Source organism: Staphylococcus sp. 510, from assembly GCF_057219715.1.
Map to the genome: position 1 here is coordinate 230,685 of NZ_JBXVVK010000001.1, position 115,343 is coordinate 346,027.

At 31.8% G+C, this 115,343-nt stretch carries 119 protein-coding genes, 1 pseudogene and 1 riboswitch (2 of these 121 cut by a window edge); of the genes and pseudogenes, 10 read left to right on the forward strand and 110 right to left on the reverse strand.

Annotated elements, in window-relative coordinates; all coding sequences use genetic code 11:
• The 3 genes from xerD to AC2D8K_RS01030 form a co-directional block, all read right to left on the reverse strand.
• On the reverse strand, positions 1-464 hold the 5' portion of the coding sequence (gene xerD, locus AC2D8K_RS01020; RefSeq protein WP_002451116.1) for a site-specific tyrosine recombinase XerD. Its footprint begins 424 nt before the window's first position; 464 of the gene's 888 nt are visible here — the first part of the coding sequence; its start codon is at positions 462-464; its stop codon lies beyond the left edge, outside the window.
• Between the two features lie 100 nt (positions 465-564).
• On the reverse strand, positions 565-1,023 hold the full coding sequence (gene fur / locus AC2D8K_RS01025) for a ferric iron uptake transcriptional regulator (protein WP_002451115.1): 459 nt from the start codon (positions 1,021-1,023) through the stop codon (positions 565-567).
• Between the two features lie 104 nt (positions 1,024-1,127).
• A complete protein-coding gene (locus AC2D8K_RS01030) occupies positions 1,128-1,670 on the reverse strand; it encodes an NUDIX domain-containing protein (protein ID WP_002451114.1) in 543 nt (180 codons plus the stop codon).
• An 82-nt stretch (positions 1,671-1,752) separates the two neighbouring features.
• Between AC2D8K_RS01030 and AC2D8K_RS01035 the strand changes: the two genes are divergently transcribed.
• Positions 1,753-2,661, forward strand: a complete 909-nt coding sequence (locus tag AC2D8K_RS01035) for an aldo/keto reductase (protein ID WP_002451113.1) — start codon at positions 1,753-1,755, stop codon at positions 2,659-2,661.
• 93 nt (positions 2,662-2,754) lie between these two features.
• On the opposite strand, the gene AC2D8K_RS01040 is transcribed toward AC2D8K_RS01035, so the two are convergent.
• Positions 2,755-3,516, reverse strand: a complete 762-nt coding sequence (locus tag AC2D8K_RS01040; RefSeq protein ID WP_002451112.1) for an SDR family NAD(P)-dependent oxidoreductase — start codon at positions 3,514-3,516, stop codon at positions 2,755-2,757.
• Positions 3,517-3,675: 159 nt separating this feature from the next.
• Here AC2D8K_RS01040 and proC point away from each other — a divergent pair, with 159 nt between their 5' ends.
• A complete protein-coding gene (gene proC, locus AC2D8K_RS01045) occupies positions 3,676-4,488 on the forward strand; it encodes a pyrroline-5-carboxylate reductase (RefSeq protein WP_002451111.1) in 813 nt (270 codons plus the stop codon).
• 40 nt (positions 4,489-4,528) lie between these two features.
• On the opposite strand, the gene rnz is transcribed toward proC, so the two are convergent.
• On the reverse strand, positions 4,529-5,449 hold the full coding sequence (rnz, locus tag AC2D8K_RS01050) for a ribonuclease Z (RefSeq protein ID WP_002451110.1): 921 nt from the start codon (positions 5,447-5,449) through the stop codon (positions 4,529-4,531).
• Positions 5,450-5,765: 316 nt separating this feature from the next.
• On the opposite strand from rnz, the gene zwf reads away from it, so the two are divergent.
• Positions 5,766-7,250, forward strand: a complete 1,485-nt coding sequence (gene zwf / locus AC2D8K_RS01055) for a glucose-6-phosphate dehydrogenase (RefSeq protein WP_002451109.1) — start codon at positions 5,766-5,768, stop codon at positions 7,248-7,250.
• Between the two features lie 230 nt (positions 7,251-7,480).
• The gene (locus AC2D8K_RS01060) at positions 7,481-8,350 is read left to right on the forward strand and encodes an AraC family transcriptional regulator (RefSeq protein ID WP_002451107.1); all 870 of its coding nucleotides are present in this window, start codon (positions 7,481-7,483) and stop codon (positions 8,348-8,350) included.
• 65 nt (positions 8,351-8,415) lie between these two features.
• Here AC2D8K_RS01060 and AC2D8K_RS01065 read toward each other — a convergent pair whose 3' ends face one another.
• The 24 genes from AC2D8K_RS01065 to AC2D8K_RS01180 form a co-directional block, all read right to left on the reverse strand.
• Positions 8,416-10,062 carry a glycoside hydrolase family 13 protein gene (locus AC2D8K_RS01065; RefSeq protein WP_002451925.1) on the reverse strand — a complete coding sequence of 549 codons (1,647 nt, stop codon included), beginning with the start codon at positions 10,060-10,062 and terminating at the stop codon, positions 8,416-8,418.
• Between the two features lie 170 nt (positions 10,063-10,232).
• Complete coding sequence (gene gndA, locus AC2D8K_RS01070; protein ID WP_484697840.1) at positions 10,233-11,639, reverse strand: NADP-dependent phosphogluconate dehydrogenase; 1,407 nt, start codon at positions 11,637-11,639, stop codon at positions 10,233-10,235.
• A gap of 78 nt (positions 11,640-11,717) precedes the next feature.
• Positions 11,718-12,839: a M20/M25/M40 family metallo-hydrolase gene (locus AC2D8K_RS01075; protein ID WP_002451923.1), complete on the reverse strand. Its 1,122-nt coding sequence runs from the start codon at positions 12,837-12,839 to the stop codon at positions 11,718-11,720.
• A 333-nt stretch (positions 12,840-13,172) separates the two neighbouring features.
• Positions 13,173-14,162, reverse strand: a complete 990-nt coding sequence (locus tag AC2D8K_RS01080) for an aromatic acid exporter family protein (protein WP_002451922.1) — start codon at positions 14,160-14,162, stop codon at positions 13,173-13,175.
• Between the two features lie 14 nt (positions 14,163-14,176).
• Positions 14,177-14,614, reverse strand: coding sequence for a bacilliredoxin BrxB (brxB, locus tag AC2D8K_RS01085; protein ID WP_002451921.1), 438 nt, complete (start codon positions 14,612-14,614; stop codon positions 14,177-14,179).
• Positions 14,615-14,764: 150 nt separating this feature from the next.
• Entirely contained in the window at positions 14,765-16,060 is a 1,296-nt protein-coding gene (locus tag AC2D8K_RS01090) for a dihydrolipoamide acetyltransferase family protein (RefSeq protein WP_002451920.1), read from the reverse strand.
• Between the two features lie 12 nt (positions 16,061-16,072).
• Complete coding sequence (locus tag AC2D8K_RS01095) at positions 16,073-17,056, reverse strand: alpha-ketoacid dehydrogenase subunit beta (RefSeq protein ID WP_002451919.1); 984 nt, start codon at positions 17,054-17,056, stop codon at positions 16,073-16,075.
• A complete protein-coding gene (locus tag AC2D8K_RS01100; RefSeq protein ID WP_002451918.1) occupies positions 17,049-18,050 on the reverse strand; it encodes a thiamine pyrophosphate-dependent dehydrogenase E1 component subunit alpha in 1,002 nt (333 codons plus the stop codon). Before AC2D8K_RS01100 ends, AC2D8K_RS01095 begins: the two co-directional genes overlap by 8 nt.
• Positions 18,051-18,065: 15 nt before the next feature.
• On the reverse strand, positions 18,066-19,493 hold the full coding sequence (lpdA, locus tag AC2D8K_RS01105) for a dihydrolipoyl dehydrogenase (protein WP_002451917.1): 1,428 nt from the start codon (positions 19,491-19,493) through the stop codon (positions 18,066-18,068).
• Between the two features lie 277 nt (positions 19,494-19,770).
• Positions 19,771-21,447, reverse strand: a complete 1,677-nt coding sequence (gene recN / locus AC2D8K_RS01110) for a DNA repair protein RecN (RefSeq protein WP_002451916.1) — start codon at positions 21,445-21,447, stop codon at positions 19,771-19,773.
• Positions 21,448-21,462: 15 nt separating this feature from the next.
• Positions 21,463-21,915, reverse strand: a complete 453-nt coding sequence (gene ahrC / locus AC2D8K_RS01115) for a transcriptional regulator AhrC/ArgR (protein ID WP_002451915.1) — start codon at positions 21,913-21,915, stop codon at positions 21,463-21,465.
• 301 nt (positions 21,916-22,216) lie between these two features.
• Complete coding sequence (locus tag AC2D8K_RS01120; RefSeq protein ID WP_037552477.1) at positions 22,217-23,098, reverse strand: polyprenyl synthetase family protein; 882 nt, start codon at positions 23,096-23,098, stop codon at positions 22,217-22,219.
• Positions 23,076-23,306 (reverse strand): exodeoxyribonuclease VII small subunit, encoded by a 231-nt coding sequence (locus AC2D8K_RS01125; RefSeq protein WP_002451913.1) that lies wholly within the window; start codon positions 23,304-23,306, stop codon positions 23,076-23,078. Before AC2D8K_RS01125 ends, AC2D8K_RS01120 begins: the two co-directional genes overlap by 23 nt.
• On the reverse strand, positions 23,299-24,636 hold the full coding sequence (gene xseA / locus AC2D8K_RS01130; RefSeq protein ID WP_002451912.1) for an exodeoxyribonuclease VII large subunit: 1,338 nt from the start codon (positions 24,634-24,636) through the stop codon (positions 23,299-23,301). The genes AC2D8K_RS01125 and xseA overlap by 8 nt, the downstream gene beginning before the upstream one ends.
• An 18-nt stretch (positions 24,637-24,654) precedes the next feature.
• Positions 24,655-25,041, reverse strand: a complete 387-nt coding sequence (gene nusB, locus AC2D8K_RS01135; protein ID WP_002451911.1) for a transcription antitermination factor NusB — start codon at positions 25,039-25,041, stop codon at positions 24,655-24,657.
• 98 nt (positions 25,042-25,139) lie between these two features.
• On the reverse strand, positions 25,140-25,502 hold the full coding sequence (locus tag AC2D8K_RS01140) for an Asp23/Gls24 family envelope stress response protein (RefSeq protein WP_002451910.1): 363 nt from the start codon (positions 25,500-25,502) through the stop codon (positions 25,140-25,142).
• A gap of 12 nt (positions 25,503-25,514) precedes the next feature.
• Positions 25,515-26,873, reverse strand: a complete 1,359-nt coding sequence (gene accC, locus AC2D8K_RS01145; protein WP_484697843.1) for an acetyl-CoA carboxylase biotin carboxylase subunit — start codon at positions 26,871-26,873, stop codon at positions 25,515-25,517.
• Complete coding sequence (accB, locus tag AC2D8K_RS01150) at positions 26,873-27,343, reverse strand: acetyl-CoA carboxylase biotin carboxyl carrier protein (RefSeq protein ID WP_002451908.1); 471 nt, start codon at positions 27,341-27,343, stop codon at positions 26,873-26,875. Before accB ends, accC begins: the two co-directional genes overlap by 1 nt.
• Before the next feature lie 228 nt (positions 27,344-27,571).
• Positions 27,572-28,708 carry an acetylornithine transaminase gene (locus tag AC2D8K_RS01155; protein ID WP_002451907.1) on the reverse strand — a complete coding sequence of 379 codons (1,137 nt, stop codon included), beginning with the start codon at positions 28,706-28,708 and terminating at the stop codon, positions 27,572-27,574.
• The gene (gene argB, locus AC2D8K_RS01160; protein WP_002451906.1) at positions 28,705-29,448 is read right to left on the reverse strand and encodes an acetylglutamate kinase; all 744 of its coding nucleotides are present in this window, start codon (positions 29,446-29,448) and stop codon (positions 28,705-28,707) included. Before argB ends, AC2D8K_RS01155 begins: the two co-directional genes overlap by 4 nt.
• Before the next feature lie 10 nt (positions 29,449-29,458).
• Complete coding sequence (gene argJ, locus AC2D8K_RS01165; protein ID WP_002451905.1) at positions 29,459-30,652, reverse strand: bifunctional glutamate N-acetyltransferase/amino-acid acetyltransferase ArgJ; 1,194 nt, start codon at positions 30,650-30,652, stop codon at positions 29,459-29,461.
• Positions 30,653-30,665: 13 nt separating this feature from the next.
• A complete protein-coding gene (gene argC, locus AC2D8K_RS01170; RefSeq protein WP_484697845.1) occupies positions 30,666-31,688 on the reverse strand; it encodes an N-acetyl-gamma-glutamyl-phosphate reductase in 1,023 nt (340 codons plus the stop codon).
• A gap of 167 nt (positions 31,689-31,855) precedes the next feature.
• Positions 31,856-32,413, reverse strand: coding sequence for an elongation factor P (gene efp, locus AC2D8K_RS01175; protein ID WP_002451903.1), 558 nt, complete (start codon positions 32,411-32,413; stop codon positions 31,856-31,858).
• A gap of 25 nt (positions 32,414-32,438) precedes the next feature.
• Positions 32,439-33,500 (reverse strand): M24 family metallopeptidase, encoded by a 1,062-nt coding sequence (locus tag AC2D8K_RS01180; RefSeq protein ID WP_002451902.1) that lies wholly within the window; start codon positions 33,498-33,500, stop codon positions 32,439-32,441.
• Positions 33,501-33,608: 108 nt separating this feature from the next.
• Here AC2D8K_RS01180 and AC2D8K_RS01185 point away from each other — a divergent pair, with 108 nt between their 5' ends.
• Entirely contained in the window at positions 33,609-34,187 is a 579-nt protein-coding gene (locus AC2D8K_RS01185) for a hypothetical protein (RefSeq protein WP_002451901.1), read from the forward strand.
• Positions 34,188-34,203: 16 nt separating this feature from the next.
• Positions 34,204-34,413: an SA1362 family protein gene (locus AC2D8K_RS01190; RefSeq protein ID WP_002451900.1), complete on the forward strand. Its 210-nt coding sequence runs from the start codon at positions 34,204-34,206 to the stop codon at positions 34,411-34,413.
• A 78-nt stretch (positions 34,414-34,491) separates the two neighbouring features.
• On the opposite strand, the gene AC2D8K_RS01195 is transcribed toward AC2D8K_RS01190, so the two are convergent.
• A complete protein-coding gene (locus tag AC2D8K_RS01195; RefSeq protein ID WP_002451899.1) occupies positions 34,492-35,322 on the reverse strand; it encodes a lipoate--protein ligase family protein in 831 nt (276 codons plus the stop codon).
• 162 nt (positions 35,323-35,484) lie between these two features.
• On the opposite strand from AC2D8K_RS01195, the gene AC2D8K_RS01200 reads away from it, so the two are divergent.
• Entirely contained in the window at positions 35,485-35,871 is a 387-nt protein-coding gene (locus tag AC2D8K_RS01200; protein WP_002451898.1) for a rhodanese-like domain-containing protein, read from the forward strand.
• Positions 35,872-36,009: 138 nt separating this feature from the next.
• Here the strand turns inward: AC2D8K_RS01200 and gcvPB are convergent, their stop codons facing one another.
• From gcvPB to ccpN, 29 genes and pseudogenes are all read right to left on the reverse strand, one after another.
• Positions 36,010-37,482, reverse strand: coding sequence for an aminomethyl-transferring glycine dehydrogenase subunit GcvPB (gene gcvPB / locus AC2D8K_RS01205; RefSeq protein ID WP_002451897.1), 1,473 nt, complete (start codon positions 37,480-37,482; stop codon positions 36,010-36,012).
• A complete protein-coding gene (gene gcvPA / locus AC2D8K_RS01210; RefSeq protein ID WP_002451896.1) occupies positions 37,472-38,821 on the reverse strand; it encodes an aminomethyl-transferring glycine dehydrogenase subunit GcvPA in 1,350 nt (449 codons plus the stop codon). Before gcvPA ends, gcvPB begins: the two co-directional genes overlap by 11 nt.
• A gap of 18 nt (positions 38,822-38,839) precedes the next feature.
• On the reverse strand, positions 38,840-39,931 hold the full coding sequence (gcvT, locus tag AC2D8K_RS01215) for a glycine cleavage system aminomethyltransferase GcvT (protein WP_002451895.1): 1,092 nt from the start codon (positions 39,929-39,931) through the stop codon (positions 38,840-38,842).
• A 77-nt stretch (positions 39,932-40,008) separates the two neighbouring features.
• Positions 40,009-40,107: riboswitch (glycine riboswitch) on the reverse strand.
• Complete coding sequence (locus AC2D8K_RS01220) at positions 40,104-40,622, reverse strand: shikimate kinase (protein WP_037552472.1); 519 nt, start codon at positions 40,620-40,622, stop codon at positions 40,104-40,106. It overlaps the preceding riboswitch by 4 nt.
• A 158-nt stretch (positions 40,623-40,780) precedes the next feature.
• Positions 40,781-41,278 carry a competence type IV pilus minor pilin ComGF gene (locus AC2D8K_RS01225; RefSeq protein WP_002451893.1) on the reverse strand — a complete coding sequence of 166 codons (498 nt, stop codon included), beginning with the start codon at positions 41,276-41,278 and terminating at the stop codon, positions 40,781-40,783.
• Positions 41,279-41,475: 197 nt separating this feature from the next.
• A pseudogene (gene comGD / locus AC2D8K_RS01230) lies at positions 41,476-41,915 on the reverse strand (competence type IV pilus minor pilin ComGD).
• A complete protein-coding gene (comGC, locus tag AC2D8K_RS01235; protein ID WP_484697848.1) occupies positions 41,893-42,210 on the reverse strand; it encodes a competence type IV pilus major pilin ComGC in 318 nt (105 codons plus the stop codon). Before comGC ends, comGD begins: the two are co-directional and overlap by 23 nt.
• 12 nt (positions 42,211-42,222) lie before the next feature.
• Positions 42,223-43,290: a competence type IV pilus assembly protein ComGB gene (gene comGB, locus AC2D8K_RS01240; RefSeq protein WP_002451890.1), complete on the reverse strand. Its 1,068-nt coding sequence runs from the start codon at positions 43,288-43,290 to the stop codon at positions 42,223-42,225.
• Positions 43,262-44,236 carry a competence type IV pilus ATPase ComGA gene (comGA, locus tag AC2D8K_RS01245; RefSeq protein WP_002451889.1) on the reverse strand — a complete coding sequence of 325 codons (975 nt, stop codon included), beginning with the start codon at positions 44,234-44,236 and terminating at the stop codon, positions 43,262-43,264. Before comGA ends, comGB begins: the two co-directional genes overlap by 29 nt.
• Before the next feature lie 56 nt (positions 44,237-44,292).
• The gene (locus AC2D8K_RS01250; protein ID WP_049425182.1) at positions 44,293-44,916 is read right to left on the reverse strand and encodes an MBL fold metallo-hydrolase; all 624 of its coding nucleotides are present in this window, start codon (positions 44,914-44,916) and stop codon (positions 44,293-44,295) included.
• Positions 44,917-44,919: 3 nt separating this feature from the next.
• Positions 44,920-45,243, reverse strand: a complete 324-nt coding sequence (locus AC2D8K_RS01255; RefSeq protein ID WP_002451887.1) for an MTH1187 family thiamine-binding protein — start codon at positions 45,241-45,243, stop codon at positions 44,920-44,922.
• On the reverse strand, positions 45,243-46,229 hold the full coding sequence (locus tag AC2D8K_RS01260; protein ID WP_002451886.1) for an ROK family glucokinase: 987 nt from the start codon (positions 46,227-46,229) through the stop codon (positions 45,243-45,245). Before AC2D8K_RS01260 ends, AC2D8K_RS01255 begins: the two co-directional genes overlap by 1 nt.
• On the reverse strand, positions 46,226-46,429 hold the full coding sequence (locus AC2D8K_RS01265) for a YqgQ family protein (protein WP_002451885.1): 204 nt from the start codon (positions 46,427-46,429) through the stop codon (positions 46,226-46,228). Before AC2D8K_RS01265 ends, AC2D8K_RS01260 begins: the two co-directional genes overlap by 4 nt.
• Complete coding sequence (locus AC2D8K_RS01270; protein WP_002451884.1) at positions 46,419-47,873, reverse strand: rhomboid family protein; 1,455 nt, start codon at positions 47,871-47,873, stop codon at positions 46,419-46,421. Before AC2D8K_RS01270 ends, AC2D8K_RS01265 begins: the two co-directional genes overlap by 11 nt.
• Positions 47,870-48,424, reverse strand: a complete 555-nt coding sequence (locus AC2D8K_RS01275) for a 5-formyltetrahydrofolate cyclo-ligase (RefSeq protein WP_002451883.1) — start codon at positions 48,422-48,424, stop codon at positions 47,870-47,872. The genes AC2D8K_RS01270 and AC2D8K_RS01275 overlap by 4 nt, the downstream gene beginning before the upstream one ends.
• Positions 48,425-48,658: 234 nt before the next feature.
• Positions 48,659-48,808 (reverse strand): 50S ribosomal protein L33, encoded by a 150-nt coding sequence (gene rpmG / locus AC2D8K_RS01280; RefSeq protein WP_002451882.1) that lies wholly within the window; start codon positions 48,806-48,808, stop codon positions 48,659-48,661.
• A 131-nt stretch (positions 48,809-48,939) separates the two neighbouring features.
• The gene (locus AC2D8K_RS01285) at positions 48,940-51,009 is read right to left on the reverse strand and encodes a peptidoglycan D,D-transpeptidase FtsI family protein (RefSeq protein ID WP_002451881.1); all 2,070 of its coding nucleotides are present in this window, start codon (positions 51,007-51,009) and stop codon (positions 48,940-48,942) included.
• Positions 51,010-51,137: 128 nt separating this feature from the next.
• Positions 51,138-51,737 carry a superoxide dismutase gene (locus AC2D8K_RS01290; RefSeq protein WP_002451880.1) on the reverse strand — a complete coding sequence of 200 codons (600 nt, stop codon included), beginning with the start codon at positions 51,735-51,737 and terminating at the stop codon, positions 51,138-51,140.
• A gap of 292 nt (positions 51,738-52,029) precedes the next feature.
• Positions 52,030-52,449, reverse strand: a complete 420-nt coding sequence (locus tag AC2D8K_RS01295) for a Fur family transcriptional regulator (protein ID WP_002451879.1) — start codon at positions 52,447-52,449, stop codon at positions 52,030-52,032.
• On the reverse strand, positions 52,439-53,299 hold the full coding sequence (locus AC2D8K_RS01300) for a metal ABC transporter permease (RefSeq protein ID WP_002451878.1): 861 nt from the start codon (positions 53,297-53,299) through the stop codon (positions 52,439-52,441). The genes AC2D8K_RS01295 and AC2D8K_RS01300 overlap by 11 nt, the downstream gene beginning before the upstream one ends.
• Positions 53,300-53,354: 55 nt before the next feature.
• Complete coding sequence (locus AC2D8K_RS01305) at positions 53,355-54,125, reverse strand: metal ABC transporter ATP-binding protein (protein WP_002451877.1); 771 nt, start codon at positions 54,123-54,125, stop codon at positions 53,355-53,357.
• Positions 54,126-54,231: 106 nt separating this feature from the next.
• Positions 54,232-55,122, reverse strand: coding sequence for a deoxyribonuclease IV (locus AC2D8K_RS01310; protein WP_484697855.1), 891 nt, complete (start codon positions 55,120-55,122; stop codon positions 54,232-54,234).
• A 9-nt stretch (positions 55,123-55,131) separates the two neighbouring features.
• On the reverse strand, positions 55,132-56,475 hold the full coding sequence (locus AC2D8K_RS01315; RefSeq protein WP_484697857.1) for a DEAD/DEAH box helicase: 1,344 nt from the start codon (positions 56,473-56,475) through the stop codon (positions 55,132-55,134).
• Positions 56,476-56,601: 126 nt separating this feature from the next.
• Positions 56,602-57,705, reverse strand: a complete 1,104-nt coding sequence (locus tag AC2D8K_RS01320; RefSeq protein WP_002451874.1) for a Nif3-like dinuclear metal center hexameric protein — start codon at positions 57,703-57,705, stop codon at positions 56,602-56,604.
• Complete coding sequence (locus AC2D8K_RS01325; RefSeq protein ID WP_002451873.1) at positions 57,702-58,385, reverse strand: tRNA (adenine(22)-N(1))-methyltransferase; 684 nt, start codon at positions 58,383-58,385, stop codon at positions 57,702-57,704. The genes AC2D8K_RS01320 and AC2D8K_RS01325 overlap by 4 nt, the downstream gene beginning before the upstream one ends.
• A 110-nt stretch (positions 58,386-58,495) precedes the next feature.
• On the reverse strand, positions 58,496-59,599 hold the full coding sequence (gene rpoD / locus AC2D8K_RS01330; RefSeq protein WP_002451872.1) for an RNA polymerase sigma factor RpoD: 1,104 nt from the start codon (positions 59,597-59,599) through the stop codon (positions 58,496-58,498).
• Positions 59,600-59,933: 334 nt separating this feature from the next.
• The gene (gene dnaG, locus AC2D8K_RS01335) at positions 59,934-61,742 is read right to left on the reverse strand and encodes a DNA primase (RefSeq protein WP_002451871.1); all 1,809 of its coding nucleotides are present in this window, start codon (positions 61,740-61,742) and stop codon (positions 59,934-59,936) included.
• A gap of 60 nt (positions 61,743-61,802) precedes the next feature.
• On the reverse strand, positions 61,803-62,621 hold the full coding sequence (locus AC2D8K_RS01340) for a pyruvate, water dikinase regulatory protein (protein WP_002451870.1): 819 nt from the start codon (positions 62,619-62,621) through the stop codon (positions 61,803-61,805).
• 11 nt (positions 62,622-62,632) lie between these two features.
• The gene (ccpN, locus tag AC2D8K_RS01345; RefSeq protein WP_484697904.1) at positions 62,633-63,256 is read right to left on the reverse strand and encodes a transcriptional regulator CcpN; all 624 of its coding nucleotides are present in this window, start codon (positions 63,254-63,256) and stop codon (positions 62,633-62,635) included.
• Positions 63,257-63,592: 336 nt separating this feature from the next.
• Here ccpN and AC2D8K_RS01350 point away from each other — a divergent pair, with 336 nt between their 5' ends.
• On the forward strand, positions 63,593-64,984 hold the full coding sequence (locus AC2D8K_RS01350; RefSeq protein WP_002451868.1) for a glycine--tRNA ligase: 1,392 nt from the start codon (positions 63,593-63,595) through the stop codon (positions 64,982-64,984).
• 76 nt (positions 64,985-65,060) lie between these two features.
• Here the strand turns inward: AC2D8K_RS01350 and recO are convergent, their stop codons facing one another.
• The 19 genes from recO to lepA form a co-directional block, all read right to left on the reverse strand.
• The gene (gene recO, locus AC2D8K_RS01355; RefSeq protein ID WP_172852440.1) at positions 65,061-65,813 is read right to left on the reverse strand and encodes a DNA repair protein RecO; all 753 of its coding nucleotides are present in this window, start codon (positions 65,811-65,813) and stop codon (positions 65,061-65,063) included.
• A gap of 28 nt (positions 65,814-65,841) precedes the next feature.
• The gene (gene era / locus AC2D8K_RS01360) at positions 65,842-66,741 is read right to left on the reverse strand and encodes a GTPase Era (protein WP_002451866.1); all 900 of its coding nucleotides are present in this window, start codon (positions 66,739-66,741) and stop codon (positions 65,842-65,844) included.
• Complete coding sequence (cdd, locus tag AC2D8K_RS01365; protein ID WP_002451865.1) at positions 66,738-67,145, reverse strand: cytidine deaminase; 408 nt, start codon at positions 67,143-67,145, stop codon at positions 66,738-66,740. The genes era and cdd overlap by 4 nt, the downstream gene beginning before the upstream one ends.
• A gap of 12 nt (positions 67,146-67,157) precedes the next feature.
• Complete coding sequence (locus tag AC2D8K_RS01370; RefSeq protein ID WP_484697862.1) at positions 67,158-67,502, reverse strand: diacylglycerol kinase family protein; 345 nt, start codon at positions 67,500-67,502, stop codon at positions 67,158-67,160.
• Between the two features lie 2 nt (positions 67,503-67,504).
• Complete coding sequence (gene ybeY / locus AC2D8K_RS01375) at positions 67,505-67,972, reverse strand: rRNA maturation RNase YbeY (protein ID WP_002451863.1); 468 nt, start codon at positions 67,970-67,972, stop codon at positions 67,505-67,507.
• Positions 67,973-68,920, reverse strand: coding sequence for a PhoH family protein (locus AC2D8K_RS01380; RefSeq protein ID WP_484697865.1), 948 nt, complete (start codon positions 68,918-68,920; stop codon positions 67,973-67,975).
• 277 nt (positions 68,921-69,197) lie between these two features.
• The gene (locus tag AC2D8K_RS01385) at positions 69,198-69,893 is read right to left on the reverse strand and encodes a hypothetical protein (RefSeq protein ID WP_002451861.1); all 696 of its coding nucleotides are present in this window, start codon (positions 69,891-69,893) and stop codon (positions 69,198-69,200) included.
• A 15-nt stretch (positions 69,894-69,908) separates the two neighbouring features.
• Entirely contained in the window at positions 69,909-70,898 is a 990-nt protein-coding gene (gene floA, locus AC2D8K_RS01390) for a flotillin-like protein FloA (protein ID WP_002451860.1), read from the reverse strand.
• Positions 70,899-70,916: 18 nt separating this feature from the next.
• On the reverse strand, positions 70,917-71,624 hold the full coding sequence (locus AC2D8K_RS01395; RefSeq protein ID WP_002451859.1) for an NfeD family protein: 708 nt from the start codon (positions 71,622-71,624) through the stop codon (positions 70,917-70,919).
• Positions 71,625-71,856: 232 nt separating this feature from the next.
• Complete coding sequence (rpsU, locus tag AC2D8K_RS01400; protein WP_000048060.1) at positions 71,857-72,033, reverse strand: 30S ribosomal protein S21; 177 nt, start codon at positions 72,031-72,033, stop codon at positions 71,857-71,859.
• Between the two features lie 128 nt (positions 72,034-72,161).
• Positions 72,162-73,508, reverse strand: coding sequence for a tRNA (N(6)-L-threonylcarbamoyladenosine(37)-C(2))-methylthiotransferase MtaB (gene mtaB, locus AC2D8K_RS01405; RefSeq protein WP_002451858.1), 1,347 nt, complete (start codon positions 73,506-73,508; stop codon positions 72,162-72,164).
• Positions 73,509-73,513: 5 nt separating this feature from the next.
• A complete protein-coding gene (locus AC2D8K_RS01410) occupies positions 73,514-74,266 on the reverse strand; it encodes a 16S rRNA (uracil(1498)-N(3))-methyltransferase (RefSeq protein WP_002451857.1) in 753 nt (250 codons plus the stop codon).
• Position 74,267: 1 nt separating this feature from the next.
• Positions 74,268-75,206 carry a 50S ribosomal protein L11 methyltransferase gene (gene prmA / locus AC2D8K_RS01415; protein WP_426828389.1) on the reverse strand — a complete coding sequence of 313 codons (939 nt, stop codon included), beginning with the start codon at positions 75,204-75,206 and terminating at the stop codon, positions 74,268-74,270.
• A 6-nt stretch (positions 75,207-75,212) separates the two neighbouring features.
• Positions 75,213-76,349 carry a molecular chaperone DnaJ gene (gene dnaJ / locus AC2D8K_RS01420; RefSeq protein ID WP_002451855.1) on the reverse strand — a complete coding sequence of 379 codons (1,137 nt, stop codon included), beginning with the start codon at positions 76,347-76,349 and terminating at the stop codon, positions 75,213-75,215.
• A 140-nt stretch (positions 76,350-76,489) separates the two neighbouring features.
• Positions 76,490-78,316 carry a molecular chaperone DnaK gene (gene dnaK, locus AC2D8K_RS01425; RefSeq protein WP_002451854.1) on the reverse strand — a complete coding sequence of 609 codons (1,827 nt, stop codon included), beginning with the start codon at positions 78,314-78,316 and terminating at the stop codon, positions 76,490-76,492.
• Between the two features lie 55 nt (positions 78,317-78,371).
• On the reverse strand, positions 78,372-79,013 hold the full coding sequence (gene grpE, locus AC2D8K_RS01430; protein WP_107532547.1) for a nucleotide exchange factor GrpE: 642 nt from the start codon (positions 79,011-79,013) through the stop codon (positions 78,372-78,374).
• A 30-nt stretch (positions 79,014-79,043) separates the two neighbouring features.
• Positions 79,044-80,021, reverse strand: coding sequence for a heat-inducible transcriptional repressor HrcA (gene hrcA, locus AC2D8K_RS01435; RefSeq protein ID WP_002451852.1), 978 nt, complete (start codon positions 80,019-80,021; stop codon positions 79,044-79,046).
• A 101-nt stretch (positions 80,022-80,122) separates the two neighbouring features.
• Positions 80,123-81,256, reverse strand: coding sequence for a radical SAM family heme chaperone HemW (gene hemW / locus AC2D8K_RS01440; RefSeq protein ID WP_002451851.1), 1,134 nt, complete (start codon positions 81,254-81,256; stop codon positions 80,123-80,125).
• A gap of 150 nt (positions 81,257-81,406) precedes the next feature.
• Positions 81,407-83,230 (reverse strand): translation elongation factor 4, encoded by a 1,824-nt coding sequence (lepA, locus tag AC2D8K_RS01445; RefSeq protein WP_484697872.1) that lies wholly within the window; start codon positions 83,228-83,230, stop codon positions 81,407-81,409.
• Between the two features lie 331 nt (positions 83,231-83,561).
• On the opposite strand from lepA, the gene rpsT reads away from it, so the two are divergent.
• Entirely contained in the window at positions 83,562-83,813 is a 252-nt protein-coding gene (rpsT, locus tag AC2D8K_RS01450) for a 30S ribosomal protein S20 (RefSeq protein WP_002451849.1), read from the forward strand.
• A 74-nt stretch (positions 83,814-83,887) separates the two neighbouring features.
• Here rpsT and holA read toward each other — a convergent pair whose 3' ends face one another.
• The 32 genes from holA to AC2D8K_RS01610 form a co-directional block, all read right to left on the reverse strand.
• Entirely contained in the window at positions 83,888-84,862 is a 975-nt protein-coding gene (holA, locus tag AC2D8K_RS01455) for a DNA polymerase III subunit delta (RefSeq protein WP_002451848.1), read from the reverse strand.
• 70 nt (positions 84,863-84,932) lie between these two features.
• A complete protein-coding gene (locus AC2D8K_RS01460; RefSeq protein WP_484697906.1) occupies positions 84,933-86,996 on the reverse strand; it encodes a DNA internalization-related competence protein ComEC/Rec2 in 2,064 nt (687 codons plus the stop codon).
• Between the two features lie 127 nt (positions 86,997-87,123).
• Positions 87,124-87,585: a ComE operon protein 2 gene (locus tag AC2D8K_RS01465; RefSeq protein WP_002451846.1), complete on the reverse strand. Its 462-nt coding sequence runs from the start codon at positions 87,583-87,585 to the stop codon at positions 87,124-87,126.
• A gap of 84 nt (positions 87,586-87,669) precedes the next feature.
• A complete protein-coding gene (locus tag AC2D8K_RS01470) occupies positions 87,670-88,299 on the reverse strand; it encodes a helix-hairpin-helix domain-containing protein (RefSeq protein WP_172852442.1) in 630 nt (209 codons plus the stop codon).
• A gap of 100 nt (positions 88,300-88,399) precedes the next feature.
• Entirely contained in the window at positions 88,400-89,122 is a 723-nt protein-coding gene (locus AC2D8K_RS01475) for a class I SAM-dependent DNA methyltransferase (protein ID WP_002451844.1), read from the reverse strand.
• A 2-nt stretch (positions 89,123-89,124) separates the two neighbouring features.
• Positions 89,125-89,478 (reverse strand): ribosome silencing factor, encoded by a 354-nt coding sequence (gene rsfS, locus AC2D8K_RS01480; RefSeq protein ID WP_002451843.1) that lies wholly within the window; start codon positions 89,476-89,478, stop codon positions 89,125-89,127.
• Complete coding sequence (yqeK, locus tag AC2D8K_RS01485) at positions 89,479-90,063, reverse strand: bis(5'-nucleosyl)-tetraphosphatase (symmetrical) YqeK (RefSeq protein ID WP_002451842.1); 585 nt, start codon at positions 90,061-90,063, stop codon at positions 89,479-89,481.
• Positions 90,053-90,628, reverse strand: coding sequence for a nicotinate-nucleotide adenylyltransferase (locus AC2D8K_RS01490; RefSeq protein WP_172852444.1), 576 nt, complete (start codon positions 90,626-90,628; stop codon positions 90,053-90,055). Before AC2D8K_RS01490 ends, yqeK begins: the two co-directional genes overlap by 11 nt.
• On the reverse strand, positions 90,625-90,915 hold the full coding sequence (gene yhbY / locus AC2D8K_RS01495; RefSeq protein WP_002451840.1) for a ribosome assembly RNA-binding protein YhbY: 291 nt from the start codon (positions 90,913-90,915) through the stop codon (positions 90,625-90,627). Before yhbY ends, AC2D8K_RS01490 begins: the two co-directional genes overlap by 4 nt.
• Entirely contained in the window at positions 90,915-91,724 is an 810-nt protein-coding gene (gene aroE, locus AC2D8K_RS01500) for a shikimate dehydrogenase (protein ID WP_037552461.1), read from the reverse strand. Before aroE ends, yhbY begins: the two co-directional genes overlap by 1 nt.
• 11 nt (positions 91,725-91,735) lie before the next feature.
• Positions 91,736-92,836, reverse strand: a complete 1,101-nt coding sequence (yqeH, locus tag AC2D8K_RS01505) for a ribosome biogenesis GTPase YqeH (RefSeq protein WP_002451838.1) — start codon at positions 92,834-92,836, stop codon at positions 91,736-91,738.
• The gene (locus tag AC2D8K_RS01510) at positions 92,837-93,364 is read right to left on the reverse strand and encodes a YqeG family HAD IIIA-type phosphatase (RefSeq protein ID WP_002451837.1); all 528 of its coding nucleotides are present in this window, start codon (positions 93,362-93,364) and stop codon (positions 92,837-92,839) included.
• Positions 93,365-93,388: 24 nt separating this feature from the next.
• On the reverse strand, positions 93,389-94,075 hold the full coding sequence (gene mtnN / locus AC2D8K_RS01515) for a 5'-methylthioadenosine/S-adenosylhomocysteine nucleosidase (protein WP_002451836.1): 687 nt from the start codon (positions 94,073-94,075) through the stop codon (positions 93,389-93,391).
• 318 nt (positions 94,076-94,393) lie between these two features.
• Positions 94,394-95,629, reverse strand: coding sequence for an NRAMP family divalent metal transporter (locus AC2D8K_RS01520; protein ID WP_002451835.1), 1,236 nt, complete (start codon positions 95,627-95,629; stop codon positions 94,394-94,396).
• Between the two features lie 11 nt (positions 95,630-95,640).
• Entirely contained in the window at positions 95,641-96,393 is a 753-nt protein-coding gene (gene pxpA, locus AC2D8K_RS01525) for a 5-oxoprolinase subunit PxpA (protein WP_002451834.1), read from the reverse strand.
• Entirely contained in the window at positions 96,393-97,754 is a 1,362-nt protein-coding gene (locus AC2D8K_RS01530) for an acetyl-CoA carboxylase biotin carboxylase subunit (RefSeq protein ID WP_002451833.1), read from the reverse strand. The genes pxpA and AC2D8K_RS01530 overlap by 1 nt, the downstream gene beginning before the upstream one ends.
• 13 nt (positions 97,755-97,767) lie before the next feature.
• Positions 97,768-98,214, reverse strand: coding sequence for an acetyl-CoA carboxylase biotin carboxyl carrier protein (locus AC2D8K_RS01535; protein ID WP_002451832.1), 447 nt, complete (start codon positions 98,212-98,214; stop codon positions 97,768-97,770).
• A 3-nt stretch (positions 98,215-98,217) separates the two neighbouring features.
• Positions 98,218-99,222 carry a 5-oxoprolinase subunit C family protein gene (locus AC2D8K_RS01540; RefSeq protein ID WP_002451831.1) on the reverse strand — a complete coding sequence of 335 codons (1,005 nt, stop codon included), beginning with the start codon at positions 99,220-99,222 and terminating at the stop codon, positions 98,218-98,220.
• The gene (gene pxpB, locus AC2D8K_RS01545) at positions 99,212-99,943 is read right to left on the reverse strand and encodes a 5-oxoprolinase subunit PxpB (RefSeq protein WP_002451830.1); all 732 of its coding nucleotides are present in this window, start codon (positions 99,941-99,943) and stop codon (positions 99,212-99,214) included. The genes AC2D8K_RS01540 and pxpB overlap by 11 nt, the downstream gene beginning before the upstream one ends.
• 318 nt (positions 99,944-100,261) lie before the next feature.
• On the reverse strand, positions 100,262-100,738 hold the full coding sequence (greA, locus tag AC2D8K_RS01550; protein WP_002451829.1) for a transcription elongation factor GreA: 477 nt from the start codon (positions 100,736-100,738) through the stop codon (positions 100,262-100,264).
• 26 nt (positions 100,739-100,764) lie between these two features.
• Entirely contained in the window at positions 100,765-101,388 is a 624-nt protein-coding gene (udk, locus tag AC2D8K_RS01555; RefSeq protein ID WP_002451828.1) for a uridine kinase, read from the reverse strand.
• Complete coding sequence (locus AC2D8K_RS01560) at positions 101,388-102,656, reverse strand: peptidase U32 family protein (RefSeq protein WP_002451827.1); 1,269 nt, start codon at positions 102,654-102,656, stop codon at positions 101,388-101,390. Before AC2D8K_RS01560 ends, udk begins: the two co-directional genes overlap by 1 nt.
• 11 nt (positions 102,657-102,667) lie before the next feature.
• The gene (locus AC2D8K_RS01565; protein WP_107536197.1) at positions 102,668-103,591 is read right to left on the reverse strand and encodes a peptidase U32 family protein; all 924 of its coding nucleotides are present in this window, start codon (positions 103,589-103,591) and stop codon (positions 102,668-102,670) included.
• Between the two features lie 2 nt (positions 103,592-103,593).
• A complete protein-coding gene (locus AC2D8K_RS01570; protein WP_431523200.1) occupies positions 103,594-104,232 on the reverse strand; it encodes an O-methyltransferase in 639 nt (212 codons plus the stop codon).
• Positions 104,233-104,558: 326 nt separating this feature from the next.
• Positions 104,559-104,867 carry a DUF1292 domain-containing protein gene (locus tag AC2D8K_RS01575; RefSeq protein ID WP_484697878.1) on the reverse strand — a complete coding sequence of 103 codons (309 nt, stop codon included), beginning with the start codon at positions 104,865-104,867 and terminating at the stop codon, positions 104,559-104,561.
• A gap of 12 nt (positions 104,868-104,879) precedes the next feature.
• Positions 104,880-105,308: a Holliday junction resolvase RuvX gene (gene ruvX, locus AC2D8K_RS01580; protein WP_002451823.1), complete on the reverse strand. Its 429-nt coding sequence runs from the start codon at positions 105,306-105,308 to the stop codon at positions 104,880-104,882.
• Between the two features lie 6 nt (positions 105,309-105,314).
• Positions 105,315-105,575 carry an IreB family regulatory phosphoprotein gene (locus AC2D8K_RS01585; protein ID WP_002451822.1) on the reverse strand — a complete coding sequence of 87 codons (261 nt, stop codon included), beginning with the start codon at positions 105,573-105,575 and terminating at the stop codon, positions 105,315-105,317.
• A 61-nt stretch (positions 105,576-105,636) separates the two neighbouring features.
• Positions 105,637-108,267: an alanine--tRNA ligase gene (gene alaS, locus AC2D8K_RS01590; RefSeq protein ID WP_484697880.1), complete on the reverse strand. Its 2,631-nt coding sequence runs from the start codon at positions 108,265-108,267 to the stop codon at positions 105,637-105,639.
• Between the two features lie 373 nt (positions 108,268-108,640).
• Positions 108,641-111,112: an SF1B family DNA helicase RecD2 gene (recD2, locus tag AC2D8K_RS01595; protein WP_002451820.1), complete on the reverse strand. Its 2,472-nt coding sequence runs from the start codon at positions 111,110-111,112 to the stop codon at positions 108,641-108,643.
• A gap of 4 nt (positions 111,113-111,116) precedes the next feature.
• On the reverse strand, positions 111,117-111,785 hold the full coding sequence (locus AC2D8K_RS01600) for a tetratricopeptide repeat protein (protein ID WP_002451819.1): 669 nt from the start codon (positions 111,783-111,785) through the stop codon (positions 111,117-111,119).
• Between the two features lie 228 nt (positions 111,786-112,013).
• Positions 112,014-113,132, reverse strand: a complete 1,119-nt coding sequence (gene mnmA / locus AC2D8K_RS01605; protein WP_002451818.1) for a tRNA 2-thiouridine(34) synthase MnmA — start codon at positions 113,130-113,132, stop codon at positions 112,014-112,016.
• Positions 113,133-113,134: 2 nt separating this feature from the next.
• Positions 113,135-114,274 carry a cysteine desulfurase family protein gene (locus tag AC2D8K_RS01610; protein ID WP_124227799.1) on the reverse strand — a complete coding sequence of 380 codons (1,140 nt, stop codon included), beginning with the start codon at positions 114,272-114,274 and terminating at the stop codon, positions 113,135-113,137.
• Between the two features lie 261 nt (positions 114,275-114,535).
• Between AC2D8K_RS01610 and AC2D8K_RS01615 the strand changes: the two genes are divergently transcribed.
• Positions 114,536-115,343, forward strand: partial view of an LLM class flavin-dependent oxidoreductase gene (locus AC2D8K_RS01615; protein ID WP_002451816.1) — the 5' portion only. 191 nt of this gene lie beyond the right edge of the window; only the first 808 of its 999 coding nucleotides appear in the window; the start codon lies at positions 114,536-114,538; the stop codon falls past the right edge of the window.

The window sequence follows — 115,343 nt, forward strand, 5'->3', positions numbered from 1 at the left end:
ACTTCTATTTGTATCACTTCTGATACACGCATACCTGTAGCATATAATAACTCAAGCATTGTACGATCTCGATACCCGTTGTTTTTATTTAAATCCGGTGCATTGAGTAAGTCAATGACTTCGTCGACTTCTAAAACATCTGGGAGTTTCTTTTCATATTTTGGCGTTTCTATCAATACTGTTGGATCTTTAGCAGCGTATTTTTCACGTAACGCAAATTGATGAAAACTACGTATTGTTGAAATAAATCTAGCGATAGATTTAGATGATTGACCTTGATCGATTAAATAACCTAAACATTCTTGAATCGTTTGACGATCTACAAAATCGATATTAGAAATCTTTTGTAAATCTAAGTATTCTTTATATTTATTCAAATCTCGACGATAAGCACCAATTGTATTAACACTTAAACCCTTCTCAATTTGAATGAATTTTAAATATTCTTCTATTATTGTTTCCATTATAAAGCACCTCTTTTGAAGCGGTGGTTTCTTAATATCATATGTGTGTGGCGTACCTACTATGTCCAAATTTTTATAGATTTAATTAGATAAAGCAAAATTATTTTGTCTCTTCACTTTTTTTAGCTTGGCAATTTGAACATACACCATGGAACGTTAATCGATGGTCTAAAATTTTAAAGTTAAATTCTTTTTCAACTCGATTTTCTACTTCTGGTAATAAGTCTTCTTCGATTTCTTCGACTTTACCGCATTCCATACATACTAAATGGTGATGGAAATGTTTAGCCCCTTCTTTTCTTAAATCGAAACGGGCAACACCATCACCAAAATTAATTTTATCTAATACTTTTAATTCTGCTAATAATTCTAAGGTACGATAAACGGTAGCAAGTCCGATCTCTGGTGATTTGTCTTTAACTTTTAAATATACATCCTCTGCACTTAAATGGTCTTTTTCGTTTTCTATTAGAACTCTTACAGTAGCCTCACGTTGTGGAGTTAATTTATATGAAGACTGTTGTAATTGTTGCTTCACGCGATTTAATCGTTCTTCCACGGAAGCCTCACTCCTCTACTAAGAATTATAATCATTTTAATCTAAAGTATGATTCAATATATAAATTACCAGTATTCTCAATGAAACGCAAGGATATTCGTTCATTATTTAGAATGATTATAATTTAATAATAGATGCTGAAGCGCAATAATTGTCTTCGCGTCTTCAATTTCTGCATTTTGAAGTGCTTGTTTGATTTCCTCAATTGAGAATTTATGGACTTCTACAAATTCATCGTCATCAAGATTCATTTGCCCTATTTCTAATTGATCAGCAAAATAAATTGTCAGTTTCTCATTTGAAAAGCCTGGAGAACCATACATATGTGTCACAAATTGTAAGTTTTTCGCAATATATCCAGTTTCTTCTTCTAATTCTCTTTTAGCAGCTTCTTCTCGTTCCTCATTTTTCTCTAATTTCCCAGCAGGAATTTCTAATAATGGTTTTTCAACGGGCTTTCTAAATTGTTTAACTAAAAGGACTTCATTCTCAGGTGTTACGGCACATACTGCCACTGCGCCATTGTGATATATAAGTTCACGTTTAGATGTGCGTCCATCGGGTAGTTCTACATCATGGATTTCTAAATCAACTATTTTTCCATTATAAATTACTGTTCTATCTATCGTTTTTTCGTTAAATTCCATTTATAATCACGTTCCTTTTAAATGTTTTAATAAATTGATAAACTGAATGCGTTAGTTAAAGTGTATCGAAAGGAGAAAATACATGCAAAAAAACATCTTAAAAAGTGGTATAGAAATTTCTGAGTTAGGTTTAGGTTGTATGAGTTTAGGTACTGATTATAAAACTGCACAACCAATCATAGAAAGTGCTATTGAAAATGGTATTACTTATTTTGATACAGCTGATATGTATGATCAAGGTATTAATGAAGAAATCGTTGGTAAAGCATTAAAACAATATCAAAATCGTGATGACATTGTTATAGGTACTAAAGTTGGTAATCGTTTGACTGAAGATGGCAATATTACTTGGGACCCTTCAAAGAAACACATTAAAGAAGGTGTGAAAGGATCATTACAACGTTTAGGGTTAGATTATATTGATTTATATCAATTACATGGTGGTACAATTGATGATCCTTTAGATGAAACAATTAGTGCGTTTGATGAATTAAAACAAGAAGGACTTATTCGTGCATATGGTATTTCATCTATTCGTCCCAACGTGATTGATTATTATTTAAAACATAGTCAAATTGAAACATTAATGTCTCAATTTAACTTAATTGATAATCGACCTGAAAGCTTATTGGATGACGTTCATGAAAAACAAATTAAAGTATTAGCACGTGGTCCAGTATTTAAAGGTTTATTAACGTCTAATAGTAACGAAGCATTAGATAAAAAGTTCGCTGATGGTATATTCGACTATACACAAGATGAATTAGGTGAAACCATTGCTTCTGTTAAAGAAATCGAAAGTAATCTAACTGCCCTTTCATTTAATTATCTCAAATCACATGACGCGTTAGGTTCTATCATCGTAGGTGCAAGTAGCGTAGAACAACTAGAAGAAAATGTTAAAAATTATTATAAAGATGTAAGCTTAGATCAAATTAAAGCCTCTAGAGAACGCGTTAAAGATTTACAATATACGCAACATTTAAAATAATAGATATAGTAAAAGCCATTAAATGACTGATCATTCATTTAGTGGCTTTTTTTAATATTTTATTTTCTTATTCAAATATACATAAGAAAATGTTTAATGATTACTTTTATTATTAAACAAATGAGAGAAGTGTTTTTCTAAAAATCTAGGTGCTAACTGATATAACTTTAACAATTGGTGCATCCATGTTGGGGCATTGATTTCTTGCTTTTCTTTAATAATACCTTCTACGATACGTTGTGCGAGTTGGTTGGATTGAATCATTATCGAACGATACTGGTTAAAATATGATAAGGAAGGATCTGCTTTCTGGTGAAATGGTGTATCAATTGGGCCTGTATTCACTGACATAACGTGTAAATTGGGTTCTTCTAATCGAAGTGCGTTGAGAACTTGATTAAAAGCAGCTTTAGATGCACCATAGTGAGCAGCGTGAGACTGTGTTACAAATGCAGCTTGACTTGATATGCCCACAATATGCGCATGTTTTATTAAATATGGCTTTATCGTATTGTATAGTAAATTGAAACTAATTAAGTTAACATCGTATGTTTCGATCATTTGTTCTGCTGTATGCGATGCAATAGATTTAAAATAACCTAATCCAGAACTATATATCAATCCGTGTATCGGTGTTTTAATTTGAGATGAAATATTGACTATGTCTTGTCTATTTTGCAAATCGCATTCTATGACATCGACTAAAGATGATTGGTTACCGAAATGAATTTGTCGAAATTTCTGCATGTCACGTGCAAGTATGGTTACATGAGTCCCTCTTTTAATCAGTTCATGTACAATATCTAATCCTAAGCCACTTGTACCACCTGTAATAATATAGTGTTGCCCTATCATGGTATTCACTCTCTTTCTTATATAGAGATATCTTATTTTAATATAAAAATGAAGATAAATTGTATACTTAATATTGAATATAACTAATATATGTTACTATGTAGTTATATTCGTAAGATATCATTATTTTATAACTAAAATGAAGGTGATGTGAAGTATATGAAACTTGTATTTTATGGTGCAGGCAATATGGCACAAGCAATCTTTACAGGCATTATTAATTCTAATAATTTAGATCCTAATGATATTTATTTAACAAACAAATCGAATGAAGCGGCACTCAAAGATTTTGCGGAACAATTAGGTGTGAATTATAGCTATGATGATGAAGCATTACTTAAGGATGCTGACTACGTATTCTTAGGTACGAAACCACATGATTTCGAAGCATTAGCTGATAGAATTAAAGATTCAATCACTGATAGTAATCGTTTCATTTCAATTATGGCTGGTTTATCCATTGATTATATAAGAGAGCAATTAAATACCAATAATCCATTAGCTCGCATTATGCCTAATACTAATGCGCAAGTCGGTCATTCTGTAACAGGCATTAGCTTTTCAAATAATTTTGGTCCTAAAGCTAAAGATGAAGTAAATGAATTGATTAATGCGTTTGGTTCAGTTATAGAGGTCTCAGAAGATCACTTACATCAAGTAACGGCGATAACAGGAAGCGGACCTGCATTTTTATATCATGTATTTGAACAATATGTTAAAGCTGGTACACAATTAGGTCTAGAAAAAGATCAAGTTGAAGAATCTATTCGTAATTTAATTATTGGTACAAGTAAAATGATTGAACGCTCTGATTTAAGCATGGAACAATTAAGGAAAAATATTACATCTAAAGGCGGTACAACACAAGCTGGTTTAGATGCCCTATCTCAATATGATTTAGTTGCTGTATTTGAAGATTGTTTAAGTGCTGCAGTTAACCGTAGTGTTGAATTATCCAATACAGATGATTAAATAGTTAAAAAACGCCACTGATTTTGGTCAGTGGCGTTTTTTAAATTTTAAAAGAATCAAAGTCATTAACGAAAGTAAAATCTGGTGTATCTGGTAATGCTTTAAGTTCTTGATATATATTTTCGATTTCTTCTTTAGTATACCGATTACTCATATGCGTGATTAAGCTATGTTTGACATTTGATTGACGAATTAAATCGAACACATCATCGATATGACTATGATGATAACTATTGGCTAGCGTTTTTTCACCTTCTATATAAGTGGCTTCATGAACCATAATATCGGCATCATTTGCTATAATATGTTCATTAGGACATGGCTTTGTGTCACCAAATATAGCAACAACTGGGCCGGACTTCGCTTCTCCTTTGAATTCATCAGACTGATAAATTTTCCCATTAAATTCAAAGGTATCATTTGTTTTTACTTCCTGATATTTAGGTCCAGGTTCAAGTCCAATTGCTTTTAGTGCATCTACATCAATAGTACCTGGTGTTGTTGGTGTCTCTATACGATAACCATAAGATATAATACCATGATTTAACATTTCAGCTTGTACTGTAAAGCCATCATGATGATAATTTAAGGATTCGTCTATCTCTATGTATGTAATTGGATAATTGAGATGTGATTCTGATAAAGTTAATGTGGTTTCAATATATTTTTGAATACCCTTAGGTCCGATGAGTGTGAGAGGTTTGTTTTCTCCACCTTGAAAGGATCTGCTAGTTAGTAATCCTGGAAGTCCAAAAATATGATCACCATGCATATGTGTAATAAATATATGATCGACTTTACCTAATTTAATCGAATGATGAAGAATTTGATGTTGTGTTCCTTCACCTACATCAAAAAGCCATATTGAATTAGAATAAGGTTCAAGATTTAATGCAATTGCTTGTGTGTTTCTCTCTTTAGTTGGTAGTCCAGCGCTAGTACCGAAAAATGTGACTTCCATGCTCACACCTCCTTCTCTTCGATTTATTTTATCATATATAATGACAATTTTTATAATAAGAAATAAAATGTATATATAACATGAATGATTATGAGAAAGAATAAAAACGCATATGAGTCATTCTTGATGTAAATACAATGTTTAGTATTACTATACGTAAGTCGAATAATTTGGTAATTATAGTCATTATCGATTATCATTTAAATAAATCATAGATACGTTATGACTTTTTACAAAGCATATTATATGACCATAAGTTTTCTTTATCATATAATATAACAATCATATATCTTTTTATAGAATTGAGGTTTTAATCTTGAGTACAAAACAAAAACATATACCTTGTTTAATTACAATTTTCGGAGCAACTGGTGATTTAAGTCATCGAAAATTGTTCCCGTCCATTTTCCACCTTTTTCAACAAGATAACTTAGATGAACATATTGCTATTATTGGAATTGGTCGCCGTGATATTAGTAACGATATGTTCCGTGAGCAAGTTAAAGCGTCAATCCAATCACATGTTAATGAAACACATAAAATTGATGAATTCATGGAACATGTGTTTTATCACAAGCATGATGTAAGTGACGAAGAAAGTTATCAATCATTATTAGAGTTTAGTAATCAGTTAGATACTCAATTCGGTTTAAAAGGTAATCGTCTGTTCTATCTTGCTATGGCACCACAATTCTTTGGTGTTATCTCAGATTATTTAAAATCTTCTGGCTTAACTAATACCTCAGGCTTTAAACGCCTAGTTATAGAAAAACCATTTGGCAGTGACTTGAAATCAGCTGAATCATTAAATAATCAAATAAGACGTTCATTTAAAGAAGAAGAAATTTATCGTATCGATCATTATTTAGGAAAAGATATGGTTCAAAATATTGAAGTGCTACGTTTTGCTAATGCCATGTTCGAACCGCTATGGAATAATAAATACATTTCTAATATCCAAGTTACATCCTCTGAAGTTTTAGGTGTGGAAGATCGTGGTGGTTATTATGAATCTAGCGGTGCATTAAAAGATATGGTTCAAAACCATATGTTACAAATGGTTGCTTTATTAGCAATGGAAGCCCCTATTAGCTTAAATAGTGAAGATATTAGAGCTGAAAAGGTTAAAGTATTAAAATCTTTACGTCAATTACGTCCGCAAGATGTGAGAAAGAACTTTGTTCGTGGACAATATGATCGAGGTGTCATTGAAGGACAAGAAGTGAAATCATACCGTGAAGAAGATCGAGTTGCTGAAGATTCAATAACACCTACGTTTGTGTCTGGTAAATTAACAATTGATAATTTTAGATGGGCAGGTGTACCATTCTATATTCGAACTGGTAAACGAATGAAGTCTAAAACGATTCAAGTGGTAGTTGAATTTAAAGAAGTACCTATGAACTTATATTATCAAACAGATAAATTACTAGATTCTAATTTATTAGTCATTAATATTCAACCAAATGAAGGTGTATCACTTCACTTAAATGCTAAGAAAAATATTCAAGGTATTGATACTGAACCAGTACAATTATCATATGCAATGGGAGCACAAGATAAAATGAATACTGTCGACGCATATGAAAATCTATTATTTGATTGTCTTAAAGGTGATGCTACTAACTTTACACATTGGGAAGAATTAAAATCAACTTGGAAATTTGTTGATGCGATTCAAGAACAATGGAATATGGTAGAACCAGACTTCCCTAACTATACATCTGGCACAAACGGTCCGTTAGAAAGCGACTTGTTATTAAGTAGAGATGGTAATCACTGGTGGGACGATATTCAATAATATGTTGTAACTCAATGGATGATTAAATAAATCAAATAGTGAATGATTATATGGTATTTGAAATGATAATGATATTGAAACGCATAGGTGTGTTCAATATCATTACATTTAGTACCTGTAGTCGTTCACTTTTTTTAATTAATTCATTTATTGCTATGCTTTCAGGTGTATATTTAGACAAAATAATGTAGAATAAAAGTTAATGATTGAAAATAATTGGAGTGAATATTTTGGACGTTATCAAGCAAATACAACAGGCAATTGTTTATATCGAAGACCGTCTACTTGAGCCGTTTAATTTGCAAGAATTAAGTGATTACGTTGGTCTCTCTCCCTTTCACCTTGAACAATCATTTAAAATGATTGTAGGTCTTTCACCAGAGGCGTATGCAAGAGCTAGAAAGCTGACACTAGCTGCTATAGACGTCAAACATAGTGCGAGTCGTTTGGTAGACGTTGCTAAGAAGTATAGATATGCAAATTCGAATGATTTTGCAAATGATTTTAGTGACTTTCATGGCGTTTCACCAATACAAGCATCAACTAAAAAAGATGAACTTAAAATGCAAGAACGCATTTATATAAAATTGACAACAACAGAGAGAGCGCCTTATCCCTATCGACTAGAAGAAACGGATGACATCTCTTTAGTTGGTTATGCAAGATATATCGATGCAAAGGATTTGTCAAACCCTTTTAATGTGCCTGACTTTTTAGAAGATTTGCTATTAGATGGTCATTTAAAAGAGTTACGACGTTATAATGATATAAGTCCATTTGAATTATTTGTTATAAGTTGTCCTTTAGATTCTGGGTTAGAAATTTTCGTAGGTGTACCGAGTGAGCGTTATCCAGCTCATTTAGAAAGTAGATTTCTACCTGGCAGACACTATGCTAAGTTTAATTTACAAGGGGAAATTGATTATAGGGTAAATGAGGCTTGGTATTATATCGAAACAAGTTTACAGTTGACGTTACCTTATGAAAGAAATAGTTTATATGTAGAAGTATATCCTTTAGAAATTTCATTTGATGATCCTTTTACAAAAATTCAATTATGGTTACCTGTTGAGCAAGAGCATTATAATAATGAAAATTAGACATAAAAAAATCATGCCTACAAAAATGACATTTAGTCATATTTGTAGGCATGATTTTTTTTGAATTATAACTTTAGTACAAAAGCTTCATAAGGGTCGATTTGTTTTATATTAATTTCTTTCTTATAGTTGTGAAGTAATGTTTCTAAACGATCTACATCAAGATCTATATTTAATTGGCTCACTTTATCAGTTAAATTACCCACGATTAATACCTTCTCATTGTTAAGCGTTCTTGAATAAGCAAAGATATTAGGGTTATCAGCATCCACTAAATCAAATTGACCATAAGTATAAATATCAGCAGATTTTTTTAATTGAATTAGAGATTTGTAAAAATTTAGTACAGAATTCGCATCCTCTTGTTGGTCAGCCACGTTAATCTCTTTATAGTTAGGATTTACTGGGAACCATGGTTGACCATCTGTAAAGCCTGCGTTTTTTTCGTTATTCCATTGCATAGGCGTACGAGCATTGTCTCTGTTTTCCATTTTATATTTATCCAATAATTGATTGACGTCACCACCTTGTTCTTTAAAGATTTGATATTCATTTTTAACTGCCACATCGTTAAATGTTTCAATACTATCAAATGGATAATTTGTCATACCAATTTCTTGTCCTTGATATATAAATGGTGTACCTTGTTGTAAAAAATACACGACTGCGTGACTTGTAGCTGATTCATACCAATAATCTGTGTCATTCCCCCATGTTGACACACGTCTTGGTTGGTCATGATTTTCAATAAATAGTGCGTTCCAGCCTACGCCTTCTAGGCGTTTTTGCCATCGATTTAGTACATTTTTATATGCGCTGACATCAAATTGAGAATCTCCAGTACTCCAAAGTCCTAAATGTTCAAATTGGAAAATCATATTAAATTTACCATTTTTTTCTCCGACCCATTCATCAGCATCGTCAGGTGTCACACCATTAGCTTCACCAACAGTCATAATATCATAGTTAGACAATGATTGATCTTTCATTTCTTGTAACCAATCTTGGATACCGGGTTGATTCATATCGACGTCAAATGCAGGTGCGTATGTTTTACCATTTGGTACAGGTAAATCACCTGCTTCAAACGTTTTCTTAATATGTGTAATTGCATCCACTCTGAACCCATCAATACCCTTATCAAACCACCAATTCATCATATCGAATACAGCTTTTCTAACGTCTTTATTATTCCAATTTAAATCTGGTTGTTTTTTACTAAACAAATGGAAATAATATTGACCTGTTTTGGCATCATATTCCCATGTTGAACCATTAAAAATACTTTCCCAGTTATTAGGTTCCGAGCCATCAGGTTTTGGATCTTCCCAAATATACCAGTCACGTTTAGGATTATCTTTACTTGATCTTGATTCGATAAACCATGGATGTTCATCAGAAGTATGATTTACAACTAAATCTAGTATTAATTTCATTCCACGTTGATGAACACCTTCTAACAATTGATCAAAGTCATTCATTGTACCAAATTCGGCCATAATCGCTTGATAGTCACTTATATCATAGCCATTGTCATCATTTGGAGATTTGTACATTGGACTCAACCAAATTACATCTATACCTAAATCTTTTAAGTAATCTAATTTTTCAATCACACCGGGTAAATCCCCTATACCATCGTTGTTACTATCATTAAAACTTCTCGGATAAACTTGATATGCAACGGCTTCTTTCCACCAATTTTTAGTCATCTTAAGTACACCTCTAATATATATTGTTAATTAATGAAACCGGTTTCTTTATCAATTATTTTATCGATAAAATGAGCGAGGGTCAAAATTTTTGATGTGAAAATAAAATAAAATAACTTAAAAAAACGCCTTACACTTTCGTGTAAGACGTTTTAAATCAAATATGAGTATTACTCTTCAACCCATTGTGTATGGAACACACCTTCACGGTCTTTACGTTCATAAGTATGTGCGCCGAAATAGTCACGTTGAGCTTGAATAAGATTTGCTGGTAAATCTTCAGAACGATAACTATCATAATAGTTCACACTGGCAGAGAATCCTGGTGTTGGTACACCGTTTTTAACGCCTGTTGCTACAACATCTCTTAACGCATCTTGGTAATCTGTAACAATATTTTTGAAATATGGATCTAATAATAAGTTTTCAAGTTCAGGATTATTATCATAAGCATCTTTAATTTTTTGTAAGAATTGTGCACGAATGATACAACCTTCACGCCATATCATTGCAAGCTCACCTAATTTTAAGTTCCATTCGTGGTCTTCGCTTGCTTTTCTCATTTGAGCAAAGCCTTGAGCGTATGAACAAATCTTACTCATATATAATGCTTTTCTGATTTTTTCTAAGAATTCTTCTTTATTACCATCAAATGATGCTTGCGGTCCATTTAATGATTTAGAGGCATTAACACGTTCTGCTTTAATTGATGAAATGAAACGTGCAAATACTGATTCAGTGATAATTGTTAATGGAATTCCTAATTCTAAAGCATTAATAGAAATCCATTTACCTGTACCTTTTTGACCAGCAGTATCTAATATTTTTTCTACTAATGGTTCGTTGTTTTCATCTAGTTTAGTGAAAATATCGCCAGTAATTTCTATTAAGTAACTTTCAAGTTCTCCAGCATTCCAGTCTTTGAAAGTTTGAGAAATTTCAGTATGACTCATACTTAATAAGTCTTTCATCATTGCATAACTTTCTGCAATTAATTGCATATCTGCGTATTCAATACCGTTATGAACCATTTTTACATAATGGCCTGCACCATTTGGTCCAATGTAAGTTACGCAAGATGCACCATCTTGAGCTTTTGCTGCAATGGCATCTAAGATATCACTGACTTTATTATAAGCAGCTTCTTGACCACCAGGCATTAAAGAAGGACCAGTTAAAGCACCTACTTCACCACCTGAAACGCCCATACCGATGAAATTAACGCCACTTTCAGCTAATGCTTTATTTCGACGAATTGTATCTTGATAGTTTGTATTACCACCATCAATTAAAATATCATCATCATCTAATAAAGGTAATAAACCATCTATTGTTGCATCAGTAGCAGGACCAGCTTTAACCATTAATAAAATTTTACGGGGTTTTTCTAATGAATTAACAAATTCTTCTAAAGAATATGTTGGGTGGATACTTTTACCTTTTGATTCTTCCACCATTTCATCCGTTTTTTGTCTAGAACGATTATAAACAGATACACTATAACCACGTGATTCAATATTCCATGCAAGGTTTTTACCCATTACGGCTAAACCTACTACACCTATTTGTTGTGTCATATTACTTACCTCTCTTATTCGAATATTTCATTCATATTGTATCACAAAATGTGTACGTACTTCACTAAATTGGCCACGCTATTCTGCAACGAGCTCAATAATTTTTAAGACTTGACTAGTTAACATATTAAGATCTTTGACGGCAATTCTTTCACTTGTTGTATGGATATTTTCATAACCAACGCCTAAAATAACAGAAGGAATGCCATACGTATTAATGATACTACCATCTGAACCACCACCAGAGATTACTGTATCTCCTTTAAGACCTAGAGCAACTGCACTTTCTTTAGCTATTTTAGTCACTAATGCATCGTCCTCAATCTTAAATCCAGGATAGCTTTTTTCTATATCTACACGCGCTTGACCACCTAAATCTTTAGCGGTTTGTTCAAAGGTTTCTTTCATGTGTTGAACTTGTTTTTCAATACTTTGATCATTATGTGAGCGTGCCTCTGCTTCAATAACTACTTCGTCAGCTACAATGTTTGTTGCTGAGCCACCATGAAATTTCCCTATATTCGCAGTAGTTAATTCATCAATTTGACCTAGATGCATTTTGCTAATTGCTTTAGCAGCTATATTGATTGCACTAATACCTTCATTTGGTGTACTAGCATGTGCAGTTTTCCCATTAATTGTAGTATTAATCTTCATCTGAGTTGGTGCTCCGACAACAGTCGTACCAACCTCAACACTTGCATCAATAGCATATCCAAAGTCAGCATCTAATAAAGAGGTATCCAGAACTTGAGCGCCTAATAGACCTGATTCCTCCCCTACAGTAATCACAAATTGAATTTGTCCATGAGTTAAGTGTTGTTCATTAATAGTAGTAATTGCTTCAATAATAGCTGCTAGACCTGCTTTATCATCAGAACCCAAAATGGTCGAACCATCTGAATATATGTAACCATCTTCTGCCACATGAGGTTTGATATCAAGGCCTGGAACTACAGTATCCATATGACTTGTAAAATATAATTTAGGTACATCTTTATTTGAAATATTACTTGGCATCGTACAAATGAGATTGTTTGCCCCCAGACCATCTGTTTGACTTGCTTGGTCTTCTTCAACTTTTAAACCCAGTGATTCAAATTTTTCTTTTAAAATTGGTTGAATTTTCTCTTCATTACCTGTTTCTGAATTTATTTTTACTAAATCTAAAAATGTATTTAAGAGACGTTCTTTATTCATCGTCGTCATTCCCCCTTATTCATATAACTCCAGTTTAACTGAATTCTGAATATATCAAAAATAAATTGATTGCAATTCGGAATTAAATCATATAATGTTAATCTATACCTAGATTTTGTATTATGAATGACGTCTTAAATACGTTTTTATGTAATTGGAGGAACATCATATGACGAATAAAGTATTACGTGTAATTATAGTAGTGATGTTAGTAGCGGTAGTATTAGCCCTACTACTTACAAGTTTAGTCCCAATGTTGAACTAATCTTTGATATACTTAAAAAGCCAGAGGCATCTCTAATCGATGTCTCTGGCTTTTTTTACTTAAATTTTTTAAGCATAATTTTTAATTTCACTATGCAATTTTAATGATCCAAATTGAGATTTAATATTTAAATACTCTTCTAATTCATTTAATAATTGAATAATATTTGCGCGCGAATTTAAAGCTTGGTGTGAAGTAGGCAACGGTAATTCATCTAAAGATAATCTTATTTCATACAGTGAATGTAATCGTAAAGCAGTATAATCATTACTATTAACATTACTACCTATTTCAGAAAGTAATTGTGAAATACGATCTAATATTGGATCTTTAGTTTGTATATTTTCTATTAAAAATTTCATTCTTTTTAATAAATCTACTTGCTCTTCGCGCATATCAAAATAATGATAATATGAATTTTCATTTCTTACAAAGTGATTCTTAACATCTCTAAATGCTAGTGATTTAGCTTTTCTAAGGTTTAATGCAAGAGGCTCAAAAGTGATATTGAGTTTATGGTTATCCTGTTTACATGCATTTTCAAAAGCTATAAAAACGTCAGTAATTTGATGTTCTATATCATTTTTAAAGTGTTTTAAAGTTTTGTCTAAACTTGGCATAATCAAATTCATTATAAAGGCAATGCCGAGTCCAACAATTAACAACATCATTTCATTAAGAATCAGATGTCCATTGATTGCTTTAGCATTAAAAACGTGGAGTAATATTACACAACTTGTAATTACACCTTCTTGAGCATTTAATACAACTGTTAATGGAATAAATAATAATACAATTAATCCTAGCACGACGGCATGTTGTCCTAGTATTGAAAATATTGCTGATCCTAAAAATAGGATTAACAAACATGATACTAAGCGAGAGACAATCGCCGTTAGTGAATGCATTTTAGTATGTTTGATACAAAGTACAACAAGTATTGCACTTGAAGCATAGTTATCGAGGCCCAAAAGCTTACAAATTATAACACCTAATGTCATTCCTACTGCTGTCTTGAGTGTTCTAAATCCAATCTTATAAGGATTTAACTTGAGCATCTGACTATGACCTCTTATCTTTCTTCACAATATTGATCGAATAGGTTTTGTAATTGATTAATCACATTCATTACATCATGACCTTCAATTTGATGACGTTCAATCATCTCAGTAATCTTACCATCTTTAATCAGTGCGAATGAAGGACTTGATGGTGCATAACCTTCAAAATAATCTCTAGCTTGTTGCGTTGCTTCTTTGTCTTGTCCTGCAAATACAGTTACTAATCGATCTGGTAATTTATCATAATGTAGAGCATGTGCAGCTGCTGGACGTGCAATGCCACCTGCACAACCACAAACAGAGTTAACCATAACAAGTGTTGTACCATCTTGTTTTAATACTTTATCAACGTCTTCAGCTGACGTTAGTTGTTCATAACCAGCATCTTCAATTTCGTTTCTTGCTTGGTCTACGACACCGTTCATATATAAATCAAAGTTTAAATCCATAAGTTAGAATCACCTTTCGTTATTAATTTAACTGTCTTTATTTTACTAATTAAACGTTGATACTTCAACATGAATGATTATTGAAAATAAAATAGACATAAATACTTTCATCAATATAAAAGTATTTATGTCTATGAATAAAAAGTGTAATTAATATATACTAGTGTTCTCTACTGTGTATTGTTCTACGCGTTGTTTTATATGATTCATGAATTGGCCAGTTTGTAACCCATCTAAGATACGGTGGTCGATGGATATACAGAGATTAACCATACTTCGTATCGCTATCATATCATCGATAACTACAGGTTTTTTAACAACTGATTCAACTTGTAAAATAGCTGCTTGTGGATGGTTAATGATACCCATTGAAGATACAGAACCAAATGAACCTGTATTATTTACAGTAAATGTGCCACCTTGCATATCCTCTTGAGTTAATTGATTGTTTCTTGCTTTTTGAGCAAGTTCATTAATCTCACGAGCGATACCTTTAATTGATTTTTCATCAGCATGCTTAATGACTGGCACATACAATTTATTTTCATGTGCAACTGCAATGGAAATATTGATATCTTTATGAATGATAATTTCACTGCCATTCCAACTACTATTTAACATTGGGTAAGCTTTTAAAGCTTTTGCGACTGCTTTAACAAAGAAAGCAAAGAATGTAAGGTTATAGCCTTCATTATTTTTAAAGCTATTTTTATGATAGTTTCTAGTTTTAACTAAATTAGTAGCGTCAGCTTCAATCATCATCCAACCGTGTGGTATTTCAGTAGCGCTTGTTACCATGTTATTGGCAATCGCTTTTCGCACACCATTAACAGGTATCGTACTTTGGTCACCGGTCCATTGATGTTGTGCATCGTTTGACTCAGTTGTTACTTGTGGTTGAGCATTAGCAGATGATTGTGAAGTGTTAGTCTGTGTTGGATGTGAATCTGCTGCATTGATAAATGCTAAGATATCTTTTTTAGTTACCCTGCCTTCGAATCCAGTTCCGGGAACTTGTGATAAATCAATTTGATTTTCAGAAGCTAATTTAAATACTACAGGTGAAAAACGACCATTATTTTTAGGCTGAGTCTCATTTTGAAGTTGAGTAGTATGTTGATCTTTTTTGGATGTCTCTTCTTTTACATTCTGCTTTTGAGCGTTTGACGCATTTTGTTTATCGTCATTTGAATTTATTTCTGAAGAGTTTTCTTCAGGTGAATCAATTTTACAAATAACTGTATCGATTTCTACAGTTTCGCCTTCACTTACAGTTAATTCTGTAATCGTACCTGAAACGGTAGATGGTACTTCAGCCGTTACTTTATCTGTAATTACTTCACATAGTGGATCATATTCATCGACATGGTCACCTACAGATACTAGCCATTGCTCAATTGTACCTTCATGAACACTCTCGCCTAATTTTGGCATTTTAATATCCAATGTAAAGCCTCCTTAAAATTCTGCGAGTTCACGCATTTTTGCCTGTATTTTCTCAGGGTTCATCATTAATTCATTTTCTAAAACTGGTGAGAATGGCATTGAAGGAACATCAGCACCAGCTAAGCGCATAATCGGTGCATCTAATTCGAATAAGCAGTTTTCAGCGATAATAGCGGATACTTCTGACATAATGCTACCTTCTAAATTATCTTCAGTAACTAATAATACTTTTCCTGTCTTTTTAGCACGTTCGATAATAGTATCTTTATCTAACGGATAAACAGTTCTTAAGTCAACTACTTCAACGTTGATACCATCTTCTGCAAGAATATCAGCAACTTGTAGACAATAATTAACCATCAATCCATAACAAAATACTGTTATGTCATCGCCTTGACGTTTCACATCAGCTTTACCTAATGGAACTGTGTAGTAATCTTCTGGTACTTCTTCTTTTAAGAAGCGATATGCTTTTTTATGTTCAAAGTAAAGCACTGGATCGTTAGATTCTATTGAAGATAAAAGTAATCCTTTAGCGTCATATGGTGATGATGGAATAACAATCGTTAATCCCGGTGTTGAAGCAAAGATACTTTCAATACTTTGTGAATGATATAAGCCACCATGCACGCCACCACCAAATGGTGCTCTAATTGTAATTGGACATTGCCAATCGTTATTAGAACGATAACGCATTTTGGCTGCTTCACTAATAATCTGATTTGTCGCTGGTAAAATAAAATCTGCGAATTGTATTTCGGCAATAGGACGTTTGCCTAACATAGCTGCACCTATTGCAGTACCGACTATATTTGATTCAGCTAATGGTGTATCAATGACGCGTTCTTTACCATATTTACTTTGTAAACCTAAAGTAGCACCAAATACGCCACCTTTTTTACCAACGTCTTCACCAAGAATAAAAGTATTTTGGTCTTTTTCCATTGCTAAGTCTTGTGCTTGGCGAATGGCATCTAAGTAAGATAGCTTAGTCATGATTGATACTCCCTTCTTCTTCATAAACATAGGCATAAGCTTCTTCGACTGAAGGATATGGTGCTTCTTCTGCAGCTTTTGTAGCATGATTAATGATATCTTTATGTTCTTGTTCTATTTCAGTTAACCAAGCATCGTCAATGATACCTAAATCCAACAAATGATTTTTAAAGCGGATATTACAATCAGCTTCTTTTAAGCCGTCACGTTCTTCTTGCGTTCTATATTTATCATCATCGTCTGATGAATGTGCTGTCATACGAGTTGTGATTGCTTCAATTAACGTAGCACCTTCTCCATTAAGTGCTCTCTTTCTTGATTCTTTCATAGCTTTATACATTGCGATTGGATCATTACCATCAACTTGTACACCTTCCATGCCATAACCAATGGCACGATCTGATAAATTTTTAGCTGCATATTGTAATGAATCTGGTACTGAAATCGCATATTTATTATTAATAATGACACACACAAAAGGTAATTGATGTACGCCAGCAAAGTTCAAACCTTCATGAAAGTCTCCTTGGTTAGAACTACCTTCACCAACTGTTGCAGTAGCGATATTGGGCTTTTTATCCATTTTTAATGCTAATGCTGCACCAACTGAATGTGGAATTTGAGTTGCTACTGGAGAACTTTGGGATAAAATACCCTTTTTTCTATGACTATAATGAGATGGCATTTGTTTACCACCTGAGTTAATATCGTCCCTTTTACCAAAAGAAGCTAACATAGTATCGAGAGGCTTCATACCCATGTATGTTACAAAAGCTAAATCTCTATAATATGGAGATGAAATATCACCTTGTTCCATAGCATAGGCCATACCTATTTGAGTTGCTTCTTGACCTTGACCACTGACAACAAAAGGAATTTTACCGGCTCTATTGAGCAACCAAAGTCTTTCGTCTAATTTACGTCCAAGATCCATCCATTTATACATATTTTTTAGGTCTTCTTCTGTAAGGCCTGCTGACTTATAGTCAATCATGTTATTTCCTCCTATTTAAACGTGAATTGCTCGATTTTCAATTTTTAGGCCAAGTTCCATCAATACTTCAGAAAGAGATGGATGAGCATGAGTAGTTAAACCTAATTCTAATGATGAGCCATTCATAAATTGTAATAATGATACTTCATTGATTAATTCAGTTACGTGTGGGCCAATCATATTGATTCCAATGATTTCATCTTGATCTTGATCAACAATCACTTCACAAAAGCCATTTTGAGGGCCAGTAGATTCTATCATTGCTTTACCAATTGCTTTAAATGAAACTTTATAATTTTTAGCATTGATATTGTCCTGCTTAGCTTGTTCTAAGTTTTTACCTATTGAAGCTATTTCTGGATAAGTATAAATACATTTGGGCATTAAATTATAATTGATAGGTATTGGTGATTCGTCAAACATATGTTCAACTGCTGTGATACCTTCTTTTGAACCTACATGTGCTAACTGCAATTTACCAATACAATCACCTGCGGCATATATATGCTTATCTTCTGTTTGTTGGTATTGATTAGTGATAATATGACCTGATTGAGTCGTTTTCACTTTTGTATTTTGTAATCCTATATCAGACGTATTTGGTTTACGGCCGACTGATAACAAAATTTTATCTACAACGATTTGTTGATCATTGATATGAAGCGTTGCACCATTATTATCTTTGTTAACCTTTACACTTTGATCATCTAAGACAACATTTTCGAAGAATTTTGTTCCGCGATTTTCTAATTCTCGTTTAATTGTTTTGGCAATTTGAGTACTTTCATTTGGTAGAATGCGTTCATTAGCTTCAATAACAGTCACAGCAACACCTAAATCCGTTAAATATGAAGCGAATTCTAAACCAATGACACCACCGCCAATAATTGCGATACTATCTGGCAATATATCCATATTTAAAATATCATCACTAGATAAAATGACGTTATGATCAAATTTTAAGAATGGTAAAGATTGTGGCACAGAACCAGTAGCAATAAGTACGAATTGATTTGGAATCATTTCGTTTTCTCCATCTTCAAATTCTACCGATATCGTACCACTTTGTGGAGAAAATATAGATTCTCCTAGTATGCGCCCAGTACCGTTAAATACATCAATGTGATTCTGTTTCATTAAATGCTGAACACCTTGATACATTTGATTAACGATTTCATCTTTTCTTTCTAAAATGCGCTCATAATTCAAATTATACTCTGGAACATCAATACCAAATTGTTTCGCATTCTTTATAGTATGGACTACTTTTGCAGATTTTAATAATGATTTGGTAGGAATACATCCTTTATGTAAACACGTACCTCCTAATAGCGATCTTTCGACAATAGCAACTGTTTTGCCTAATTGTGAAGCACGTATTGCCGCTACATATCCTGCAGTACCTCCACCTAATACAACTAAATCATATTGCTTTTCAGACATATGCTTACTCCTAACTATATGTATAGAGAACATTAATAAAACTATGTTTATTAAAAATTCTCTGATAATTAAAGGTTATCTTTCTTTTCATCTTCAAAATTAATCAATACTATAATATTTTACATCAGTTAAAACATTTTCGAAATTCTAAATACTTCATTTTTTTGTATAAAAAGTGACTATTCAATACAACTGGAAAATTTACAGACTAACGAAACATCATTACTTAACTTAAGATTAATTATTAATGATGTTTTACTTAATTTAAATTAATACATTATTTCCTTTGATTCTGAGCTATCATTTCTTTTGCATTCTCTCTCGTTAAATCTGTAACACTAGCGCCAGAAATCATACGAGCTACTTCATCAATTCGATCATCATTTTCAAGTTCTTTAACTTGTGTTGTTGTTCGGTCTTCTGTTGTATGTTTAGAAATAAGTAAATGATGATCACTCATTGTTGCAACTTGAGGTAAATGTGAGATACATATTACTTGAATATATTCAGCGATATCACGCATTTTCTCAGCCATTTTTTGAGCTGCTTGACCTGAAACGCCTGAATCAACTTCATCGAATAATATAGCTGTTTGTCCTCTAGATTGAACAAATATACTTTTTAATGCGAGCATGATTCTAGATAGTTCCCCGCCTGAAGCTATTTTATTTAAGCTTTTTAGAGGTTCACCTTTATTTGGGCTGATTAAAAATTCTACAAATTCAATACCTTCAATATTCGGTTCATCAAGTGGTTTAAATGAAATTTCTAAATTGGCATCTTTCATTTGTAAATTTTGTATTTCTGATACAATATGGTCTCTTAATTCTCTAGCAACTTTCCGTCTTTTTTCTGATAATGATTTACCTACTTTAATTACTTGTTGGTATAAATCGTTAATCTCTTCACGTAGTTGTGATGTACTTTGTTCATAGTTTTCAATTTTATTGATTTCATTTTCAAGTTTGCCTTGATATGCAATCAACTCGGAAACATCCTTACCATATTTACGTTTTAAGTTATTAAGCAAGTTCATACGTGATTCAAGTTCATTAAGGACTTGTTCATCAAATTCAGTATTAGTCATTTCATCATAAAGTTCGTGTTTGGCATCTTCTAACGTATAGTAAAACTGATCTACTTCTTCTTTTAACGTTACATATTTATCAGGAACAATATCATTAATTTCATTTAAGAAATTGCTTAGTTCATAGAGTCGATCAGTAATTGCATTTTCATCTGTTAAAGTCAAATGTGCATTATTTAAAGCTAAACTTAGTTTTTCTGAGTTTTGAATTCTTTTAATATCTGATTCTAGTTGGTCGACTTCTCCCTCTTTTAAAGATGCTTCTGTCAATTCTTCTAATTGAAACTTCATTAAATCTAGTCTTTGTAGCAATGCTTGGTCAGCAGATTCTAATTCTTCGAGTTCTTTGCGTTTAGATTTATATTGATTAAAGACCTCGTGATATTGTGATAAAAGATCACTATATTGCTCACCAGCGTAATCATCGAGTAATTGTAAATGATATTTTTGTTTAAGTAATGATTGTGTTTCATGTTGCCCGTGGATATCTAAAAGTTCCTGCATTACTTTTCTTAAATCTTGTAATGTAATAGTTTGATTATTAATTCGACAGATACTTTTGCCAGAACTAAAAATTTCTCTTTTAACTAATAAAAAGTCTTCATCGATATCAATATTTAAATCTTGCAACACATGTATTGCATCTTTGCTATTATCAATATCGAATATACCTTCAATAATTGCTTTTTTCTCACCATGTCTAACATAATCTGATGACGCTCGCATACCGATAAGTTGTCCAATAGCATCGATAATGATTGATTTACCTGAACCTGTTTCACCACTTAAAACAGTTAAACCATCTGAAAATTGAATTTCTAATTCATCGATGATTGCAAATTGTTTTATTGATAAGGTTTGTAACATAAATTCATCGCATCCTTATAATAAATTGAAAATTCTTGTTTTGATTTCTTCACTCGCTTCATCATTTCGACAAATAATAAGGCAAGTATCATCACCACAAATTGTTCCTAACACTTCTTCCCAATCAATTTGGTCTAATATTGCACCTATGGATTGTGCATTACCTGGTAATGTTTTTAATACTAGTAGATTACCTGTACCTTCAATATTTACAAATGAATCCATCAAATATCTACCGAGTTTTTCAAGAGGATGATATTTACGATCATTAGGTAAACTATAAACATATTGGCCTGATGCGGCTGGTACTTTTATTAGTTGTAATTCTTTAATATCACGAGAGACAGTCGCCTGTGTCACATTTAATTCATATTCATTCAAACGTTTAACTAATTCATCTTGAGTTTCAATTTGTTCATTCGATATAATTTCTCTAATTTTTATATGTCTTACCGATTTTTTTGGCAAAATTAACACCTCTAGTTACGAATATTTATACAGTTATTTTAACATATGCATTTAGTTACTACTACTCATCACCCTTTTGAATAAGGATATAAAGTACGTTGAATAACTGCTAATATAGTTTTCTATGAATAATATATTACAAATAAATTAATCGTACTTTATATGCATTTTAATGATATTGATGAATATTTATTGTATAACAGCTTAGAATTTAATTTGAACATAAAACGAGGTTAACAAAAATTGAATGTAATTTCTGTTAACCTCTATCATATGAGTAATATTGTAAAATAAATAAAAATTAATGATCACGATGATAGAATAAATCTACAATGTCTCTTAAATTTGTAGTTTCATATTGATCACTTATGTTATCTAAACATTTGAGTGCTTCATTACGATGATAATTTAATTTATTCTCCGCACCGTCTTTATTCAATATAGAGACATAAGTACTTTTATCATTCTCTAAATCACTACCCACTTTTTTACCAAGCTTTTGTTCGTCACCATATATATCTAATAAATCGTCTTTGATTTGGAACATTAATCCAAGATGGTCACTAAATTCATTTAACATTGCAGATGTATGTTCATCAGTGTCGGCAATGTCAACTGCACTCATAATTGCAAAAGTAAGTAATGCACCTGTTTTTGTTCTATGAATAGATTCTAACGTTGAAATATCTATCTTTTTATCTTCACTCTGCATATCTAGTGTTTGTCCACCAACCATACCCAGATGTCCGCTAGCATATGCTAATCTTTGTAAGACTTTAACCTTTTTAGCATCACATAAAGCTGAATCGTAAGACACGAGTTCAAAGGCTTTAGTTAAAAGCGCATCACCAGCTAAAATGGCTTTCCATTCACCATATACTTTGTGGTTAGTTAGCTTGCCTCTGCGATAATCATCGTTATCCATGGCTGGAAGATCATCATGTATAAGTGAATATGTATGAATCATTTCTAAGGCCAAGGCGCTTTGCATGCCTTGACGATAATCTTCATTTAACATATCTAAAGTAAGTAGCAATAATACAGGTCTAATTCTTTTTCCACCTGCATTAAGAGAATAAAGCATACTTTCTTCTAAATTTGTATTTAGCGTAGACTCTGGTATTGATTTCTTAAGAGCATCATTAATTTCATTAATTAAATCATTCATTTGTAGTTTCATCATTATCCTGTTCCTCAGCTTCTTCTTGCATTAATTTATTTACCTTTTTCTCGGCATCTTTTAATGTTGAATCGCATGCTGTAGATAATTTCATTCCTCGTTGATATAAATCTAGAGATTCTTCTAATGATACGGTTTCATTATCTAATTTTTGTACAATGCTCTCAAGCTCTTGCATCATTTCTTCAAAGCTTTGTTTTTCTTTACTCATCATTACACCTTACTTTCTTAACAATGGCATCGATTTGACCATCTTTCATAGTTAAAACAATTTCATCATTTTCCGACATGTCTTTTGTACTTGTGACAACGTTATCTTCTTTGTTTACAATTGCGTATCCACGTAACATTGTATTGGTTGGGCTTAATTGATTCAGTTGTTCAATTTTTGATTTTAGTGCATTTTTGTATTGTGATAAATCGTTATTTATCTTTTGAGTTAGGCGTGATTTAAGTTGGCCATTCTGTTGTTGATTTCTAATAATAGAAGATTCGAGATGCTTAGGATTAAATCTTTGTTTCAAAATACTTAATTGATGTTGTTGCTGTTCTAACTTACTAGTCAACTTTTGGTTTAATTGCTTTTCAAGATCATCTCTTTTTTGAATTTGCTGATCATATAATAGAGATGGTTGCTTAAATTTGTAATACGAAGATAGATGTTCAAGATGCTTTTTATGTTGTTCCACATATTGCTTGATATGTCTAGTTAATGTGAATTGATATTGCTTAATTTGCTGTAATAATTCATACTGATCTGGCGTTGCCATCACTGCTGCTTGCGTTGGTGTAGCTGCTCTTACGTCAGCCACAAAATCACTTAATGTAAAATCGGTTTCGTGACCAACTGCTGATATAATTGGCGTTTGACATTCGAAAATGGCTTTAACAACTTCTTCTTCATTAAAGTTCCATAAATCTTCAATTGAGCCTCCACCGCGTCCAACAATAATGGTATCTACATCTAATTGATCTGCATATTTAATCTTTTCTATAATGTCAGCTTTGGCTTGTTGTCCTTGCACCAATGTACTAATTTGTATTTGTTCAACAAGGGGATAGCGACTATTAATTGTTGAATGTATATCTCTGATTGCTGCACCTGTACTAGCAGTAAGGACAGCAATTTTTTTTGGAAAACGAGGTATAGTTTTTTTATTACTATTATCAAAATAACCTTCTTTTGAAAGCTTTTTCTTTAATTCTTCCAATTTTTGATAGAGATTACCTATACCATCGAGTTGCATCTTATTTACATATATTTGATAGTTTCCTCTGCGCTCATATACAGATACACGTGCCTCTAATAGTACTTCATCACCCTCTTTAGGTTCGAAGTTGAGTTTAGAAGCACTACCTTTAAACATCATTGCACTAATTACACTTTCTTTATCTTTTACATTAAAGTATAAATGACCACTTGAATGTTTTTTAAAGTTAGATAATTCTCCTTTTATAAGAACGGACTGTAAATGTGGATCTTGATCAAATTTATATTTAATATATTTAGTTAATGTGGAAACTGTTAAGTAATCAGTCATATATATCACTCAATTTTATTAGTTTATGTTACTCAGTACGCCATTGATGAATTTATAATGATCATCATCGCTAAATTGTTTAGCTAACTCAACGGCTTCGTTTATGACTACTTTAGATGGTGTATCACTGTGCAATATTTCAAAAGTTGCCATGCGTAAGATGATACGGTCTGTTTTTAATAATCTTTCGAGTGACCAATCTTTGAGATATGGTTTGATTTTTTCATCTAATACAGGTTCGTGATCTTTAACACCAGTCACTAACCAATTAATGAAATCAAAGTCTAAATCTGGATAGTCATCTTTAATAAAGTTAATTGCTTCTTTGATAGTTAAATCAGTGTCTTTAATTTCTAATTGAAATAAAGTTTGAAAAGCTTGGACTCTTGATTCTTTACGACTCATAAATAACTCCTTCAAACGTTTTTATATAAGATTAGGTACTATTGAGATGTGTTTTTAATGATGATATCTCTAAACTAGTACCTAACTTAATTTATTATTTATTTTTCTACTACAATTTGGGTAATGTGAACATTAATTTGCTTTGGTTCAATTGCTGCCATTGTAGAAATTTGATTGAAAATAGCAGATTGAATTTGATTCGCTGTTTTAGAAATATTAATGCCGTGTTTTAAAGCACAATAAACATCGATATAAATACCATCTTCTCGAGCTTCAATTTTTAAATCTCTATTTAAATTTTTACGACTAATTTTTTCTAAGTTAGTATTTTTTAATTCTGCAAAATGTCCTGTAATGCCATCTACTTCTGAGGTAGCAATACTAGCAATAACAGATAAAACTTCTGGAGCAATTTCGATTTTGCCTAAATTTGTGTGAGAATAATCCGCAACATTGACCATTGTTTTAACCTCCTATTGGTTGTCATCAGCCATAATATTATATTTTTCTAAGAATTTAGTATTAAATTCACCACTTCTGAAGATATCATTTGTTAATAATTTTAAATGGAATGGAATCGTAGTATCTATTCCTAAAACCAAATATTCACTTAACGCTCTGATACCTGTCATGATTGCTTCATCTCTTGTCGACTCATGCACGATAAGTTTAGCAACCATCGAATCATAATATGGCGGAATTGTATAATTAGTATAACATGCAGATTCAATTCTGACTCCGAATCCACCTGGTGCTAAATATTGAGTGATTTTACCAGGAGATGGCATGAAATCTTTGTATGGATTCTCGGCGTTAATTCTAAATTCAATCGCATGTCCGTTAATTTTGATATCTTTTTGTTTAAATGGTAATGCCTCACCCATTGCGACTTTTAATTGTAATTTGACTAAGTCTACACCTGTAACCATTTCAGTAACAGGATGCTCAACTTGAATGCGGGTATTCATTTCCATGAAGTAGAATTGATCATCATTTAAATCATAAATAAATTCTATTGTTCCAGCATTTTCATAGTTTACAGCTTTAGCAGCTCTAATTGCTGCATTACCCATCTCTTGACGTGTTTCTTCAGATAAAATTGGTGAAGGTGCTTCTTCTACTAATTTTTGCATACGTCTTTGAATTGTACAGTCACGTTCATCTAAATGAATCACATTGCCATAACTGTCACCGATGATTTGAATTTCGATATGACGGAAATTTTCAATGAATTTTTCTAAATATAATCCACCATTACCAAATGCAGTTTCCGCTTCTTGTTGTGTCATTCGGTACCCTGTTTCAAGTTCTTTCTCATCTCGAGCTACACGTATACCTTTACCCCCACCACCAGCAGTGGCTTTAATAATGACAGGGTAACCAATTTTTTTAGCGACCTTTTTCGCATCGTCAATATTATGAACTAAACCTTCACTACCTGGAACAACAGGAACATTGGCTTTGATCATTTCCGCTTTAGCGACATCTTTAATACCCATTTTTTGAATAGATTCATGGCTAGGTCCGATAAATTTTAATTGGCATGCTTCACATAATTCAGCAAAGTCACCATTTTCAGCTAAGAAACCGTAACCTGGGTGGACACCATCGCATCCTGTTGATGTAGCAATTGATAAGATATTAGGGATATTTAAATATGAATCTTTAGACAGAGTTGGACCAACGCAATATGCTTCATCAGCAATTTGAGTATGTAAGGCGTCTTTGTCTCCTTCTGAATAAATAGCAACTGTTTGAATACCTAGCTCGTGGCAAGCTCTTATGATTCTAACTGCGATTTCACCACGATTTGCGATAAGTACTTTTTTCATTATTTCACCTTAAATAACGGTTGGCCATACTCTACCATTTGTCCGTCTTCTACTAATATTTCAACAATTTCACCTGAGATTTCTGCTTGGATTTCATTAAATAGTTTCATTGCTTCTAAAATACAAACAGTTGTGTCATTTGAGACTTTATCTCCAACTTGTACGTAAGCACCTTCTTCTGGTGATGGTGATTTGTAAAATGTACCAACCATTGGTGCATTAATTGTTTCATAATTGTCTGCCACTTCTTCTTGTGCTTGCGCATTATCACTGACTTGTGGTGCAGATTGAGCAACTTGAGGTTGAGCAATAGATGGTGCCGGTTGTTGTGCCACTTGTGGTGTAATAATTTCAGTTTCTTTTTCTTTTTTTAAGTTAACAACGCTACCTTTATTATCTTCAATGTTAATTTCTGTTAAGTTTGATTGATCAAGAATCTCTATTAATTCTTTTATTTCTTTAAAGTTCATAATTATTACTGACTCCTTCAGTTTGTTTTCATCTACCCGTCTATTTTACTTGAGACAACCTTTCAATTCAAGCATGATAAGATATCCTATATTTTGAAATGGACTTGTTGGCTTAAAATCATAGTATCAGGAGATAAACTAAGTCATGGCGTAATAGTCTAAATAACTAATTTAAAATAATAAACGTGATGACATGATAGTACATCATATCATCACGTTAGAGTTAAATTATGATTCGTTAAATATGTCTCTCAATACCCTTACAGCACGATTAATTTCTTGTGAACTAATGGTTAGTGGTGGCAATAATCGGATGACATTTTGACCGGCAGTTAAAATAATTAAACCACGTTCACGTGCTTTGACTACAAGTTGCGATAAGTCTAAATCAGTTTCAATACCGATCATTAATCCTTTACCACGTATGTCAATGATATGAGGATTGTCTACTAATGCATTATTTAATTTGAAGAATAATTCTTCTGATTTTTTTGAAACATGATTTAAAAAATGAGCTTTATTGATAATTTCTAATGTGACTTTTGCAGCTGTCATTGCAAGTTTGTTTCCGCCAAATGTAGACCCATGACTACCATAATCAAAGACATGCGATAGACGTCTCTTACCTAACATAGCGCCTACAGGAACGCCATTAGCAAGACCTTTTGCAGAAGTGACAATATCCGGCTCAATATCATAATGTTCGAAAGCGAAACATTTACCTGTTCGTCCAATGCCAGTTTGAACTTCATCAACGATTAATAAAATGTCATGTGCATGACACAGTTGACTTAATTGTTTGATAAAGGATGATTTAGCGACGTGAATGCCAGATTCTCCTTGAATAAGTTCAAGCATGATAGCTGCTGTATCTTTAGTAATTAGTGATTTCACACTATTGATGTCATTAAATTTTGCATAACTAAAGTGAGGAACTACATCTCCAAAGCCTGCTTTTATTTTTCCTTGACCTGTAGCAGACATTGCACCATATGTTCTGCCATGAAATGATTGATCAAAACATATAATTGATTGTTTGCCTGTATATTTACGTGCTAATTTAATAGCCGCCTCATTTGCTTCAGCACCGCTATTACAGAAATATACACAATAGTCATATTGACGTACTAATAATTGGGCCACATCTTCTTGTAGCGTATTTAAATATAAATTGGGAGTATGCCAAATTTGAGCAACCTGTTTCTCTAATTGTTCTTTAACGTATGGATGAAAACCTAAATTTGTTACACCGATGCCCGAAGAAAAATCGAGATATTTATTACCGTTTGTATCCAATAACTCATTTAATTCTGCTTTAACGAATTCGACATTTGCTCTTTTGTAATTTTGAAATAAGTAACTCATTTGATGTTCCCTTCTATGATTGTTCCTGTTAATAAATTATCTCCAATAATAACTTCTTGAACGCCGGACTTAACTGTTGATACGGCACTATTAATTTTAGGTATCATACCACCAGTAATAATATGGTTGTCGATTTTAGATTGCACGTGGTTAATATTTAATCTTTTTATCAAAGTTCCATGTTCTATCACACCTTTAACATCAGTCATTAATATTAATTTACGTGCTTTCATTGCGATAGCAATTGCTGTTGCTAAATGGTCGGCATTGATATTAATTAATTCACCATCTTGATGTGTACCGATAGAACTTATAACAGGAATCATATTTTGAATTAAATAATTTTGAATTGCATTTACGTTTACTTGTATATTTTTACCTACAGAGCCATAGTGTTGATAGTTCAAATAATCCGCTTGAATGATTGATAATTGATCTTCTCTTAATTGCTTCACATTTAAATTCGCTGCTTTTAAATCACTTGTTAATTTTTGACCGACATGATTAAACAAGGCATCTTTAATAATTGGTAAATCTTCCTTAGCAGTTACTCTCAATCCATCTTTTTTAACTGTAGGGTGATTTGCTTTCATCAATAGTGATTCAATAACATTACCGCCACCATGAACGATAATAATTTGATCATTTTGTTTAATCCAATTCTTTATCTGCATTATAGTGTTTTTACTTAAATGCTTTATGGCTATACCGCCCATTTTAATTACAATAATTTGATTCATTTTGTTACCTCTATGTTGTATATAATGCATTAATTTTTACGTAATCATAAGTTAAATCACAACCCCATGCAGTACCTGATTTATTACCTTGATGCATATTAATGTTGATATGAATGTCTTTATTTTTTAATTTATTGCGCATAGTTTCAGCATCAAAAGTGATTGGTGTTGAGCCAATCATGACGGGGATGTCTTCTATTAAGATATCAACGTTATTAATATCAAAGTTAGATTGGGTATAACCAATAGCTGCGAATATACGTCCCCAATTAGGATCTTCTCCATATATGGCTGATTTTACTAAATTTGAACCAACAACTGTCTTGGCTATCATTCTTGCAGATTTTTCATTTGTCATTTTATCTACTGTCACTTCAATTAATTTTGTAGCGCCTTCTCCATCTTTGGCAATTTGTATCGCTAGTGAACGCATAACATGTTCTAACATATTGCAAAATGTTTTGAATTCTTTAGTGTTTGGTAAAATTTCTTTATTATTAGCTACACCATTTGATAAAACTAGTACTAAATCATTAGTAGATGTATCCCCATCGATAGTAATTTGATTAAATGTTTTATCAATGTTAGTTTTTAGTGCTTCTTGTAAAGTTTCCGTAGAAATATTAGCATCACATGTAATAAAAGCTAGCATTGTAGCCATATTAGGATGTATCATACCTGAACCTTTGGCAACACCTGCCATGGTTACAGTTGTCTGGTCAAATTTTTCAGTTACGACACATGTTTTTGTATTTAAATCAGTAGTTAAGATTGCTTTTGCAAAATAATTCGCATTACCATCTTTGTTTAACTGTTGAATACCTTTTTTAATTTTAGACATTGGTAAACGTTGACCAATAATTCCTGTAGAAGCAACACAAATGAAATCTTGATTGATACCTAGCGTTTCTGATACTTGCTGTTGCATTGAAATGGCATCTTCCATACCCTTCTGTCCTGTACAAGCATTGGCTATGCCTGAGTTGGCAATCACGGCTTGAATTTTTCCAGTAGTTTGTATTGTTCTTTTATTTAAAATTAAAGGTGCTGCTTTGACTTTATTAGTAGTTTGAACATAAGCAACGCTTGATGGGCATTCTGACACAATCCATCCTAAATCTAATTTTCTTTTTTTAATTCCTACATGTATTCCATCTGCAGTGAAACCTTTTGGGCTTGCAATATTTCCTGTAATTTCTTTCATTTTATACTCCTCACTACACTAATGGAGGTACACTGCAAAGTCCTTCGGTTTCATCAAAACCAAACATAAGATTGATATTTTGTAGTGCTTGTCCAGAAGCGCCCTTGATTAAATTATCTAGTACTACCATAACCGTTAAAATATTTGTTTTATCATTATATTTAAATCCAATATTCACATAATTTGTTCCAACAACTTCATTTAATTGTGGCATGGTTCTTAGTATACGTATAAAAGGTTTATTCTTATAAATTAACTCATATGTTTCGGTAATCTGTTGAGCAAAAGTTGAACTTTTCAGTTTACAGTAAATTGTTGCTACAATGCCTCTATTTACAGGTATTAAAGAAGTAGAAAATTGAATATTCTGTAAATTGTGATCGTAGTGTTTTAACATTTGTATAATTTCAGGAATATGTTGATGTTCGTTTAATTTATAAGTTAAATAATTGTTATTTATATTTACAAAGTGACTAGCTGTTGTAGGATTTTTTCCTGCACCTGACAAGCCACTTTTAGCATCAATGATAATTGAGTCTAGTTGGATTAATTTGTTTTGTAACAAAGGAATAAGTGCCAGTTCAACTGCAGTTGCATAACATCCTGGGTTTGAAATAAATCGATGGTTCGAAGATGTATTAAATTCTGGCAAACAATAGGTGAACTGTTTTTGAATATCATTATTAACAGGTTCTTTTTTGTACCATAATTTATATTCATCTGAAGGTAATCTATGATCACCTGAAATATCGACAACTGGAAAATTTGAATTAACAAATTTTGAGGATAATTGACTAGCAATGCCGCTTGGCGTTGCGAATACAACTAGGTCGCTATGTTTCATAATTTCATCTGCATCAAATGGTTGTACAATCAAATCGCATATACCTTTTAAATGTGGATATAATTCTGAAATTGATTTACCAATTGATTGAGTGGCATGTATAGATGATACCTCAATATGATGATGATGATGTATAAGGCGTAGTAGCTCTAGCCCGGAATATCCAGTGATTCCTACAATACTTATGCGCATACTTAAACATCTTTTCGTATTTTTATACAATTTTATATTATAAAATACGAAAAATCAAGTGCACAATATAATAATTGGCTAGATACTCCTCAAATTCTTTGCATAAAAAAATACATAACTTACGTTGTCGTAAGTTATGTATTTATTGTTAAATTATTTTTTCTAAATTAACCTCTAGAAATGTAACTTCCATCACTAGTGTTGATAACAAGAATGTCACCTTCGTTTACAAATAAAGGTACATTAAGTGTGTAACCTGTTTCAACAGTAGCTGATTTAGTAGCGCCTGTTGCAGTATCACCTTTGATACCTGGCTCAGTTTCAGTTACTTGTAATTCTACTGTTTTTGGTAATTCTAATCCAATTACTTCTCCATCATATGATTGAATTTGTACTTCCATGTTGGCTTTTAAGTAATTTAATTCATCTTTTAAGTAGTCGCCTGGTAATTCTGTTTGGTCAAATGTTTCATTATCCATGAATACATGATTATCACCATCAGCGTATAAGTATTGCATGCGACGATTTTCAATCATTGCTTGTTCTACTTTTTCACCAGCTCTAAATGTTTTTTCTTGGATAGCACCCGTTCTTAAGTTACGTAGTTTTGAACGTACGAAAGCAGATCCTTTACCTGGTTTTACATGTTGGAAATCAATTACTTTCCAAATGCCATTATCTACAGAAATTGTTAAACCTGTTTTAAAATCATTTACTGAAATCATTCAGTTTCCTCCTCAATATACACGCTTATTTTAAAATAATAAGGTCTTTTGTGCATTTAGTAAAGACTTCACAACCATTTTCTGTCATCAAGATATCATCTTCAATTCGAACGCCACCTAAACCATCAACATATATACCTGGTTCAATAGTGACGCAATTATTTACTCGAAGTTGACCAGATGCATTTTTAGATAGTAATGGACCTTCGTGTATGTCTAAACCAATACCATGACCTAATGAATGGCCAAATTCCTCACCATATCCATGTGCTTCAATAAAATCTCGGGAAAGTGCATCAGCTTCTTTTACTGTCATACCCGGTTTGATTTCATTGAGCGCTTTTTGTTGTGCTTTTAATACTATATCATAAATTTCTTTCATTTTAGGATTTGGTTCACCTATTGCAAAAGTTCTTGTGATATCTGAACAATAACCTTTATAGTATGCACCAAAATCTAATGTAACCATATCACCTTGCTCAATAATTTTATCACTTGCAACACCGTGTGGTAAAGCGCCTCGATGACCAGATGCTACTATTGTATCAAAAGATGGTCCATCTGCACCTAAATGTAACATTTTACTTTCTAGTTCGGCTTTTACTTCGCGTTCAGTCATACCTGTTTTCACAATTGATAAAATATAATCATAGGTTTCATCAACAATTTGAGCTGCTTTTTTGATTATTTCAATTTCTGTATTTGATTTTACTTCTCTGATTTTTTCAATAGCATCAGAAATACTGATTAATGTGATCATGCCTTTACTTAATTCTATATAAGTATCATAACTTACTTTATGACCTTCAAATCCTACGTTACTTAAGCCCTCTTCTTTTAATATTGATTTTATTTCAGATATTAAATCAGATTTTCTATTTATAATCTCAAACTCTGAAGCTTGTTCTTTTGCTTGTTCGATGTATCTAAAGTCTGTGATTAAATATTGATGGTTTGGAGTAATAATTAAAGCGCCACTTGTACCTGTGAATTCAGATAAATATCTTCTATTAAAATCTGAAAGAATAACAACTGCGTCTAGTTTTTTTTGTTGTAAAAGTTGGTGTACTTGTTCTAATTTGTTCATAGAATCCCCTCCGAATCTTGTATAACGTTTGTACATTTTATATGAATACATTAAAATGATAGCATAATCAATAAATAATATAATAGTTTTTAGTTTAGGGAGATAATCATGAAGAGATATATAATCGTGATTGGCGCATCTTGTTTATTAGCTGGTTGTGGTAGTCAAAATCTTGCACCACTCGAAGATAAAACTACAAAACTAAGAGATGACAATCATCAATTAAAATTAGACATTCAACAATTAAATCAAGACATTAGTAATCAAAAGTCGACGATTGCAGGATTACAAAAAGATAAAGAGAATGGCAAACAAACAGCAGATAATAAGAAAAAAGAGAAAAATCTAAAGGCGAGTTCTACGTATTATGACAAAGTAGCAAGTGCAGTTGATAAGTATAATGACATTAAACCTGATGTAACTAAAAATAAAGGTAGTCAATCTATCCAAAAGAAATTATCGACGATAACTTCTGATTTAGATGATGCATATAATACGTATAATTCTGATATCGATGAAGATTCGATGACTAGTGAAGATAAACAAACTAAAAAAAATATTAGCAGTTTAAATAAAGATATTACTGCTGCCTTTGATAAGATTGAGACAGGATATCAAGAAAAAGATAAAAAGAAAATTGATAAAGGACAGCAAAAATTATCTACTATACAAACAGATGCAAATTAGAATTAGGTGAATTTCAATGAAAAATATTTGGTTTTATATTGTGTTAGCTATTGCAGCATTTGGTTTAATTATGAATTTAGATGTGTTTCTATTTTCAATCGTTAGAATGTTGATTAGCTTTGCAATTTTAGTATTAATCATATATCTTATATATTATTTCTTCTTCCTAACAGAAGAACAGCGTAAATATAAAAGAGCACAACGTAAGTATCGTAAACGTAAATAATAATCAAATTAAAATAAAGCAGTAGTCATCTTTATCAAATTGATATGAATGACTACTGCTTTATGTTTTAATTAAATATCATTTTCTATAAGTCCAGTCATCTGAACGGAATTTTTCTTCCAATGCTTTGACTTCTTCTAACTGTGCATCAGTTAAAGTTAATGGTTTAAATTCAATCTGTAATCCCTTTTTGAATCCATCTTCGAAAGCTTTTTCCATCTCATTCAAAGTAATATGTTGTTCTGAAATGTCATTGATAGCTACTGCTTTGTCTACAAATGCTTCTTTCATTTTAGCTTTTAAGCGATCATGCTTGAAAATGAACAAATCAAATAGTTCATCGATATCTATATCTTGTAAAATAGAACCATGTTGAAGAATGACCCCTTTTTGACGTGTTTGAGCACTACCTGCTATTTTACGGCCTTCGACAACAAGTTCATACCAACTTGGTGCATCAAAACATACAGAACTACGTGGTTGCTTTAACTTCTCTCTTTCTTCTTTCGAACGAGGAACAGCAAAATAAGTATCGAAACCTAAGTTTTTGAATCCTTCCAATAACCCTTGTGAAATAACTCTATAAGCTTCTGTAATCGTCGATGGCATTTTAGGATGTGATTCAGGTACTATAACACTATAAGTCAACTCTTTATCATGTAACACGCCTCTACCACCAGTTTGACGTCTTACTAGTCCATAGCCCTTTTCCTTCACTTTTTCGATATCAATTTCTTTAGTTAATCGTTGAAAGTAGCCAATTGATAATGTCGCTGGGTCCCAAGTGTAGAAACGAATGACAGGATCAATTTCACCTCTAGATACGAAATTAAGTAATGCTTCATCCATTGCCATATTATAATATGGATCGTGACTACCAGTATTAATAAAGTTCCATGTTTCTGTCATGATTAAAATCCCCCATTAATGTATGCTTAGTAACAAAATTTGCTATTTTGCTTATTAATTTTGAATAAATTATTAAAACATCTGTGATATCATAAAAATATTTTGATAATTTGTTCTAACAGTCTTATAATTATAATATCGGTAAATTAGGGAGGATGCAACATGAGTATCTCTTTGTATATTGCAATTATTATATTAGTTATAATAATTGGTTATATGGTCGTTCAACAAATTCTTAATAAACGAGCTGTCACAGAATTAGACCAAAATGATTTTCACAAAGGCTTACGTAAAGCACAAGTGGTTGATGTTAGAGAAAAAGTTGACTATGATTATGGTCACATCAATGGCGCACGAAATATTCCAATTACTATGTTTAAACAAAGATTCCAAGGTCTAAGAAAAGACCAACCCATTTATCTTTGTGATGCAAATGGTATTGCAAGTTATCGTGCTGCTCGTATGTTAAGAAAAAATGGCTATACAGATCTTTATATGCTTAAAGGCGGCTATAAAAAATGGACTGGTAAAATCAAGTCCAAAAAATAGTTAGGTTAGCCTAGATTAATGTTTATGTATTATGAGTGAAATGTTTAAGACAAATAAATGTCTTATTCTTTTCACTCATTTTTTATGAAAAAACATTCCTCTACAGTTAAATGAGTAGAGGAATGTTTAGATTGTGTATTATTTTTCAGCATGTAAGTTTTCAAATTTAAGAATTGGTTTTCTTGCTGCTGTCGTTTCATCTAATCTGTCGATAATAGTAGTATGAGGTGCTTCGAGTACTTTATCTGGATCATCTTTCGCCTCATTAGCAATTTGAATTAACGTATCAGCAAAATGATCTAAAGTTTCTTTAGATTCTGTTTCAGTAGGTTCAATCATCATACCTTCTTCAACATTTAATGGGAAGTAAATTGTAGGTGGATGTACGCCAAAATCTAATAAACGTTTAGCCATATCTAAAGTTCTTACCCCATATTGCTTTTGTTTAATTCCACTTAAGACAAATTCATGTTTACAGTATTGTTTATATGGAATTTCAAAATGATCTGTTAATCGTGCTTTAAGATAATTAGCATTTAATACTGCCGCTTCAGAAACTTCTTTTAATCCTTGAGCACCCATTGTTCTAATATAAGTATATGCTCTTAAATAGATGCCAAAGTTACCGTAAAATGGTTTTACTCGTCCAATTGAGTTTTTAATATCATTATCATATTTAAAATAATCATTTTCTTTTATAACCATTGGTTTAGGTAAGTAACTAGCTAATTCTTTAACAACACCGACAGGACCTGAACCTGGGCCGCCTCCACCATGTGGGCCAGTAAATGTTTTATGAAGATTTAAATGGACAGCATCGAAGCCCATATCACCAGGACGAACTTTATCCATGATAGCATTTAGGTTTGCACCATCGTAGTATAATAGTCCTCCTGCTTCATGAACAATTTCTCTGATTTCCATAATATTCTTTTCAAAAATACCTAAAGTATTTGGGTTTGTTAACATGATAGCTGCAGTATTTTCATTAACAACACGTTTTAAGTCATCAATATCTACTTCGCCACGTTCATTTGATTTAACGGTTACAGATTTAAAGCCAGCAAATGATGCTGAAGCAGGGTTTGTACCATGTGCTGAGTCAGGAACAATAACTTCATCACGATGTCCCTCTCCATTATTTTGATGATACGCTTTGAAAATCATTAATGCAGTCCATTCACCGTGTGCACCAGCAGCTGGTTGAAGCGTCACTTCATCCATACCTGTAATTTCTTTAAGTTCTTCTTGTAAATTATATATAATTTCAAGAGAACCTTGGATTTGATTTTCATCTTGTAATGGGTGTGCTTCACTAAAGCCAGGAATTCTTGCAACTTTTTCATTAATTTTAGGATTGTATTTCATAGTACATGATCCTAATGGATAGAATCCTGAGTCTACACCAAAGTTTTTATTAGATAATTCTGTATAGTGACGAACTAAATCTAATTCTGCTACTTCAGGAAATTCAGCTTTTTCTTTTCTAATAAATTTATCATCTAAAATTGATTCAAATGATTTATTGTTAATATCGCTTTGCGGTAAAGAATAGGCATATCTTCCTTCTTTAGATCTTTCAAAAATAAGTGGGCTTGATTTACTTACCATTAATTTCACCAGCTTTCTTAACAAATGTATCAATCTCACCTTTTGTTCTTAATTCAGTAACAGCTATTAGCATATGATTTTCAAACTCATTAGAAACAGCACTTAAATCGAAGCCACCAATAATATCTTCTTGAGCTAATGCTTTATTAACTTCACTGATTGATTGATTAAATTCAACAACGAATTCATTAAATGATGTACCTTCTAAGACATTGAATCCAGCTTCTTTAAATGCTTGTTTAGCATAATTTGCATGTTCAAAGTTTTGCACAGCAATATCATAAACACCTTGTTTACCTAAAGCAGACATTGCGATTGATGAAGCTAATGCATTTAGAGCTTGGTTAGAGCAAATATTTGAAGTCGCTTTATCGCGGCGAATATGTTGTTCACGTGCTTGTAACGTGAGAACGAATCCTCTGTTTCCTTCATTATCTTGTGTTTGACCAACTAGTCTGCCTGGTACTTTACGCATTAATTTTTTAGTCGTTGCAAAATAACCGCAGTGCGGTCCACCGAATTGTGCTGGGATACCGAATGGTTGTGTGTCACCTACTACAATATCAGCTCCAAATGAACCAGGAGGTGTTAATAAACCTAATGCTAATGGATTTGCATACACGATAAATAATGCTTTTTTACCTTCAATAAAGCTTTGAATTTTTTCTAGGTCTTCAATTGAACCAAAGAAGTTAGGATATTGCACGGCAACTGCTGCAGTATCATCATCTACAGCTTGTTCTAATTTTTCTAAATCAGTAATCGTACCGTCTAAATCAATTTCTACAACTTCGAATTCTTCACGCGTTTTAGCGTATGTGTTTAATACTTGTAATGCTTGATAATGTAATCCTTTTGATACAACAATTTTATTTTTCTTAGTATGACTGTATGCTAAAATACAAGCTTCTGCAAAACTAGTCATACCATCATACATTGATGAATTTGCTACATCCATATTAGTTAGTTCGCAAATTAATGTTTGGAACTCAAAAATGGCTTGCAATTCCCCTTGAGAAATCTCAGGTTGATATGGTGTATAAGCAGTGTAAAATTCAGATCTAGAGATCATTGCATCTACAACTGATGGTGCATAATGATCATAAACGCCCGCACCTAGGAAAGAAGTATGTGTTTCTTTAGTAATATTTTTACTTGCTACTTTGTTTAGTCGTTTTAGTAAAGTAGTTTCTGCTTCTCCACTAGCTATTCCTAAATCTCTATTTAATAAAATATCAGAAGGTACATCTCCAAATAATTCATTAATGGATTTAGCACCAATAGTGTCTAACATGTCTTGCTTATCTTGATCAGTTAACGGAATATAACGATGACTCAACTTGTCCACCCCTTTGTTCTATTTTTCGATTTGATTTTTCTTAACGATTTTAGCTTTTACCTGTCTTTTACGAACTTGTACTAATAACTCTCTACCCATTTCAAATGCGTCTCTATTGATAATAGCTAATGCAATTGATTTATCAGATGAAGGAGATTTTGTTCCTGAAGTTACTTCTCCAATTTGATTACCATCTAAGTCTAGTACTTCATAGCCAGTTCTAGCGATACCTTTATCTAAAAGTTCTAAACCAACCGTTCTTCTAGATGATCCATTTTCCTTTTGGTCTTTTAAAACAGATTTACCAATAAAGTCTTCTTCAATTAATGGTTTTGCAGCAAATGCGATACCACCTTCATATGGTGTAATTGATTCTGTTAAATCTTGACCATGTAAAGGAAGACCTGCTTCTAATCTTAGAGTATCTCTAGCTCCTAGACCACATGGTGTTACGTCATATTCTAGTAATCCTTCCCAGATAGCTACTGTATCATTGGCATCACAATAAATTTCAAAGCCATCTTCGCCAGTGTAACCAGATTGAGAAAGAATAACATTTTTATTGAATAATTGAACATCTTTTTTAAATTCAAACATTCCCATTTCAGAAATATCAATATCTACTAATTTTTGCATTAAGTCTCTAGCTTTAGGACCTTGAAGTGCTAATTGGCCATATTGTTCAGATACATTTTTAACTTCAACATCAAAAGATTTAGCATGTTTTTCAATCCATTTAAAGTCTTTATCAGTATTGGCAGCATTAACCACTAATAAATAGTTATCATCTGCTAGTTTATATGTAACCAAGTCGTCAATAATGCCACCTTCTTCATTACATAATGCAGTATATAGTGCTTTAGAATCTGTTAAATTATTAGTGTCATTGGATAAAATATATTGTACGAAAGATTTAGCATCATTACCTTGAATTTGAATTTCTCCCATATGACTTACATCGAACAATCCAATTTCATATCTAACTGCGTTGTGTTCTTCCTTGATACTTGAGAATTGAACAGGCATTGCCCATCCACCAAATTCTACAATTTTAGCACCACTGTCTACGTAATTTTGATATAATGGCGTCTTTTTTAACTCACTTGTCATTTGAAAACCCCCTATATTTATTTAAAAACAGGATAGCAAAAGCTTGCTACCCTGTTTAAATATTTTTTCCAGGAACGCGTTACAGTATTATCCTTTTGCCTGAGAGTTTCGTAATAAAATTACTTGCACCTTCGGCGATAAAAAGTTATCTTTTTATGCTCTCTAATACTGATCAATCGCTACTTAATAAAGTTGTTATTTCTTGATAAATTTCAGATACATTTTGGTTACTATTCACTTTCATGAATGCGATTTCATTATATCTTGAAATCCTTGATAAATACAAGTTTTTTAGTTGTTCTAGGGACTTATTATTCGCATTAGGGCGATGAGGATCATTCACTATTCTATTAAAGACAATCTCTATATCACAATCTAACCATATGACTTGTTTCTGATTTTTTAATAGATCCAATGAAGCAGAATTTTCAATTATTCCACCGCCAGTAGATATGATATCAAATTGATTGATACATTCACTTAAATATTTAAATTCTAATTTTCTAAAGTAAGATTCTCCTCTTTCCTTAAATATTTGAGGAATAGTTATATTTTCTCTTTTTTCAATATAGTCATCTAAATCTACATAGCTTAGATGTAATTGATTCATCAAATATTGACCTACTGTTGTTTTACCGGTTCCCATGAACCCTATTAGAATGATTGGTATTTCTAGATTTTTCAACAACATCAACCTCTATAAGCTTATTAACGATAACTTCTTTATATATTTTTTCTAAGTTATGTGTTGTCTTTAATTTTAAACTATATTGAGTTATATAAAAAGATATAATTGTTAAATATATAGAAAAAATAATCATCAAGAATGGACTGATAAATGCTTTTTGTTTATAAATATAATGTTTTGAATTGAGAATAATTCGTATTTCCTACCTTCAGAATGATTTTGGTGATATTATTGTTCGTCTTTATAATTTTAACCATACTTACTTGGTTCAGCAATGTAATGTTGCCTTTACCATTTATTTGTTTATATATTTTATTGTTTTTGAAAATATATTCTATATTCTTCTCTTTATTGATTAAGTGTAAGGTATGTCTTTCTTTAATGATGGGGTTAATTGCACCTTCTTTTTGTTCTTTTAAAAAGTCACTATGAAAAAATTCATATTCTATTGAACTATTTTCTAAAGCTATCTGTTTATATTGACCAATCATTTTGATAGTTAATGGTACGGAAGTTAGTAGAATTGTAGTTATCATTAATGAAAAAATCATTTCAATAAATGTAAAACTTGGTAGTTTATTTTTTAATACAATAGTGCTTTTTATTTTGGTTGTTTGTGGTACAAATTTCCTCATTAGATAATTTAATTGTAAAATCATCTATATTAACCCCTTGCTTCAAATGATTTAAATCAAATTTATTTAAGCTTACAATGATTATTTTTTGCATCTCGATATTATCTATCTGATTTTGATAATTAATCAGTAAATGATTAATCATTTCAATAAATGTTAAGGTGATTATGCTCATGATAAAAAATGCAAATAAGCTATCCAGCATTAAACTGCTCTTTAATTTATAATTTGGTATACCTTATTCGTCCTTTCTCAATATGAAATATAACTTTATATATTGAATGTTTCATTTTAATGTCTAGCGAACCAAAATGATTAATATTACCATTTTTATCAAAGGTAATTTGGTTTATTTTTGTAATTTTACGATCTTTCCATCTCTTATTTTTATTTGATATTTATTACCGTGTTCTTCTATAACTTTAATGTTAGAAGACTGATTATAAAATATTAAAGTGATTGATTGTTTTTCGCTAATTGCTTTTGATTTTATATAATTTATTTGAGTGATGAGTTGATTGATATTCATGTCATCATTGCTCTTTGATATCGTTAATAGATTTTTACTACTTATAGTACATACCAATAAAATCGACAAAATAAATAACACCATTAACATTTCTATAAAATTGTACGCTTTAATTTGCAACTGCTTCGTCATTACTTATTGAAATTGTTTCACCTGTTTTACAACTTCTTTGATTCTCTTTAATATATCCTTCTGTAATTAAATCCTGTATAGTATTAGGATTTCTATTATGCTTTAGTGTATAAGCTTCAATTTGGCTATTTATCATTTTAACTTGTGCATCGCAACCGGTTGATTGTATATGAGCCGTTTGTTTGGCAATGTTAGGAATAATTAAAATAAGTAATAAACTTATTATTAATAATACTAATAGCATCTCGATTAAGGTGAAAGCTTTAGTTTTAAGTGAGTAGTCGTTTTTTTTCATTATTTCACACCTCTAATTTATTGATTGCAACATATCGAACATTGGTAGCATGATAGATAAATACAAAGAAACAATAAATATACCTAACATTAGAAATATTATGGGTTGGATGAATTTGATATGTCGCTTTGCCAATATTTCAAATTGATGTACTAGTATTTGACTATACAGTGTTAATTCAATATCAAGTTTTCCACTCTTTTCACCTTGTTCTATGAACTTGATCAAATCATTTTCGTAGCATCTTAATTGCTTTAAAATATTAGGAAGTTTTTCACCTTGATTGGACTGCTTTAAAATTATTTCGCCTAAATATTTGTGGAATTGATTACTATTCGGTTGTTGAAAGATTTCTACGATGAGCTGTAGATTAATTCCATTACGATAAAAATGAGCAAGTTCAGTAGATAATTGATATGTCTTTAAAATTTTATAGTAGCTTTTTATTATAGGTAGATTGCTCATTAAATGAATTTGTTTTATTATTGGCATTTTTCTATAACTAATATGAAAGATGATAAAAATAACTAAAATAAAACAACTGAGAAATAAAATGAAATAAGGAAGTCCTGAAATAAATGAGGAAAGTACTAATTGGAGTGATGATAATTCAATATTCATTGTTTGATAAAGATCTTTGAATTGAGGTATTACTGTAATATTTAAGATTAGTAAGATAAGAAAAAATATAAATATTAATACGACGGGGTAATGAATCGTTTTAATGACACTTTGTTTAACTTGAATTTGCTTTTTTAAAAAAAGGATTGATTCATTTAGTATTGCCTCTAAATTTCCAAATTTTTCAGCAAGATATATTTGAGTAATGATATCATTAGCATAATCTAAATATTGAAATATTTCATAGCAGTGCGCACCATTTTCTATTTTAGCCATAAGTTCCATTTGAGTTTTAGTGCCTTTATATTTAAAATGCAAGTTCAAAAATTTAAAAGATTCGTATAATGTGAATCCATTAGTTAATAATTGATATAATCGTTGCATTAAATCTAACTGTTCGCCTTTAGTTAAACATTTACGCCTTGATTGATTAAATATATTTATCAGCAATTGTTTCACATATAATACCCTCTTTAGTCATATCATCGAGTTTTGAAGATAAACGTTTAAATGATCTAGGCATTGTTTGATTATGTTCAAAAAAGTAATTGATTTGATTTTTAAACATAAGTTCACATACTAATTGGCGTTGTTGACTAGATTTGGTTATTAATCGTTGGTTAGATATTAAATTGATAGCTTGTGATAGTTCTTGAATCGTAATACCCATTTCTAATAATCTCAATAACGCCCCCTTACAATCATTAGCATGTAATGTACTTAATACTAAATGGCCACTCAAGCTAGCTTGAAATACATACTTTGCTATTTCTGCATCTCTGATTTCTCCAATTAAAATGACATCTGGGTCACATCGAAGTATTGCTTTAAATGAACTTGCATAAGTGATACCAGCCTTAGTATTTACTGAGATTTGAGTAATGCCTTTTAAAATTTGTTCTACAGGATCTTCTATAGATATCACATTAAGATTCAGTTCTTTTTGAGCATACATAACCATTTGATACATGAGTGTGCTTTTACCAGAACCAGTAGGTCCTGTAAAAAGTAGTAATCCTTGTTTCTTATTCATTAAATGTTTAAAATCATTAAATTCATATGTTTCCTTTTTATTTTGAAAATATTGAGGAACGATTCTAATTACACAACTTTCACTGCCGATTGATAATGGGAGAGTTGAAATACGTAAGTAATAAACTGACCTTAATTTATAAGTGTAACGCCCACTTTGAGCAATTTGCTGTGTCGACACATCCAATCCTGCTTGGAATTTCATAAAAACGAGTAGTTTACGGTAAACCCCTATATCAAGTGTTTCGTAGGGTGTTAAAGTATCATTCACTCTGAATTTTATATGAACATAATGTTCCATTGGAATAAAATGTACGTCACTTGCTTTATATACTATGGCTTTATTAATTATCTCTTGAAATAATATTTTCAAAAAAACACCTCCTACATTTATTAACGTAAGAGGTGTTAAATTTACTTTAATTTACTTTAGCCATTTAAAAATGGATTCAATTGTTCATCGTCGACTGTAGTATAAGGTCCATGACCTGGGAATAATGGTAAATCACCTTCTAATTCAAATAATTTATCTTTGATAGAATCAACAAGTGTTTCATAATCACCTTTATATAAATCAGTTCTACCAATACCATTATTAAATAAAGTATCACCTACAACTGCAAATTCATCAAATACAAATGATAAACTTCCTGGTGAGTGTCCCGGAGTATGCAATACATTAAATGTAAAATCCCCAATTTGTGCTGGGCCTTCATTAAGGGCTTCAGGTTTAGCTTGACTAATTACTTGTGGCATACCATATTGTTTAAATTTTGATGCACCATTTTTTTCAGGATCATTTAAGAAGTCAAACTCTTCTTTATGCATATATACTGGTACGTTGTATTTGTTTATAATATCGTCTAAAGCACCAATATGATCATAATGTGCATGAGTAAGTATGATTGCTTCTAAAGGTTTATTGATTTGATTTAACTTTTTAACAATTTTATCTGTTTCACTAGATGGATCCACAAGTAATACCTTTTTGTCATTTTCTATAAAGTACGTATTAGTATCTACTAACCCCAAAGTTAAACTAGAGATTCTCATAATTTACTCCCCACCATTATCTAAATGTTTTTGTACAGATTTTAACTTATCATTCATTTTTCTTGATTTATCTCTGCGATCGTCAATTCTGATATTCGTACAAACTCTATCTAAACCTTTATCAAATGGTAATTCATGAATCGCTTGTACTACTTCAAATAAATCTTTTAAATCGCCTTCGATAAGTGTGTTCATAGGTGTTAATTGGTAATCTATTTTGCCTTGTTCTTTATATTCTTTTAATTTTGTTTGAATCTCAGCAATGTACTTACTAACACTTGGTCCCTCAGTACCTACTGGAATGACTACAACGTCAACAATTGCCATTATTTCACATCCTCTTTATCTAAAATGTATGTTTTAATTAAGCCAGCTGCGCCAGTGATACCTGCATCATTTCCTAACTCTGCTTGAACAATTTCAGTATCTTGTTGTGCAGGTGTAAATGTTAAGTTTCTATATTCAGTTTTGATATTTTCTACTAAGATTAAGCCTGCTGTAGACATGCCGCCACCTAAAACAATGTATTTCGGATTACTAGTAACACTTAAAATACTACATAAGTATGCAATATAATTAGCTACTTTTTCAGTAATGAAAATACAGAATTGGTCTCCTTCTTTAGCTGCGTCAAATACTGCTTTAGCTGTTACTTTATTATCTTTAATGAGTTGTAGGATTGATGATTTAAAAGTTAATTTTGGATAATAGAAATTAACTAGATTAACAACGCCTGTAGCTGAGGCAACTGTTTCTATACAACCGGATTTACCACAATTACATTTGAATCGTTGATCAAAGTCAGCTCTGAAGTGTCCTATTTCAGCACCTGAACCATTATGACCATGTACCAACTCTCCATTAGAAATAATTCCGCCACCAAGGCCTGTACCTAATGTGATTGTAACAACATCATCAGCACCTTTACCTGCACCTTTATGCTTTTCACCTAATGCTGCAACGTTAGCGTCGTTATCTACATAAACTGGACAATCTATGAAACTTTGATAAATTTCAGTTACGTTTACGCTATCTTCCCAGTGTAAATTTACCGCACCATTGACAACACCAGTTTCAAAGTCAACTGGGCCAGGGACACCGATTCCCACACCAATCACATTTGACATTTCATAACCTAGTTCAGCTACCTTTTCTTTAAATGATTCATGTATATTTTTTAAAAGTAATTTTCCTGTATGATCAGTTGTATCTGTATGGATTGACCATTTTTCAATACGGTCGAGATTAGTATTAAATATACCTAATTTACAAGTAGTCCCACCAATATCTGCAGCTAAAATAATTTTCGTCATTTATGTTCATTCCTTCTTTGGTTTATTATCATTATACATTTAAGATATTCATCTTTTGTTAATAACTCAAAATGGTATAAAGATTTGATTTCTTGTAACATCATTTCATACATATCTTGTGGATCTTTGAAATAGATGATATATCCATATTTTTTTAATAACTGTAAAACATCATAGAAATTATTAAGTTTACGAGTCACTTTTTTTACTCAACTCTTTTTCTAAATTTTTATATTGAGAATTATTAGGATTAGCTTTTACTGCTTTCTTAATATATTTTATAGCCTTATCATTATCTTTTAATGAACGATTGGCAATTGCCATTTCATAATTTAATATACCGGAATTAGGAAAGTATCTTAATCCGCGTTCCCAGTCTGCCATAGCCTCAGCTTTAGAACTTTTAGTAGCAGTGATTAATCCACTTAAGTAATATGTTTGATCATCTGCATAATCTTTTTTAATAGATTGGTTAACAATTTTTTTGGCTTCATCATAATGTCCCGATAACATTTGATCACGTATTAATTTGTCATAGATATTATCTTCTTTAATACTAAATATTCTAATTTGCATTGCCACAAAAAGAACCAGTAAAGTAATCAATAATATCCAAAATATATTACGGTTTACGTTGAAATAATAGCCAATTAAAGTGATTAGTAGTCCACCAACAAATCCACCTAAGTGAGCCATGACATTAATATTTGACATGAATAATGATAGACCAATCAAAATGACTAAAGCAATTAATAATTGACCAATTACTTTTTTATCAAATGTTTTACTTAAATATAAAATGGCAAAAATCGAACCTATTAGTCCGAAAATTGCGCCACTAGCACCAACAGAAATCGTTGTTGTATTAAAAGACAATGATACGAAATTACCGAAAATGCCAGCAAATAAATAAATAGCTAACATCTTCCAGGATCCTAACACTGATTCTACTATTTTACCAAAAATGTAAAGTGATAACATATTCATCAAAATATGTTCAAAATTATAGTGTAGAAACATTGATGTGACTAATCGATACCATTCACCATGAACTACATTAAAATGTACTAAGCCACCTACATCTAGTAATTTTATATCAGAAAAGCGGTTGAAATAAAGTATCATACATAACCATAAGGCAACATTCGATATAATTAATATATATGTAATGGGTGAAAAACGTTGCATATGTTTATCTAAAATATTGTTTGAGAGTACTTTATTTCTATATGAGACTGACGTTTTTTTAGAATCATTACGCTTAAATAATTTAGTTAAAATAACATTTGGCAATACACGTTCTAAATCTCTATCCTCTTTAATAATCTTAAATTTTAACTTTAAAGGATATGTTTCGTCTAATGAATCTGTTGTTAACGTTTTGTCTGTAAAATAATAAAATTGAAATGATGTAGGTTTATATCCAACAAGCACCTCAATCTGTTCTTGATTTTCAATAATTTTACTTTTATCAAAACGTATTTCTTGTGTTGAGGTAACATAATTTGAAAATATGACTATACTCTTCTTTTTTTTATTACTTAACCATATTTCTTGATCATCTTTTTCTCTACTTATAACATCATAATTTAAATATCTAATCCAGTAATAAATGGTTTTCCAAAATTGCTTTTTTATGTTCATTTTTGCCTCCACTTGTGGCCATTATAAATAATTAACTCATCTACAGGTTGATCGTGTTCATCTGGTTTAAAATCAATTAATTGAAAATCATATAATAAGCTAATTGTATTCGGTTTAAATTTAGAAAGAAAACGATCATAGAAACCGCCCCCGTATCCTATTCTGTATCCATCGCTTTTAAATCCGACACCAGGAACGACAACTAAATCTAATTGATTTGATGTATTAGTATTTGATATAGAATGATAGATACCTTTTTCATCACGTTCTATTTCATTCAAATCTAGTAGTTGTTTAAAAGTCATGATTTTGGATTTGTAGTCTACTTCAGGAACAAATATTTTTTTATGATCTTTCAGTGATTGTTGAATGATTTTATATGTATTCACTTCATGTGGTAAGGATAGTACTATACCAATAGATGTTGCCTCTTGATATGATTGAGATTTTAAAAACTGATTAGCTAACCAATCATCAGCAATATCTTTTTCAGTATTAGAATGTTTTTTCATTGTGGTTAAAATAGACGATCTTATCTCTTTTTTATTCATTTTTCCACCTACTTTTACTATCCCATATTATAACGTTTATGTAATTTTATGTCATTAAGTTGAATCGTATAATAGTAATTACAATTATTATATTGAAACTATTGTTCAAAATTCTGTAGAATGATTGTCAAAATTAAAATCATGTTTAAGAATCGATTTAAAAAATAAAAGACGGAATCTAAATTTAGATTTCCGTCTTTTTGTATTGAATATTTGTTTAGTTAAATAATTTAATTATTTAGTTTCACGGTGTAAAGTTTGTTTATTATCACGTGCACAGTATTTTTTCATTTCAATACGTTCTGGGTTTGTTCTTTTGTTTTTTGTAGAGATGTAGTTTCTTTCACCACATTCTGTACAAGCTAATGTAACGTTAACGCGCATGATTATTCCTCCTTACCTTTTCTAAATACGACCTTTACATTATACCAATTAGTTGATTAAATGCAAAGTAAATTTTAAGAATCAATAGTAATACTTTTGAAATTATTACTAAATAGAATTAAATGTAACGACTATTTTTCTGTACTATCACCATTTTTATCTTTATCTTTAAAGTAATAATTAATGACATCTCTTCCTAAATCTCCACCATTTAACCAAGGTGGCGGTACAGGTTGATTCGTATATACGATTGAGAAAGCCAGTTTTGGATCTTTAATTGGTGCATAACCAACATACGTTGAATTTACTCTTGGTTCTCCATCTTGGAAGACCTCTGCTGTTCCTGTCTTACCTGCTGATGGTACTACGGTATCTTTGAAACTAGCATATCCTGTCCCATCTTTTTCATTAAAGGCCATTTTAAAGCCATCTTGAACTTCATCAATTTCTTTTTGAGAATTATTGACTTTATTTAATACATTTCCTTTAACTTTTCGTTTTACTGGACCTAATTCATCTTTATTTGTTGCATCATGTATAGATAGTCCAATATGAGGCTGAATTCTATAACCATTATTAGCAATAGTTGAAACATATTGTGATAGTTGTAAAGGTGTATACGTATCATACTGACCAATTGATAGGTCTAGGTAATTCCCTGGATTATTTGTTAATGGTTCAATTTGACCATTTGTTTCATTTGGTAAATCGATACCTGTTTTAACACCTAGTCCAACTTGATTTAACCCTTTACGAAGTTTTTGACCTGCCATTGAGATATCACTTGGTAATGGCATACCTGAATAATATGGATCTCCTGCTAATTTCAACGCTGTTTTAAACATATAAACGTTAGATGAATGCATTAACGCTTCTTTATCGTTAATAGTTACACGTCCGTTTTTATTAAAGTAAGAACGTTTTGTTAATCCACCTTGGAATTTTAATGGTTCATCGACCATTTGTTCTCCAACTTTAATAGCATTATTTTGATAACCAGCAAGTAACGTTCCGCCTTTAACAGAGGAACCTACAGCAAATTGTGCTGTGAAGTTTCCGATATCATAATCCGTTAATTTACCATTTTTACTAATTTGTTTGCCTGCCATAGCTAATATATCCCCATTTTTAGGGTCTTGAACAACAATCATTGCATTGTCCATGTCTTTAGCACCTTGACTACGCAATTTTGCAATTTGTTTATCTAAAAGAGACTCAACTTTTTTCTGTAAGTCAATATCAATTGTTAATTGTAAATCATGACCTCTTGAACCTGGATTAATGACTTCAGAATTGATGACTTTACCAGATTTATCTGTTGTATACTTCATTTGTTTCTTTTTACCACGAAGTACATCTTCATATTGATATTCTAGGTATGATTTACCTACTCGGTCATTTCGTGAATAACCTTTAGATAAATATTGCTCAGTTAGTTCTTTTGGTAAACCTTCTGTTGACGTAGAAACATCACCAAATATACCTCTAAGTGTGTCTTTATAAGGATATTTTCTATCCCAATCCATAGATGTATTAACACCTGGTAGTTTAGATAATTGTTGTGACACTGCTGCATATTCTTTTTCTGTAACATCTTCATTTTTAATTATTTGAGGGTCTAAAGTACTACCCGCATTCATTTCACGGTAAATAGCTAATATTTGTAAATCTTTTTTTGATAATTCACTTAATTGCTTTTTACCAATTTTTTTTCGTTGTTGTTCATCATATTGTTCCTGAGAAATGCTGCCATCTTCTAACATAGACTGCTCTTTTTTCATTAAGTCTTTCGCTTTTTGGGGATGTAAAGTAACCCAAAAATCTTTTTTATCTCTATCAGTAATTTTGTCTGTATCCATATTAATTAATGAAGATAACTTTTTAGCGGTTTCGAGCATCTCTTTTTGTGATGTTTTACGCCCTCTTGTATATGTAATAGCCATCTTAGATGCATTGTCTACTAAGACCTTACCATTACGGTCTACAATGCGTCCTCTAGGTACAGATTCATTCACGGTAATATTTTCATCATTTTTAATTAATTGTTTATAATGTGAACCTTGTGCAATCTGTAGATAACCAAGTCTTAATACCATAATTGCAAAAATAAACACAACTAATCCAAAGATAAAATTAATTCTTCGATTCATGGTGTTTCTTACTTTTTCATCATTTGATTTTTCCTTTAATCTTTTAAGCAAAACAACCTACCTCTATTCAAAGTATCTCTTTAAAATGATATATGAAAATCAAAAATTTTTCTATCATTTTGATAAAAAAAGAGTCTGGAAAACTATTAAAGTTCCAGACTCGATAAAATACTGTTAAATTATTTAGCAGCGTTGTATAATTCGTCAACTTTTTCCCAGTTAACAACATTCCAGAAAGCACTGATATAATCTGGACGTTTGTTTTGATATTTAAGGTAATAAGCATGTTCCCAAACATCTAAGCCAAGGATAGGTGTTTTACCTTCAGTTAATGGGTTATCTTGGTTTGGAGTTGTAACGATTTCTAATTGACCATTATTAACAACTAACCAAGCCCAACCTGAGCCAAAGCGAGCTGCAGCTTTGTCAGCGAATTCTTTTTTGAATTCATCTAAAGAACCCCATTGTTCTTTAATTTTATCTACTACTTCACCTTTTTCTTCTGAATTAGGTGTTAATAATTCCCAGAATAATGAGTGGTTTAAGTGACCGCCACCGTTATTTCTAACTGCAGTTTGAATATCTGAAGGTACACTATCTAAGTTAGCTACAATTTCTTCAATTGATTTAGCTTCTAAGTCAGTACCTTCTACTGCTGCGTTTAATTTTGTTACATAAGTGTTGTGGTGTTTATCATGGTGAATCTCCATAGTTTCTTTATCGATGTGTGGTTCTAATGCGTCAAATGCATATGGTAATTTTGGTAATTCAAATGCCATAAATAATCATCCTCCTAAAATGTCTGTAATTTCATCATAACAAGCAGTCACATTTTCGACAATAAATGTGCTTACTTATGTGCTGCTAATTATCTTTACAATTATTATATATCTCAAAATAGCTTTATTTAAACATTAAACCGGAATAAAACATACATATTAATCTATTTCATACTAATGAAGTATACTTTTTGAGAAAATTTGTGTACTTTCACATTAAATAAAAAGATGGAATCACTTAGACTTAACTCTTAAGCCCATTTGTCATTCCATCTTAAAATTAAGATATCATTTATTTAGCTATCTTTTGACATTTTTCACAAATACCATAAACTTCAAGTTTATGTGTATGAATATCGACATTCGGTAAATATTGTTTTACTTGATCAATTGGACAAAAGTCGATGACTTTTGTATCACCACATTTTTCACAGATAAAGTGATGATGGTGATGATTAGTACAAGCAATTCTAAACTTCATTTCGCCATCTAATTCAGTACTTTCAATAATGGCTAAATCTTTAAATAAATGAAGATTTCGATAAATAGTATCAAATGAAATACCTGGATAATCTTTATCCATTACTTGTTGTATATATTTAGCGTTAATGTATTTATCTTCTTTAACAAAAATATTGAGCATATCGTTACGTTTATCTGTATATTTCAAACCGTTTTCTTTTAAAATTTTAATTGCATCACTAGTATTCATATTTACGATCTCCCTTTTGTGACTTTGATTTTAATTTTTGATAAGTCATCGTTATCATTAGCATAATGACTAATAGTACTACAATCACGCCACCAGGCGAAATATTGATATAAAAAGCTACAACAAGTCCTAATATGACTGAAAGTTCACCAATAATAATACTTAGTACAATTAATTGTTTAAATCCTTTAGTCCAACGCATTGCAATTGCTACAGGTAATGTGATTAAAGCACTGACTAATAATATTCCAACTACTCTCATAGACGCAGAAATAACCATTGCAACTATGACAATAAATAAAAACTGGATCCATTTTGGAATACCTATCACTTTACTATATTCTTCATCGAAAGATAAAATAAATAATTCTTTGTAAAATAATGAAATAAATAATAATACTAAAATAGTAATGAAAATGATAGTTGTTAAATCACTTAAGTTTACTGCACTGATAGAGCCAAATAATAAGCCTACAATTTCTTGGTTAAATCCATCAGCCAATGAGATAAAAATAGCACTTAATGCGATACCTGCACTCATAATAATTGGAATTGCGATTTCCTGATAATTTGTATAAGATGTGCGCAATTTTTCAATTAATAATGCACCTATAATAGCAAATAATATACCAAACCACATTGGGTTAATTAAAGTTAATGCAGGTATTACTGTAATCACAAACATGCCAAATGATATTCCACCTAATGTAACATGGCTCAAAGCATCAGCAATTAGTGAAAGCCTTCGTACTACTATAAAAGCACCAATTAAAGGTGCAATAAAACCTATTAAGATACCACTAATTAAGGAGTATCTCATAAAATCAAAATTTAATAATGCATCTATCATGAGTTACACTCCTCAAAATTATTTCTGATTAGATATATAGATAGTAAAACTAATATTAATTACAACATTCTCTATTGTGTTGATGATCAACAAATTGAATCGGATGACCATATATTTTAGAAATTTCAACTTCGTCCAGAGATTTAAAATCTTCTGTTGTACCATGAAAATGCAAATGTTTATTTAAACATGCCACTTCAGTAGCTGTATCAGCAACTACACCAATATCATGAGTGACTAAAATTATAGTGATGCCTTCTTTTTTTAAGCGATCTAGTGTTTCATAAAACTCATTTACGTGTTTAGCATCAATTCCATTAGTAGGTTCATCCAAAACCAACACACTCGGATTAGAAATTAAAGCACGTGCAATGAGAACACGCTGTTGTTGACCACCTGATAGCTCTGCAATATTTTTATGAAATAAATGTGAAATATTCAATCGTTCTAATACATGTTCAACTTGTTTTACATCATTTTGGTTAAAACGTTGGAAGAGTTTTTTTGTTTTAGTTAGTCCACTAAGAACCACTTCTTTAACGCTTGCTGGAAAACCGGCAGTAAATGAAGAAGCCTTTTGTGAAACATAACTAATTTTCAACGAAGATTTATTATTTTTTATTGGATGTCCATCAATAAAGATTTCTCCAGATTGTAAAGGTAATAAACCTAAAATGATTTTTAAAAGAGTGGATTTTCCGGCACCATTTGGGCCTACTATTGCTAAAAACTCGCCTTTATTAATTTTAATATTTATATTTTCAAGTACTTGTTTATGATCAAAATAATAATCAATGTTTTTGAGTTCAAATACTGGTGTTGTCATTTTTTCACCTCATTTTATACTATACATCTTGATATACCTAATGTAAATAGTAATGTTTACGACTAAACTGGCGCTACAGAATAATCTGTAACGCCAGTTTAGATATTTATTGATTTAAAATTTTATCTTTTAAATTTGGATCAAATGTTTGTGATTTTAACATTTCAATTTCATGTTTATATGGAGGCTTTTTATTTTTTTTATCTTCACCAACATATGGTGTTTCTAAAATTTTAGGTATATCTTTAAATGTATCATGATGTACTACATAATTGAGTGTATCAAAGCCGATGTGACCAAATCCGATATTCTCATGTCTATCTTTATGAGCACCCTGTTCGTTTTTACTATCATTGACGTGAACAACTTTTATTCTATCTACACCAATAATTTTGTCAAATTCATTTAATACCCCATCAAAATCTTCTTTAATGTTATAGCCAGCATCATGAGTATGACAAGTATCAAAGCAAATTGATAAACGTTCATTATGTGTTACGCCATCAATAATTTGTGCAATTTCTTCGAATGTACGACCTACTTCTGACCCTTTCCCAGCCATTGTTTCTAATGCAATTCTCACATTATTGTCATTTGTTAATACTTCATTTAATCCATCTATAATTTTTTTAATACCTACATCTGCACCAGCACCCACGTGTGACCCTGGGTGTAAGACGATATCTTTAGCTCCTATAGCTTGGGTACGTTCGATTTCATTTTGTAAAAAGTTAACGCCTAATTCGAAAACTTCTGGTTTAGTGGTATTTGCAATGTTAATAATATAAGGCGCATGAACAACGATATTAGATAATCCATATTTTTCCATTGCTTCATGACCTTTAGTGATATTTAAATCTTCAATGCTTTTTCGTCGTGTATTTTGAGGTGCACCTGTGTAAATCATAAATGTAGATTCACCGAATTTGTGTGCTTCTTCTGCAGATCCTTCTAACATTTTTTTACCACTCATTGATACATGTGATCCAAGTAACATTTACTTCACCTATCCTTTTCTACTCTTTCTATTTTGACGGTTTTGACGTTTACTAAATTGTTTACGTTCTTGTCGCTTCATTCTTTCAACTTCTTGTTTAAATTTCTTTTTATAACCTGGTTTAACTTTGCGTTTTGTTTTACTACGTACTTTATTTTTAACCTCATTTGTTAGATGGTCGTCTTTATGTTGTCTAGTACGTCTAGTATTGTGTGCTTTGATAGGCGTAAGCTCATCGTTCTTAATATCCACATTTTCAAAGACATAACCTCTATCTTCAATTGCAGAAATATTATCCTCTTCATCTGGACTATATAATGTGATTGCAACACCACGATAGTTTCCTCGACCAGTTCGACCTACTCTATGAGTAAAGAAATCGATATCATTTGGTACATCGAAATTGATGACATGACTTACACCCTCAATATCGATACCTCTTGATGCTAAATCACTTGCAATCACAAATTGGAAGTCAAGATTTCTAATACGTTTCATTTGTTGCTTACGTTCACGAGGTGTTAATCCACCATGAATCATACCTACTTTGATACCGGCCTCATTGAGTGTACGTGCTAATTCATCGGCGCTATCTCTACTATTACAGAAAATGATACATAAATAAGGGTTTAATATATCAATTAATTTAAGTGTTTTTTCAACTTTTGCAGTTCCTTTAGTAGGAATTAAATAAAATTCGATATTCTTTTTATTTTGTGATTGGTTATCTACTTCTACAAAATCAGGTTGTTCTAAATATTTATTTAAAAATGGCTGTAAAGATTTAGGAATTGTTGCACTGAATACAGCTATATTTGAATGTTCTTCTAATCGTGATGCGATATAGTCTACATCTTCTATTAATCCTAAATCTATCATTAAATCAGCTTCATCTATGATTAAATATGAGGCTAAATGTGTGTGTAAATGCCCACTTTTAGATAAATCATTGATTCTTGTTGGTGTACCAATGACTAATTGTGGTTGTTGATTGCAACGTTGTCTGTCTTTTTCAATATCTGTACCACCGATAAATAATTTGGCATTGACACCTTCTTTAAAACTACTTAAATGGTTAGCTGCTTGATAAAGTTGTTGCGCTAGTTCTCTTGTAGGTGCAACAACGATTGCTTGAGGTTCATGAATTTCAGTATCAATTTCATTAACTAATGGTAATAAAAATGAATGGGATTTACCTGTACCTGTTTGTGATTGTCCAATGATGTTAGTTCCTTTTAATATTCTAGGAATAATTCTATTTTGAATTTCAGTTGGTTTCTCAAATCTTAAATCTTTTACAGCTTCGATCATACTAGAGTTTAAACTGAAGTGTTCAAATGGATGTTTTGCCATTGTATGGCCTCCTTATAAGTTCATCTTTACTATTATAAAGTAATTGATAGTGTTTTTAAATATAATTCATCTTTGATATCGGATATATTCGTTTAAATTAATGTTTATCAAAAATATAACGATATATTAAATATATGTGAATGGATCTGTGTTAATATCTGACGCTAGTATTTTGATATTACTTTCATTTTCTTCTACTAACCACTCTTCTAGTAATTGTTTTAATCCTTCCTTCATCACATATTCACTATAATGATTGATATCTAATAAGTTGACGCCCGCAATTTTGGCATCAAGTGCATCATGATGTTTAATATCGCCAGTAATAAATATGTCTGCACCTAATTGTGAAGCTTCATATTCAAATCCAATACCAGAACCACCAATCATTGCTACTTTATTAATCGTAGTATTTGAACAACCAACGTATCGGACACTAGGAATTTGTAATTGAGATTTAACATAAGAAACAAAATCATCTATATTCATTGGTTCGTTTAATTCTCCAATAATACCCAAACCATATGAACCTTCTTTTGATAATTCAATAAAATCATAAACTGGGGTTTCATAAGGATGATATTGGTGAATCGCTTTCTCAGTTAATTGTCGTTGTGAATATGAAATCATAAACTCTAATTTCACTTCATCTACGTATTCAACTTCACCGATTTCACCTAAATAAGGATTGGCATCATCTACAGGTTTAAATTGTCCTTGACCTTTACTTTCAAAGAAGCAGTATTCATAATTACCTTCTTTAGCTAATCCAATATCATTAAGTTGTTGTTTAAATGTTTCGACATGGCTTTCGGGGATAAAGGTTTGAACTTTGAAATATTTTTCAGGTTCTTTATTAATCAAGTTAGTATTTTTTAGGCCAATTTTAGTGGCTAACATAGCATTGACACCTCTAGGATTAACGTCTAGATTCGTATGCATTGCTATTAAATTGATATTATTTTGAATTAGTAATCTGATTATTTCACCATAGCCTTGATTAGTAATTGATTGAACACCTTTAAAAATTAATGGGTGGTGACTAATAATAGTATTGATATTTTTATCTATTGCTTGTTCTACGATTTCTAACGTACAATCCAAGGCTGTTAAAATCCCAGTAACTTCTTGTGATTCATCACCTATAAGTAGCCCAACGTTATCCCATGATTCTGCAGTGTTAAAAGGCACATGTTCATCTAACATTGCCATTAATTCGTTAATTTTCATTTTTTAAGCACCTCTTTAATCATTACTATTTCTGCTTCAATCTCTTGATATCGATGTTGATGAATGTCTGGATTAAGTTGTTGTTTTATCTTTTCTAACGCATGTAATTCTCTTTCCCATTTATTATAAAAACATTCATTTTTGTTTTCTAGTAATACTGGGCCAAATTTAAGTTCAAATTCAGTATAATGGCAGCTCTTTGATTGATATTCAGCTACAACTATTTCATAAATATGTCCTTTTTCTTCCATAATGCGTTCATCAATAATTTGATAGTTGATGTCTTGTAATAATGTTCTTAAACTTTGTGTTTGTATATTACTTTGGAGGATAAGTCTAGGTTTTGATTGAAGTTTTTGTTGTCCTTCTTTTAATATTTTAGCTATCAAAGGACCTCCCATGCCACAAATAGTAATATTGTCTAAATGTTCATGGTGATTTATTACCTCTAAACCATCTCCAAGTCGCACATCAATTTGGTTACTTAGTTCATATTCTTGGACATTATTTCTTGCAGCTTCATAAGGACCTTTAATAACTTCACCAGCGATTGCTTGCGATATTAAATTGGTTTGAATAGCGTAGATAGGTAAATAAGCATGATCTGAACCAATATCAGCAAGTGTCCCAGGTTTAATAAATTCTGATACAGTTCGTAATCTATGATTTATCGTAATCATTAAAATGGTCTCCCTTTTTTACAAGTATTTAAAATAATTGATTGTATGTATGATATCACTTATAAATGAAATAAAGGCTGGGACAACCATTATGCCCCAGCCTAAATATATTAATCCATAAAGTCTTTTAGACGTTTACTTCTACTTGGATGTCTTAATTTTCTTAATGCTTTTGCTTCGATTTGACGAATACGTTCTCTAGTTACACCAAATACTTTACCAACTTCTTCTAATGTTCTAGTTCTTCCATCATCAAGTCCAAATCTTAAACGAAGAACGTTTTCTTCACGGTCAGTTAAAGTATCTAAAACATCTTCAAGTTGTTCTTTTAGCAGTTCATAGGCAGCATGATCTGAAGGACTTTGTGCTTCTTGGTCTTCAATGAAGTCACCTAAGTGACTGTCATCTTCTTCGCCTATTGGCGTTTCTAATGAAACAGGTTCTTGTGCAATTTTAAGAATTTCTCTTACCTTTTCAGGAGGTAAATCCATTTCTTCACCAATCTCTTCAGGTGCTGGATCACGTCCTAAATCCTGTAATAACTGACGTTGAACACGGATTAATTTGTTGATTGTTTCAACCATGTGAACTGGTATACGAATTGTACGTGCTTGGTCAGCGATTGCACGTGTGATTGCTTGACGTATCCACCATGTTGCATAAGTAGAAAATTTAAATCCTTTATTGAAATCGAATTTTTCTACGGCTTTAATAAGACCCATGTTACCTTCTTGAATTAAATCAAGGAATAACATTCCTCTTCCGACATATCTTTTAGCGATACTTACAACCAAACGTAAATTGGCCTCTGCTAGTCTTGATTTGGCGATCTCATCACCTTGCTCAATTCTTTTAGCAAGTTCAATTTCTTCTTGGGCACTTAATAAATCCACACGACCAATTTCTTTTAGATACATACGCACAGGGTCGTTAATTTTAACGCCTGGAGGTGCACTTAAATCATTAGGATTTAATTTAGCATCTGTATCTGAATGGTCTTTTTCATTTACTAATGTGATATCATTATCATTTAATTGATCGAAGAAATCATCCATCATGTCAGAATCCATTTCGAAATTCTGTAATTTTTCAGCTATTTCTTCGTGACTTAAGTGACCTTCCTTTTTACCTTTTTCAATTAATTGTTTTTTAACATCTTCCAATGTTAAAGTCGGATCAATTGTTTGCTTTTTAATTTTAACTTTATCAGACATGAAAAGGCCTCCTGGTATTAATATAAACTTTCAATTTATTCATTTTTATTATGTGTGATTATTTCGTTTCAATTGATGACACGTATTATGATTAAAAATTCAATATATCATTTGTTATAAAAATAACGCGTTCATCATAACTTATTGTATAAGATGTGGCCTAATTATTTTTAATTTGAAACCAATCAAATAAGTTTGTATTCTAAACTCCCTGATATTTTAATGGTTAAGTCATATTATGACAATATTCGATATTACATATTTACCCATTGTATGAGTGTAATAACCATTATTGAATGCCTAAAGTATAACAATACCATAAATTTTTATAATATTACATTCTACTTTTGTTTTTATTTACTATTAATTGCAAGTAATACTTTTGAAGTTCAATATCCCCTATTCTCGTTGCTTCACGCAGTTTATGGTTTAGGGCTTCTAGTGAATCTTCATTTTTATTCTCATTCAATATGTTGATGTAATCTTCTAATTCATGTTCAAATGGTTCTTCATTTAAAACATATGAGTCTAAAGATATTAACGCTTCTCTCAAATCATCAGAATCAATGTATTGAATCATAGAACTGAGCTGATACATATCGTTATTCGAATAATAATCATGCAAAATATTAAATATACGCTTGAAATAGGCATTTGTAAAGTCATCTACTTCTATCTGTTGATGATAGTTTAGGAATGTATCTTTATCTTGCATGAAATGTTTTAAGAGTGCTCGTTCAGCTTTTTCATGACGAGTCAACTGGTTAAATTGAATGACTTGTTGAGGTTGTCCTTCATATGCGTATGCATCATCTGGATACGAAGGGATATTGCCTTGAGATTGCTGACGTAACCCCACTTCATAGTCTAAAGTCTCAAAACTTACTTTAAACAATTCTGCAACGTCTTGCAATACTTTTTTCTGAAGTATGGGCGAAGTCATTGCAGCAATATCTTGAGTCACTTCTTTCAGATATTTTTCATATGCTAGATCATTATTTTGAATTTCATCTTTATGTGTATTGACTTTAAACATTACAAATGATTTTTTGTCTTTTTGTACAAAGTCTAGAAACGCATCATTACCATACTTTCTAACATATTCATCAGGGTCCATATCTGAAGGTAATTGCACAACGAATACATTTAACCCTTGTTCTAATAGCGTTTGACCAGTTTTTAAGGTTGCTTCTCTACCAGCAAAGTCGCCATCAAACATTAGTGTAATATTAGACGTTAATTTTTTAATAAAAGTAATATGTTCGCTTGAAAGTTGAGTACCCATACTAGCAACTACTGTTTTTAAACCAGCATGATCTGATTTTATAACATCCATAAAACCTTCAAGTAATATGATTTCGTCATTTTTTCTAATGCTTTTACGTGCTTTGTCGAGATTATATAACAATTTTCTTTTTTGGAATATAGGTGTTTCCGGGCTATTTAAATACTTAGGTTCTTGGTTGGTATACGTCCTTGCAGAATATCCAACAATTCGCCCTTGAGCATTTTTTAATGGGAACATAATTCTATCTCTAAAGCGATCATAATAACTAAAATTCTCTTCATTTCTAGATAAAAGTCCAGCTTCATATGCTAATTCAATATCATATCCTTTTTTCTCTAAGAAATCATGACAGAAATGTGATGAATTAGGTGCGTAACCTATCCCTCTTTCTTTGATCAGCTGTTCTGGGAAATCTCTTTCTTTTAAATAAGTAAGTGCCTTCTCACCTTCTACTGTTTTCATAAGTGCATAGTGATAATATTCTTGCATTAGCTCATGCATTTCAATCATTTGCAAATCTTCTGAAGCAATTTGAGTATTCGTATTCTGATATTGGCTATTTCCTACATCAACCGTAATATTAACACGTTCCCCTAGTTCTTTAACTGCTTCTGTAAATGAAACGTCCTTTATTTCTTGAGTAAATTGAAATACATTACCACCCTTTTTACATCCGAAGCAATGACATATTTGTTTATCTTCAGAAACTGTGAACGAAGGTGTTTTTTCATCATGAAAAGGACACAAACCTATATAATTGCGTCCTCTCTTTTCTAGCTTTACATATTCACTTACCAAGTCGAGTATATCTGTCTTATCTTTTATTTCATTTATAACTGATTGTTCTATACGCAAATTAGATCACCTATGACATATTAGTCTTAATATTATACCTTTTTTATGCATTAATTGAAATTATTTTGTTTGATTATTTTCGATAAAATAAATGATATCATTTGCTGTTTCTTCTATTGCTTTATCAGTTACATCTATAACTGGACAACCTACTTTTTCTACTAATGATTCAAAGTATTCTAATTCCTCTTTAATTCTAGTTTCTGTAGCATATCTCGCAGAGTCGCCTAATCCTAATTGTTTAAGTCTTTCCTTACGAATACGATTTAATTTTTCTTCGCTAATTTTTAAAGCGATACATTTTGAAGGATCAATATCAAACAATGCATCTGGTGGCGTCACTTCTGGAACAATCGGTATATTCATCACTTTATAACTTTTATGTGCTAAGTACTGTGATAAAGGTGTTTTAGATGTTCTTGAAATACCTAATAAAACAATATCGGCTTTTGGTAAACCTTTTGGGTCCTTACCATCATCATATTTAACAGCAAACTCTATAGCGTCTATTTTCTTAAAATAAGCATCATCTAGTCTATGTACAATACCTGGTTCATAGTATGGTGTTTCTTCTATTGAACCTGATAATAAGTCCATAAGCGGCCCCATAATATCAACTGACTTAAGTTGATGTTCTTTAACTTTAGCCACCATGTATTTTTTGATTTCTGGTTTAACTAAAGTATATACAATTATTGCGTCTGTATCTTCAGCAACTTGAATCACTTCATCCACATTTTCAAAGGATTCTATGTATGGGTAACGTAAAAATTCATGTTTACATTGCTTAGGATTAAATTGAGAAACACCGGCTCTAGCTACTAATTCTGCTGTTTCTCCGATTGAATCAGAAGCAACAATAATATTTATATTATCCATCTATTAACCACCTATTCTTTAAATAATGATACAAATAATTTTGTGATTGTCGTTTTAGATATTCTACCAATCACTTCGAATTTTTGATTATCTTTCAATCTAACTATGGGTATTGCATCTATTTCCTTATCTATCATTTGATTCGCAGCATAGATTATTAGTTCACTTTCTTCAAGATAAGTTAAATTTGGCATTCGAGTCATATTGACGCTTATGGGCATCGTATGAATATCATTTCCAATCATTGATGCTCTTAATAGGTCTTTACGAGAACAAATACCGATAAAGTCATTATCTTTATTTGTAATAAATAATGTTCCAGCGTCTTCTAAAAATATAGTACAAATTGCGTCGTAGACTGACATATCTTCTTTAACCACAACAGGTTGAGACATATAATCTTTAACAACATATTGTCTTAATTGTTCATGTATAATTTTATTTTTTGATTTACCTGAATAATAATAACCAACTCGTGGACGCGCTTCTAAAAAGCCAGACATTGTTAAAATAGCTAAGTCAGGTCGTAATGTAGCCCGTGTTAAATTTAATTGATCAGCAATATGCTCACCAGTTATAGGTCCATGTTGCTTAACGATTTCTATAATTTGTTCTTGTCTTTGATTTAATTCTATAGGTCCTCACCCCTCTTATATACATTACATATTATAACTGTTATTTTTATTTGCCACAAACACATATAAACGCTTGCTATTAAATATTTAATCAATTAGAATAATTATAAAGCGAGCTAAGGACGGTGTGAGCTTAGCAGACAAATTTTGGCATAAAAATTTAATTAATTTAAAAGTGAGTGGCTACACTAATTTGGGTGGAACCGCGGGTTAAATGATATTTTAATGTATATGATTTATACTAAATAAAAATGACTAACTCGTCCCAAGATAATAAAGTATATTTATGATGCTTTGTTGTCTTGGGGCGTTTTTATGTGTAAGGAGAGAAAAATTATGGCAAATGATATGGAACAAATTGTACAATTAGCAAAACACAGAGGTTTTGTATTCCCAGGTAGTGACATTTATGGTGGATTATCTAATACATGGGATTATGGTCCGCTTGGTGTTGAATTAAAAAATAATGTAAAAAAAGCATGGTGGCAAAAATTTATTACTCAATCACCTTATAACGTAGGTCTAGATGCTGCGATTTTAATGAACCCAAAAACTTGGGAAGCATCAGGACACTTAGGTAACTTTAATGATCCAATGATTGATAACAAAGACAGTAAAATTCGTTATCGTGCTGATAAATTAATTGAAGATTACATGCAGCAAGAAAAAGGCGATGAAAACTTTATTGCTGATGGTTTAAGCTTCGATGAAATGAAAAAAATTATTGCTGATGAAGGCATTGTTTGTCCAGTAAGTGGTACTGCAAATTGGACTGATATTCGTCAATTTAATTTAATGTTCAAAACATTCCAAGGTGTAACTGAAGATTCAACAAATGAACTTTTCTTACGTCCAGAAACAGCGCAAGGTATTTTCGTTAACTACAAAAACGTTCAAAGATCAATGCGTAAAAAATTACCATTCGGTATTGGTCAGGTTGGTAAATCTTTCCGTAACGAGATTACGCCTGGTAACTTCATTTTTAGAACACGTGAATTCGAACAAATGGAACTTGAATTCTTCTGTAAACCTGGTGAAGAAATTGAATGGCAAAACTACTGGAAGACATTTGCTAGCCAATGGTTAAAAGACTTAAATATTAGCGAAGAAAACATGCGTTTACGTGACCATGATGCAGATGAATTATCTCACTACTCAAATGCTACAACTGATATCGAATATAAATTCCCATTTGGTTGGGGTGAACTATGGGGAATCGCAAGTCGTACTGACTTTGACTTGAAAAAACATAGTGAACATTCTGGTGAAGACTTTAAATATCATGACCCAGAAACAAATGAAAAGTATATTCCATATTGTATCGAACCGTCATTAGGTGCTGACCGTGTAACACTAGCGTTCTTATGTGATGCATATTCACAAGAAGGTGTTGAAGGAAGTAAGGACGAACGTACTGTACTTAAATTCCACCCTGCTTTAGCACCATACAAAGCGGCTATCTTACCATTAAGTAAGAAATTATCAAGTGAAGCAATTAAAATCTTTGAACAATTAAGTCAAAGTTTCTCAATAGATTTTGATGAATCACAATCTATTGGTAAACGTTACCGTCGACAAGATGAAATTGGTACGCCTTATTGTATTACATTCGACTTTGATTCTTTAGAGGATAATCAAGTTACTGTACGTGACAGAGATTCTATGGAACAAGTTCGTATGCCAATCTCAGAATTAGAAGCATTCTTAGCCGAAAAAGTTAAATTCTAATTCATCTATTATAAATAATCTATAAAAATACCGAATCACATAATAATGTGGTTCGGTATTTTGTGTTTGTTAAAGACTAGTCTTTCATTTCTAACCTCTTTAACTGGTTGATTAACTTTTGACTTTTAAAGAACATACCTGCATATTCTCTATATAGCATGATCATCAATTCTGACATTTCGTCTAAAATATCTTGATGGATATTTAATTCATTCATTTTTTCAATGGGGAGTTTGTACAAGACATCTAATAAATATAATGTTTTATTGGATAATTGTAATGCATGTGGATCTTGGTATGCTACAGCTTGAGAAATAGCACCATCAAATTTGAAACTATAGCCAACCAATTTTGATTGATCGGAATTACCGCTTATTACGCATTGATTAAATAAAGCAGAAAAACCAAACTTATTCATACACTTAAGTAATACAATGATTGACATTAATTGAGCTGACTGACCAGATGATATCTTGGTTAGAACAAAGTTTAGTAAATCATAATTATATTTTGAAATTTCATCTTCTTCCATTGAACGATCAATGGTTTCGGCACATAAAGTTGCGAAACTACTTTCATACAAATCGAGTTGTAATTCATAATGTTGGTTAATGACATCTACAGAATTAAGCGTACCCATACCTCGCCATTTATTATAAATAAATAAGCCATACACAAACATTTGTGTATGCGCTTGTAAACCTGATTTAATTTTCTTGGCCCTTCTAGCCATCAATGGAACTTTGCTACCATATTCATTTAAAATTGTAATTATTTTATCTGATTCGCCGTACTCCACTGATTTAATTATGATGCCTTTTTGTTTCATTAGCATACTAACTCACCATCTCTCTGAGTTAATCTTGATCTTCAATATAACCAATTTGACGAATAAAGTTAACTTTATTTCTCCAATCTTTTTGCACCTTAACCCATAGTTCAAGATATACTTTAGAACCTAGAAGCATTTCTATATCGTGTCTTGCCCTCTTTCCGACTTCTTTTAGTTTCTTGCCACCTTTACCAATGACGATTCCTTTTTGAGAATCACGTTCAACATATATCGTAGCTTCGATTCGAACTCTATCTTCATCTTCTTTAATCATACGATCAACATTAACGCCAATAGCATGTGGAATTTCTTCACTTGTTAAGTGTAATATTTTTTCACGAATAATTTCACCGACCACAAACTGTTCAGGATGGTCCGAAATTTGATCATCTGGATAATATTTTGGTCCTTCAGGTAAGTATGACTTTAATACATCTATAAAATGATCGACATTCAAACCTTCTAGTGCAGAAATTGGTACGATTTCAGTGAAGTCCATATATTCTTGATACTTTTCTATTTTAGGCATTAATGCATCAGGATGTACTAAATCTATTTTATTTAATACTAAAAATACGGGTGTTTTTAAATCCTTTAGCATATCCATAATATATTCATCGCCACGACCAATGTCTTCGTTTACATTAACCATAAACATAATCGCATCTATTTCAGAAAGTGTATTTGTGGCAACTTTCATCATGTAATCTCCAAGCTTATGTTTAGGTTTATGGATACCAGGTGTGTCAATAAATATAATTTGGGCATCGTCTCTTGTCATAACACCTTGAATTTTGTTACGTGTTGTTTGTGCTTTATCAGACATAATCGCAATTTTATGTCCGATAACTCTATTTACAAATGTAGATTTACCTACATTGGGTCTTCCTATAATTGAAACAAATCCTGATTTATGTTCTGTCATTTATTTAAATCCTTTCCAAAAAATCCGTATGGTAGTAATTCTTTAACTGTTGATTCGATCATATCGCCTTTATGATTAGTCATATAAACTGGCATATCATCGTCACATAACTCTTTTAATACTTGTCGACATTCACCACAAGGTGATGATGGTACTTCAGCATCTACAGTGACAGTGATAGATTCAAAATCTCCAGGCTGATATCCAGCAGATATCGCAGCAACTAAACTTGCGCGTTCTGCACAAATACACATTGAATATGCTGCGTTTTCTACATTAGTTCCATAAAATGTTCGTCCATCTTTAGCTTTCAAATAGGCACCAACTTTAAAGTTACTATATGGTGAATAAGATCTTCGTTGTGCTTCTCTAACTTCTTTAAAATAATGAGATTGATAACTCATTGATTCCGCCTCCTATATTAAATTAATTAAATGTGGAATAAAGACAATGAAGCCAATGATTAATGCTAAGACGGAAACAATCATCACACTAAAAGCAGCAATATCTTTCGCATATTTAGCGTAATCATGATACTCAGTAGTAACTAAGTCAACCACATATTCAACGGCTGTATTAATAGCTTCAAATGCTAAAACTAAACAAATTGCTAATAATATAAATATCCACTCAGAACGATTAATATGAAGTAAAAATCCAAAAACAATTGCTATGATACTCGCATATATATGAAGTGAGAATTTTTGATCTTTGATTAAAAGTGTTTTCAAACCATTTAGTGCATATTTAAAACGACTCATTATTAGTCTCTCGTCAATCCATAGGCGTTTAAAATAGCATCTTGACGACCAAACATTTCTTTCTCATCTTCTTCATTCATATGATCATAGCCTAGTAAGTGAAGAAAGCCATGTAATGCTAAAAAGCCTAATTCTCTTTCAAAGGAATGTCCGTAAGATTCTGATTGTTCTTGAGCAACATCTGTACAAATAATGATGTCACCTAATACTCTAGGTATATCAAATTCACTCATATCAATGTCGGGTTCATCTTCTTCAAGTGCAAATGATATGACATCCGTAACTTTGTCTTTGTCTCTATACATCTTATTAATCTCTTGAATTTCAGATTTATCTACGAAGGTAATAGATAATTCAGCATCTTCACTAATTTCTTCTTGCTGCTTAGCAAAATTAAGTAGCTTTTCAATTTGTTCATACCATTCATCTTTAACTAACTCAGTATGATCACTAAAATCTATTGTAAACATTTAGTCCTCTCCCTCGTATCTATCTATAATTTTACTTACAAGTGGATGTCTCACTACATCACTTTGATCAAGTTTCATAATATTAATCCCTTTAACACCATGTAACTTTTTGACCGCTTCTTTCAACCCGCTTTTAACACCTTTTGGTAAGTCGACTTGTGTTTGGTCACCTGTGACTACCATTTTAGAACCAAATCCTAAACGAGTTAAAAACATTTTCATTTGAGCATGAGTTGTATTTTGTGCTTCATCTAAAATCACAAATGCATCGTCTAATGTTCGACCACGCATGTATGCTAATGGAGCAATTTCTATAATACCACGTTCTATAAATCGTGCAGTTTGTTCTCTACCTAGCACGGTATTTAATCCATCATATAATGGTCTCAAATACGGATCAACTTTCTCTTTTAAATCACCAGGTAAAAATCCTAATGATTCACCCGCTTCAACTGCCGGACGTGTTAATACGATTCGTTTAACGTTTCCTTTACGTAATTGTTTAGCAGCATAGACAACTGCTAAAAATGTTTTACCAGTTCCTGCAGGACCTATACCAAAGACTAAGTCATTTCGATACATAGCATTTATATACATTCGCTGACCCATAGTTTTAGCGCGGATGGTTTTGCCAAAAGCATCTTTAGTAATTTCTTCATCATATAAGTCTAAAAGTTGTTGGATTGTGCCATTTTCTGCCATTTTAATAGCAGCTTCAACATCTTTTAACGTTATATTATTTCCCAATTCAATCACTTTTAATAAATTGGTTAACACTAATTCGGCTTTTTCTACATGCTTAATTTTTTCACCTTTAACCGCAATTTCTTGACCACGAGCATGTATTACGACATCAAAACTATCTTCTATAGCTTTTAAATGTTCATCATTGTTACCTATTAAAGCTTGGGATTGATTAATGTCGTCGATTTGAATTATACCAGGCATAAACGCGCTCCTTTTCAAAATACATTTTTATAATTCACTATACCCATATTTGGGTTAATATACTTATATTATACCATTGTTATGGCTATATTGATTCTATTTCGTTTTAATTTAAATAATTCAATCAAGTCTTTTATATGTTGATTTTGAACGTATAATCATTCTTATCTAAATATTACTAAATTCTGTAAAGTGACTCAAATCATCCTTTAATCATCTTTGACTTCAATCATTCGCAATAAAAAAACCTATTGGAAATAATCCAATAGGCTGAATATTATAATTGTTTAGGTTTGGCCAAAATTTCAGACCAGATGATACCATTAACGACTTCATCATTGTCAAATTGAAATGCTGATTTAGACATATTACGTTCTATATTTTGAGAATTAAGTAATTGCTTTAATCTTAATTGTTTAGTACGTTCAGATAAATATTTGTCATTAATAATATCCTGCGCTTTCTTCTCAATAAGAGCAAGTTGCTTTTCTTTCTCCCTATCGATTTCACTTCTAACATTTTTAAGATCTTGTTGAAGTTTTTTCTCTAATGCTTTACGTAAATTCTCAGAATTTTCATCCCTTGATGAAGTTGGTTTAACTGGTTCGCGTATATCTTTTTCATTATGATAAGGCGTCGGGTCTGGTTTAGGTATTGAATCATCATAATCTGTTGGTCTTCTATGCATTTCTTCTGTTGTCTGTTCAGTTTTCTCTAAATTTTGATTAATGGGTGGTAATGTATCTTCATATTTCTTTTTCTTGTCAGTTGTTGTTTCTCCATTAATCTCATCATTAATTTCTCTAAATGTTTTTTCAATTTCTTCTAAGAAACCACCTGTTTTAGGTTGTTGATTATCTTTAGGTGATTGAGGTGGCTTTTGATTCTGTCTTTCTTTATGACTATTATCACGTATGGTACTAATGATTGTCGCTATCACAGATATGACAAAAATAATTACCCCAATACTCATTTAATCACCCCACAGTTATTGTTCTGGTGATTCGTCATCATTTTGATCAGTACGTTTATTAATAGCATTTCTCATACCAGTATCGGCTTCTATATTTTTAAGATTGTAGTAATCTTTGACGCCAATATTTCCTGATCGTAAAGCTTCTGCCATTGCTAAAGGTACCTCTGACTCAGCTTCTACAACTTTAGCACGCATTTCTTGTACTCGAGCTTTCATTTCTTGTTCAGAAGCTACAGCCATTGCACGACGTTCCTCAGCTTTAGCTTGTGCAATATTTTTATCAGCAAGTGCTTGTTCAGTTTGTAAATCTGCACCAATATTCTTACTAATATCAACATCGGCTATATCAATAGAAAGTATTTCAAAAGCTGTTCCTGAGTCTAATCCTTTACTTAATACTGTTTTAGAAATGCTGTCAGGATTTTCAAGAACTTCTGTATGATGTTTACTTGAACCTATTGTTGAAACAATACCTTCACCTACACGGGCAATAATTGTTTCTTCACCAGCACCACCGACTAAACGAGCAATATTGGCACGAACAGTAATACGGGCTTTCGCTTTAACTTCTATACCGTTCATAGCTACACCGGCAATAAATGGTGTTTCAATAACTTTAGGGTTAACTGACATTTGAACTGCTTCTAAAACATCTCTACCTGCTAAATCGATTGCTGCACCTCGTTCAAATGGTAAATCAATATCTGCACGTTGCGCAGCGATATTAGCATCAACAACTCTATCTACATTACCTCCAGCAAGATAATGTGATTCAAGTTGATTTGTTTTTAGATTTAAACCTGCTTTGTGCGCTTTAATTAATGGGCCAATCACTTTTCTCGGTGAAACCCTTCTTAATCGCATACCTACTAAGGTACCAATACCAACATGTACACCAGCAGCTAATGCAGAAATCCAAAGACCTACTGGTACAAATGAAAATAGTATTAATAAGGCTACAATAATTACTACTGCAATTATAATAAATCCTATACTAAACATCGTATCTCTCCTTTTTTATTATTCTATTTCTCTTACAACAACTCGTGTACCTTCAACCTCAAGTATTTTAACTTGTCTATTTCTTAATATGAATGTACCGTCAGAAACTGCATCGATACGATCATCCTCACAAGAAATAATACCTGCTGGTCTTAAATCGGTGATGGTGCGAGCTGTTTTACCAACTAAATGAGAGCGATCATCATGTGATGTATATCCTGATTCAGCATTTGTTGAATCTTTTAAAATGACCTTATCCAAAAATGGAATTTTTCGTTTGAATAATTTAACTAAAATCACCCATTCAATGATTGATAATATTAAGGCTACGATGACATTACCTAGCATAAGTAACAAGTTATTTCCTAACATGACTATGCTTATTGTTATTAAAATCATACCAATAATACCAATGACTGCTCCAACGACGAACAATTCAATAATGACGAAAATAACACCCACGGTAAATAAGATGACTGATAATATATTGACATCACCTTGCATTAGAAAGCCTAAAAACATAATTAATAAGGCTAATGAAGCGATAATACCAACAAAATTGATTCTTTTAGAATACAATTGATATAAAAAGCCTAAAAATATAATACAGGTAAGAATAAGTGATACCAATGGATGAACAATGATATTAGCAATGTCATTGACCCAATTATTCTCTGATGAAAATTGTGTTAAAACTAACCTATGTATTTCATTTAAATATCCCATTGTTTCACCTCGCTCTCATAATAATTATACATGAAAACGCAGTCATATTATAGTGATTCACTAATATATAAAAAAATAATTTATCAAAAACAATAGTAATTACAGACTAATTTGTTATAAACAATGAATTTAATTTTCCATAAAAAGTACACAAAAACACCTCAGTTTATAAACTGAGGTGTTTTATATTTATAATTAACATTCTTGTTGAGGGAGTCAACAGAGTTATTAATTATTTGAATTTACGTTTACGTGCAGCTTCAGATTTCTTTTTACGTTTAACACTAGGTTTTTCGTAAAATTCACGTTTACGTACTTCTTGGATAGTACCACTTTTTGAAACTGAACGCTTAAATCGACGTAAAGCATCTTCAAGTGATTCATTTTTACGTACTACTGTTTTAGACATCTGTATTTCCCTCCCTCCAAATATCAACGGAAATTTATATATTCAACTGCATAGTAAAACTATGCTTTAATTAGTATAATATATCTCCAATATCCGGTCAATTACTAATATTTATATTTTTAAAATAATTAAACTAGCACTTCATGTTCTGATTTATTTGTGGCATGTTCTACAATACGGATTGCTTTCCCGTAGTTTAAAGGATAATCAGCTTTTTGAATTTTCACTTTAATAATTTGGCCAATTAAATCCTCAGTACCTTCAAATTCTACTTTCATATAGTTATCTGCATATCCCACTAAAGTATTTGGTTTTTCACCTTTTTCTTCAGGGATAACTTCTAGCACTTCATTTTCGAATTTTGAAGCATACTCTTTTGCTAATTGATCACTTAATGCAATTAATTTGTGAACACGTTCGTTTTTGATATCTTCATCAATTTGATTGTCCATTCTTGCTGCAGGTGTACCAATTCTAGATGAATATGGGAATACGTGTAATTCAGAGAATTGATGTTTGACGATAAAGTCATACGTTTCTTGGAATTCTTCTTCAGTTTCACCCGGGAAGCCTACGATAACATCACTAGTTATTGCAACGTCTGGTAATGCTTCATGTAGTTTGGTAATTCGTTCAGAGAAATGTTCCATAGTGTATTTACGTCTCATACGTTTAAGAACTGTATCAGAACCAGACTGTAATGGTACATGTAAATGTCTTACGATTTTGTTTGAACGTTCTAATACGTCAATAACTTCATCGGTTAATTGACTTGCTTCGATAGAAGAAATACGAATACGTTCTAAACCATCCACTTGATCTAAATCTCTTAATAATTGCGCTAAGTTATAGTTCTTAAGATCTTGACCATAACCACCTGTATGGATACCAGTTAAAACAATTTCTTTATAACCAGCATTAACTAATGTTGTAGCTTGTTCTACAACTTTTTCAGGGTCTCTTGATCTCATTAAACCACGTGCCCATGGAATAATGCAGAAAGTACAAAAGTTGTTACAACCTTCTTGTATTTTTAACGATGCTCTTGTTCTATCTGTAAAGTAAGGAACATCTAATTCTTCGTATTTACGGTTTTTCATGATGTTACCTACACCATTAATTGGTTGACGTTCCTTTTGGAACTCATCTATATAATCAAGTAATTTATGTCTATCTTGTGTTCCTACTACGACATCTACGCCAGGAATTTCCATAATTTCTGCTGAAGACGTTTGTGCATAACAACCTGTTACACAAACAACTGCGTCTGGATTTTTTCTAATCGCTCTTCTAATTATTTGTCGACTTTTTTTATCGCCTGTATTCGTTACTGTGCAGGTATTGATAACAAATACATCTGCATTTGTTTCAAAATCGACTCGCTCGTAATCTGCTTCCTTAAATAATTGCCAAATTGCTTCTGTTTCATAGTGGTTAACTTTACAACCTAAAGTGTGAAACGCAACTGTGGACATATTGTTCACCCCATTAATTCTTTTTCGTAACTTAATGCGCCTAATGTATATAGTGGCGCTGTTTCTGCCCGTAATATTCTAGGTCCTAAACCAACTAACTGTGAATGAGGTTTTAACATTGACACTTCCTCATCAGATAGTCCACCTTCAGGGCCAAATATAAGTAATACACGATCTTGTGGCTTAAATTGCTTTAACATATGTTTAAAATGACTAATTTCACCATGTTTAGCTTCTTCTTCATAAGCAACAAGGACACAATCATACTGATTTATAATATCACAAATTAACTTTGAATTCGATAGATAACTGATGTGTGGAATGGTTAATCGATAACTTTGTTCAGCGGCTTCTTTGATAATTTTTTGCCATCTTTCAAGCTTTTTTGACGCCTTTGTAGAATTTAATTTAACAATAGAACGTTGCATTTCAACAGCAATAAATTCACTAGCACCTAGTTCAGTTGCCTTTTGAATCATCCATTCATACTTATCTGCTTTGATTAACCCACTACATATCGTAATATGCTGGGGCAACTCTGTATCAATATCTTGTTTTTCGATTAATTCAATTTCTATTTCTTGATCTCCTATATGGATGATCTCACATGTATAGACATTTTGATCATTAAATGTGGTTACTATTTGTTGACCTTCACACTGTCTCATCACATTCTTAATATGATGTATATCTTCTTTATTTGTAATAAAAAAACGCTGACTTTCATCAGCGTTTTGATTGATAAAATATCTTTGCAAATTAGTCACTCACTTTCTGACCAACGATACAAACCCAACCGTTGTCATGTTGAACTGAAATAATTTTAAAACCTACACGCTTCATATGTGATTCAATATCTTCGTATTTTTCTTCAATAATACCAGATGTTATAAAATAACCGTCTTCATTGACTGTATTATAAGCGTCTTCTATCATTTCATCAATAATATGAGCTAAAATATTTGCAATAACAATATCAAAATGTTCTTTTTCATCTTTTAATAAATTGCCAGGAACTGCTTCAATCGCGTTTAAACAATGATTCTTTTCGAAATTTTCTTTGGCTACATTGACAGCCATTTCATCAATATCTAAAGCTTTAATTCGTTTAACACCAATCAAGTGACTTGCAATACTTAAAATACCAGACCCTGTACCTACATCAATCACAGAATGTTGAGGCTTCACAAAGTTCTCAATTGCCTTTAAACACATACTTGTTGTAGGATGATCACCTGTACCAAAAGCCATTCCAGGGTCTAATTCTATACAAAGTTCATTTGCCGATTCTTTAGTATAGGTTTCCCAACTGGGAACAATCGTAAATGTTTCAGATGCTCTGAAAGGATGGAAATAATTTTTCCATTCATTTTCCCAATCTGCTTCAGCAATTGTTTGATGTGAAATATTTAAAATATCTAGGTCGATATCTTGTAGTGATAAAATTGCTTGTTCTATGTTAGATAGCAATGTATTATCATAAGTCATTTCATTAAAGTAAGCTTTTAATCTAACGCCTTCTGAAGGATAATCATCGCTATTTAACTCATAAATCTCACCAAATTTATCTTCTGGTGGATTCACAAGGTCGTTGGAATCTTCTATAACTACGCCATTTGATCCATAATTTTCTAGTATATCTGTAACCAAATATTCAACATCATGGTTTACTACGATTGATAGTTCCGTCCAATTCATTATTTTTTATTCTCCTTTAAAGAATCTTTTTGCTTTATCTTTAAAATTAGATGGTTGCTCAGTTAAATCTTCACCATTTATGTCAGCAAATTCTTTCATTAATTCTTTTTGACGTTCAGTCATTTTAGTTGGTGTTAGAACCTTAATATTAACAAATAAGTCACCATGTCCATATCCGTGAACATTTTTAATACCTTTGTCTTTGAGACGGAACTGTTTTCCAGTTTGAGTACCTGCAGGAATTGTCAATACGACATTACTGTTTAATGTAGGGATTTTCACTTCATCACCTAATGCGGCTTGAGGGAAACTAATATTTAAATCATAATAAATGTCATCGCCATCTCGTTTAAATACTTCAGAAGGTTTAACTCTGAAAACAACATATAGGTCGCCACTTGGACCACCGTTAACACCTGGAGAACCCTCGCCTGCAAGTCGAATTTGTTGTTCATTATCAACACCTTCAGGAATAGTCACTTCTAGCTTAACTGTTTTATTTTCAGTTCCTTTACCATGACATGTTGGACATGGTTCTTCAAACTCTTGACCGCTACCTTCACATTTAGGACAAACTTGTTCTGTTCTAACTCTACCTAGAATTGTATTTTGTTCTACTGAAACTGATCCTGCTCCATTACAATAGCTACATGTTTTCTTATTAGTTCCTGGTTTAGCACCTTCACCATTACATGTATGACATGTTACATCTTTTCTAATAGAAATTTCTTTTTTACCGCCAAATACCGCTTCATCAAATGTGATAGTCATTGTATATTGTAGGTCATCACCTTTTCGTGGTGCATTAGGATCACGTTGTCTTGAGGCACCACCGAAGAATGAACTGAAAATATCTTCGAAGCCACCTCCGCTAAATCCGCCAAAGTCGCCACCGCCAAAGCCTTGGCTACCGAAACCACCTTGAGCACCAGCGTGTCCGAATTGATCATAGTTTGCTCTTTTATTATCATCACTTAATACTTCATATGCTTCAGATATTTCTTTGAATTTTTCATCTGCGCCTTCTTCTTTGTTGATATCAGGATGATATTTTTTTGATAATTTTCTGTAAGCTTTTTTAATTTCATCTTTAGAAGCACCTTTACTTACTCCTAAGACCTCATAATAATCTCTTTTGGCCACAGTAACCTCTCCTTTTTATACTAACAAGATTAGTTTAACTAATTCATATTAACTATCCAAATAAAAAGCCAAAGCCAATGTACAATTGACTTTGACTTTTTTAATAGCTGTGCAAGAAGTTAATTCAATTGAATTAGATATTATTTTTTATCTTCGTCATCTTTAACTTCTTTAAATTCTGCATCTTCTACAGTGCTATCTTGGTTTTGTTCACCAGTTGCACCTTGAGCTTGTTGTTGAGCTTGTTGATATACTTTAGCTGATAAATCTTGAACAACTTTTTCAAGCTCTTCTTTTTTAGCTTTAATATCGTCGATGTCTTCACCTTCAAGTGCTGATTTTAATGCATCTTTTTTATCTTCAGCATTTTTCTTATCATCTTCACCGATATTTTCGCCTAAATCATTGATTGTTTTTTCTACTTGGAATACTAAACTATCTGCTTCATTTCTTAAGTCTACTTCTTCACGACGTTTTTTATCTGCTTCAGCGTTTTCTTCTGCGTCTTTAACCATACGATCGATTTCATCGTCTGATAATGAAGAACTAGATTGGATTGTAATATTTTGCTCTTTATTAGTACCTAAGTCTTTAGCTGTTACATTCACAATACCGTTTTTATCGATATCGAAAGTTACTTCGATTTGAGGTACACCACGTGGTGCTGGTGGAATATCAGTTAATTGGAATCTACCAAGTGTTTTATTGTCTGACGCCATTGGACGTTCACCTTGTAATACATGGATATCTACCGCTGGTTGATTATCAGCTGCTGTAGAATATACTTGTGATTTTGAAGTTGGGATTGTTGTATTACGTTCAATTAACGTATTCATACGACCACCCATGATTTCAATACCTAATGATAATGGCGTAACGTCTAATAATACTACGTCTTTAACATCGCCAGTGATTACGCCACCTTGAATTGCTGCACCCATTGCAACAACTTCATCAGGGTTAACACCTTTGTGTGGATCTTTGCCAATTTCTTTTTTAACTGCATCTTGAACTGCAGGAATACGAGTTGAACCACCAACTAAGATTACTTCGTCGATATCTGAATTTGATAATCCAGCATCTTTCATAGCTTGACGAGTTGGTTCCATTGTACGTTTAATTAATGAATCTGCTAATTCTTCAAATTTTGAACGAGTTAAGTTGATTTCTAAGTGTAGTGGACCACTTTCTCCTGCTGAAATGAATGGTAATGAAATTTGTGTTTGAGATACACCTGATAAGTCTTTTTTAGCTTTTTCTGCTGCATCTTTAAGACGTTGTAATGCCATTTTATCTTGTGATAAATCAACGCCGTTTTCTTTTTTGAATTCAGAAACTAAATAGTCGATGATCACTTGGTCAAAGTCATCCCCACCTAGTTTGTTGTCACCTGCAGTTGAAAGTACTTCGAATACACCGTCACCTAATTCTAAGATAGATACGTCGAAAGTACCGCCACCTAAGTCGAATACAAGTACTTTTTGATCTTGTTCAGTTTTATCTAAACCATATGCTAGTGCAGCTGCAGTAGGTTCGTTAATGATACGTTCTACTTCTAATCCAGCAATTTTACCTGCATCTTTAGTTGCTTGACGTTCAGCGTCATTGAAGTAAGCAGGAACTGTAATTACAGCTTTTTCTACTTTATCGCCTAAATAACTTTCAGCAGTATTTTTTAAGTTTTGTAAAATCATTGCTGAAATTTCTTGAGGTGTATATGATTTACCTTCAATATCTACTTTATATTCTGTACCCATATGACGTTTGATTGATTGTACAGTATTTGGGTTAGTGATTGCTTGTCTTTTAGCTACTTCACCAACTTGAGTTTCACCATTTTTAAATGCAACAACTGATGGTGTAGTACGTGCACCTTCAGGGTTTTGAATTACTTTTGGTTCGTCTCCTTCTAATACTGATACACAAGAGTTTGTTGTTCCTAAGTCAATACCGATTACTTTACTCATAATAAAATTCCTCCATTTTGATTAATAATTTTGTTCAATGTTTTTTCGCCAATTTTTATTGGTTTACTTTAACCATTGATGGTCTTAATACTCTATCTTTTAATTTGTACCCTTTTTGTAATTCTTGTGTGATAACACCTGATTCATATTCAGGATTATCATCTTGAACTACAGCTTGATGTACATTTGGGTCAAAAGCTTGACCTTCAGATTCAATTTCTTCAAGACCATTATCTTTCAGAGCTCTTAATAGACTTTCATGTACCATTTGAACACCTTTTTGAAGTGATTTAAATGAATCATCATCTCCTTCAATTTGAAGTGCGCGTTCAATGTTATCAATAGTTGGTAAAATGTCAGTTAAGACGCCTTGAGCTTGATATGTTTTATTAATTTTGTTTTCATTTTGAATTCGACGTTTGTAATTTTCGAATTCTGCATATAATCTTAAATATTTTTCTTCATTGTCATTTGCTAATTGTTGCAAACGTTCAATTTCTTGATCTTTTGGATCTACATTTTCATCTTCTTCATTTGAAGCATCCTTATTAGCTGCTTCTTCATTAGTTTCAACATCTTGCGAATTATTAGATTCAGTGTTTTCTACTGAATTAGATGTTTCTTCAGAATTATTTTCTGTTGTTTCTTCTGTTTGTGATTCAGCATTTTGTTTCACTGATTCGTCTTTTTCTGTCATTTTGTGCCCTCCAATACAATTCTAATTACATTACCAAATTTGGTTAAGTAATTGAATTACATTTTGATAATGCATCGCAGTTGGTCCAATAACCGCAATTTGACCTTTGAGTTTCTCATCAAAGTGATACTGAGTTGTTACGATTGATATATCGCTTAAATTTTCATCTATCTCTTTACCAATTTTTACATTGATATGAGATGTAGATATATCATCTAATAGCTCTACAATTCGATTTGATTCAATATATTGTAGGATTGGTTGAATTGAAGATACATTAGATTCATTCAATGCATCAATCAGTTTAACCTTTCCACCCATGTAAATGCTATTACTTTGATTGGAAATGTGTAAATTCATCATTTTAATTAATTGCTTGATAAAATGAGCTTCATTTTGGTCTTGTGCAAATCTATCTATTTCGTCAATTTGTCCTTTAACTATCTCATCGTATTGTTGTGATAAGAAGTTTGATATTTTATTTAATTCATCATTAGTTAAAGGTAGTTCAGAAGTTAGATGCACATTTTCAACATGACCTGATGAAAATACAATAACCATAATTACTAAATGTGTATTAGCACGAATCAAATGAATATTATTTATAATATCTTGATTATGATTAGGACGAACAACCAACGTTGCATATTGAGACATCATTGATAATTCATTTGCGAAATAAGACAATGCAGATGAAGTATCATAATGATTCTCAACCATTAACTGATTTAAACGTTGGATTTTGTTTGAATTTTGATGAGATGTTTGTTCTAATAATTGATTAACATAATATCTAAAACCTAATTCTGATGGTGAACGCCCTGAGGATGTATGAACTTTCTCAATAAAATTCATATCCTCCAGTTGTTTCATTTCATTTCGTATCGTCGCAGGACTTACATTTAAGTTGTGACGATCAATTAGTGTTTTAGAACCAATGGGTTGTCCATAATCAACATAATCTTCAACAATTGCATTTAAAATGCTTAATTGTCTATCTGTTATCATGTTTTCACCTCATTAGCACTCTTTTATCTCAAGTGCTAATTATAATTTATCAAATTGGTCAAAGTAAGTCAATGTTAAAGCACTAGAATTTTAAATTTATTTTAACTATTTAATAAAAATGCTTCAAAAACCTCATTACCAATGACTTTTCCTCTTTCTGTTAGATAAATATAATCTTGACTTTCTTCAATTAATTTTCTATTTTTTAAATCAATAATTGTTTGACCAAATATATGTTCAATTGATACATTGAATTTTTTGTTAAATTTATTTTTGTTTACGCCATTATTTAACCTTAATCCTAAAAACATTTCCTCTTCCATTTGCTCGGTGGCAGTTGGACGTGTTTGTGTTAAAATGGGTTCTTCCTGATTAGCAATAGCTTTTATGTAATGATTGACAGGATTCACATTTGTATAACGTACGCCATTTGTATAGCCACTAGCACCTGCCCCGAAACCATAGTATTCTTCATTTAACCAGTAAACCTTATTATGCTCTGATTCGTGACCTTCTATAGAGAAATTTGAAATTTCATATTGATGGAATCTTGAGTCCTCGATTTTGTGCATCAATTTTTGATACATTTCTGCGCCTAAATCTTCATTAGGCAATTTTAAATGACCTTTTCTATACATATTATAAAATTGAGTTTTTGGCTCTAGAATTAATCCATAACTTGAAATATGGTCGATATCCATTTGCATAGCTAAATTCAGACTATCTTCAAAATCCTCTAAAGTTTGCTTAGGAAGGTGATACATTAAGTCCAAACTAATAGATTCAATACCAGCCTTTCTAGCATTGTTTACAGCTTGATATATATCTTCTGTTTTGTGTGTTCTACCAAGAATTTCTAATAATTCTGGTTTAAATGTTTGTACGCCCATTGATATTCGGTTCACACCATATGATTTAAGTAATTTTACTTTTTCGAATGTTAATTCATCAGGGTTTGCTTCAAAACTAAATTCACCTTCAATAGTGAAAATTCTATTAATTGCTGATAATAGTTTATTGAGTTGTTCTATATTTAAAGCTGTAGGTGTACCACCACCTACATACATTGTGTTTAATGTCGTATTATCATTTAGAGTACGGCGTTCCATTTCTAATATTAATGAATCTAAATATTCATCAACTGGTTGTTTATCAATAAAATACTTGTTGAAGTCACAGTAAGTACATATGCGAACGCAAAAAGGTATATGAATATATGCGCTTTGTATTGACACATTAACTCCTCCATAATTATGGCTTAAAATCATAAAAAATTAGAGGCGGGATAGAATTAGTTTCAAAACATCATTCTTTTCCCACCTCAGTTCAACTGTTTAGCTTTTATATCTAACACACATTTAAATAAGTGTATTACTATTTCAAAATTATTCTTCGTCCATTTTTAGTACTGCAAGGAATGCATCTTGTGGAATTTCTACGTTACCTACAGCTTTCATTTTTGCTTTACCAGCTTTTTGTTTTTCTAATAATTTACGTTTACGGCTAATATCTCCACCATAACATTTAGAAAGTACATTTTTACCCATAGATTTAATATTTGTTCGTGCAACAATTTTTTGACCAATAGCTGCTTGTACTGGAACTTCAAATTGCTGTCTTGGGATTAATGTTTTAAGTTTTTCAACTAATGCTTTTCCTCGATCGTAAGCAAATTCTTTATGCACTATGAAGCTTAATGCATCTACTTTTTCACCATTAAGCAATATGTCCATTTTAACTAGGTCACTTTCTTTATTTTCAATGAATTCATAGTCAAATGAAGCATACCCTTTTGTATTGGATTTAAGTTGATCAAAGAAATCAAATACTACTTCAGATAGTGGAATTTCATAGACAATGTTAACTCGAATGTCATCTAAATAGTCCATATTAACGAATTGTCCACGCTTACGTTGACATAGCTCCATAACGGCACCAACATAATCGTTCGGCACCATCATAGTTGCACGAACGTACGGTTCGTATATTTTTTCGATTCTATCACGTTCAGGCATTTGCGCTGGGTTATCTACTGTAACTTCTGATCCATCTTTTAAGATACATTGGTAAATTACTGATGGTGCTGTCGCAATCAATTCAATTCCAAATTCTCTTTCGATTCTTTCTTGAATTATTTCCATGTGTAACATACCTAAAAATCCAGTTCTATAACCAAATCCAAGTGCTTGAGATGACTCAGGTTCGAATTCTAATGAAGCATCATTTAATTGTAGTTTTTCAAGTGCTTCACGTAAATCATTATAATTTTTATTATCGATTGGAAAGAGTCCACAATAAACCATTGGGTTCATTTTTTTATACCCTTGTAATGGTTGTTCTGCAGGTCGATTCGCAAGTGTAATTGTATCACCGACACGTGAATCATCTACGTTTTTAATACTAGCAATAATATAACCAACATCGCCAACAGTTAATTCATCAACAGATAATTGCTTAGGAGTATTAATTCCGACCTTAGTAACATCAAACTCTTTACCGGTAGCCATCATTTTAATCTTATCGCCAGCTTTTACTACCCCATCTATTACTCGGATAGATGAAATAACGCCTCTATAAGGATCATATTCAGAGTCGAAAATTAAAGCTTTCAGTGGTGCATCTGGATCACCATCTGGTGCTGGTACAACCTCAACAATCTTTTCAAGAATTTTTTCAATACCGATATTAGATTTGGCACTAGCAAGTACAACATCGTCTTGATCTAAACCAATAACATCTTCTAATTCTTGTTTAACTCTGTCAGGTTCAGCAGCTGGCAAGTCAATTTTATTAACTACAGGTAATAGCTCTAAATTATTATCTAAAGCTAAATAAACATTAGCTAAAGTTTGTGCTTCTATACCTTGTGCGGCATCTACAACTAAAATAGCTCCTTCACATGCTGCTAATGAACGAGATACTTCATATGTAAAATCGACGTGTCCTGGTGTATCAATTAAGTGGAATGTATATGTTTCTCCATCTTTAGCTTCGTATTTTAAACGTACAGCATTTAATTTGATTGTAATACCACGTTCTCTTTCTAAATCCATTGAGTCTAACAATTGATCTTGCATATCTCTTGTTTCAACTGATTTGGTATTTTCAAGGATTCTATCTGCTAGAGTAGATTTACCGTGGTCTATATGAGCAATAATGGAGAAATTTCTAATTTTCTCTCTTCTATTAAAACGTTCTTGCTTATCCATTGTATCCTTCTCACTTTCATATTAGTAACCCGTATTTGTATATCTTTGATATGATAACGTTTTTAAATTGCAAATGCAAACTTCCAATTAAACGTTTAAATAAATCAATTACTTTGATAAACTAATACTTATATTGGTTTAAGTATTATTAATGCATACTTTATTATAAAGTGTTACGAACTTAATTCCAATACTATAATGTGATATTCATTCATTAATATACGTATTAAATAAATGATTGCACAAAGGTAGTACATTTGATAAAATATTTCTTGTTGTAATCAAATAAAATTAATTTGATAAGTTAGTTCACTTTTAGGAGGTGACAGTAATGCCAAACATTAAATCTGCAGTTAAACGTGTTAAAACAACTCAAACAGCTGAAGAGCGTAATATTTCTAAGAAAAATACTATGCGTACAGCAGTTAAACGTGCGAAATCAGCTATTGAGACAAATGCCGATAACAAAAATGAATTAGTAAGCTTTGCAATTAAGCAATTAGATAAAGCTGCTCAAAGCAACTTAATCCACTCAAACAAAGCTGATCGCGTAAAATCACAATTGATGAGCGCTAACAAATAATAATAAATAAAAGCTAGTTCGCCTGTTTGGTCGAACTAGCTTTTATTTTTGTATCTAAGTATTAATACATCTATTTATAACGATAAAATAAATAATTCTAATATAAGTTGTTTATCCATATACGAAGATTTCAGTTTATAATCTGTTTCAGCACAAGAATCAATGGTATTCAAAAGATCTTCCAATTGATAGTGACGAACCTGACCTAATGCTAACTTAACCCTATATGGATGAACATTTACTGTTTTTGCGATTTGTTGTCCGCTATAGCCTTTTTGACTTAAAATTTTGCATTGATAATACAATCTATAGTTACTTGTAACAAGAGCTAGTAATTTAATTGGTTCTTCTTTCATGTTTATTAAATCTTTAACTAATTGAATAGCTTTGTTTTTTTGGCGCTTTTGAATATATTCAGTTAATAGAAATACATTTTGTTCTAAACTACGATTAATAATTTGGTTAACATCATCTTTATTAATTGTAGGTCTATCACCTAAAAATAACATTAGCTTATCTAATTCTTGAGAGACGATATTAAAATTAACACCAGTTAATTCAATAAACATATTAAGTGCATCTTGCTTAATATCTTTAAAATTCTCGTTAAGTTTAGATTGTATCCATTTTTTTATTTCCTCTTCAGACATCTGCTCAACTTTTTTAAGTTGACCATTTTTTTTAAGTGTTTTAGTCAGTTTCTTTCGTTCATCTAATTTATTTTGGTAAACTTCAAATATGATAAGATTATCACCATCATATTTCTCGAGAAACTCCATTAATTGGTCAGTATTTTGATTTAATTCTTTAGTTACTTTTTCTCCAGTAAATACGTAAGCGTTCTTAACTAAAATTGCCTTTTTGTCTGAAAAAAACGGCATAGTCAAAGTTTCTTCAATGATTGGTGTAATTTCTGTTTCGTATAAATTAAACTTTATGAAATTAAAGTCATCTTTTTCTGTCTGTAAGTATTTATTGATTATTTCCGAACTTTTTTTCTCAACTAGGTCTGCCACTTCTCCGTATACCGTAACGATATTATCAGACATATATTACACCCTTTCAAATTAGTTCACATTAAGAAATTATATCATGATATATTAATGAACCTCTAGTCATTTAGTTAGGTTGATTCGTAGTAATCGTTAAATTCGAATTCAATTTAACTGTTATTTCTCCATTCACTTGTGTATCCAATACTTTACTCCCAAATCCTTGTAATCGTTGAATCACTTCTTGATTAGGTAGTTTATATTTATTACCTTTTCCACTCAATATGAGACTGATTTTTGGTTTTATTAATTTAATTAAATTATGTGAACTACTTGTTTTACTTCCATGGTGTGCCACTTTTAATATATCTATCCTAGGTAATTGATAACGTTGTAAAAGCAATTCTTCATTTTTAATACTCATGTCACCTGTTAGCAATATTTTTTTATGTTTATATGATATAAGGATAACAATAGATTGTTCATTTTTATCATCACTATCTTTTATATACGTATCCATAAAACGAAGGGTTGCTTTTTTTAAAGTAAGTGTATGTAACTTATTAACATCTATTAAATTAATACGATTGGATTTACAAATTTTTTCTATATTATACAATTCTGCTTTAGAAAAACTGTCTTTTAATAACACAATGTTCTTTATATTAATGTGAGATGCTAAATAAGGCAATTCACCCATGTGATCGAGATGGGGATGAGATATTATAAGATAATCGACTTTAGAAACGCCTTTTGATTTTAAACTTGGTATCGTTTTGTATTTCGAAATATTAAAGTTAGGTAGCTTATGATTTTCTGCTCGTTTACCTCCAGTATCAATCATAATATTTTGTTTACTATCAGTTTGGAATAATACGCTGTCACCTTGACCAACATCAAACATTGTTAACTGCCCTTCGTTATCACTAGTATAATGAATGATAATGAGAATACCCATACTGATAACAAATGTCGCTTTAAAAAAATGCTTTTTAACAAATAAATACAAAGACAGAAATGTGAATATCAAAATCAATAACAAGCTATTTGAACTAAGTTCTGGCACAAAAATTCTTAGATACTTTAACTTTAAAAATATAGATACTAAATCATCATGGAAATTAAAAATAGCAGCAATAACAGAATTTAAGATATCTAAATGAATTGTAAAATGTGATAAGACAAAGAAAAGAATAGATAAAGGAAATATTAAAAAACTATAAAATGGTACAAAAACTAAATTAGAAATTAAGCCAATCCATTGGATTTGATTAAAATGATAAATACTTATGAGTAAGGCACCTAGTTGTGCAATAAATGTAACTGCAACGATAAGTTTTAATCCAGTTAAATGTTTTAATAACGGCGATGAAATAATTAGAAATAATGAAATGAGAAATGAAAATTGAAATCCAATATCGTAGATTATTTGAGGATTAATAAAAAACATTAAAATAAAAACAATAGACAATAATTCAAGTGGATTTATTTTTAATGATTTGGGGAGTAAAAGTAAAATAATAGCAGCTAAAATAGCTCTAACTGCACTTGGAGCAAAATCGGTATATAAAGCATAAAGCGGTAAAAGTGTAAGAAGTACTAATTTAATGATAATAGTGGGTGTATTGAATCTAACAAAAATTTGATATACCAAGTAAATCAATGCTGCTACGTGTGAACCACTTACTGCAAGTAAATGATAGATACCAATTTCCTTTACATCTTCTATAAACATTGGATTTAAAGAACTAGTATCTCCAGATATCAAGGCTAACATTCTATCAAAATAAATATTATGAGAGTTTTGCATTTGCTCACGAATATAACTTTGATAATTCGTCATAAAAGAAAAACGTTTGTTGGATTGACAACTACTCAAATCGATTTGTCTAATAAATATGTATGGTTGAGAAGTATTGTTTAATGAGAATTCACCTTTGATTAAACATGTTTGATTTTCAATACTCATGGGTTTATTAATATCTTTAACTTTGTATAAAAACTTATATTCGTTTCCTTTCCAGTTAAGAATACCCTTATATGATTCCAATCCTTTATTTAACTTAATTATAGATACCATATCAATGATGTATCTATTTTTATTTAAATGTCGTTCTTCTTTGTCTTTTTTATCATTTGATGTGTTTGATATAACCATACTTAGTATAAAGAATATCAATACACTCAACACGTATCGTTTCAATAAATTTTTACGCATGAGTATAAACAGTAGACAACATAATATAAAAGTAGAGAGTATACGGTTAGATAACCATAGAATCCCTACTAAACAAGATAGTGCAATATAAAACAATGATTTAGCCTTGTGTTAAATACTGAGCTACATATTCAGGTGAAAATGGTATTTTTTTATACTCTATGCCCGATTGATCTAATAACTTCATAGCATATTCATGATTATGGTAATCTTCAGCATAGTAGATAGTTTTAATACCAGCCTGAATAATTGATTTAGTGCAATTTAAACACGGAAAATGTGTAACATAAATTGTTGCACCTTCTGTTGAAACACCTTGCTTTGCACATTGTAGTAATGCATTCATTTCAGCATGTATTGTACGAATACAATGTCCATCTTCAATTAAACAACCTTCATCTATACAATGAACTTCACCAGCAACTGAACCATTGTAGCCTCCCGCGATAATACGATTATCTTTCACAATAGTTGCGCCAACTGATAATCTTTGACAAGTTGATCTTAAGGCTAACAAGTGGCTTTGTGCCATAAAGTATTCTTCCCATTTAATTCTCTCCATGATGTTCTTTGCCTCCATCGTACATAATAAAAATAGTAATTATAGCTTAATCATTTTAAAATGATATTGCAAATGCATTTATCATTATACGGTAAAATATTCTTTAAGTTTTTCAAATGTTTTTGAACCAAAACCTTTGATATTTTTCAAATCATCAATGCTATTAAATGAACCTTTTTGATTTTTATATTCGATGATTTCTTTTGCTTTAGATGGCCCAATGCCAGGTACTTTCATTAATTGTTCTTCTGTGGCTAAATTTAAATTTATAGGTGCTTTATCTACATTACCAGTACCATTAAATTGATTAGATTGACTTTGTACTTGCTGAACACTGTTTTCCCCTTTTTCAGGTACGTATATTAGCTTTTGGTCTATGAGTTTTTCTGAAAAATTGAGTTGCTTTGTGTCGGCGGTTTTTAATAATTGCGCTTTATTCAGTATATCGATCATCCTATCTGAACTATTCATTTTATATACATTAGGATGTTTCACTGCACCTTTGATATCTACATATATAATTTGGTTATCTTTTTTTCCTACTTCTTGACTAGTCGGAGTTGTTTTATTTCCATTTTTCTCATTTTGATTGTCTTTATCAGCATAATTGTGTGTTGTAGATTCTATATAAGCTGATTTATCTTCCGATTGATTTGAATTCATAACATAAAATATCATCAAAAATATGAAGAGTGCACCCATGATAAAATACATTTTTTGATCACTCAAATATGATTTAACTTGATTGAATTTAGAATGCAAAAAAATCACCCTTTCATACTAATTAACGTATGCTAGAGTGATTTTACTTTATTTAAAATTGTTTTTGAGCTACAAAAAATAAGCGATCTGCTTGTTCAATTTCATTATTCATATCAAAATCAGTAAACGTTTTAATTACGTTGAAACCACATTGTTCCAATAAATTTAAATATACATCTTTTTCAAATGTTCTTTGGTAATGTTCTTCATCAAATCGTTGATATAATCCATCCTCATGTTCAATAAAGAAGGACATTTGATGATATACGCTTAAAGGTTCATCACCTTTAATTGCATCCCAACCTAAATATACATGTTCAGTTTCGTCGATATAACTTTGATTATTAAATAGCGTGTTCATTTTTTCTACAGTATGAACATCAAAGATTAATAATCCTCCCTTGTTCAAATGAGAATGAACATGTATGAAAGTATTTTCAACATCTTCAATAGTAGGTAAATAGTTTAAAGAGTCACAAAATATAGTTATGATATCAAATTGGTAGTCTAATTTAAAGCGAGTCATATCGCCCTCTATCCAAGTTATTTGATTAGACTTTTGAGAAGCGATTGCCAACATATCAGCACTAATATCCATACCATTGATATGACCTAATTCATTTAACATGCATGTAAGTGTGCCTGTTCCACAACCTATATCTAGTATATTGGGATGATTGTGTGCATAATATTGAACTATATCGAACCATAAATGATAAGGTTGATCTTGAGTTAGTTGATCATACACTAGGCTCATTTCTTCATATTGAGACATAATTAGTGAACAACCTGACCGTATGATTCAATTGGTGCATCTTGATATAATTTCTCAATATTATAATAAGGACGCTCGTCTTTATGGAAAATATGTACAACTACATTAGCTAAGTCGAGAAGAATCCATCTTGCGTCTTGATAGCCTTCCATACGTTTCACATCAATATCTTGTTCATGAACTGCTTCTTTTACAGCCTTTGCAATCGATTGAACTTGGCGTTCATTGTTTCCATGACAAACCACAAAGTAATCTGTCATATCACTAATACCTTGCATATTAAGAGAAATAATATCTTCTGCTTTTTTGTTTTCTGCTGCATCTACAGCAATATTTAACAATTTGTCTGAGTTCATTTAATCATCCTTTATTCTTTCATCACTATAATTATAATAATTTAAACAAGCAATCGTAGCGCCATAAACCGTAATATCTTTTTGAATTAAAAATAACACTGTTCGCTTAGAAATTTCGTAAATTGTTTTATCTAAGCTACCTTGATTGTATGCCATATCTCTTATTTCTTCAACTCCTGGGGTTTTACGCCCTGGTTCAATATAATCAGCAATAAATACTAATTTCTCTGTTTTAGTCATTTGTTGACGACCAGTAGTGTGATATTTGATTGCTAACAGCACTTCCTCATCTTTAACATCAAAATCGTTTTCCATTATTGCAGAACAAACAGGACCATGGAGAATTTCGCCACCATAGCTTAATAAATCAGTTTCTAATTCATATTGTCTAACCACTTGATACATTGTACTCAAATCATCATATTTACAGTAGTCATGTAAGACACCGGCTAACTCTGCTTTATCTTTATCTCCATCATATATTTCTGCTAGTTTTACAGCTGTTTCGGCTACTCTAAGTGAATGTTTATATCGTTTTTCAGGTAATTTTTCTTTAACTAATTCCTTAGCATTTTCAATTTTCATATAACCCTTCCTCTCGAATATAATGCTCAACACTTTGAGGAACTAATATTTGAATAGATTGTTTTGATTTAATACGTTCTCGAATCATTGATGAACTAATGTCCATACGTGGAATTGTAATAGATATCATATCATCCTCAACATGTTGTACTTCTTTTTCTCTGTTAACAACAATAAACGTAATCAATTGTTTTAATTCATCAATGTTATACCAACGATCCAATTGATTATATTGGTCTGTACCTATTATGAAATAAAATTCTGAATCGGGTTGTGAATGTGTTAGAGATAAAAGTGTATCATACGTATAACTTTGTCCTTTTCTTTCTAACTCTTCATAACTAATTTTACCAAAACCCAGTGTATCAATGGCTAGTTCAATCATATTAAGACGTTGTGGAGCTTCCAAGAAATCTTTGTGGTCTTTCAAAGGCGCCATATAACTAGGTAAAAAATAAAACTCATCAGGTTTAATTTTATGAAAGACTTCACTTGCTACCATCATGTGAGCAGTATGAATCGGGTTGAATTGTCCACCATACAAAACTATTTTTTTTGACATTATGGTAGCGTGATTTCTTTATTTTCCTGTGATTCTCTATATAAAACAATCATAGACCCGATTACTTGAACAACTTCACTGTTTGTAGCTTCTCCTAATGTAGTCGCAAGTTCATTTTTATCATCAAAATTATTTTGTAAAACATGTATTTTAATTAGCTCACGTTTTTCAAGTGTTTCATCAATTTGATTTACCATATTTTCATTAATACCACCTTTACCAATTTGGAAAGTGGGATCAGTATTGTGTGCTAAACTACGTAAATATCTCTTTTGTTTTCCTGTTAACATTATTTAACTCCTTTTAGTTCGTTTAAAACTGAATTTTTCATTGTCTTGATATCAGCTTGTAATCCAGTCCATATTTTAAAACTTTCTGCCCCTTGATATACAAACATATCTAATCCATTATATATTGGATTACCTTTTTTCTCTGCTGCTATTAAAATAGGCGTTTTATAAGGTATATATACAATATCACTCACTAAAGTTTCTGGGTTTAAGTATTTTAAATCAATGGGGATATCTTGATTATTATCCATTCCTGCAGGAGTAGTATTGATAATAATATCAAACTCATCCAAATGTGATTCCGCTTGGTCGAGTGAAATTTGATTGACATCTAGATCCCATGACTCAAAACGTTTCATCGTACGATTGGCTACAGTTAGTTTAGGTTGAACAAACTTATTGAGTTCATTCGCTATACCTTTACTAGCACCACCAGCACCTAATATTAAAATATAAGCATTTTCTAAATCATTGTATACTTGTCTTAAGCCCGTAACATAGCCTATCCCATCTGTATTATAACCTATCCATTTACCGTCACGAATTAATACAGTATTTACTGCACCAACAGATGATGACTGATGATCAATTTCATCTAAATAAGGTATAATACGTTCTTTATGTGGAATAGTGATATTAAAACCATCTAAACTTTTACCTTCAATAATCTCTTTGATATGATCAAAATCTTCAATTGAAATGTTAACTGCTTCATAAGTGTATTTTAAATCTAACGACTCAAAATTTTTATTATGCATTAGCGGTGATAAAGAATGTGAAATTGGATCTCCAATTACTGCAAATTTCACGTTCATCCCTCCTATAATATTGAATTTCTTAAGATGACATCTACATTTTTAGGGACTCTAACAATCACTTTTGCACCAGAATCAATCGTTATAAAGCCTAAACCAGAAATCATTACATCTCTTTTCTCTTTACCAGTTTCTAAACGAACAGCTTTCATTTCACTCATATTAAATTGGCTAGGATCATGCGGTGGTGTTAATAAATCACCTATATGATTCTTCCATAATTCATTTGCTTTTTCCGTTTTAGTTCGATGTATATTTAGTTCATTAGAGAAGAAACATACTAAAGGTCTTTTCCCGCCTGAGACATAATCGATTCGTGCTAAACCACCAAAGAACAGAGTTTGGCCTTCATTTAATTGATATACACGTTGTTTAATTTCTTTTTTAGGCATAACTAATTTTAATTCTTTTTCAGTTACAAAATGAGTCATTTGATGAGATTGTATTATTCCTGGCGTATCAAACATAAAGGATTTTTCATCTAAAGGTATATCAATCATATCTAATGTAGTACCTGGGAATCTTGATGTTGTAACAACATCTTTTTCACCCACACTTAGTTCTATAAGTTTATTTATTAATGTGGATTTACCTACATTAGTTGTACCGACAATATATACATCTTCTTGATCACGATACTTATTGATTGAATCTAATAAGTCTTCGATGCCTTGCCCTTTTTCTGCAGAAATAAGTACTACATCTTCCGCTTCAAGTCCATATTTTTTAGCGGCGCGTTTCAACCACTCTTTTACGCGACGGTGATTAATCTGTTTAGGTAGTAAATCCATTTTGTTAGCAACTAAGATGATTTTTTTATTACCTACAATTCGTTTAATGGCATTGATAAATGAACCCTCAAAATCAAAAACATCAACTACATTTACTACTATGCCACTTTTGTCAGACAAACCTGTTAGTAAATTTAAGAAGTCTTCACTATCCATGCCCACATCTTGAACTTCATTATAATTTTTCAGACGAAAACATCGTTTACAGATAACATCTTCTCTAAATAAATTGTGTTCTGGAACATAACCAGGTGCATTCTTATCCTCAGATTGCAAAGGCGCTCCACAACCAATACATTTTAATTCTTCACTCAATCAATTTTCCTCCCACTTGATATAACCTTTTTTTCTAAAGTGATTTAACAATCTTCTTTCAATAAGTCGATTAAATTTAGTGATAAATCCATCTGTTCTTTTAACAGGTACTACCATAATTGTATATAAACCATTACGATTACCACCGAAAACGTCAGTTAACATTTGATCACCAATGACAACAGTTTCATTCGGCTTTATATTCATTTGTTTAATTGCTTTTTTAAATGCTTTACCCATTGGTTTTCTTGCTTTACAAATAAAATCTACATTTAAATCTTTTGAAAATTCACCAACACGTTGTTCATTATTATTTGAAACGATCGTAATTTGAATCCCTTTTTCTCTCGCTTCTTTGAACCACTGTTTTATTTGTTCAGTAGGCGCAACAACATCCCAACCTACTAGTGTGTTATCTAAATCTGTAATAATACCTTTTACACCTGTATCTGCTAATTTATCGATATTAATTTCGAAAGCTGATTTAAGATATGCATTAGGCATAAAATAATGTTTAATAATACCCATTAGTCTGTCACCTTTATTCATTTATTATAATTTTTTTACTAATAATTCTACCATTTCACTTGAAGAAACTGCAGCCTTACCTAAAAATTCCTCAAAAGTCATATCCGCTTCACCATTTGCTAAATCAGATACCGCTCTTGTGATTATAAAAGGAACTTTAAATTGATAACATACTTGTGCAATTGCTGTTGCTTCCATTTCAACAGCCATAGCGTCTGCAAAACGAGATTTTATTAATTTACGTTGTTCTGCACTACCTATGAAGCTATCGCCACTCACTATCAATCCTGTTTTAGCATTTAAATGTTGTTGTTGTACCACTTCAACAGTTTCTTTTAATAATTGTTGATTAGCTTCATATTTTTCAGGCATTTGTGGAATTTCTCCTAATGCATATCCAAATGCAGTCGCATCAGCATCGTGATAAGTCACATCATTACTGATTAATACATCTCCAATTTCTAGGCTTTCATCTAATGCACCAGCAGAACCTGTATTGATAATGAATTTAGGATTAAATTTTTCGATGAGTAATGTAGTTGATATTGCTGCATTGACTTTACCTATACCGCTTTGAGTAATGACAACCTCTTTATGATTAAGTTGCCCTGTATAAAATTTAACATGTGCAACTGTAATTTCACTTAAATTCACTAATTTATCTTTTAAAATGGCAACTTCTTCTTCCATTGCACCAATAATACCAATCATTATTGTCCCACCTTACTTATATTATACTAGCATTAGTTATTCTATCACATTTTCATAATTTCAACGACACTACGAGTATTAAAATCACTATGTACTATTAAAAATAAAGCGCTAATACAATGAGGAAATATGAAAAAGTAATTAACCACTTGAACTGAATCAAAACAGTTCTTCGAAACTAGAATTATATAATAACATTACAAAGTTAATCTCTTAACATTGGATTGTAAATTATCTATAATCCTATTTACTTTTATCAGGACCTCAATGTATTAACGCCCTTTAATTATTATTATTTTATTAAATTAAAACTATGATTTAACCTTTCCATAAACTTGCTAAATCTTGTAGTGAAAAGATACCAGTTAAAATTGTAACGATTACAGCTACAATACCGAATATTAGCATCCATGTTGGGTGTTTATAATCACCAACAATCGATTTTTTTCTACTTGCAATTAAAATGACAGAAAGTGTAATTGGCAAGATCCAACCATTAATCACACCTGCGATAATAAGTAAGCTTACAGGTTTACCGATGAATAAGAAAATAATTGTTGAAATAACAATAAATGTGATAACAATTAAATTATTCTTATTAAAGAGTGATTTGTGCATCGTTTTTAAGAAAGTCGCACTAGTATAGGCTGAACCAATTACTGAAGACATTGCTGCTGCAAAAATCACCACACCAAATATATTTTTACCAATAGGTCCTATAGCATGTTCGAACACTGATGCTGGTGGATTTTCAGAACTAAGCGTTACTCCTGTTACAACAACACCTAATACTGCTAGGAATAGTAATGTACGCATAACACCCGTAGTTAAAATACCTGCAATGGCTGAATGGTTAACAAATGGTAAAAATTCTTTACCTTTGATACCAGAATCCAAAATTCTGTGAGCTCCAGCAAATGTTATATATCCGCCAACTGTTCCACCCACTAATGTAATAATAGGTAAAATTAATTTGATTGGATGTTCAGGTGCAAAGGTGTGTACCAAAGCATCTCCATATGGTGGATTAGATACAACCATGACATATGCGACGATCAATATCATAATGACACCTAAAATCATAGATACTACATCCATAATTTTTTGACCACTTTTACTAACAAAAATCAAAATTGAAAAGATAGCAGTAATCGCTGCACCCCATTTTACATCTATACCAAACATAGCGTTTAACCCAAGACCTGCACCGGCAATATTACCAATATTAAATGCTAATCCACCGAATGCAATTAAAACAGAGATAACTGTTCCAAGCCCAGGAACAATTTTATTGGATACCTCTTGTCCTCTTAAGCCAGTAACTACAAGAACTCTCCAGATATTAATTTGTGCACCTATATCTATTAATATAGAAATTAAAATCGCAAACGCGAAACTAGCATAAAATTGTGCAGTAAATACTGCTGTTTGAGTTAAAAAGGCAGGTCCGATTGCTGACGTTGCCATTAAAAAGACTGATCCTAGCAATAATCTTTTATGATTTCTAGTGAATGTTGCTTTCCCATTATTGTTTGATGTTAATTTTTCTCCCATGTTAGAACCCCCTATAAGGATTGAATATCAATGCCTTCTTTCGTTAATTTTTCCCTAATTTTAGTTACAAATTCTAATGCATGTGCGCCATCACCGTGTACACATATCGTATCTGCTTGAAGTGTGATTTCTTTATTGTTTTTAGATACAACTTTATTTTCTGTTACCATTTTAATAACTTGATTTAATGCTTCCTCAGAGTCGGATATTACAGCATCAGGTTCTTTACGACTAACGAGTTGTCCGTCATCTTCATATCGACGATCAGCAAAAACCTCAGATGCAGTTTTTAAACCTATTTTTTCAGCTTCTGAAATGAGTAATGTATTAGCTAAACCAACAAATACCAATGTTTTATCAAAGTCATATACTGCTTGTGCAATTGCACTTGCAATCGTCTTATCTTTGGCGCCCATTTGATACAGTGCCCCATGTGGTTTTACATGATTCATCTTCACATCATGAATTTGACAAAAGCCATTTAGCGCCCCAAGTTGGTAAACTACGATGTTATATATTTCTTCAGGTGACATATCTAATTTACGGCGACCAAAACCTTGTAGATCAGGTAACCCAGGATGTGCACCAATGCCTATGTTGTGTTTTTTTGCTAATTGTATTGTTTCGTTCATCACATTGGCATCTCCAGCATGAAATCCACACGCGATATTGGCTGATGTGATTAATGGTAGTATGTCTTTATCTCCACCAAAAGAATAGTTACCAAATGCTTCACCTAAGTCACAATTTAAATCGACTTGCATTATAAAGTCACCCCTTTAATAATTTGATGTTTTTCAAGGAATTTTATATCAACATTTCTGGCATCTCCATCGGCATAAGCAGGATAATTGAGTACTGCATATAGGAAATCCGCTGTCGTTGTAAAGCCATCAATAACCATTTCATCTAACGTCACTTTTAATTTTTGGATTGCACTACTTCTATCTGACCCTTTAACAATTACTTTGGCTACTAATGAGTCATAGTAAGGTGAAACCTTATAGCCTGGATAAAGAAGTGAATCTACTCTTACATTAAAACCTTGTGGTAGATGCAAACCGTTAACTTTACCTGGTGTAGGTTGGAATTGTTTTTCCGGATTTTCAGCATTTATTCTAGCTTCAATGACGTGACCATTAAATTGGATATCTTCTTGTTTAAACGGTAACTCATCATGTTGTAGTAAATATAGTTGTGCGACTAATAAATCTCTATCCGCACGCATTTCGGTTACTGTATGTTCGACTTGAATTCTAGCATTCATTTCAATAAAATAATGTGCATCTTCAGTAACTAAAAATTCAATTGTTCCTGCACTTCTGTACTGTGATGCTTTTGCTACTTTAACTGCATCTTCACAAATTCGTTCTCGTCTTTCTTCCGTAAGTGCGGCACATGGAGATTCTTCAATTAATTTTTGATTCTTTCTTTGTACTGAGCAGTCACGTTCACCTAAATGCACAAAGTTATCTTTACCATCGCCAATAATTTGTACTTCAACATGTTTGGCTACTGGTATAAATGCTTCAACATATACACGATCATCGTTGAAATATTTTTGACCTTCACTTTTTGCTTCTTTAAATGCCTTAGCTAATTGTTCTGGTTCTTTAACAATTCGTATACCTTTTCCACCGCCACCACTAGCGGCTTTTAATACGACAGGAAAACCGATATCTTTAGCAAGTTCTTCAATTTCCTCTACTGATTTTACTTCGTCGGTAGATCCAGGTATCACTGGTACACCAGCGCCATCTACTGTTTGTCTAGCTGTTATTTTATCTCCCATCATTTCCATAGTAGTTTTATTAGGTCCTATAAAATGAATATTATTATCTTCAACAGCTTCAGCAAATGAAGTGGATTCTGATAAAAAACCATACCCTGGGTGTATAGCGTTTGCACCACTTACCTCAGCGGCTCCAATTATTCTTGGAATATTTAAATAGCTATCAAGAGGGTTCGCTTCACCAATACATATAGCTTGATCTGCTAACCCTACATGGAGACTATCTTCATCTCCTTTAGCATAAATTGCTACGGTTTCGATACCCATTTCTCTACAGGCACGAATAATCCTTACAGCAATTTCCCCTCTGTTTGCAATTAAACATCGATACATTATGTAAGCCTCCTTACTTCAAAGTCACTAATACTTGGTCATATTCAACATTTGTACCATGTTCTACAGCAATATTAGCCACTTCTCCAGCAATATCACTCGTCACTTCATTCATTACTTTCATTGCCTCAATAAAACCTATAACGTCACCTTTTTCAATTTTGTCTCCAACTTTAATTTGTGGTTCAGTTAATTCTTTACTATCTTGTAAAAAGAACGTGCCAACCATAGGTGATTTAATAGCATTCTCTTCATTTTGAGTATCAGTACTTTGTGAATCTTGTTGAGCATTATTATTTGAAGTACTGCTTGGACCTTGTGAAACGGAAGGCGCTTGTGAAATAACTTGACCTTCTGTGAAATCTAACTCTATTTCATTCTCAAAATCTTTATATTTAAATTTTTTAACATCATTTGCTTTTACTAATTTAATAATCTCTTCTATTTTTTTGGTATTCATTTGTTAAAATTCTCCTTTCATCAGATTCGCTAATTTTCTAGATGTTCTTCTCATATTTTTCATGTCATATAGCGGCTGACTTTTTATTTTTTTTAATTCTTCTTGGAATTGTTTATTAAATTGCTTTGATTCATTTATAGCATCTTCTACAGATATCCACTTAAATCGAATAGATTCTCCTGGTTGAAATTGGACTAATTGATTTAATCCTAATTGTGTAACCGTAGCAATTTTTGTATAACCACCAACAGTCTGTTTATCATTTAGTAAAATGATAGGGTTACCATCATTCGGTACTTGAATACTACCTAATGCTACAGGCTCTGAAATGATATCTGCACTTTCTTCAGGTGCAATATTTTCTCCTTTAAGACGGAAACCCATACGATCAGACATCTCTGAAATAACATATTCATTATCTGTTAACTTTGCTTTAGCATCTTCAGAGAATGATTCAATCTGTGGTCCTTCAATGATGTGTATCACATTATCTTTATTGGCAAGATTAATTTGTGATGCACGCCCAATGTTATTCTTATACGAAGGGTCATCATTTGTTTGAATAATATCATCTTTCTTCAATGACCGACCTTTATAACCACCCATATTACTTCTTGTGTGTGTTGAATAACTGTCTGCAATGATTGGTATATCTAAAGGTTGTCCAAAGGTAATATACCCTCTAGCACCTTTTATGGCATTACCAATCTCTAATATATCACCTGGCTTCACACCGTATATAATTTGAGATTCAATAGCTTCACCATTGAGTAACGCATTGAAACGACCACCTGCAATGGTAAATGAATTCTCTTTTAGAAACTGAATCGATGGGCCAATAATTGTAAATTCCAGTGCTGGGCCATCATTACCAATGAGATGAGATGCAATTTGATAATGATTTAGATCAAGTGCACCTGCCTCTGAAAACCCAACGTTCATATAACCTTTACGACCAATATCTTGAACCGTAGTAAATAAACCTGGTTTCAAAATTTTAATACTCATTTTCGTAAGTCACCCACTTATCTATGTCAAAATGTTCATTATTAATATCTGATACAATTTGGTCATATTCATCTTGTGTTATTGCCTTAAATTGAATGTAATCACCAGCCTCATAAATCGTCATTGGATCTCTGTTTAAATCAAAAACTTTTAATGGTGTTCGTCCAATGATTTGCCAACCTCCAGGCGAATCTAATGGATATAAGCCTGTTTGATTATTAGCAATACCTACTGAGCCAGCGTCAATCTTAACTCTTGGTTCAGAACGACGTGGTGTATGAATGCGCTTATCTAATCCACCTAAATATGGGAAACCTGGCATAAAGCCTAGCATATAAATCAAATAAGCTTGTTGTGTGTGTATATCTATCACTTCGTCATTTGACAAATTATTGTAAGACGCAACTTCATCTAAATCTGGACCAAAATCTCCACCATATACAACTGGTATGGTAATTATCTTACGTTGATTTTGATTATTAAGTTTTGTGTCTGAAATTTGACTGAGTTCTAAATTTTCAATTAATTCAGTGCCATCGATATTCATATTATCGAATGTGATTAGAATGGCTCTGTAAGACGGGACAATATCAATAATATCCTTGTGCTTTTGATTCTGAATATATTGTACTGTCTTATTAACTTTTTCATATGTATTTTCACTAATTTCATTTTCAAAATAAATCATTAGTGATTGTTCATTAATCAATCTTGTTTCCAACTTACCAATTCCTCCCCTTTTTATAGGACTTAGTTGTTGTACCATTCTATTGTATCATTTTCATTGTATATATGTTTAATAAGTAATTCGAATTATTGTTAATAACCAATTTGTCATGATACACAAAAATTTGCTCGTTTCAACAATAAAACAATTTATACAAAATTTTCTATATTCTATTTAATCATAATCAATTTCATTTGTCGCTATTTATTGTGTCATTTTCTATTGCTCATACTAAAATCGAAATATAGCTTAGGAATTCTTTCTATTAAAAAAGCAGGCATTGTAAGATAACAATGCCTGCAATACTTATAATTATTTAATATCAACAATTTTAACGTTCATTTCGCCACCATTTGGTAATGGTACACGAACTTCATCATCTAATGATTTACCGATTAATGCTGATGCCATTGGAGATTCATTTGAAATTTTACCTTTGAAAGCGTCTGCTTCAGCAGAACCTACAATCTGATAACTTTCTTCTTCATCACCTGGTAACTCTACAAAAGTTACAGTTTTACCAATTTGAACTGTATTATTGTCGCCAGTATCTTCGATGATTAAAGCGTTTCTAATCATATGTTCAATACGTTGTATATCTTGCTCAATAAAACCTTGCTCATCTTTAGCTGCATCATATTCGGAGTTCTCAGATAAGTCACCAAATGAACGTGCAACCTTAATTTTTTCTACAACTTCTGGTCTTTTAACTGTTTTTAATTCTTCTAATTCTTGTTCTAACTTTTCGAATCCTTCTTGTGTCATTGGATACTGTTTTTGATTTTCCATTATGTCATCTTCCTTTACTTTTAATACTATTGTTTACTAACTAAAGATTGAATCTTTGTAGTCATGATATCAATGGCTACCTTGTTACTGCCACCTTCTGGAATAATGATGTCAGCATGTTTCTTAGTTGGTTCAATAAATTGTTCGTGCATAGGGCGCACCACATTTAAGTATTGATTGATAACTGAGTCCATAGATCGTCCACGTTCATGAGTGTCTCTTTTCAATCGACGTAATATTCTTAAATCTGCATCCGTATCGACATATATTTTAACATCCATCATATCACGTAACGTCTTGTTTTCTAAAGCGAAGATACCTTCTACGATGATAACATCTTTAGGTTCAAATGCAATTGTTCGTTCACTTCTAGTATGACTTGCATAATCATAAGTTGGTACTTCAACGGCTTTACCATTTCGTAAATCTTTTAGATTTTGAATTAACAAATCGTTATCAAATGCAAATGGATGATCATAATTTGTCTCCAAACGCTCTTCAAAAGTTAAATGTGATTGGTCTTTATAATAATAGTCTTGCGCTAATAATGCAATACTATGACCTTCAAGATTTTTCATAATTTCATTTGTGACAGTTGTTTTACCAGAACCAGAGCCTCCAGCAATACCTATAATCGTCGTTTGTGTCATTACCCGATTTCCTTTCTCATCATGTTGTTCGTAAAGATTGGACGATCGACTTTAATTTGTACAATTTGCAATGGATGACGTGCGGCATCAAGTTGATTACCTTCTTCATCATAAATTGTATCTACAATTTGTTTAAAGCTTTCTATTTCAGGTCCAAAGAATTCAATTTCTTGACCTGGCTTAAAATTATTTCTTTGTTGTATCGTAGCAATTTGTGTTTCTTCATCATAATCTAATACTAGACCACAAAAATCATATGGTGATTTTTTAGATTGTTGTTCTCCAAACATTTGCTCTTCATAACCTGGTGTACCTTCAAAAAAGGCAGGTGCTGTATCTCTATTTGCACATTTATCTAGTTCGATTAACCATTCTGGATTAATAGTGAAATGTTCTGGGTCTTCAGCATAAGCATCAATGACTTTACGATATACAGAAACAACCGTTGCAATATAATGAATTGATTTCATTCGACCTTCTATTTTTAATGAATCGATACCTAAGTCCATCATTTGTGGAATTGATTCGATTAATTTTAAATCTTTAGGACTCATGGCAAACGGAACTACTTCACCATCTTCATAAAATAGATCTAATTCACCATCTTCGTCTACTTGTAATAAATCATAATCCCAACGACAACTTTGGCAACATCCACCTCTATTAGAATCACGTGCAGTCATATGATTACTCAATGTACATCTTCCTGAGTACGCAATACACATAGCACCATGAATAAACGCTTCTATTTCAATATCTACTTTTTCTTTCATCTCTTTCATTTCCATTGCACCTGTTTCACGTGCTAAAACAACACGGTCAAGGCCTTCTTCTTTCCAAAACTCTACTGCTTTGTAGTTAGATAATGACTGTTGTGTAGATAAGTGAATTTCTAACTTAGGCGCTACTTTTTTACATGTTTCGATAATAAGTGGGTCGGCAACTATAATCCCTGTAGCACCTGTAGCTTCAAGGTTAATTAAATATTCATCTAAACCATCCATATTATCATCATGTGCGATAATATTGGTTGTAACATAGATCTTTGCACCATATCGATTTGCAAATTCTACACCTTCAGCTATTTCTTCCATAGTAAAATTATCAGCATTTGATCTTAAACCATATTCTTGGCCGCCTAAAAATACTGCATCTGCGCCATAATGTACTGCAATTTTTAATTTTTCTAAGTTACCAGCTGGAGCAAGTAATTCTGGCTTCTTCATTTTAGTTTTTGAAGCACCTTTTATGTCTTCTATTGTTTTCATGATTCAGCCTCCTAATATACCGTATGCTTAAATAAGAAACCTTCATCAAATGGACGATGTTCTGGTTGAATCTCTTCGATTGGGTCTACTAGCATAAATTTTTCATCTTCGTATGTTTCAGGGTCTTCATTATAAAGATCAATGGCTTCACGATATTGTTGTGTGACAATATTAATATATTCTTCTGTTTGTAAAATGCCATCTATTTTAAATGCATCAATGTCTGCTTCAAAAAATGGTTCTAATTCCTCAATTAGGCATATGTCATTTGGAGACATAATATGCGTACCATTGTAATCTTCAAATACTGGATATTTATTTTCACGTTCTTCATCATATAGTAATAAATCATTTTGATTATCACTACGTTGAATTTTCATTTGTCTATCTTGGAATGTGTAATAATTACCTAGTAACATTCTTTTAGATTGAAACATGCAAGTCATACCGTGCACTTGAACTTCTATCTCAACGTCGGCATGCGATTTGATATTGATAATTTCTTCTAGACTTAATTCTCTTGCTAAAACTGCTCTAGATGCACCCTTTTTCCCCCAATAATTACATTGGAAATAGTTAGTCACTAATGTTTCAGCATCCCAATGTAATGGTATTGGATTTGTCTGTTGCTTAACATACATCACAACAGCTGGATCACCAAATATAATTCTATCTACCTGTATTTCATGTAAAAATTGAATATAATCTTCTAATGCTGCTAAATGATAATTATGGAATAAACCATTCACTGCAGCGTAGACTTTTTTGTGATTATTATGTGCTAACGTAACAGCTTTTGTCATATCTTCACGATTAAATTCTCCTGGAAGTCGTAAACCAAATTTTTGTTCACCAATAACAAATGCATCCGCACCTATGTCTATTAGTGTTTCCATATGTGTTAGTGACTTAGGAGTAACTAGTAATTCTGGCATAGTCATTCTCCTTTTATTGAAATTGCTAATCCATCATCCATATTTAAAAAGTTTGTCGTATATCCTTCTTGTTGCATTAACCATTCATTGAATTGTTGAACTTTTTTTACCATTTGGCGTACGTTTCTTGATCTAACAATATCTATATCTGAAACAAATCCATGATAAAGGACATTATCAGTAATAACAATGCCACCTTCTCTAAGTAGTGGTGTGTATAACTCAAAAAATTTCTTTGATTGTGCTTTTGCTGCATCAATGAATAGCATATCAAATGTTTGATCTTTAATTTTATCGAATTGCTCTAAAGCATCTCCCTCAAGTAGACGTATCTGAGCAGAATAATGGTTATCTGAAATATTAGCTTTAGCTTGACTAATCATTTCTGAGTTTCTTTCGATTGTAGTTACATGAATATCATCAGATACCGAAGCGAATTGCATGGCACTATATCCAATTGCTGTACCAATTTCAAGAATACGAGTTGTATGGTTTATACGAATAATTTGTTTAATCATTTCTAGCGTATTACGATCGACGATAGGCACTTGATGATTAACAGCATATTCTCTTAAGGCTTCTATATGATTGTCATTAGTTTTATGTAAATTGAGAATATATGAATGATTTGTATCCATTATAAAACGACTTCCTTTGTGTAAAATAACTACAAGTTTATTAGACAATAAAAATAAATCAGCCTATGTATTGATTTAATGTACAAATCAATGAATTTGACTGATTATAACAACGCACAAATATATAATCGCTGTATATTAAAACGATGGCTATAATATTTAACTCTAAATATTTTACCATAATTTCATTGGGATTATAAGTATAAATCTTAATGATACAACGCAAAGTTAAAATTTTACAATATAGCTATTCATGTTAAAAACGCCTTATGCTTTGACATATTGATGTCTTCACATAAGGCGTATGTTTTAATTTATTATTCTAATACTTATTCATCAATTTCAGTATTAACTACTTCTTCAATCATATCCCATTCTTCGTCTGTTTCGATAGGAACTAATTTACCACCGTCTCCTGATTCGTCAGGTTCATTAATCATTGGAACTAGTTCAATCATATCATCTTCATCAGTTTGTGCACCTTCTTCGGCTAACACAACATATTCTTTTTTAAATTCAGGGTGATAAAATTCAAGCATTTTACGATAAAGTACTTCATTACCTACTTCATCATATAATGTTAAAAGTTCCTCTTCATTATTAATATTTAATTCTGTATCGTGATTATGTTCAGTCATTTTATTTCTCCTTTATGAAATAGAATCCAAATAGCCTTGTAATATAAATACTGCAGCCATCTTATCTATTACTTTTTTTCTTTTTTGTCTTGAAACATCTGCTTCAAGTAATGACTTTTCAGCAGCCATTGTGCTTAATCGCTCGTCCCACATAATAATTTCAATAGATGGTAACGCTTCTTGTAGTTTCTCTTTGTATTGTAACGAAGCTTCTCCACGAAATCCAATAGAATTGTTCATGTTTTTAGGTAATCCAATAACTACTGTACCAACACCATGTTGCTTAATGATTTCTACGAGTTGCTCGATACCTAATTCATTATTATTTTCATCGATACGGAGTGTGTCTAAACCTTGAGCAGTCCAACCCATTAAATCACTAATCGCTATACCTACAGTTTTACTACCAACGTCTAATCCGAGTATTTTATGTTTTAACATATATGGTTATTCTTTAGACTCAGATAAATAATTTGAAACAAGTTCTTCCATAATCACATCTCTGTCAATGTGACGTATTTGATTTCTAGCTTCATTTTGACGTGGAATATAGGCCGGATCACCAGATAGTAGATATCCTACGATTTGATTAACGGCATTATAGCCTCTTTCTTCTAAAGTTCGGTGGACATTTTCTAATACTGATTTGACATCTTCTTCTGGAATATCTTCATATTTGAATTTCATTGTTTTATCAAAGTTTTCCATCTCGTCACTCCTTCAATTCATAAATTGATTCTATTTTATTCTACACGAAGTTCTGATTAAATTATATATTTTTAATGTAATCTTTAATAAAGCGTAATGATTCTGTGATGTTCTCTGGTTGTGTACCGCCACCTTGTGCCATATCTGGACGGCCACCACCTTTACCACCTACAATTGGTGCCATATTTTTAATGATGTCACCAGCTTTGATTTTGTCTGTCTGATCTTTAGGTACTGTCGCGATGATAGATACTTTGTCATCTACATTACTTGCAAGAATAATCACTGTATCTTGTAATTTTGACTTAAAGTCATCCATTGTTGAGCGAATCGCTTTAGCGTTTGGCACATCTACTTCTGTTGCTAGTACTTTTAAACCATTAATTGTTTCAACTTGGTCTTCGATATTGCCCATTTTAAGTGATGTGATTTCTTTATCTCTTTGCTCGAGTTGTTTGATTAAAGATTTTTCTTCATCTTGAATTTGTGTAATTTTATCTACAACTTGATCGTCAGTTTTGACTTTTACTAAGTCTTTAACTAAATTAAATTGTTCTTGAATATGTTCTAAATACAAGAATGCAGCTTTACCAGTTAAGGCTTCAATACGTCTCACTCCAGCACCAGTACCAGATTCACTTACTATTTTGAATAACCCGATTTCTGCTGTGTTCTCTACGTGAATACCACCACATAATTCAATAGAAAATGGAGCCATATTGACTACTCTTACAACATCGCCGTATTTTTCGCCGAATAAAGCCATTGCACCCATTGCTTTTGCTTCATCAATATTCATTTCTTGAATTTGAACATCAATACCTCTCCAAATCTCTTCATTAACACGTCTTTCAACTTGATTGATTTCATCTTGAGTCATTTGTCCAAAATGTGAGAAGTCAAATCTCAAACGATTAGGTTCAACTAATGAGCCAGCTTGATTAACATGCTCGCCTAGAACTTCTTTTAATGCTGCATGTAATAAGTGTGTTGCACTATGATTTTTTTGGATAGAACGACGTTCGTCTTTATTGACACTAGCATCTACTTCGGATCCTTTATTTACTTGACCAAATTGTACTGTACCTTTGTGTAGATTTTGTCCATTTGGCGCTTTAGTTACCTCAGTTACAGCAATTTCAAAATGGTCATTGCTTACTATACCTTTATCAGCAACTTGTCCACCACTTACTGCGTAAAACGGTGTATCTTTAAGCATAAAGTAAATCGTTTCTCCAGCATCTGCTTTATCAACTTCTTCACCATTTTGAATTAAATGAATCAATTCTGTTTGATAGTCAGTTGTATCATAACCAACAAAATGACTTTCTGTAGTAATGTTCTTTAATACTTCACTTTGAACTTGCATTGATTGTGAGTTTTGACGTGCTTGGCGCGCTCTGTCACGTTGTTGTTGCATCTCTGTTTCAAAGGTTGTCATATCAACTGTTAATCCTTCTTGAGTTGCTAATTCTTCAGTAAGTTCGATTGGGAAACCATACGTATCATAAAGTTTAAACGCATCTTTACCATTGATTTCTTGATTTCCTTCTTTAGCTTGACTAATGAAGCCATTTAAAATTGATAAGCCTTCTTCAAGAGTTTCATGGAATCTTTCTTCTTCGGACTTGATTACACGTTTAATGAAATCGCTTTTCTCTTTTACGTTTGGATAATATGGTTCCATAATTTCTGCAACAATATCAACTAATTTATACATAAATGGTTCATTGATACCTAATGATTGACTGAAACGAACTGCTCTTCTTAATAAACGACGTAATACATATCCGCGTCCTTCATTAGCAGGTAAAGCACCATCAGCAATCGCAAATGAAATCGTTCTAATGTGATCGGCGATAACTTTAAATGCTACATCTTGATCATTATTTTGTAAGTAATTTTTACCAGAAACTTGTTCAACTTCATTGATAATTGGCATAAATAAATCTGTTTCATAGTTAGTACGTACATTTTGCGAGATAGACGTCATACGTTCTAATCCCATGCCAGTATCAATGTTTTTATTAGGTAATGGTGTATATGAGTGGTCTTTATTATGATTAAATTCACTGAACACTAGATTCCAAACTTCTAAATAGCGTTCATTTTCGCCACCAGGGTACATCTCTTCTTCTGGATCATCTTTGCCGAAGTCTTCACCACGATCATAGAATATTTCTGTATTTGGTCCTGAAGGTCCTTCACCGATATCCCAGAAATTTCCTTCTATTCTAATAATGCGACTTTCTTCTAAGCCGATTTTTTCATTCCAAATTTTATATGCTTCTATATCTTCTGGGTGAATCGTCACATATAATTTTTCTGGTTCCATTCCCATCCACTTGTCACTTGTTAAGAATTCCCATGCAAATTCAATGGCTTCATTTTTAAAATAGTCACCAATAGAGAAATTACCTAACATTTCAAAGAAAGTATGGTGTCTAGCGGTAAAACCAACATTTTCAATATCATTTGTACGAATCGCTTTTTGTGAGTTAACAATTCTTGGTTTTTTAGGTGTTTCTCTACCATCAAAATATTTTTTTAACGTTGCGACACCTGAGTTAATCCATAACAAACTATCATCATCGATAGGTACTAATGGTGCTGATGGTTCAACCATATGTCCTTTTTCAACGAAGAAGTCTAAATACTTTTGTCTGATTTCACTTGCTTTTAAATTTTTCATCCACTTACACTCCCTGAATTTCATTTATGAGCTAATAGCAAATAATGTATAACTGTTTTTATTGTTTAAAAGTAAACAAAAAACGCTCATCCTCAAAAAGGGACGAACGTTGTCGCGGTACCACCCTAGTTATAAGATGTTGGGTTAGAATCAACACTGCATTTATAGAAAATAGCAATTTGATAATTCAAAACCAGAATTATATGATGCTAACCGTTTCTTATCACTTTAGTCTCATGATTAAATTGACACAAAGTAGCGTTCAACAATTTTAATTGTACTTTTCACCAACCAGTACATCTCTTAAAATTAAAAAATGTCTACTCATCTTTATGCGAACTTAACTTTATTTTAATTTTATTGGTTTTAATTGTCAACGATTAGCAAAGTCATATGGTGATATTTCTCCCATATTTATCATAGGGTCAATTTGATAGATTGTTTCTTCAGATAATTCAATAGTCATTGATGCATTAGACGTATTTGAATCATTATCAATATTTATCTTATCTTCAAAGTGTACAACTTGAGTATCTTGATGTTGGTCTTGAAGTTCTGCATTCTCATTGTCTTCAATTTTACTTTCTTTAAAGTATTGGCTAAGTAAATCATACAGTTGTGTTAACCTCTTTTGTCCATTGGTATTCAATCCGATATCAAATGCCTGTGGATCACCTAATAATACTAATGATTGCTTCGCACGTGTTAATCCTGTATATAAAATAGGACGCTGTAACATTCTAAAATATTGTTTAACTATAGGCATAATCACAATCGGAAACTCTGAACCTTGTGATTTATGGATAGAAGTACAATATGCATGTGTTAATTCGAGTAAATCTTGGCGTGTAAATGTGATTTCATTACCTTCGAAATCCACTACTAAGACATCTTTATTTAAAGCATTTTCTTTAGCCCAAAATATACCGACAATCACACCAATATCTCCGTTAAATATATTATCATTCGGACGGTTAACTAACTGTAATACTTTATCGCCTTTTCTAAATACAACATCTCCAAACTCAATTTCTCTAGTATCTTTTTCTTTTGGATTTAAGATGGTTTGTAATATTTGGTTTAATCGTTTAATACCTGCATTCCCTTTATACATTGGGGCTAGCACTTGGATATCGCTCATATCATAGCCTTTATTAACAGCACTATTTACTACTTTCTCAACAACAATAGGAATTTGATCTGTACCGCAATTAATAAAACTTCGATCATGAAATCGTTGTGTTATATCAATAGGTTGACCAAGTTTCATTCGATGGGCTAATTCAATAATACTAGAGCCATCTTGTTGTCGATAAACTTCTGTTAAATTTACTCTTGGAATCGTTTTAGAATCAATTAAATCTTTAAACACCTGACCAGGACCAACTGAAGGCAATTGATCTTCATCACCCACTAGAATAATTTGAGCATCCAATGGCACGGCACTTAAAAATTGGTGAAATAGCCAAGTATCTACCATGGACATCTCATCAATGATGATGAGACGTGCATTAATTTCATTGTCCAATATATCTTCTGGTTGTGTGTCTTGATTCCAACCAATCAGACGATGTATCGTCATGGCCTCTAATCCAGTTGACTCTTGTAATCGTTTTGATGCACGACCTGTTGGTGCTGCTAATACAACAGGATAATCATCTTCTTGATAATCATCATAATCTAAGGAAATGCCATGAACTTCTGCATATAATTCAACAATGCCTTTAATCACAGTGGTTTTACCTGTACCAGGACCACCAGTCAATAGCATTACTTTAGAATTAATCGCTGTTTGTAAGGCTTCTTTTTGAGATTCTGCATAACTTACTTCATTATTTGTTTCTATTTCGCCAATATGAATTTGTAAATCAGATTGTTCTATATCTTTCAATTTGTTTGTATGCGTTTTGATGCGATACAAATTTTGAACACTTTTCAATTCTGAATAATATAAACTTGGTATCGAAACTTTTTCATTAGCAACTATGATTCTTTTTTCTTCATTTAATTCTTGCAACATTGTATGAAGTTGTTCTTGTTTAATTTGATTATCATCATGGTTACTATTTTGAGTTAATACGTTGTAAGTTGCTTCAATAATTTGATCATGTGGAATATATGTATGACCTTGTTTAATGCATTCTTCTTCTAATGTAAAAAGCAAACCTGCTTTAATTCGCTCAGGTGCATCAAATTGGATACCAATTTTTTGTGCTAGTTGGTCTGCTTTATTAAAACCGATCCCTTTGATGTCATATACAAGCTGATATGGATTTTTATCGAGAACATCTAACGTTTCTGCACCGTAATATTGATAAATTGAACTTGCCAATTTAGGACCAAAGCCTAAATCATGTAGGCGTATCATCACTTTCTCTGATTCTTGATTAGATGCGATTTGTTCAGCAATTTGCTTTTGTTTCTTTTTAGGTAAACTTGGAACTTTTTCAAGTACACTCGCGTCATTTAAGATATCATTTATTGCATTTTCTCCTAAAGTATTCACTATATTTTGCGCAGTTTTTTTACCAATTCCTTTAAATAAGTCGCTGGATAAATAACTGATGATTGCATCCTTAGTTTGTGGTAATTCCTTTTCAAATGTTTCTGCCTTTAATTGTTTTCCATAACGTGGATGTTCTACTGTTTGACCCTTAAATGTATAAACGTCCCCTTCAACTACATTTGGAAGAAACCCTACAACTGTTGGCATCGCATAAAATGATTCATTTGTCTCAATCGTATCCACTTTTAAAACAGTATAAAAATTATCACTATTTTGAAATAAAATAGCTTCGACAGTGCCTTTAATCATTGAATAATCAAATAGTGTAGGGTCAGTCATAGTATTACTCCTCTTCTTTAATTGCTGTAAACGTTTTTAATGCGTGTTGACTCAATAAGTGACCTGAATCAATTTCAATTGCTTGGTTGAAATATTCGATTGCTTCATCTACGTCTTCATTTTTCATATATGTAGCAAGTCCTAAGTTATATATTGCGTCAACATGGTTTGAATCGATAGATAGTACTATTTTTAATTGTTTAATAGCTTGATCAAACATTTCTAATTGACATAATACTAATCCGTATTGAAACTGAACTTCTGTATCCTGATTTTGATCTTTTTCTGCAGCGGTCATTAAAAATGGTAACGCTTCTTTATGGGCATTTAATTGATTGAAAGACATACCTATCATGTAATTGCAATCAACTGGTTCTATATTGTATTTCATTGCTTGTTGATATAATTTAATCGCTTCTTTAAATCTATCTTGATTATAATAGACATTTCCTAAATTATAATAAATGGCCCCATTTTCCGGATCGATTGTAATTGCTTTTTGAAAAAAACGTTCAGATTTTTCTATTTCACCTGCATCAGCTAATACAATTCCAGCATTGATATAATTTTCTGTAATTGTTGGATCTTCTTCAATATTATCAAATAAAGCCTTCAATGCTTCTTCTAATTGACCTTCTTTAATAAATTGGTATATGGTTTTTTGATCAATCATATTTTCTTAGACAACTCCTTATATCTTTGTTGAATCACTTTTGATTCTTTCTTATTTAAAACAGAGAATTATCGTTCAAAATTAGTTTGATTATATTTTATCATGATATGTATTAATTTTTAAAAGCAAACTAAGTAAAGTATATGCTTTTTGTTTATAGATGTTTCATTTAAAAAATAAAAAATGCCGTTAATCCTAAGACCATATCCATGAATTAACGGCAAAATTTTATACTACATAACTTAACTGACCAGAATTTTTATAAACATCATCGATTGTTGCGCCACCAAGGCAAACCTCTTCATTATAAAAAACAACTGCTTGACCAGGTGTAATCGCTCTAACCGGTTCATCAAATGTTACTCTTATTGCTTCATTATCTTCTCTTTGAACAAAAACTTTAGTATCTTTTTGTCGATATCTAAATTTAGCAGTGCAATAAAAACCTTTATCTAAATCAACATCTTGTTCATTAACAAACGATACATCTGACGCAATTAAATAGTCACTATATAATGCATCATGATGGAATCCTTGTTCAACATACAATACATTGTCTTCTAAATTTTTACCGACTACAAACCACGGGTCGCCATCTCCACCAATACCTAAACCATGTCTTTGGCCGATTGTGTAATACATTAAGCCACTATGCACACCCATTTTTTTACCATCAAGTGTTATCATATCACCTGATTGAGCTGGGAGATATTGAGATAAAAATGTCTTGAAGTTTCTTTCGCCTATAAAACAAATGCCTGTTGAATCTTTTTTCTTAGCTGTAGCTAAATCTTGTTCTTCTGCTATTTCACGAACACGTTTTTTATCAATATCACCGATTGGGAACATGACTTTAGAAAGTTGCTGTTGTGAAAGTTGATTTAAAAAATATGTTTGATCTTTATTGTTATCAATACCTCTCAACATTTCAACATGACCGTCTTCATGTCTTCTAATACGTGCATAATGTCCTGTTGCTACGTAATCAGCACCTAACTTTAAAGCATGTTCTAAGAATGCTTTAAATTTAATTTCTTTATTACACATTACATCAGGGTTTGGTGTACGCCCTTTTTTATATTCATCTAGAAAGTAAGTAAATACTTTATCCCAATATTCTTGTTCGAAATTAACTGCGTAATATGGAATGCCAATTTGGTTACAAACAGCTATAACGTCATTATAATCTTCAGTAGCTGTACAAACGCCATTTTCATCAGTATCATCCCAATTTTTCATGAAGATGCCAATCACGTCATAGCCTTGTTCTTTTAATAGATATGCTGTTACTGAACTATCGACACCACCTGACATACCAACGACTACACGTGTATCTTGATTCGTCACGATTATTCCTCCTTAAATTTATGATATATTTTATGAATTTCTGCGACTATATATTTAACTTCGTGCTCTGTAGTCATTTCATTAAAACTAAATCTCACTGAATGTTTCGCTCTTTCTTCGTCTTCATACATAGCTGCTAATACATGTGAAGGTGTCGTTGACCCTGCTGTGCAAGCAGAACCTGAAGACACATAAATTTGACTTAAATCGAGCAGTGTTAGCATTGTTTCCACATCAATAAAGGGAAAGTATAAATTTATGATGTGGCCGGTTGTATCAACCATTGAACCATTAAGCTCAAATGGAATGGCACGTTCTTGCAAACTCACTAAAAATAATTCTTTTAAATTCATTAAATGGATATTATTATCATCCCTATGTTGTTGTGCTAACTCAATCGCCTTAGCAAAACCAACAATCTGGGCTAAATTTTCTGTTCCTGCTCGACGTTTTGTTTCTTGTTCACCACCAAGTTGAGTAAATTGTATTGGTGTATTTTCTCTTACTAGTAATGCACCGATGCCTTTAGGACCGCCAAATTTATGACCAGTCACGCTCATAGTGTCAAATTTAAAATCATCAAAATCTATATCTAAATGACCAATGGCTTGTACTGCATCAACATGGAATAATGCATTCGTTGAGGTAACGATATCTTCAATATCATACATTTGTTGAACTGTACCAACCTCATTGTTCACAAACATGATAGATACAAGAATTGTTTTTTCTGTAATAACTTCTTCTAATTGATCTAAATCAATGGCACCCGTATCATCTACATCTAAGTATGTTACATCATAACCTTCACGTTCTAATTGCTCAAACACATGTAATACAGAATGATGTTCTATTTTAGTAGTGATTAAATGATTGCCAATATGTTCATTAGCTTTAACTAAACCTTTAATGGCAGTGTTGTTAGATTCTGTAGCACCACTTGTAAATATGACTTCAGATGGTTTAGCTCCTAAACATTTGGCTACAGTTCTGCGTGATTCATCTAAATATTTACGTGCGTCTCTTCCAATTGAATGAATTGAAGATGGGTTACCATAATGAGATTGATATATATCCATCATCGCCTCTACAACTTCAGATTTAACTGGGGTTGTGGCAGCATAATCAGCATAAACTTCCATGTTTGACACTCCTCACCAAATTATCAATGTTCCTATAATAGCACCTAGAAACGTATTTTTCTACCTATCTGTTTGACAAAAATAGTTAGTATAATTTTAACATTATATTGTTATAGTTGATAATATGAATTATAAATCTAACTATTATTTTCTCTTAATTTAATTAGTAATATTGTTCTGTGTAATGAGCAATTTAATATTGATTTCTGCTAATCGTTGTTATACTTCATATACTATTTTTACTATGGAGGAATAATTGATATGAATAATCTTAAAGTATCTGCATTAAATTTAGTACCTATTAGAGAAGGACAAGAGGATAGCGACGCTTTACATGATATGATTGATTTAGCACAATATTTAGAACAAGTAGGATATGAAAGGTACTGGATTGCTGAGCACCATAATGCGCCTAATTTAGTAAGCTCTGCGACTGCATTATTAATTCAACATACTTTAGAACATACAAAAACGATTAAAGTCGGATCTGGAGGAATAATGTTACCCAATCATGCGCCTCTTATAGTAGCAGAACAATTTGGTACAATGGCTACTTTATTTCCTAACCGCGTAGATTTAGGTTTAGGCAGAGCACCAGGTACAGATATGATGACAGCAAGTGCATTGCGCAGAGACCAACATAATGGTGTTTATCAATTTCCAGATGAAGTAGATCAATTACAACAATATTTCGGACCAGCAAATCAACAAAGTTATGTTCGTGCCTATCCAGCTGTGGATAAACAAGTACCTTTATATATATTAGGTTCTTCCACTGATTCGGCACATGTTGCTGCTAGAAGAGGTTTGCCATATGTTTTTGCTGGGCATTTTGCGCCACAACAAATGAAAGATGCGATACAAATATATAAAGATTTATTTGAACCATCAGAGTTTCTAAGTGAACCTTATGTTATTATAGGATTAAATGTTATCGTTGCAGACACAGATGAAGAAGCCGAATATTTAGCAAGTTCAATGGCTCAAGTTATGGTTAGTATTACTAGAGGTAAAATGCAACCTGTTCAACCACCAACAGATAAATTAGATCAAGTGTTAACACCAAGAG

What these genes read in the sequence shown, in the direction of transcription:
- rpsT (WP_002451849.1), top strand. Translation starts at nt 83,562, where the DNA reads ATGCCAAACATTAAATCTGCAGTTAAACGTGTTAAAACAACTCAAACA.
- rsfS (WP_002451843.1), bottom strand. Translation starts at nt 89,478, where the DNA reads ATGAACTCAGACAAATTGTTAAATATTGCTGTAGATGCAGCAGAAAAC.
- AC2D8K_RS01095 (WP_002451919.1), bottom strand. Translation starts at nt 17,056, where the DNA reads ATGACTAAGCTATCTTACTTAGATGCCATTCGCCAAGCACAAGACTTA.
- gcvT (WP_002451895.1), bottom strand. Translation starts at nt 39,931, where the DNA reads ATGACAAGTGAGTTAAAAAAGACGCCATTATATCAAAATTACGTAGAC.
- AC2D8K_RS01225 (WP_002451893.1), bottom strand. Translation starts at nt 41,278, where the DNA reads ATGATTTTACAATTAAATTATCTAATGAGGAAATTTGTACCACAAACA.
- argB (WP_002451906.1), bottom strand. Translation starts at nt 29,448, where the DNA reads ATGAATCAAATTATTGTAATTAAAATGGGCGGTATAGCCATAAAGCAT.
- yqeK (WP_002451842.1), bottom strand. Translation starts at nt 90,063, where the DNA reads ATGAAAATTGAAAATGCTAAGGAATTAGTTAAAGAAAAATTACCTGAA.
- ruvX (WP_002451823.1), bottom strand. Translation starts at nt 105,308, where the DNA reads ATGTTAAAACATAAAATACTCGGATTAGACGTTGGTAGTAAAACTGTA.
- AC2D8K_RS01395 (WP_002451859.1), bottom strand. Translation starts at nt 71,624, where the DNA reads ATGGGATATTTAAATGAAATACATAGGTTAGTTTTAACACAATTTTCA.
- cdd (WP_002451865.1), bottom strand. Translation starts at nt 67,145, where the DNA reads ATGAGTTATCAATCTCATTATTTTAAAGAAGTTAGAGAAGCACAACGA.
- floA (WP_002451860.1), bottom strand. Translation starts at nt 70,898, where the DNA reads ATGTTTAGTATAGGATTTATTATAATTGCAGTAGTAATTATTGTAGCC.
- pxpA (WP_002451834.1), bottom strand. Translation starts at nt 96,393, where the DNA reads ATGCAAGTCGATTTAAATTGTGACTTAGGTGAAGCATTTGGTAACTAT.
- AC2D8K_RS01575 (WP_484697878.1), bottom strand. Translation starts at nt 104,867, where the DNA reads ATGACTGAACATAATCACGATACAGAATTAAATATTAATAATGAAGAG.
- AC2D8K_RS01065 (WP_002451925.1), bottom strand. Translation starts at nt 10,062, where the DNA reads ATGACTAAAAATTGGTGGAAAGAAGCCGTTGCATATCAAGTTTATCCG.
- AC2D8K_RS01120 (WP_037552477.1), bottom strand. Translation starts at nt 23,098, where the DNA reads ATGATGAAACTACAAATGAATGATTTAATTAATGAAATTAATGATGCT.
- AC2D8K_RS01075 (WP_002451923.1), bottom strand. Translation starts at nt 12,839, where the DNA reads ATGAATAAAGAACGTCTCTTAAATACATTTTTAGATTTAGTAAAAATA.
- era (WP_002451866.1), bottom strand. Translation starts at nt 66,741, where the DNA reads ATGACAGAACATAAATCAGGATTTGTTTCAATTATAGGAAGACCCAAT.
- AC2D8K_RS01560 (WP_002451827.1), bottom strand. Translation starts at nt 102,656, where the DNA reads ATGAAAACAATAGAAGACATAAAAGGTGCTTCAAAAACTAAAATGAAG.
- gndA (WP_484697840.1), bottom strand. Translation starts at nt 11,639, where the DNA reads ATGACACAACAAATAGGTGTAGTAGGTTTAGCCGTAATGGGTAAAAAC.
- AC2D8K_RS01340 (WP_002451870.1), bottom strand. Translation starts at nt 62,621, where the DNA reads ATGGATAATATAAATATTATTGTTGCTTCTGATTCAATCGGAGAAACA.
- AC2D8K_RS01030 (WP_002451114.1), bottom strand. Translation starts at nt 1,670, where the DNA reads ATGGAATTTAACGAAAAAACGATAGATAGAACAGTAATTTATAATGGA.
- rpmG (WP_002451882.1), bottom strand. Translation starts at nt 48,808, where the DNA reads ATGCGCGTTAACGTTACATTAGCTTGTACAGAATGTGGTGAAAGAAAC.
- accB (WP_002451908.1), bottom strand. Translation starts at nt 27,343, where the DNA reads ATGAACTTTAAAGAAATAAAAGAATTAATAGAGATTCTTGATCAATCA.
- AC2D8K_RS01250 (WP_049425182.1), bottom strand. Translation starts at nt 44,916, where the DNA reads ATGAGAATCTCTAGTTTAACTTTGGGGTTAGTAGATACTAATACGTAC.
- AC2D8K_RS01190 (WP_002451900.1), top strand. Translation starts at nt 34,204, where the DNA reads ATGAAAAATATTTGGTTTTATATTGTGTTAGCTATTGCAGCATTTGGT.
- AC2D8K_RS01155 (WP_002451907.1), bottom strand. Translation starts at nt 28,708, where the DNA reads ATGAGTTACTTATTTCAAAATTACAAAAGAGCAAATGTCGAATTCGTT.
- AC2D8K_RS01305 (WP_002451877.1), bottom strand. Translation starts at nt 54,125, where the DNA reads ATGACAACACCAGTATTTGAACTCAAAAACATTGATTATTATTTTGAT.
- holA (WP_002451848.1), bottom strand. Translation starts at nt 84,862, where the DNA reads ATGTCTGATAATATCGTTACGGTATACGGAGAAGTGGCAGACCTAGTT.
- AC2D8K_RS01310 (WP_484697855.1), bottom strand. Translation starts at nt 55,122, where the DNA reads ATGTTACTTGGATCACATGTATCAATGAGTGGTAAAAAAATGTTAGAA.
- grpE (WP_107532547.1), bottom strand. Translation starts at nt 79,013, where the DNA reads ATGACAGAAAAAGACGAATCAGTGAAACAAAATGCTGAATCACAAACA.
- nusB (WP_002451911.1), bottom strand. Translation starts at nt 25,041, where the DNA reads ATGAGTCGTAAAGAATCAAGAGTCCAAGCTTTTCAAACTTTATTTCAA.
- AC2D8K_RS01180 (WP_002451902.1), bottom strand. Translation starts at nt 33,500, where the DNA reads ATGAACAAATTAGAACAAGTACACCAACTTTTACAACAAAAAAAACTA.
- AC2D8K_RS01040 (WP_002451112.1), bottom strand. Translation starts at nt 3,516, where the DNA reads ATGATAGGGCAACACTATATTATTACAGGTGGTACAAGTGGCTTAGGA.
- accC (WP_484697843.1), bottom strand. Translation starts at nt 26,873, where the DNA reads ATGAAAAAAGTACTTATCGCAAATCGTGGTGAAATCGCAGTTAGAATC.
- recD2 (WP_002451820.1), bottom strand. Translation starts at nt 111,112, where the DNA reads ATGACTGACCCTACACTATTTGATTATTCAATGATTAAAGGCACTGTC.
- mtnN (WP_002451836.1), bottom strand. Translation starts at nt 94,075, where the DNA reads ATGATTGGTATTATTGGTGCAATGGAAGAAGAAGTTGCCATTTTAAAA.
- AC2D8K_RS01195 (WP_002451899.1), bottom strand. Translation starts at nt 35,322, where the DNA reads ATGACAGAAACATGGAACTTTATTAATACTGGTAGTCACGATCCATAT.
- AC2D8K_RS01100 (WP_002451918.1), bottom strand. Translation starts at nt 18,050, where the DNA reads ATGATTGACTATAAGTCAGCAGGCCTTACAGAAGAAGACCTAAAAAAT.
- AC2D8K_RS01510 (WP_002451837.1), bottom strand. Translation starts at nt 93,364, where the DNA reads ATGGGTATTATTAAACATTATTTTATGCCTAATGCATATCTTAAATCA.
- AC2D8K_RS01275 (WP_002451883.1), bottom strand. Translation starts at nt 48,424, where the DNA reads ATGAATAAAAAAGAGATAAGATCGTCTATTTTAACCACAATGAAAAAA.
- AC2D8K_RS01260 (WP_002451886.1), bottom strand. Translation starts at nt 46,229, where the DNA reads ATGACGAAAATTATTTTAGCTGCAGATATTGGTGGGACTACTTGTAAA.
- AC2D8K_RS01125 (WP_002451913.1), bottom strand. Translation starts at nt 23,306, where the DNA reads ATGAGTAAAGAAAAACAAAGCTTTGAAGAAATGATGCAAGAGCTTGAG.
- AC2D8K_RS01035 (WP_002451113.1), top strand. Translation starts at nt 1,753, where the DNA reads ATGCAAAAAAACATCTTAAAAAGTGGTATAGAAATTTCTGAGTTAGGT.
- ybeY (WP_002451863.1), bottom strand. Translation starts at nt 67,972, where the DNA reads ATGTTTACAATAGATTTTAGTGATCATACTGAGTTAGTTAAAGATGAA.
- AC2D8K_RS01270 (WP_002451884.1), bottom strand. Translation starts at nt 47,873, where the DNA reads ATGAACATAAAAAAGCAATTTTGGAAAACCATTTATTACTGGATTAGA.
- brxB (WP_002451921.1), bottom strand. Translation starts at nt 14,614, where the DNA reads ATGGATTTAAACTTTGATTTATATATGAACGGTGTCGTAGACCAAGCA.
- AC2D8K_RS01295 (WP_002451879.1), bottom strand. Translation starts at nt 52,449, where the DNA reads ATGAATACTAGTGATGCAATTAAAATTTTAAAAGAAAACGGTTTGAAA.
- mtaB (WP_002451858.1), bottom strand. Translation starts at nt 73,508, where the DNA reads ATGTCCACAGTTGCGTTTCACACTTTAGGTTGTAAAGTTAACCACTAT.
- AC2D8K_RS01380 (WP_484697865.1), bottom strand. Translation starts at nt 68,920, where the DNA reads ATGCCTGGTATAATTCAAATCGACGACATTAATCAATCCCAAGCTTTA.
- greA (WP_002451829.1), bottom strand. Translation starts at nt 100,738, where the DNA reads ATGGAAAATCAAAAACAGTATCCAATGACACAAGAAGGATTCGAAAAG.
- comGC (WP_484697848.1), bottom strand. Translation starts at nt 42,210, where the DNA reads ATGAAAAAAAACGACTACTCACTTAAAACTAAAGCTTTCACCTTAATC.
- yhbY (WP_002451840.1), bottom strand. Translation starts at nt 90,915, where the DNA reads ATGTTAACAGGAAAACAAAAGAGATATTTACGTAGTTTAGCACACAAT.
- rnz (WP_002451110.1), bottom strand. Translation starts at nt 5,449, where the DNA reads ATGGAAGTCACATTTTTCGGTACTAGCGCTGGACTACCAACTAAAGAG.
- AC2D8K_RS01520 (WP_002451835.1), bottom strand. Translation starts at nt 95,629, where the DNA reads ATGGGAGAAAAATTAACATCAAACAATAATGGGAAAGCAACATTCACT.
- AC2D8K_RS01585 (WP_002451822.1), bottom strand. Translation starts at nt 105,575, where the DNA reads ATGGAAAACTTTGATAAAACAATGAAATTCAAATATGAAGATATTCCA.
- AC2D8K_RS01300 (WP_002451878.1), bottom strand. Translation starts at nt 53,299, where the DNA reads ATGATAGATGCATTATTAAATTTTGATTTTATGAGATACTCCTTAATT.
- AC2D8K_RS01565 (WP_107536197.1), bottom strand. Translation starts at nt 103,591, where the DNA reads ATGCCAGAATTACTAGTTACTCCTAAGTCACTAACACATATGGAAACA.
- AC2D8K_RS01385 (WP_002451861.1), bottom strand. Translation starts at nt 69,893, where the DNA reads ATGAGTATTGGGGTAATTATTTTTGTCATATCTGTGATAGCGACAATC.
- AC2D8K_RS01290 (WP_002451880.1), bottom strand. Translation starts at nt 51,737, where the DNA reads ATGGCATTTGAATTACCAAAATTACCATATGCATTTGACGCATTAGAA.
- alaS (WP_484697880.1), bottom strand. Translation starts at nt 108,267, where the DNA reads ATGAAAAATTTAAAAGCAAGTGAAATCAGACAAAAGTATTTAGACTTC.
- rpsU (WP_000048060.1), bottom strand. Translation starts at nt 72,033, where the DNA reads ATGTCTAAAACAGTAGTACGTAAAAATGAATCACTTGAAGATGCTTTA.
- AC2D8K_RS01140 (WP_002451910.1), bottom strand. Translation starts at nt 25,502, where the DNA reads ATGGTCAATGTTGCGGATTATTCTCACACAAATTTAGGCAAAATCGAA.
- AC2D8K_RS01325 (WP_002451873.1), bottom strand. Translation starts at nt 58,385, where the DNA reads ATGATTACGATAAATCATAGATTACGAACTGTATCAGAATTTATTAAA.
- AC2D8K_RS01600 (WP_002451819.1), bottom strand. Translation starts at nt 111,785, where the DNA reads ATGATTGATCAAAAAACCATATACCAATTTATTAAAGAAGGTCAATTA.
- hrcA (WP_002451852.1), bottom strand. Translation starts at nt 80,021, where the DNA reads ATGATAACAGATAGACAATTAAGCATTTTAAATGCAATTGTTGAAGAT.
- udk (WP_002451828.1), bottom strand. Translation starts at nt 101,388, where the DNA reads ATGACACAAACGACGATTATAGGTATTGCTGGAGGCTCTGGTTCTGGT.
- dnaK (WP_002451854.1), bottom strand. Translation starts at nt 78,316, where the DNA reads ATGAGTAAAGTAATCGGTATTGACTTAGGAACAACAAACTCTTGTGTA.
- efp (WP_002451903.1), bottom strand. Translation starts at nt 32,413, where the DNA reads ATGATTTCAGTAAATGATTTTAAAACAGGTTTAACAATTTCTGTAGAT.
- recO (WP_172852440.1), bottom strand. Translation starts at nt 65,813, where the DNA reads ATGAAACAAAAAGGCATCATAATTAAATCAGTGGAGTACGGCGAATCA.
- AC2D8K_RS01610 (WP_124227799.1), bottom strand. Translation starts at nt 114,274, where the DNA reads ATGGAAGTTTATGCTGATTATGCTGCCACAACCCCAGTTAAATCTGAA.
- AC2D8K_RS01315 (WP_484697857.1), bottom strand. Translation starts at nt 56,475, where the DNA reads ATGGCAAAACATCCATTTGAACACTTCAGTTTAAACTCTAGTATGATC.
- argC (WP_484697845.1), bottom strand. Translation starts at nt 31,688, where the DNA reads ATGCGCATAAGTATTGTAGGAATCACTGGATATTCCGGGCTAGAGCTA.
- xseA (WP_002451912.1), bottom strand. Translation starts at nt 24,636, where the DNA reads ATGACTGATTACTTAACAGTTTCCACATTAACTAAATATATTAAATAT.
- AC2D8K_RS01200 (WP_002451898.1), top strand. Translation starts at nt 35,485, where the DNA reads ATGAGTATCTCTTTGTATATTGCAATTATTATATTAGTTATAATAATT.
- gcvPB (WP_002451897.1), bottom strand. Translation starts at nt 37,482, where the DNA reads ATGGTAAGTAAATCAAGCCCACTTATTTTTGAAAGATCTAAAGAAGGA.
- AC2D8K_RS01220 (WP_037552472.1), bottom strand. Translation starts at nt 40,622, where the DNA reads ATGTTGTTGAAAAATCTAGAAATACCAATCATTCTAATAGGGTTCATG.
- AC2D8K_RS01320 (WP_002451874.1), bottom strand. Translation starts at nt 57,705, where the DNA reads ATGAAAATTAACGAATTAATGGCAATGTTAGATGAACATGTGCCTTTT.
- AC2D8K_RS01465 (WP_002451846.1), bottom strand. Translation starts at nt 87,585, where the DNA reads ATGGAGAGAATTAAATGGGAAGAATACTTTATGGCACAAAGCCACTTG.
- AC2D8K_RS01080 (WP_002451922.1), bottom strand. Translation starts at nt 14,162, where the DNA reads ATGCTCAAGTTAAATCCTTATAAGATTGGATTTAGAACACTCAAGACA.
- AC2D8K_RS01185 (WP_002451901.1), top strand. Translation starts at nt 33,609, where the DNA reads ATGAAGAGATATATAATCGTGATTGGCGCATCTTGTTTATTAGCTGGT.
- proC (WP_002451111.1), top strand. Translation starts at nt 3,676, where the DNA reads ATGAAACTTGTATTTTATGGTGCAGGCAATATGGCACAAGCAATCTTT.
- AC2D8K_RS01475 (WP_002451844.1), bottom strand. Translation starts at nt 89,122, where the DNA reads ATGTCTCAATATGAAGAAATGAGCCTAGTGTATGATCAACTAACTCAA.
- AC2D8K_RS01255 (WP_002451887.1), bottom strand. Translation starts at nt 45,243, where the DNA reads ATGGCAATTGTTGACGTTGTAGTCATTCCAGTAGGTACTGAGGGACCA.
- rpoD (WP_002451872.1), bottom strand. Translation starts at nt 59,599, where the DNA reads ATGTCTGATAAAGTTAAAATTAAAAAGCAAACAATTGATCCGACTTTA.
- lpdA (WP_002451917.1), bottom strand. Translation starts at nt 19,493, where the DNA reads ATGTCTGAAAAGCAATATGATTTAGTTGTATTAGGTGGAGGTACTGCA.
- argJ (WP_002451905.1), bottom strand. Translation starts at nt 30,652, where the DNA reads ATGAAAGAAATTACAGGAAATATTGCAAGCCCAAAAGGTTTCACTGCA.
- AC2D8K_RS01470 (WP_172852442.1), bottom strand. Translation starts at nt 88,299, where the DNA reads ATGTATTTTATCATGGGTGCACTCTTCATATTTTTGATGATATTTTAT.
- prmA (WP_426828389.1), bottom strand. Translation starts at nt 75,206, where the DNA reads ATGAATTGGACGGAACTATCAATCGTAGTAAACCATGATGTTGAATAT.
- AC2D8K_RS01530 (WP_002451833.1), bottom strand. Translation starts at nt 97,754, where the DNA reads ATGTATCGATGTTTAATTGCAAACAGAGGGGAAATTGCTGTAAGGATT.
- AC2D8K_RS01350 (WP_002451868.1), top strand. Translation starts at nt 63,593, where the DNA reads ATGGCAAATGATATGGAACAAATTGTACAATTAGCAAAACACAGAGGT.
- AC2D8K_RS01535 (WP_002451832.1), bottom strand. Translation starts at nt 98,214, where the DNA reads ATGAATACCAAAAAAATAGAAGAGATTATTAAATTAGTAAAAGCAAAT.
- AC2D8K_RS01370 (WP_484697862.1), bottom strand. Translation starts at nt 67,502, where the DNA reads ATGAGTCGTTTTAAATATGCACTAAATGGTTTGAAAACACTTTTAATC.
- AC2D8K_RS01540 (WP_002451831.1), bottom strand. Translation starts at nt 99,222, where the DNA reads ATGAGTATTAAAATTTTGAAACCAGGTTTATTTACTACGGTTCAAGAT.
- recN (WP_002451916.1), bottom strand. Translation starts at nt 21,447, where the DNA reads ATGTTACAAACCTTATCAATAAAACAATTTGCAATCATCGATGAATTA.
- lepA (WP_484697872.1), bottom strand. Translation starts at nt 83,230, where the DNA reads ATGGATAAGCAAGAACGTTTTAATAGAAGAGAGAAAATTAGAAATTTC.